The organism is Delftia sp. WSY_10 (assembly GCF_043104705.1).
In the GTDB taxonomy this organism is placed as follows: Bacteria; Pseudomonadota; Gammaproteobacteria; order Burkholderiales; family Burkholderiaceae_C; genus Comamonas; species Comamonas tsuruhatensis.
This window is the reverse complement of the sequence record NZ_JBICKY010000035.1, coordinates 166,390-276,927: the sequence shown is the minus strand read 5'-3', so window position 1 is coordinate 276,927 and position 110,538 is coordinate 166,390. Positions and strand designations below refer to the sequence as shown.

The 110,538-nt window shown below is 68.5% G+C and carries 101 protein-coding genes and 1 tRNA gene (2 of these 102 cut by a window edge); 61 read left to right on the top strand and 41 right to left on the bottom strand.

The features are described from left to right. Positions 1 to 710, bottom strand: partial view of a LysR family transcriptional regulator gene (locus ACF8ML_RS17020; RefSeq protein ID WP_392407482.1) — the 5' portion only. Its footprint begins 217 nt before the window's first position; only the first 710 of its 927 coding nucleotides appear in the window; it begins with the start codon at positions 708 to 710; its stop codon lies beyond the left edge, outside the window. 133 nt (positions 711 to 843) lie between these two features. Here ACF8ML_RS17020 and ACF8ML_RS17015 point away from each other — a divergent pair, with 133 nt between their 5' ends. Continuing rightward, positions 844 to 1,746, top strand: coding sequence for an alpha/beta fold hydrolase (locus tag ACF8ML_RS17015; RefSeq protein WP_392407481.1), 903 nt, complete (start codon positions 844 to 846; stop codon positions 1,744 to 1,746). Between the two features lie 31 nt (positions 1,747 to 1,777). On the opposite strand, the gene ACF8ML_RS17010 is transcribed toward ACF8ML_RS17015, so the two are convergent. After that, a complete protein-coding gene (locus tag ACF8ML_RS17010) occupies positions 1,778 to 2,119 on the bottom strand; it encodes a hypothetical protein (RefSeq protein WP_143044513.1) in 342 nt (113 codons plus the stop codon). A gap of 15 nt (positions 2,120 to 2,134) precedes the next feature. Between ACF8ML_RS17010 and ACF8ML_RS17005 the strand changes: the two genes are divergently transcribed. Further along, positions 2,135 to 3,643: a YdgA family protein gene (locus ACF8ML_RS17005; RefSeq protein ID WP_016446273.1), complete on the top strand. Its 1,509-nt coding sequence runs from the start codon at positions 2,135 to 2,137 to the stop codon at positions 3,641 to 3,643. Positions 3,644 to 3,683: 40 nt separating this feature from the next. Here ACF8ML_RS17005 and ACF8ML_RS17000 read toward each other — a convergent pair whose 3' ends face one another. Then, on the bottom strand, positions 3,684 to 4,472 hold the full coding sequence (locus tag ACF8ML_RS17000) for an IclR family transcriptional regulator (protein WP_392407480.1): 789 nt from the start codon (positions 4,470 to 4,472) through the stop codon (positions 3,684 to 3,686). A 127-nt stretch (positions 4,473 to 4,599) separates the two neighbouring features. Here ACF8ML_RS17000 and ACF8ML_RS16995 point away from each other — a divergent pair, with 127 nt between their 5' ends. From ACF8ML_RS16995 to ACF8ML_RS16955, 9 genes are all read left to right on the top strand, one after another. After that, positions 4,600 to 5,601, top strand: a complete 1,002-nt coding sequence (locus ACF8ML_RS16995) for a tripartite tricarboxylate transporter substrate binding protein (protein ID WP_016451549.1) — start codon at positions 4,600 to 4,602, stop codon at positions 5,599 to 5,601. Between the two features lie 140 nt (positions 5,602 to 5,741). Then, positions 5,742 to 6,614: an amidohydrolase family protein gene (locus ACF8ML_RS16990; protein ID WP_392407479.1), complete on the top strand. Its 873-nt coding sequence runs from the start codon at positions 5,742 to 5,744 to the stop codon at positions 6,612 to 6,614. Then, on the top strand, positions 6,611 to 7,609 hold the full coding sequence (locus tag ACF8ML_RS16985; RefSeq protein ID WP_392407478.1) for a Bug family tripartite tricarboxylate transporter substrate binding protein: 999 nt from the start codon (positions 6,611 to 6,613) through the stop codon (positions 7,607 to 7,609). Before ACF8ML_RS16990 ends, ACF8ML_RS16985 begins: the two co-directional genes overlap by 4 nt. A gap of 48 nt (positions 7,610 to 7,657) precedes the next feature. Continuing rightward, the gene (locus tag ACF8ML_RS16980; RefSeq protein WP_392407477.1) at positions 7,658 to 8,344 is read left to right on the top strand and encodes an RraA family protein; all 687 of its coding nucleotides are present in this window, start codon (positions 7,658 to 7,660) and stop codon (positions 8,342 to 8,344) included. Then, positions 8,341 to 9,273: an NAD(P)-dependent oxidoreductase gene (locus ACF8ML_RS16975; protein WP_392407475.1), complete on the top strand. Its 933-nt coding sequence runs from the start codon at positions 8,341 to 8,343 to the stop codon at positions 9,271 to 9,273. The genes ACF8ML_RS16980 and ACF8ML_RS16975 overlap by 4 nt, the downstream gene beginning before the upstream one ends. A 70-nt stretch (positions 9,274 to 9,343) precedes the next feature. Then, positions 9,344 to 10,348, top strand: coding sequence for a tripartite tricarboxylate transporter substrate binding protein (locus tag ACF8ML_RS16970; RefSeq protein ID WP_070080455.1), 1,005 nt, complete (start codon positions 9,344 to 9,346; stop codon positions 10,346 to 10,348). 39 nt (positions 10,349 to 10,387) lie between these two features. Beyond that, positions 10,388 to 11,344 (top strand): tripartite tricarboxylate transporter substrate binding protein, encoded by a 957-nt coding sequence (locus ACF8ML_RS16965; protein ID WP_392407474.1) that lies wholly within the window; start codon positions 10,388 to 10,390, stop codon positions 11,342 to 11,344. A gap of 4 nt (positions 11,345 to 11,348) precedes the next feature. Continuing rightward, the gene (locus tag ACF8ML_RS16960) at positions 11,349 to 12,248 is read left to right on the top strand and encodes an amidohydrolase (protein WP_043790525.1); all 900 of its coding nucleotides are present in this window, start codon (positions 11,349 to 11,351) and stop codon (positions 12,246 to 12,248) included. Between the two features lie 22 nt (positions 12,249 to 12,270). Beyond that, positions 12,271 to 13,194, top strand: coding sequence for an SMP-30/gluconolactonase/LRE family protein (locus ACF8ML_RS16955; RefSeq protein WP_392407473.1), 924 nt, complete (start codon positions 12,271 to 12,273; stop codon positions 13,192 to 13,194). 57 nt (positions 13,195 to 13,251) lie between these two features. Here the strand turns inward: ACF8ML_RS16955 and ACF8ML_RS16950 are convergent, their stop codons facing one another. After that, positions 13,252 to 13,791 carry a PadR family transcriptional regulator gene (locus ACF8ML_RS16950; protein ID WP_016446262.1) on the bottom strand — a complete coding sequence of 180 codons (540 nt, stop codon included), beginning with the start codon at positions 13,789 to 13,791 and terminating at the stop codon, positions 13,252 to 13,254. Positions 13,792 to 13,951: 160 nt separating this feature from the next. Here ACF8ML_RS16950 and ACF8ML_RS16945 point away from each other — a divergent pair, with 160 nt between their 5' ends. Beyond that, a complete protein-coding gene (locus ACF8ML_RS16945; protein WP_392407472.1) occupies positions 13,952 to 15,973 on the top strand; it encodes an FAD-dependent oxidoreductase in 2,022 nt (673 codons plus the stop codon). Between the two features lie 47 nt (positions 15,974 to 16,020). Further along, on the top strand, positions 16,021 to 16,461 hold the full coding sequence (locus ACF8ML_RS16940) for a nuclear transport factor 2 family protein (RefSeq protein ID WP_016446260.1): 441 nt from the start codon (positions 16,021 to 16,023) through the stop codon (positions 16,459 to 16,461). 66 nt (positions 16,462 to 16,527) lie between these two features. Here ACF8ML_RS16940 and ACF8ML_RS16935 read toward each other — a convergent pair whose 3' ends face one another. Together ACF8ML_RS16935 and ACF8ML_RS16930 are read right to left on the bottom strand one after the other, a co-directional pair. Continuing rightward, the gene (locus ACF8ML_RS16935; RefSeq protein WP_016446259.1) at positions 16,528 to 17,979 is read right to left on the bottom strand and encodes a catalase; all 1,452 of its coding nucleotides are present in this window, start codon (positions 17,977 to 17,979) and stop codon (positions 16,528 to 16,530) included. A gap of 264 nt (positions 17,980 to 18,243) precedes the next feature. Continuing rightward, entirely contained in the window at positions 18,244 to 18,786 is a 543-nt protein-coding gene (locus tag ACF8ML_RS16930) for a PAS and helix-turn-helix domain-containing protein (RefSeq protein ID WP_016446258.1), read from the bottom strand. A 73-nt stretch (positions 18,787 to 18,859) separates the two neighbouring features. On the opposite strand from ACF8ML_RS16930, the gene ACF8ML_RS16925 reads away from it, so the two are divergent. The 6 genes from ACF8ML_RS16925 to ACF8ML_RS16900 all read left to right on the top strand — a co-directional run bounded on the left by ACF8ML_RS16925 (position 18,860) and on the right by ACF8ML_RS16900 (position 27,545). Beyond that, positions 18,860 to 19,567 carry a CoA transferase subunit A gene (locus ACF8ML_RS16925; protein ID WP_016446257.1) on the top strand — a complete coding sequence of 236 codons (708 nt, stop codon included), beginning with the start codon at positions 18,860 to 18,862 and terminating at the stop codon, positions 19,565 to 19,567. A gap of 2 nt (positions 19,568 to 19,569) precedes the next feature. Continuing rightward, the gene (locus ACF8ML_RS16920; protein ID WP_012206068.1) at positions 19,570 to 20,208 is read left to right on the top strand and encodes a 3-oxoacid CoA-transferase subunit B; all 639 of its coding nucleotides are present in this window, start codon (positions 19,570 to 19,572) and stop codon (positions 20,206 to 20,208) included. A 103-nt stretch (positions 20,209 to 20,311) separates the two neighbouring features. Beyond that, positions 20,312 to 21,676 (top strand): HD-GYP domain-containing protein, encoded by a 1,365-nt coding sequence (locus ACF8ML_RS16915; RefSeq protein ID WP_061288148.1) that lies wholly within the window; start codon positions 20,312 to 20,314, stop codon positions 21,674 to 21,676. A 90-nt stretch (positions 21,677 to 21,766) separates the two neighbouring features. Then, positions 21,767 to 22,651, top strand: a complete 885-nt coding sequence (gene imuA / locus ACF8ML_RS16910) for a translesion DNA synthesis-associated protein ImuA (RefSeq protein WP_280047672.1) — start codon at positions 21,767 to 21,769, stop codon at positions 22,649 to 22,651. Between the two features lie 6 nt (positions 22,652 to 22,657). Further along, complete coding sequence (locus ACF8ML_RS16905) at positions 22,658 to 24,166, top strand: DNA polymerase Y family protein (protein ID WP_017403837.1); 1,509 nt, start codon at positions 22,658 to 22,660, stop codon at positions 24,164 to 24,166. Next, positions 24,159 to 27,545 carry an error-prone DNA polymerase gene (locus ACF8ML_RS16900; RefSeq protein WP_392407471.1) on the top strand — a complete coding sequence of 1,129 codons (3,387 nt, stop codon included), beginning with the start codon at positions 24,159 to 24,161 and terminating at the stop codon, positions 27,543 to 27,545. The genes ACF8ML_RS16905 and ACF8ML_RS16900 overlap by 8 nt, the downstream gene beginning before the upstream one ends. Before the next feature lie 35 nt (positions 27,546 to 27,580). Here ACF8ML_RS16900 and tsaA read toward each other — a convergent pair whose 3' ends face one another. The 8 genes from tsaA to ACF8ML_RS16860 form a co-directional block, all read right to left on the bottom strand. Further along, the gene (gene tsaA, locus ACF8ML_RS16895; RefSeq protein ID WP_392407470.1) at positions 27,581 to 28,075 is read right to left on the bottom strand and encodes a tRNA (N6-threonylcarbamoyladenosine(37)-N6)-methyltransferase TrmO; all 495 of its coding nucleotides are present in this window, start codon (positions 28,073 to 28,075) and stop codon (positions 27,581 to 27,583) included. Then, positions 28,072 to 28,437, bottom strand: coding sequence for a winged helix-turn-helix domain-containing protein (locus ACF8ML_RS16890; RefSeq protein WP_016446251.1), 366 nt, complete (start codon positions 28,435 to 28,437; stop codon positions 28,072 to 28,074). Before ACF8ML_RS16890 ends, tsaA begins: the two co-directional genes overlap by 4 nt. Before the next feature lie 339 nt (positions 28,438 to 28,776). Then, positions 28,777 to 31,059 carry an AsmA family protein gene (locus ACF8ML_RS16885; protein ID WP_392407469.1) on the bottom strand — a complete coding sequence of 761 codons (2,283 nt, stop codon included), beginning with the start codon at positions 31,057 to 31,059 and terminating at the stop codon, positions 28,777 to 28,779. Between the two features lie 147 nt (positions 31,060 to 31,206). Beyond that, complete coding sequence (locus ACF8ML_RS16880; protein ID WP_392407468.1) at positions 31,207 to 32,553, bottom strand: MFS transporter; 1,347 nt, start codon at positions 32,551 to 32,553, stop codon at positions 31,207 to 31,209. A 37-nt stretch (positions 32,554 to 32,590) separates the two neighbouring features. Next, complete coding sequence (locus tag ACF8ML_RS16875; RefSeq protein WP_392407467.1) at positions 32,591 to 33,910, bottom strand: MFS transporter; 1,320 nt, start codon at positions 33,908 to 33,910, stop codon at positions 32,591 to 32,593. A gap of 121 nt (positions 33,911 to 34,031) precedes the next feature. After that, on the bottom strand, positions 34,032 to 34,910 hold the full coding sequence (locus ACF8ML_RS16870) for an SMP-30/gluconolactonase/LRE family protein (protein WP_016446247.1): 879 nt from the start codon (positions 34,908 to 34,910) through the stop codon (positions 34,032 to 34,034). Between the two features lie 46 nt (positions 34,911 to 34,956). Then, complete coding sequence (locus tag ACF8ML_RS16865) at positions 34,957 to 35,889, bottom strand: 3-keto-5-aminohexanoate cleavage protein (protein WP_017403843.1); 933 nt, start codon at positions 35,887 to 35,889, stop codon at positions 34,957 to 34,959. 68 nt (positions 35,890 to 35,957) lie between these two features. Further along, positions 35,958 to 36,752 carry an SDR family oxidoreductase gene (locus tag ACF8ML_RS16860; protein WP_046988026.1) on the bottom strand — a complete coding sequence of 265 codons (795 nt, stop codon included), beginning with the start codon at positions 36,750 to 36,752 and terminating at the stop codon, positions 35,958 to 35,960. Between the two features lie 138 nt (positions 36,753 to 36,890). Here ACF8ML_RS16860 and ACF8ML_RS16855 point away from each other — a divergent pair, with 138 nt between their 5' ends. The 8 genes from ACF8ML_RS16855 (at position 36,891) to ACF8ML_RS16820 (ending at position 44,405) form a co-directional block, all read left to right on the top strand. Continuing rightward, positions 36,891 to 37,646, top strand: coding sequence for a GntR family transcriptional regulator (locus ACF8ML_RS16855; protein ID WP_016446244.1), 756 nt, complete (start codon positions 36,891 to 36,893; stop codon positions 37,644 to 37,646). 64 nt (positions 37,647 to 37,710) lie between these two features. Further along, positions 37,711 to 37,938: an AbrB/MazE/SpoVT family DNA-binding domain-containing protein gene (locus ACF8ML_RS16850; RefSeq protein ID WP_016446243.1), complete on the top strand. Its 228-nt coding sequence runs from the start codon at positions 37,711 to 37,713 to the stop codon at positions 37,936 to 37,938. Beyond that, the gene (locus ACF8ML_RS16845; RefSeq protein ID WP_016451596.1) at positions 37,935 to 38,351 is read left to right on the top strand and encodes a putative toxin-antitoxin system toxin component, PIN family; all 417 of its coding nucleotides are present in this window, start codon (positions 37,935 to 37,937) and stop codon (positions 38,349 to 38,351) included. The genes ACF8ML_RS16850 and ACF8ML_RS16845 overlap by 4 nt, the downstream gene beginning before the upstream one ends. Positions 38,352 to 38,363: 12 nt before the next feature. Beyond that, positions 38,364 to 39,281, top strand: a complete 918-nt coding sequence (locus ACF8ML_RS16840) for a pseudouridine synthase (RefSeq protein WP_392407464.1) — start codon at positions 38,364 to 38,366, stop codon at positions 39,279 to 39,281. Positions 39,282 to 39,387: 106 nt separating this feature from the next. Continuing rightward, a complete protein-coding gene (locus tag ACF8ML_RS16835) occupies positions 39,388 to 39,936 on the top strand; it encodes a TetR/AcrR family transcriptional regulator (RefSeq protein WP_016446240.1) in 549 nt (182 codons plus the stop codon). Between the two features lies 1 nt (position 39,937). Next, positions 39,938 to 41,713: an MFS transporter gene (locus ACF8ML_RS16830; RefSeq protein WP_392407462.1), complete on the top strand. Its 1,776-nt coding sequence runs from the start codon at positions 39,938 to 39,940 to the stop codon at positions 41,711 to 41,713. Between the two features lie 29 nt (positions 41,714 to 41,742). Continuing rightward, positions 41,743 to 42,954 carry an efflux RND transporter periplasmic adaptor subunit gene (locus tag ACF8ML_RS16825; RefSeq protein WP_392407461.1) on the top strand — a complete coding sequence of 404 codons (1,212 nt, stop codon included), beginning with the start codon at positions 41,743 to 41,745 and terminating at the stop codon, positions 42,952 to 42,954. Next, positions 42,951 to 44,405, top strand: a complete 1,455-nt coding sequence (locus ACF8ML_RS16820) for an efflux transporter outer membrane subunit (protein ID WP_392407460.1) — start codon at positions 42,951 to 42,953, stop codon at positions 44,403 to 44,405. Before ACF8ML_RS16825 ends, ACF8ML_RS16820 begins: the two co-directional genes overlap by 4 nt. Here ACF8ML_RS16820 and ACF8ML_RS16815 read toward each other — a convergent pair whose 3' ends face one another. The 3 genes from ACF8ML_RS16815 to dsrO all read right to left on the bottom strand — a co-directional run bounded on the left by ACF8ML_RS16815 (position 44,406) and on the right by dsrO (position 49,590). Then, positions 44,406 to 47,606: a tetrathionate reductase subunit A gene (locus tag ACF8ML_RS16815; protein WP_392407458.1), complete on the bottom strand. Its 3,201-nt coding sequence runs from the start codon at positions 47,604 to 47,606 to the stop codon at positions 44,406 to 44,408. It abuts the gene before it with no gap. A 78-nt stretch (positions 47,607 to 47,684) separates the two neighbouring features. After that, the gene (gene nrfD, locus ACF8ML_RS16810) at positions 47,685 to 48,728 is read right to left on the bottom strand and encodes an NrfD/PsrC family molybdoenzyme membrane anchor subunit (RefSeq protein WP_392407457.1); all 1,044 of its coding nucleotides are present in this window, start codon (positions 48,726 to 48,728) and stop codon (positions 47,685 to 47,687) included. Positions 48,729 to 48,744: 16 nt separating this feature from the next. After that, positions 48,745 to 49,590 carry a sulfate reduction electron transfer complex DsrMKJOP subunit DsrO gene (gene dsrO / locus ACF8ML_RS16805; RefSeq protein WP_016446234.1) on the bottom strand — a complete coding sequence of 282 codons (846 nt, stop codon included), beginning with the start codon at positions 49,588 to 49,590 and terminating at the stop codon, positions 48,745 to 48,747. Between the two features lie 334 nt (positions 49,591 to 49,924). Between dsrO and ACF8ML_RS16800 the strand changes: the two genes are divergently transcribed. Continuing rightward, the gene (locus tag ACF8ML_RS16800) at positions 49,925 to 50,389 is read left to right on the top strand and encodes a hypothetical protein (protein WP_012206046.1); all 465 of its coding nucleotides are present in this window, start codon (positions 49,925 to 49,927) and stop codon (positions 50,387 to 50,389) included. On the opposite strand, the gene ACF8ML_RS16795 is transcribed toward ACF8ML_RS16800, so the two are convergent. The 4 genes from ACF8ML_RS16795 to ACF8ML_RS16780 form a co-directional block, all read right to left on the bottom strand. Further along, the gene (locus ACF8ML_RS16795; RefSeq protein WP_212645353.1) at positions 50,374 to 50,775 is read right to left on the bottom strand and encodes a hypothetical protein; all 402 of its coding nucleotides are present in this window, start codon (positions 50,773 to 50,775) and stop codon (positions 50,374 to 50,376) included. The genes ACF8ML_RS16800 and ACF8ML_RS16795 overlap by 16 nt on opposite strands. Positions 50,776 to 50,786: 11 nt before the next feature. Continuing rightward, on the bottom strand, positions 50,787 to 51,593 hold the full coding sequence (gene dsbG, locus ACF8ML_RS16790; RefSeq protein ID WP_392407456.1) for a thiol:disulfide interchange protein DsbG: 807 nt from the start codon (positions 51,591 to 51,593) through the stop codon (positions 50,787 to 50,789). After that, on the bottom strand, positions 51,590 to 52,588 hold the full coding sequence (locus ACF8ML_RS16785) for a TlpA family protein disulfide reductase (protein ID WP_392407455.1): 999 nt from the start codon (positions 52,586 to 52,588) through the stop codon (positions 51,590 to 51,592). Before ACF8ML_RS16785 ends, dsbG begins: the two co-directional genes overlap by 4 nt. Before the next feature lie 84 nt (positions 52,589 to 52,672). Continuing rightward, positions 52,673 to 53,872, bottom strand: a complete 1,200-nt coding sequence (locus ACF8ML_RS16780) for an MFS transporter (protein ID WP_392407454.1) — start codon at positions 53,870 to 53,872, stop codon at positions 52,673 to 52,675. Positions 53,873 to 54,017: 145 nt separating this feature from the next. Between ACF8ML_RS16780 and ACF8ML_RS16775 the strand changes: the two genes are divergently transcribed. The 8 genes from ACF8ML_RS16775 to ACF8ML_RS16740 all read left to right on the top strand — a co-directional run bounded on the left by ACF8ML_RS16775 (position 54,018) and on the right by ACF8ML_RS16740 (position 60,963). After that, the gene (locus tag ACF8ML_RS16775; protein WP_016446229.1) at positions 54,018 to 54,605 is read left to right on the top strand and encodes a TetR/AcrR family transcriptional regulator; all 588 of its coding nucleotides are present in this window, start codon (positions 54,018 to 54,020) and stop codon (positions 54,603 to 54,605) included. A 151-nt stretch (positions 54,606 to 54,756) separates the two neighbouring features. After that, on the top strand, positions 54,757 to 55,419 hold the full coding sequence (locus ACF8ML_RS16770) for a response regulator transcription factor (RefSeq protein ID WP_012206042.1): 663 nt from the start codon (positions 54,757 to 54,759) through the stop codon (positions 55,417 to 55,419). Continuing rightward, positions 55,416 to 56,939 carry an ATP-binding protein gene (locus tag ACF8ML_RS16765; RefSeq protein WP_392407453.1) on the top strand — a complete coding sequence of 508 codons (1,524 nt, stop codon included), beginning with the start codon at positions 55,416 to 55,418 and terminating at the stop codon, positions 56,937 to 56,939. The genes ACF8ML_RS16770 and ACF8ML_RS16765 overlap by 4 nt, the downstream gene beginning before the upstream one ends. Positions 56,940 to 57,129: 190 nt before the next feature. After that, positions 57,130 to 57,867 (top strand): c-type cytochrome, encoded by a 738-nt coding sequence (locus ACF8ML_RS16760; protein ID WP_392407452.1) that lies wholly within the window; start codon positions 57,130 to 57,132, stop codon positions 57,865 to 57,867. Positions 57,868 to 57,884: 17 nt separating this feature from the next. Next, positions 57,885 to 58,895 (top strand): c-type cytochrome, encoded by a 1,011-nt coding sequence (locus ACF8ML_RS16755; protein ID WP_026061998.1) that lies wholly within the window; start codon positions 57,885 to 57,887, stop codon positions 58,893 to 58,895. A 303-nt stretch (positions 58,896 to 59,198) separates the two neighbouring features. After that, a complete protein-coding gene (locus ACF8ML_RS16750) occupies positions 59,199 to 59,819 on the top strand; it encodes a DUF2325 domain-containing protein (protein WP_016446225.1) in 621 nt (206 codons plus the stop codon). Continuing rightward, positions 59,816 to 60,319 carry a ferric iron uptake transcriptional regulator gene (gene fur / locus ACF8ML_RS16745; RefSeq protein ID WP_392407450.1) on the top strand — a complete coding sequence of 168 codons (504 nt, stop codon included), beginning with the start codon at positions 59,816 to 59,818 and terminating at the stop codon, positions 60,317 to 60,319. Before ACF8ML_RS16750 ends, fur begins: the two co-directional genes overlap by 4 nt. Next, the gene (locus ACF8ML_RS16740; protein WP_392407449.1) at positions 60,316 to 60,963 is read left to right on the top strand and encodes a nitroreductase; all 648 of its coding nucleotides are present in this window, start codon (positions 60,316 to 60,318) and stop codon (positions 60,961 to 60,963) included. The genes fur and ACF8ML_RS16740 overlap by 4 nt, the downstream gene beginning before the upstream one ends. A 67-nt stretch (positions 60,964 to 61,030) precedes the next feature. Here ACF8ML_RS16740 and ACF8ML_RS16735 read toward each other — a convergent pair whose 3' ends face one another. Both ACF8ML_RS16735 and ACF8ML_RS16730 read right to left on the bottom strand, forming a co-directional pair. Continuing rightward, on the bottom strand, positions 61,031 to 61,918 hold the full coding sequence (locus ACF8ML_RS16735) for a class I SAM-dependent methyltransferase (protein ID WP_016446222.1): 888 nt from the start codon (positions 61,916 to 61,918) through the stop codon (positions 61,031 to 61,033). Between the two features lie 128 nt (positions 61,919 to 62,046). Beyond that, positions 62,047 to 62,553, bottom strand: a complete 507-nt coding sequence (locus tag ACF8ML_RS16730; RefSeq protein ID WP_392407448.1) for a hypothetical protein — start codon at positions 62,551 to 62,553, stop codon at positions 62,047 to 62,049. A gap of 153 nt (positions 62,554 to 62,706) precedes the next feature. Between ACF8ML_RS16730 and ACF8ML_RS16725 the strand changes: the two genes are divergently transcribed. The 3 genes from ACF8ML_RS16725 to ACF8ML_RS16715 all read left to right on the top strand — a co-directional run bounded on the left by ACF8ML_RS16725 (position 62,707) and on the right by ACF8ML_RS16715 (position 65,080). Then, the gene (locus ACF8ML_RS16725; RefSeq protein WP_272206743.1) at positions 62,707 to 63,057 is read left to right on the top strand and encodes a hypothetical protein; all 351 of its coding nucleotides are present in this window, start codon (positions 62,707 to 62,709) and stop codon (positions 63,055 to 63,057) included. Positions 63,058 to 63,246: 189 nt separating this feature from the next. After that, positions 63,247 to 64,584 (top strand): hemolysin family protein, encoded by a 1,338-nt coding sequence (locus ACF8ML_RS16720; RefSeq protein ID WP_017403868.1) that lies wholly within the window; start codon positions 63,247 to 63,249, stop codon positions 64,582 to 64,584. After that, positions 64,571 to 65,080: a hypothetical protein gene (locus tag ACF8ML_RS16715; RefSeq protein WP_047327407.1), complete on the top strand. Its 510-nt coding sequence runs from the start codon at positions 64,571 to 64,573 to the stop codon at positions 65,078 to 65,080. The genes ACF8ML_RS16720 and ACF8ML_RS16715 overlap by 14 nt, the downstream gene beginning before the upstream one ends. 180 nt (positions 65,081 to 65,260) lie before the next feature. Here ACF8ML_RS16715 and azu read toward each other — a convergent pair whose 3' ends face one another. Beyond that, positions 65,261 to 65,719 carry an azurin gene (gene azu / locus ACF8ML_RS16710; protein ID WP_392407447.1) on the bottom strand — a complete coding sequence of 153 codons (459 nt, stop codon included), beginning with the start codon at positions 65,717 to 65,719 and terminating at the stop codon, positions 65,261 to 65,263. 326 nt (positions 65,720 to 66,045) lie between these two features. Here azu and ACF8ML_RS16705 point away from each other — a divergent pair, with 326 nt between their 5' ends. After that, a complete protein-coding gene (locus ACF8ML_RS16705; protein WP_392407446.1) occupies positions 66,046 to 66,336 on the top strand; it encodes a hypothetical protein in 291 nt (96 codons plus the stop codon). A 45-nt stretch (positions 66,337 to 66,381) separates the two neighbouring features. Here the strand turns inward: ACF8ML_RS16705 and ACF8ML_RS16700 are convergent, their stop codons facing one another. Continuing rightward, positions 66,382 to 67,104: an alanyl-tRNA editing protein gene (locus ACF8ML_RS16700; protein WP_392407571.1), complete on the bottom strand. Its 723-nt coding sequence runs from the start codon at positions 67,102 to 67,104 to the stop codon at positions 66,382 to 66,384. A 398-nt stretch (positions 67,105 to 67,502) separates the two neighbouring features. Here ACF8ML_RS16700 and ACF8ML_RS16695 point away from each other — a divergent pair, with 398 nt between their 5' ends. The 8 genes from ACF8ML_RS16695 to ACF8ML_RS16660 all read left to right on the top strand — a co-directional run bounded on the left by ACF8ML_RS16695 (position 67,503) and on the right by ACF8ML_RS16660 (position 83,231). Further along, the gene (locus ACF8ML_RS16695) at positions 67,503 to 70,445 is read left to right on the top strand and encodes a DUF4132 domain-containing protein (RefSeq protein WP_392407445.1); all 2,943 of its coding nucleotides are present in this window, start codon (positions 67,503 to 67,505) and stop codon (positions 70,443 to 70,445) included. Positions 70,446 to 70,521: 76 nt separating this feature from the next. Next, a complete protein-coding gene (locus tag ACF8ML_RS16690) occupies positions 70,522 to 73,503 on the top strand; it encodes a DUF4132 domain-containing protein (RefSeq protein WP_392407443.1) in 2,982 nt (993 codons plus the stop codon). 23 nt (positions 73,504 to 73,526) lie between these two features. After that, positions 73,527 to 76,454, top strand: a complete 2,928-nt coding sequence (locus ACF8ML_RS16685) for a DUF4132 domain-containing protein (protein WP_392407442.1) — start codon at positions 73,527 to 73,529, stop codon at positions 76,452 to 76,454. Continuing rightward, on the top strand, positions 76,454 to 77,578 hold the full coding sequence (locus ACF8ML_RS16680) for an AAA family ATPase (protein WP_047327403.1): 1,125 nt from the start codon (positions 76,454 to 76,456) through the stop codon (positions 77,576 to 77,578). Before ACF8ML_RS16685 ends, ACF8ML_RS16680 begins: the two co-directional genes overlap by 1 nt. Continuing rightward, the gene (locus ACF8ML_RS16675; RefSeq protein WP_392407440.1) at positions 77,568 to 80,021 is read left to right on the top strand and encodes a DUF5682 family protein; all 2,454 of its coding nucleotides are present in this window, start codon (positions 77,568 to 77,570) and stop codon (positions 80,019 to 80,021) included. The genes ACF8ML_RS16680 and ACF8ML_RS16675 overlap by 11 nt, the downstream gene beginning before the upstream one ends. Positions 80,022 to 80,038: 17 nt before the next feature. Further along, complete coding sequence (locus tag ACF8ML_RS16670; RefSeq protein WP_392407439.1) at positions 80,039 to 81,262, top strand: VWA domain-containing protein; 1,224 nt, start codon at positions 80,039 to 80,041, stop codon at positions 81,260 to 81,262. Then, positions 81,259 to 82,929: an SWIM zinc finger family protein gene (locus ACF8ML_RS16665; RefSeq protein WP_392407438.1), complete on the top strand. Its 1,671-nt coding sequence runs from the start codon at positions 81,259 to 81,261 to the stop codon at positions 82,927 to 82,929. The genes ACF8ML_RS16670 and ACF8ML_RS16665 overlap by 4 nt, the downstream gene beginning before the upstream one ends. Continuing rightward, a complete protein-coding gene (locus ACF8ML_RS16660) occupies positions 82,926 to 83,231 on the top strand; it encodes a hypothetical protein (protein ID WP_017403878.1) in 306 nt (101 codons plus the stop codon). Before ACF8ML_RS16665 ends, ACF8ML_RS16660 begins: the two co-directional genes overlap by 4 nt. On the opposite strand, the gene ACF8ML_RS16655 is transcribed toward ACF8ML_RS16660, so the two are convergent. Continuing rightward, on the bottom strand, positions 83,216 to 84,043 hold the full coding sequence (locus ACF8ML_RS16655) for an oxaloacetate decarboxylase (protein WP_047327400.1): 828 nt from the start codon (positions 84,041 to 84,043) through the stop codon (positions 83,216 to 83,218). The genes ACF8ML_RS16660 and ACF8ML_RS16655 overlap by 16 nt on opposite strands. Here ACF8ML_RS16655 and ACF8ML_RS16650 point away from each other — a divergent pair. Further along, positions 84,042 to 85,415 carry a helix-turn-helix domain-containing protein gene (locus ACF8ML_RS16650; RefSeq protein WP_227469556.1) on the top strand — a complete coding sequence of 458 codons (1,374 nt, stop codon included), beginning with the start codon at positions 84,042 to 84,044 and terminating at the stop codon, positions 85,413 to 85,415. The two genes, ACF8ML_RS16655 and ACF8ML_RS16650, sit on opposite strands and share 2 nt — an antisense overlap. Before the next feature lie 135 nt (positions 85,416 to 85,550). After that, on the top strand, positions 85,551 to 85,877 hold the full coding sequence (locus tag ACF8ML_RS16645) for a hypothetical protein (protein ID WP_016446204.1): 327 nt from the start codon (positions 85,551 to 85,553) through the stop codon (positions 85,875 to 85,877). An 83-nt stretch (positions 85,878 to 85,960) separates the two neighbouring features. On the opposite strand, the gene ACF8ML_RS16640 is transcribed toward ACF8ML_RS16645, so the two are convergent. Continuing rightward, positions 85,961 to 86,034 (bottom strand) — tRNA-Gly (locus ACF8ML_RS16640). A gap of 861 nt (positions 86,035 to 86,895) precedes the next feature. On the opposite strand from ACF8ML_RS16640, the gene ACF8ML_RS16635 reads away from it, so the two are divergent. From ACF8ML_RS16635 to ACF8ML_RS16615, 5 genes are all read left to right on the top strand, one after another. Continuing rightward, entirely contained in the window at positions 86,896 to 86,976 is an 81-nt protein-coding gene (locus ACF8ML_RS16635) for an IS3 family transposase (RefSeq protein WP_354004185.1), read from the top strand. Between the two features lie 152 nt (positions 86,977 to 87,128). After that, a complete protein-coding gene (locus ACF8ML_RS16630) occupies positions 87,129 to 87,632 on the top strand; it encodes a GNAT family N-acetyltransferase (protein ID WP_252652474.1) in 504 nt (167 codons plus the stop codon). Positions 87,633 to 88,074: 442 nt separating this feature from the next. Next, entirely contained in the window at positions 88,075 to 88,611 is a 537-nt protein-coding gene (locus ACF8ML_RS16625; RefSeq protein WP_043790130.1) for a cysteine hydrolase family protein, read from the top strand. A 171-nt stretch (positions 88,612 to 88,782) separates the two neighbouring features. Further along, positions 88,783 to 88,920, top strand: a complete 138-nt coding sequence (locus ACF8ML_RS16620) for a hypothetical protein (RefSeq protein WP_162489221.1) — start codon at positions 88,783 to 88,785, stop codon at positions 88,918 to 88,920. A gap of 706 nt (positions 88,921 to 89,626) precedes the next feature. Then, positions 89,627 to 90,415 (top strand): class I SAM-dependent methyltransferase, encoded by a 789-nt coding sequence (locus ACF8ML_RS16615; RefSeq protein ID WP_392407436.1) that lies wholly within the window; start codon positions 89,627 to 89,629, stop codon positions 90,413 to 90,415. A 36-nt stretch (positions 90,416 to 90,451) separates the two neighbouring features. On the opposite strand, the gene ACF8ML_RS16610 is transcribed toward ACF8ML_RS16615, so the two are convergent. From ACF8ML_RS16610 to ACF8ML_RS16600, 3 genes are all read right to left on the bottom strand, one after another. Then, on the bottom strand, positions 90,452 to 90,733 hold the full coding sequence (locus ACF8ML_RS16610; RefSeq protein ID WP_016447192.1) for a hypothetical protein: 282 nt from the start codon (positions 90,731 to 90,733) through the stop codon (positions 90,452 to 90,454). A 99-nt stretch (positions 90,734 to 90,832) separates the two neighbouring features. After that, positions 90,833 to 91,087: a hypothetical protein gene (locus ACF8ML_RS16605; RefSeq protein ID WP_047216988.1), complete on the bottom strand. Its 255-nt coding sequence runs from the start codon at positions 91,085 to 91,087 to the stop codon at positions 90,833 to 90,835. Next, complete coding sequence (locus ACF8ML_RS16600) at positions 91,084 to 91,266, bottom strand: hypothetical protein (protein WP_016447190.1); 183 nt, start codon at positions 91,264 to 91,266, stop codon at positions 91,084 to 91,086. Before ACF8ML_RS16600 ends, ACF8ML_RS16605 begins: the two co-directional genes overlap by 4 nt. A gap of 944 nt (positions 91,267 to 92,210) precedes the next feature. Here ACF8ML_RS16600 and ACF8ML_RS16595 point away from each other — a divergent pair. Together ACF8ML_RS16595 and cyoE are read left to right on the top strand one after the other, a co-directional pair. Next, positions 92,211 to 93,398, top strand: coding sequence for a heme A synthase (locus ACF8ML_RS16595; RefSeq protein WP_016447189.1), 1,188 nt, complete (start codon positions 92,211 to 92,213; stop codon positions 93,396 to 93,398). Beyond that, positions 93,395 to 94,300 (top strand): heme o synthase, encoded by a 906-nt coding sequence (cyoE, locus tag ACF8ML_RS16590; RefSeq protein ID WP_016447188.1) that lies wholly within the window; start codon positions 93,395 to 93,397, stop codon positions 94,298 to 94,300. Before ACF8ML_RS16595 ends, cyoE begins: the two co-directional genes overlap by 4 nt. A 72-nt stretch (positions 94,301 to 94,372) precedes the next feature. Here the strand turns inward: cyoE and ACF8ML_RS16585 are convergent, their stop codons facing one another. From ACF8ML_RS16585 to cyoA, 7 genes are all read right to left on the bottom strand, one after another. Continuing rightward, on the bottom strand, positions 94,373 to 94,909 hold the full coding sequence (locus tag ACF8ML_RS16585) for a response regulator transcription factor (RefSeq protein WP_012205888.1): 537 nt from the start codon (positions 94,907 to 94,909) through the stop codon (positions 94,373 to 94,375). Between the two features lie 29 nt (positions 94,910 to 94,938). Further along, positions 94,939 to 96,240 carry an ATP-binding protein gene (locus tag ACF8ML_RS16580; RefSeq protein WP_392407435.1) on the bottom strand — a complete coding sequence of 434 codons (1,302 nt, stop codon included), beginning with the start codon at positions 96,238 to 96,240 and terminating at the stop codon, positions 94,939 to 94,941. 113 nt (positions 96,241 to 96,353) lie between these two features. Beyond that, complete coding sequence (locus ACF8ML_RS16575; protein WP_392407433.1) at positions 96,354 to 97,067, bottom strand: SURF1 family protein; 714 nt, start codon at positions 97,065 to 97,067, stop codon at positions 96,354 to 96,356. A 71-nt stretch (positions 97,068 to 97,138) separates the two neighbouring features. Beyond that, positions 97,139 to 97,573, bottom strand: a complete 435-nt coding sequence (gene cyoD, locus ACF8ML_RS16570) for a cytochrome o ubiquinol oxidase subunit IV (protein ID WP_047216990.1) — start codon at positions 97,571 to 97,573, stop codon at positions 97,139 to 97,141. Beyond that, entirely contained in the window at positions 97,574 to 98,206 is a 633-nt protein-coding gene (cyoC, locus tag ACF8ML_RS16565; protein ID WP_016447184.1) for a cytochrome o ubiquinol oxidase subunit III, read from the bottom strand. Beyond that, the gene (cyoB, locus tag ACF8ML_RS16560) at positions 98,199 to 100,205 is read right to left on the bottom strand and encodes a cytochrome o ubiquinol oxidase subunit I (RefSeq protein WP_016447183.1); all 2,007 of its coding nucleotides are present in this window, start codon (positions 100,203 to 100,205) and stop codon (positions 98,199 to 98,201) included. Before cyoB ends, cyoC begins: the two co-directional genes overlap by 8 nt. 65 nt (positions 100,206 to 100,270) lie before the next feature. After that, on the bottom strand, positions 100,271 to 101,317 hold the full coding sequence (gene cyoA / locus ACF8ML_RS16555; protein WP_016447182.1) for a ubiquinol oxidase subunit II: 1,047 nt from the start codon (positions 101,315 to 101,317) through the stop codon (positions 100,271 to 100,273). Positions 101,318 to 101,614: 297 nt separating this feature from the next. On the opposite strand from cyoA, the gene ACF8ML_RS16550 reads away from it, so the two are divergent. After that, positions 101,615 to 102,952: an MFS transporter gene (locus tag ACF8ML_RS16550; RefSeq protein ID WP_392407432.1), complete on the top strand. Its 1,338-nt coding sequence runs from the start codon at positions 101,615 to 101,617 to the stop codon at positions 102,950 to 102,952. A gap of 140 nt (positions 102,953 to 103,092) precedes the next feature. Here the strand turns inward: ACF8ML_RS16550 and ACF8ML_RS16545 are convergent, their stop codons facing one another. Then, positions 103,093 to 103,326, bottom strand: a complete 234-nt coding sequence (locus ACF8ML_RS16545; protein WP_017403895.1) for a hypothetical protein — start codon at positions 103,324 to 103,326, stop codon at positions 103,093 to 103,095. Positions 103,327 to 103,518: 192 nt separating this feature from the next. Continuing rightward, positions 103,519 to 103,719, bottom strand: a complete 201-nt coding sequence (locus tag ACF8ML_RS16540; protein ID WP_128422700.1) for a hypothetical protein — start codon at positions 103,717 to 103,719, stop codon at positions 103,519 to 103,521. A 168-nt stretch (positions 103,720 to 103,887) separates the two neighbouring features. Between ACF8ML_RS16540 and alaS the strand changes: the two genes are divergently transcribed. From alaS to ACF8ML_RS16525, 3 genes are all read left to right on the top strand, one after another. Continuing rightward, the gene (gene alaS, locus ACF8ML_RS16535; protein ID WP_047327365.1) at positions 103,888 to 106,512 is read left to right on the top strand and encodes an alanine--tRNA ligase; all 2,625 of its coding nucleotides are present in this window, start codon (positions 103,888 to 103,890) and stop codon (positions 106,510 to 106,512) included. 91 nt (positions 106,513 to 106,603) lie between these two features. Then, positions 106,604 to 107,686 carry an ABC transporter substrate-binding protein gene (locus ACF8ML_RS16530; protein WP_016447178.1) on the top strand — a complete coding sequence of 361 codons (1,083 nt, stop codon included), beginning with the start codon at positions 106,604 to 106,606 and terminating at the stop codon, positions 107,684 to 107,686. Positions 107,687 to 107,695: 9 nt separating this feature from the next. After that, entirely contained in the window at positions 107,696 to 108,946 is a 1,251-nt protein-coding gene (locus ACF8ML_RS16525; RefSeq protein ID WP_392407431.1) for a GGDEF domain-containing protein, read from the top strand. Positions 108,947 to 108,959: 13 nt separating this feature from the next. On the opposite strand, the gene ACF8ML_RS16520 is transcribed toward ACF8ML_RS16525, so the two are convergent. Both ACF8ML_RS16520 and trmB read right to left on the bottom strand, forming a co-directional pair. Next, the gene (locus ACF8ML_RS16520) at positions 108,960 to 109,982 is read right to left on the bottom strand and encodes a GGDEF domain-containing protein (RefSeq protein ID WP_016447176.1); all 1,023 of its coding nucleotides are present in this window, start codon (positions 109,980 to 109,982) and stop codon (positions 108,960 to 108,962) included. A 34-nt stretch (positions 109,983 to 110,016) separates the two neighbouring features. Then, positions 110,017 to 110,538: the 3' portion of a tRNA (guanosine(46)-N7)-methyltransferase TrmB gene (trmB, locus tag ACF8ML_RS16515; protein WP_392407569.1), read on the bottom strand. 234 nt of this gene lie beyond the right edge of the window; 522 of the gene's 756 nt are visible here — the last part of the coding sequence; its start codon lies beyond the right edge, outside the window — the gene reads right to left on this strand; the stop codon is at positions 110,017 to 110,019.

The window sequence follows — 110,538 nt, the reverse complement described above, 5'->3', positions numbered from 1 at the left end:
TCCAGTGCCCAGGTCAGGGCTGCAGCGCCATCGTTGGTGCTCATCACGCCGTTGACCTTGATGTTGTGCTCGCTCAGGCCCTGGCGCGTGCGCCGGCTCAGGCGCCAGCTGCCATAGGTTTCGTCGCTCTCGCGGATCACGATGCAGCGGTGGGCCTGCAGGTCGGCGGGCTGGCGCGGCTCGCCGTGGGCTTCCAGGTAGGAGGGCGCGGCGCACAGCACGCGGCGGTTGGGCAGCAGCAGGCGGGCGGTGAGGGCGGAGTCGGGCAGGGCGCCAAAGCGCACCACGGCGTCAAAGCCCTGCTCGACCAGGTTGACGGGCCTGTCCGTCAGCTGCAGCTGCACCTGCACTTCGGGATAGGCGCGCGCAAAGGCCGACAGCGCGGGCGCCAGCCGCTGGCGGCCAAAGCCCAGCGTGCAGGCAATGGACAGCGGGCCGCGCGCCGTGGCGCGCGTGCCCGAGATGCTGCGCTCCAGCGTCTCCAGGTCGGCCAGGATGCGCGCGCCGTCCAGCAGGTAGGCTTCGCCCTCGGGCGTCAGGTGGATGCGCCGTGTCGTGCGCTGCAGCAGGCGCACGCCCAGGCGCCGCTCCAGCAGGGACAGGCGGCGGCTGACGGCGGGCGGCGTCACGCCCATCTGCTGGGCCGCAGCGGCCAGGCTGCCTTCGCGGATCAGCAGCGAGAAGAAACGCAGGTCGGAAAAGCCGTCCATGGTGGATGCGGTGGATGGTTGATTCGTAAATTGAACTGATGGATCAATGCAGTATTTTGCTATTTATGCACCCTGGTTTACTGATTAGCATGGCAGGCTGACAGTCATGAACAACGTAGAAGGAATCTCCGGGATGCACACAGATCCATGGATGCCGGGCCTGCGCCAGCAGCGCATCACGGTCGATGACGGGGTGGAGATCAACGCCTGGGTGGGCGGCCAGGGGCCGGCCCTGCTGCTGGTGCACGGCCACCCGCAGACCAGCGCCATCTGGCACCGCGTCGCGCCCCGGCTGGCGCAGCAGTTCACCGTGGTGCTGGCCGACCTTCGCGGCTATGGCGACTCCTCGCGCCCCGCCGGCGATCCCGAGCATGTGAACTACAGCAAGCGCACCATGGCCCGCGACCTGCTGCGGCTGATGGCGCGGCTGGGCCATGAGCATTTCAGCGTGCTGGCGCATGACCGGGGCGCGCGCGTGGCGCACCGGCTGGCCATGGACTATCCCGCGAGCGTGCAGCGTCTGGTGCTGCTGGACATTGCGCCCACGCTGGCCATGTACGAGCAGACCGGCGAGGCCTTTGCGCGCGCCTACTGGCACTGGTTCTTCCTGATCCAGCCCGCGCCGCTGCCCGAGCGCCTGATCGAGGCCGACCCCGCCGCCTATGTGCGCGAGATCATGGGCCGGCGCAGCGCCGGCCTGGCGCCCTTCGATCCCCGGGCGCTGGACGAGTACCAGCGCTGCCTGGCGCTGCCGGGCAGCGCGCACGGCATGTGCGAGGACTACCGCGCCTCGGCCGGCATCGACCTGGATCATGACCGCGAGGACCGCCGGCTGGGGCGCAGGCTGTCCATGCCGCTGCTGGTGCTCTGGGGCGAGGAGGGCGTGGTGCACCGCTGCTTCGATCCGCTGCGCGAGTGGCAGCTCGTGGCCGACGATGTGCGCGGTCGGCCACTGGCCTGCGGGCACTACATTGCCGAGGAGGCGCCCGACGCACTGCTGGACGCGGCTCTGCCATTTCTGTTGCAGGCCGGGTGAGTGCGGTCATTGCTGGCTTTCGGGACTGCATTCAGGCAAGCCGGCAAAAAAGGGCAAAGAGGGCAAAGGTGCATTCGCACCATATCTGCGGAGACATAGCGTTCTCCATGGATTCAATTGGTATGCCAATCGTGTCCGGAAAAGGTAAGCAATTGAAAAAACCGCATGCCTGCTGCCAGCATGCAATGCCCAGGTCCCAATCCTTGAAAGCCGCTGGAGACAAGGCCTGGCAAGGGCTGGGCAACGCCTTGCGCCCATAGGGGACCACCGCACAAGGTGCAGGCGGGCCAATGCGCAGCCCATTGCCGATGCATGGTGAAACGCCGAACTGATACAGTCGCGCGGCCCGCCCGAGGGGGAGGGTCTTATTCATCACGGGATATTCACAATGAGCAACAAGAAAACCGCAGTGGCTGCTGCCGTGGCATTGGCCGTCGTGGCCTATGGAGGAACCACCTGGTATACGGGCCAAAGGGCCGAGTCCGGCTACAAGGATGCCGTGGCCGAATTGCGCAAGGTGCTGGGCGAGAAGGCCGTCGTGACCGACGAATACCACAAGGGATTCCTGTCGTCCCAGGCCAAGCTGGTGCTGCAGTGGCCTGCGGCTGGCGAGGCCGATGCGCCCGCCGCTGCAGACGCCGGCGCAGAAGCCGCCCCCAAGCCCGTGCGCCTGGTGGTGGACACCACGGTGCGCCACGGCCCGCTGGCCGGTGGCCGCCTGGCGGCGGCGGTGTCGGAGACGCGCTTTGCGCTCGACGGCCTGGACGAAAAGAGCCGCCAGACCCTGGCCAAGGCTGTCGCTCCCACGCTGACCAGCGTGCACCACTTCACGGGCGGCCAGGATGTGCGCCTGCTGCTGCCTGCAGGCGAGATGGGCGACAACGAAGTCACCATGCGCTGGCAGGAAATGGTGCTGGACACGGCCCTGGGCGGTGGCAGCGTCAAGGGCACCTGGCGCTGGCCCGAGGTGGCCCTGCTGGGCCTGCCCAGCCGCGACAAGTCCATGGGCGTGGAAGAGGAAGAGGGCGAGGAGGAGGAATCCGACAACGACGAGGCCATCGCTGCCCAGCCGGCCGCAGCGCCGGTGGAGCGCACCAGCATCGTGCTCACGGGCCTGGAAAGCAGCTTCGAGAACAAGGTCATCGACGGCCTGTGGGGCCTGGGCCCCGGCAAGGCCAGCGTGCGCATCGCCCGCTTCGGCATGAGCAGCACGCCCGCCGAAGGCGGCGAGGCCAAGACGCTGCTGGACCTCAAGAACGTGGACGGCAGCTCGGTCATCGAGTCCGACAAGACCACGCTGGGCATGACCACCCAGGTCAAGGGCACGGGCCGTATCGGCCCCATCGATTTCGAGTCCGTGGGCTACGAGGAAAAGATCCAGCGCCTGGACATCGAGGCGCTGCGCGGCTTCCAGCGCGTCATGGTCGAGGGCTACCGCAAGGAGGGCCTGGCCAAGGCACTGGAATCGCTGGAAGAGCAGGGCATGGGCGTGCTGATGCAGAACGCCCCGCGCCTGGTGGCGGCCCTGCCGGCCTACTCCATGAAGCTGCAGGCCACCTACCAGGGCCAGACCGGCCATCTGGAGTACGGCGCCGAAGTGCAAAGCGCGCCCACGCAGGAGCAGGTCGCCCAGGCCGGCTGGATGCCGGCGCTGCTCAAGACCTCGGCACTGCAGGCCAATGCCAGCCTGCCCAAGGCCTGGCTGGAGCCGCTGATCAAGGCATCGGGCAAGCCCGATGTCTCGGCCGAGGATGTGGAAGGCATGCTGGGCATGGCCCAGGCCACAGGCTATGCCCGCCTGGAAGGCGACAAGCTGGTCAGCGCGCTCAAGATGCAGGCCGGCCAGGTCACGCTCAACGGCAAGCCCATCGCCCTGCCCATGGGCGCGCTGCAGTAAGCGGCCATCCACCTTCGGGGCGTCGCCCCGGAAGGGGTTCTCAGGGATGCCACTGGCTGGCGCGCACCACGGGGGCCTGTGTGCTGGCGCTGCCCGCCAGCGCATAGGACAGCTGGTTGGCCGCCGCCACCACCGTCTGCGCCATGGCTTCCAGCCGGGCCTCGGGCAGGCGCGATGCCGGCCCGGAAATGCACACCGACCCCATCAGCCGCCAGTGCATGCCGAACACCGGCGCCGACACCGTGGCCACGCCCTGTTCGCGCTCGCCGATGGACCAGTGGTAGCCGCGCTGGCGGATCTGCTCGTACACCGGCCCCGGCTCGCCTGAAAACGCCAGGATCACGCGCCCCGGCGAGCCCTGGTCCAGCGGCAACCCCTCGCCCATGCGCGCATGGTGGCGCAGGGCCTGCGGCCCTTCCACGCGCACGAGGCAGGTGCGCACATTGCCTTCGCGCACATAGAAGGCCGCGCTCTCGCCGCTGGCCTGCGTGAGCGCGCGCAGCGCGGGCTCCAGCACGTTCTGCACATCGAAGCCCGCCTGGTAGCGCGCACCCAGCCAGCCAGCGGCCGGGCCCAGGCGCCAGTCCCCATCGTCCCTTTGCACCATGAAGCCCGACTGCGCCAGCGTGCGCGCCAGCCGCAGCACCGTGGTCTTGTGCAGCACGCAGCGCCGGCTCAGTTCCGCCAGGGACAGGTGCGACTCCCCGAGGGCGAAGGCGCCAAGCAGCTGCAAGGCACGCGTGACGGCGATGACGCCGCCGTCCTTGGCCGCGCTGGCCTTGTCATCGGGTGGCTGCGCCGGGGAAGGGGTGCTGGGGGGCTTGTTCATAGTGCAAGGCATGCAATTGGTTGCGCTGTATGAAACGGCATTGTATGGGTTGAAACGTTTTCATAAAGTTCGTCCCACGCACCGCAGCCATGCGGGCGTTGGACACAACAAACGGAGACAAACCGCCATGCCGATTCCCTCGCTTTCGCGTTGCCTCAACGCACGCCTTCTTGCCGTCCTGGTCGGCGTTGCCGCCATCGTGCCCATGGGCGCTGCCCAGGCCCAGGACGCCTATCCCCGCAAGCCCATCCGCCTGGTCGTGCCGTTTCCGCCCGGTGGCGGCACGGACATGATCGCGCGCACCGTGGCCCAGCGGCTGGCGGACCACAACAAGTGGACCGTGGTGGTGGACAACCGGCCCGGCGCCGGCGGCAACCTGGGCGTGGACGCCGTGGCCAAGGCCGCGCCGGACGGCCATACCCTGGTCATGGGCCAGACCAGCAACCTGGCCATCAACCCCTCGCTGTACGCCAAGCTGCCCTATGACCCGCTGAAGGATCTGGTGCCCGTGGCGCTGGTGGCTTCCGCGCCCATCGTCATGGCCGCGCCGGCCAACTCGCCCTACAAGACCTTTGCCGACCTGGTCAAGGCCGCCAAGGCCAAGCCCGACGGCCTCACGCTGGGCTACCCGGGCAACGGCACGGTGGCGCACCTGGCCGGCGAACTGGCCGAGAACGCGGCCGGCATCAAGCTGCGCCATGTGCCCTACAAGGGCGCAGCCCAGGCCATGACCGACCTGGTGGGCGGGCAGATCGATTTCTACATGTCCGCCGTGCCCACGCTGCTGGGCCAGGTGCGCAACGGCAAGCTGCGCGCGGTGATGGTCACCTCGCTCAAGCGCTCCGCCCAGCTGCCGCAGACACCCACGCTGGCCGAGTCCGGCTACCAGGACTTCGAGGCCGTCACCTGGTTCGGGGTGCTGGCGCCGGCGGGCACGCCGCAGGCCATCGTGCAGCAGTTGAACAAGGCCATCAACGACGCGCTGCTCGTGCCCGAGGTGGCCGAGAAGCTGCGCTCCGAAGGCGGCGAGGTGCTGGGCGGCTCGTCCGAGAAGTTCGCCGCGCTGCTGCGCGCCGAGGTGCCGCGCTGGGCACGCATCGTCAAGGACTCGGGCGCCAGCCTGGACTGAGCCCGGGGCAGGGGCGCCAGCCCTTTCGCTTCCTTCTCGCTCCCACCTCCCTTCCTTTCCTCCATCGAGATCTCGCCATGGACTGCGACAGCCTTGCCGTGCCCGTCCGTTTCTCGTAGGGCAGCGCCCGGCCCCGTGCCGTGCTGCCCCCGGATGCCTGCGACTGCCATGTGCATGTCTATGACGGCCGCTACCCGGCAACCCCGGGCGCGCGGCTGCTGCCGCCCGACGCCTCGGCCGGCGACTACCGCGCGCTGCAGCGGCGCCTGGGCACCTCGCGCTGCGTGCTGGTCACGCCGTCCACCTACGGCAGCGACAACCGCTGCATGTTGGACGGGCTGGCCGCCCTCGGCCCGCAGGCGCGGGGCGTGGCCGTGATCGATGGCAGCGAAAGCGATGACCAACTGCAGCGCCTGCACGGCCTGGGCGTGCGCGGCGTGCGGCTGAACCTGTCGCTGGGCGTGACGGGCACGGCCGAGCTGCTGGTGCCGCTGGCCCGCCGCATCGCGCCGCTGGGCTGGCATCTGCAACTGCTGATGGCGCCGGACCTGCTGGCGTCGCTGGCCGGCGTGCTGCGGCAATTGCCGGTGCCGCTGGTGTTCGACCACTTCGGCCGCATCGCCCCCGAGCAGGCGGGGCGCCATGCGGGCCATGCGCTGCTGCTGGAGCTGCTGGAGGGTGGCAGGGCCTGGGTCAAGTTGTCCGGCGGCTACATCGTCAGCGCGCTGCAGTCGGTCGAAGACCCGGCGCTGGACGCCCTGGCCGCCAGCTATCTGCGCTGCGCGCCCGAGCGTGTGCTCTGGGGCAGCGACTGGCCGCATGTCAGCGCCTCGGCAGGCATGCAGCCCCTGCCTGATGACGCCCGCCAGATCGACCGCCTGGCCGACTGGACCTCCCATGCCGGCGGTGCCGCCACGCTGCGGCGCGTGCTGGTGGACAACCCGCGGGCGCTGTACGGCTTCGAGACCGCAGCGCCGCCATTGCATTGCACACAAGCAGGAGACAAACCATGAACACCTTCCATCCCACGCGCCGCACCCTGCTGGCCGCAGGGGGCGCCGCCCTGCTGGGGCCGCTGTGCAGCGCCGCCGTCCACGCGCAGCCCGCATGGCCGGCAGGCAAGCTCATCACCTGGGTCGTGCCCTATCCGCCCGGCGGCAGCACCGATGTGCTGGGCCGCCAGGTGGCACTGCACCTGGGCAAGGCCCTGGGCAGCACCGTGATCGTGGACAACCGCGCGGGCGCCACGGGCACCATCGGCGCGGCCTACGTGGCCAAGGCGGCGCCGGACGGCCACACGCTGCTGGGCACCTCCATCGGCCCGCAGGCGATCGCGCCCCACCTCATGGGCAAGCTGCCCTATGACCCGATTGCGGGCTTCGAGCCCGTCATCACCATAGGCACCATTCCCCATCTGCTGGTGGTGGGCGCGGCCCAGCCCTTCCAGTCGGTGGCCGATCTGCTGGCCGCCGCCAAGGCGCAGCCGGGCCAGCTGGCCTTTGCCTCGGGCGGCAGCGGAACCATCTTGCAGATGCAGGGCGAGCTGCTGCAAAGAAAGGGCGGCGTGCGCTTCATCCATGCGCCCTACAAGGGCGACACGCCCGCGCTGCAGGACACGCTGGCGGGCCAGGTGCAGTTCATGTTCGCCCCCGTGGCCGCGGCGCTGCCCCATGTGCAGGGCGGCAAGCTGCGTGCGCTGGCCGTGACCTCGGCGGCGCGCCTGAAGGCCCTGCCTGATGTGCCCACCATGGCCGAAGCCGGCATCGGCGACTTCGTGGTCGAACAGTGGCAGGCCGTCTTTGCGCCGGCCAGGACGCCGGCCGCCATCGTGCAGCGGCTGAACCAGGAGATCGGCCTGGCGCTCAGGGACCCGGCCGTCGTTGCACTGGCCGAGCGGCTGGGCGTGACCCTGGTCGGCGGCACGCCACGGCAATTGGGCGAGCTGCAGAAATCCGACTCCGCCAAGTGGTCCCAACTCATCCGCGAGGCCGGCATCAAGGCCGACTGACGCGCGCACATCTTTCTGTTTTCCTTCACCTCATCTCACTGGACCATCATGAGCCAACTCCCAGAAATCATCCGTGACATAGAGCGCGTGGACGCCCAAGTCGTGCAGCGCGCAGCCGGCTTTCAGGCCGCCATCCTGGCCGACGTGGCGGGCCGCCGCGGCACCATGCATTCGCGCGTGGCGCCCGTGCACCAGGGCATGAAAGTGGCCGGCCCGGCCTTCACCGTCGAGGTGCGTCCCGGCGACAACCTCATGATCCACGCCGCCATCGCGCTGGCCCGGCCCGGCGACGTGCTGGTCATCGACGGCAAGGGCGACCAGACCGCCGCGCTGATGGGCACGCTGATGCTCAGCGCCTGCAAGAAGCTGGGCCTGGCCGGCGTCATCGTGGACGGCGCCATCCGCGACCGCCTGGAGCTGCTGGAGCTGGACTTCCCCGTGTTCAGCGCAGGCTTCAATCCCGCAGGCCCGACCAAGTTCGTGCCAGGCCGCATCAACCACGCCATCTGCGCTGGTGGCACGACGGTTTACCCGGGCGACCTGGTGGTGGGCGATGCCGATGGCGTTGTCGTCATCGAGCGCGCCAAGGCACCCGCCATGCTGGAGCTGGCCGTGAAGAAGGTGGCCGACGAGGCCGCCCGCATCGAGGCCATTGCGCGCGGCGACACGGCATCGAAGTGGCTGCCCGCGGCCCTGCGCGCGGCCGGCGTGCTCAAGGAAGGGGAATCGCTGTGAGCACCATCATCGTCACCGGCGCCGATCTGGCGCCACAGGCTCTGGAGCTGCTGGCCCGGCACGACATCGTCTATGCGGGCAAGACGCCCACCGAAGAGGACCTGGTCGCGCTGTGCCGCGCCCATGATCCCGTGGCCATCATCGTGCGCTACGGCAAGGTGGGCGCGGCCGTGATGGACGCGGCGCCCTCGCTGCGCGTGATCTCCAAGCACGGCAGCGGCACGGACACCATCGACAAGGCGGCCGCCGCCGAACGCGGCATTGCCGTGGTGGCCGCCGCGGGCGCCAATGCGGCGGCCGTGGCCGAGCAGGCACTGGCCCTGCTGCTGGCCTGCGCCAAGTCGGTGGTGGCGCTGGACGCCCGCATGCACGCAGGCCACTGGGACAAGGCCACGCACAAGAGCCTGGAGCTGGGCGGGCGCACCGTGGGCCTGGTGGGGCTGGGCGCCATCGGCCTGCGCTTTGCGCGCATGGCCGATGCGCTGGGCATGCGCGTGATCGGCTTCGATCCCTTCGCAAAGAACCTGCCCGCCTACGTGCAGCCCGTGGACCTGGAAACCATCTGGCGCGAGTCCGACGCGATTTCGCTGCACTGCCCGCTGACCGAGGAAAACCGGGGCATGCTCGGCGCCTCCACGCTGGTAGCCTGCAGGCGCGGCGTGATCGTGGTCAACACCGCACGCGGCGGCCTGATCGACGAGGCCGCGCTGCTGGCCGCCGTGCGCTCGGGCCAGGTGGCGGCCGCAGGGCTGGACAGCTTTGCGGTGGAGCCCATGGTGGCCGGCCACCCGTTCCAGGGCGAAAGGAACTTCGTGCTCAGCCCCCATATCGGCGGCGTGACCGGCGATGCCTACGTGAACATGGGCGTGGGCGCGGCCCGCAATGTGCTGGAGGTGCTGGCCCGCGTGCCTGCGGCGGCCGGCGCCTGAGCCAGGGCAGGGGCGCCGTGCGCGCCCTTGGCCCATGCATGTGCATGCATGTGATTTGAGGAGACAAGCGATGTCGAGGAATTTCCAAGAGGTCCGCCGCCTGGCCTTGCGCGGCGGCCTGCTGGCCGCCGTGGGGCTGGCCGTGCTGGGCGCCCAGCCCGCGCTGGCGCAGAAGGACTATCCGGCCAAGCCCGTGCGGCTGGTCGTGGGCTTTGCGGCGGGCGGCCCCACCGACGTGGTGGCGCGCGCCTTTGCCGACCATGCGGGCAAGGCGCTGGGCCAGCCCTTCGTGGTGGACAACAAGCCCGGGGCCAACACCATACTGGCCGCGCAGGCCGTGGCTGGCGCGCCGGCCGATGGCTATACGCTGCTGTTCGGCGCCACCAACCACAGCATGATCCCGGCGCTGTACCAGGGCCGCGTGAAGTTCGACGTGGTGCGCTCGTTCCGGCCGCTGTGCACGGTGGCCAGCAGCCCCACGGTGCTGGTCGTGGGGCCGGGCATGCCGGCGCGCAACCTGCAGGATTACATGGACCAGGCACGCAGCCGGCCCGGCAGCGTCACGGCCGGCACGGCGGGCATGGGCAGTTCGGGCCATTTCGCCACCGAGATGTTTGCGCGGGCCAAGGGCCTGAAGCTCAACCACGTGCCCTACAAGGGCGCGGCGCCCGTGGTCACGGATCTCATGGGCGGCCAGCTCGACAGCTCCTTCGCCACGCTGGGCTCGGTGCTGCCCCAGGTGCGCAGCGGCAAGCTCACGGCGCTGGCCGTGGCTTCGCCCAGACGCGCGTCCCTGCTGCCCCAGGTGCCCACCTTTGCCGAAGCGGGTGGCGGCGACTACTCGGCCGATGTCTGGTACGGCGTGCTCGCGCCGGCTGGCATTCCCGACGGCGCGGCCCAGGCGCTGGAGCGCGTGGCCGTGGAGTTTGCCAAGAGTGCATCGGCCGCGGACAAGCTGCACGGCCTGGGCATGGATGCCGAGTCCAGCTGCGGCAGCGCCTTCGCGCAGCGCGTGGCCAGCGAAGCGGCCTCCTATGCGCAGATCGCCCGCGAACTGAACCTGAAGGCGGATTGATTCGGCCGCCGCCCCCTCTAAAAAATGTGGAGACAAGCCATGAAATTCCTTGCCAGAACCCTGATCGCGGCCTGCGCCCTGGCCGCCGCCGTGGCCCAGGCCGCCTTTCCCGAGCGTCCCATCACCCTGGTCGTGCCCTATGCGCCCGGCGGCGGCGCCGACGCGGCCGCGCGCCTGCTGGCCACGCGCATGGGCGCGCGGCTGGGCACCAGCATCATCGTGGACAACCGGCCCGGGGCCAGCGGCACGATTGGTGCCAGCCAGGTGGCCAAGGCGCGCGCCGATGGCTACACGGTGCTCTACGACGCCACGCCGTTTTCCATCAACCCGCATCTGTTTGCCAAGCTGCCCTATGCGCGCAGCGCGCTGCAGCCGCTGTCGCTGGTGCTGCTCATGCCCAATGTGGTCGTGGTGAAGGCCGATTCGCCCGTGCGCAGCGTGGCCGACCTGGCGGCCAGGGCCAAGGCGCAGCCGGGCAAGATCAACTTCGCCTCGGGCGGCAGCGGCACGGTGCAGCGCCTGGCGGCCGAGCTGTTTCGCCAGCGGCTGGAGCTGGACATGGTCCATGTGCCCTACAAGAGCGGCGGGCCGGCCATTGCCGATGTGATGGGCGGGCAGGTGGACTTCATGTTCGGCACCATGGCGGCCACCTATCCGCTGGTCACGGCCGGCAAGCTGCGCGCCCTGGCCGTGGCGGCGCCCCAGCGCTCGGCGCGCCTGCCCGATGTGCCCACCGTGTCCGAGACCGTGATTCCCGGCTACGAGGCCTATGAGTGGAACGGCATCTTCCTGCCCACGGGCACGCCCGAGCCCGTGGCCGCGCGCCTGCACCAGGTGCTGTCCGAGGTGCTGCAGGAAGCCGAGGTGCGCCAGCGCCTGAGCGACCTGGGCGCCCAGCCCATGGCATCGACGCCGGCCGAGTTCGCCGCCTTCCTCCAGAAGGAAGACGCCAAGTGGGGCGAGGTGGTGCGCAAGGGCGCCATCGTGCTGGACTGAGCGTATGGGCATGACCGACATCGCCATGGCCGTGCCGCACTCGGCCGGCACGAGCAGGCCTGCGCGCACGCTGCCGCCCCTGGCCTGCGACAGCCACATGCACATCTTCGATGCGCGCTTTGCGCCGTCGCCGCACTGGCCGCGCACGCCTCCGCAGGCCGACGTGGCCATGTACCGCCAACTGCAGCGGCGCCTGGGCACCTCGCGCGCCGTGGTGGTCACGCCCTCGACCTATGGCACGGACAACGCCTGCACGCTGGATGCGCTGGAGCGCCTGGGCGATGATGCGCGCGGCGTGGCCGTGGTCGCCCACGATGTGGCCGATGCCGAGCTGGACCGGCTGGCCACGCACCGCGTCTGCGGGCTGCGCGTGAACTTTGTCTCGCCGCAGTCCTGGGGCGAGACCACGGCCCACATGCTGGTCACGCTGGCGCACCGGGTCGCACGGCTGGGCTGGCATGTGCAGGTCTTCGTGCAGCCCGAACAGCTGGTGGCGCTGGAGCCCGTGCTGGGCGCGCTGCCCGTGCCCCTGGTCGTGGACCACCTGGGTCGCATCGACCCGGCCGCGGGCATGCAGGGCGTGGAGGGCGCGGCCCATGCCGCGCTGCGCCGGCTGCTCGATGGCGGCAACACCTGGGTCAAGCTCTCCGGCGCCTATATGCGTTCATCGGTGGGCGGCCCCTCCTATGCCGACACGCTGCCGCTGGGCCGCGATCTGGTGCGCGCCGCACCCGAGCGCTTGGTCTGGGGCAGCGACTGGCCGCACACCACCGAGGCGCCGGGCTCCGTCGACGATGCCGATCTGGTCGATCTGCTGCAGGCCTGGGCGGGCACGGACGAGGCCATGGACCGCATCCTGGTCGACAATCCAGCGCGCCTGTACGGTTTCAGCGCCATCCCCTGAAATCCCGAGAAAGACAAGCACCATGTTCCTGCTGCAAGCCCCCCAGGTCTGCGAACTCGAATCGTTCACCGCCATGCCCGACGCCCTGCGCCGCCCCGAGCGCAGCGAGTGGGCCGATGCCAACCGGGGCGGCGCCGTCACCGACTCCTTCCTCGAGGGGCCGGTGTTCGACGGCGCCGGCAACCTGTACGTGGCCGACATTCCCTGGGGCCGCGTCTTCCGCATCGATCCGCAAGGCGCCTGGACCCTGGTGGCCGATTACGACGGCGAGCCCAACGGCATGAAGTTCCTTGACGAGCGCACGCTGCTGATCACCGACTACAAGAACGGCCTGATGTGCCTGGAGGTGGCCACGGGGCGCGTCAGCCCCTATCTGCAGCGGCGCAACAGCGAGCGTTTCAAGGGCGTGAACGACCTGGTCTTCGATGCCGAAGGCAACCTCTACTTCACCGACCAGGGCCAGAGCGGCCTGCACGACCCCTGCGGCCGCCTGTACCGCCTGCGTCCGGACGGCCGGCTGGACCTGCTGCTGGCCAACGTGCCCAGCCCCAACGGCGTGGCGCTGTCGCCCGATGGCCGCGTGCTCTACCTGGCCGTGACGCGCGGCAACTGCGTCTGGCGCGTGCCCCTGCTGCCCGATGGCAGCGTGGCCAAGGTGGGGCAGTTCTTCACCTCCTACGGCCCCAGCGGTCCCGATGGGCTGGCCGTGGATGACCAGGGCCGGCTGCTGGTGGCCAACCCGGGCCTGGGCCTGGTGTGGGTGCTCAACCACCGCGCCGAGCCCGTGCAGGTGCTGCGTGGCGTGCCGGGAAGCTCGCTCACCAACCTGGCCTTTGGCGGCGCGGACCGCCGCACGCTGCATGTGACGGACTCCACGCACGGGCGCATTCTGCGTGCCCGGCTGGAGGCGCCGGGGCTGGCGCTGCACGGCTTGAACAAGGGCTGAGGCGGCCGTCGCGACCTTCTCAGCCGTCTCGGCAGTCTCAGTCGTCGCAACCGTTCCTCAGGGCCTGGCCGGCATGTCCAGGATCTCCCGGGCTTCCTGCAGCAGGCCTATCCACAGCTGCTCCTGCTGTATGCCGGCCTTGAGCACCAGGTGCTGCAGTCGCCGCTCGCGCGTGGGCGGCTTGTCCAGGAAATCGCGCTGCTCCAGGCGCTGGTAGACGTCCAGCTGCGCCTGGTGCAGTGCCAGCAGCCGCTGCACTTCGTCCTGCAGTCCGCAGGGCCCCACCACCGCCTCGGCACGCAGGCGGACCATCCATTCCTCGCGCAGCGGCTTGGGGTCTTCCTGCTCGGCCACCCAGCGCTTGAGCTCCTTGCGGCCCGTGGGCAGGATGCGGTACTGGCGCTTGCGGCCCCGGCCGGATTCGGCGGGCAGGGCCTCGATCCATTGCGCCTCTTCCAGCCGGGCGAGTTCGCGGTAGATCTGCTGGTGCGTGGCGTTCCAGAAATAGCCGATGGAGCGGTCGAAGCGCTCGGCAAGTTCCGAGCCCGAGCAGGGGTGCTCGACCAAGGCGGTGAGAAGGGCGTGTGGCAGGGACATCGGCAACAAAGGGACTGGCGCTGGGCGCCATCTTACGGGCCTGCATGGAGGCGCGGCCAAGCGCTGCAGTCATTTCTGCAATTTTTTGCGCAACCAGTTGCATAAATAAAGGAGGCTGACTACATTCATGCAATCAGTTGCATAAAAAAGCGAGACAGGCATGACCCACTACCCCCATCTGAATGCCGAACTGGACCTGGGCTTCACCACGCTCAGAAACCGCGTGCTCATGGGCTCCATGCACGTGGGCCTGGAAGAGGCGCCCAATGGCTTCGAGCGCATGGCCGCCTTCTACGCCGAGCGCGCGCGCGGCGAGGTGGGCTTGATCGTCACGGGCGGCATCGCCCCTAATGAGCGGGGCCGGCCCATGAAGGGCGGCGCCATGATGGTCAATGAGCACGAGGCGGACCAGCACCGCATCGTCACGCAGGCCGTCCATGCCGAGGGCGGCAAGATCGCCATGCAGATCCTGCACTTCGGCCGCTATGCCTACCAGCCCGGGCTGGTGGCGCCCAGCGCGCTGCAGGCGCCCATCAACCCCTTCGTGCCGCATGCGCTGACGGGCGACGAGGTGGAGCAGACCATCGAGGACTTCGTGCGCTGCGCAGCCCTGGCCCGCCATGCGGGCTACGACGGCGTGGAGATCATGGGCTCGGAGGGCTATCTGATCAACGAGTTCATTGCGGCGCGCACCAACCACCGCGATGACGAATGGGGCGGCAGCTACGCGGGCCGCATGCGCTTTGCGGTGGAGATCGTGCGGCGCACGCGCCAGCGCGTGGGGCGGGACTTCATCATCATCTACCGCCTGTCCATGCTGGACCTGGTGGAAGGCGGCTCCACGCTGGAGGAAGTGATCGCGCTGGCCCAGGCCATCGAGGCCGCGGGCGCCACGCTGCTGAACACGGGCATAGGCTGGCACGAGGCGCGCATCCCCACCATCGCCACCAAGGTGCCGCGCGCCGCCTATGCCTGGGTCACGCAGCGCGTGATGGGGCAGGTGGGCATCCCGCTGATCACCTCCAACCGCATCAACACGCCCGAGGTGGCCGAGCGCCTGCTGGCCGAGGGCTATGCCGACATGGTCTCCATGGCCCGGCCGCTGCTGGCCGATGGCGACTTCGTGCGCAAGGCGCGCCAGGGCCGGGCCGACGAGATCAACACCTGCATTGCCTGCAACCAGGCCTGCCTGGACCATACCTTTGGCGGCAAGATCACCTCCTGCCTGGTCAACCCGCGCGCCTGCCATGAGACCGAGCTGGTGATTGCGCCCGCGCCCGCCGCCAAGCGCATCGCCGTGGTGGGCGCCGGCCCGGCGGGCCTGAGCTTTGCCGTCACCGCCGCGCAGCGCGGCCATGCGGTGACGCTGTTCGATGCGGCCAGCGAGATCGGCGGGCAGTTCAACATTGCCAAGAAGGTGCCCGGCAAGGAGGAGTTCCACGAGACGCTGCGCTACTTTCGCCGCCAGCTGGAGCTGGGCGGCGTGGCGCTGCGACTGGGCCATCGCGTGGAGGCAGCCCAGCTCATCGAGGGCGGCTATGACGAGATCGTGCTGGCCACGGGCATACGGCCGCGCGTTCCCGCCATCGACGGCGTGGACCATCCCAAGGTGCTCGGCTACCTGGACGTGCTGCAGGGCGACAGGCCCGTGGGCGAGCGCGTGGCCATCATCGGCGCGGGCGGCATAGGTTTCGATGTGGCCGAGTACCTGACCCATGCCGGCGACAGCGGTGCCGTGGCGCCCCGCAAGTTCTATGCGGAGTGGGGCATAGACACGGACTACGCCCAGGCCGGCGGCCTGGCGCAGCCGCAGGCCCAGCCCTCGCCGCGCCGCGTGCACCTGCTGCAGCGCAAGTCCACCAAGGTGGGCGACCAGCTGGGCAAGACCACGGGCTGGATACACCGCACCTCGCTGAAGGCACGCAGCGTGGCCATGGGCTCGGGCGTGGCCTATGAGCGCATCGACGACGCCGGGCTGCACATCACCGTGGACGGCCAGCCGCAACTGCTGGAGGTGGACAACGTCGTGCTCTGCGCGGGCCAGGAGCCGCAGCGCGAGCTGCATGCGGCCCTCAGCGCGGCAGGCTGCAGCGTGCACCTGATCGGCGGCGCCGACGTGGCGGCCGAACTCGACGCCAAGCGCGCCATTCTGCAAGGCACCACGCTGGCGGCCAGCCTTTGAGGGCGCCGCCCGATTCCGTTTTCCACCTCAATCACCAGGAGACAAGCATGTCCCAGCCCCCGAAGAACGCCCATCCCGCAGTCGCCCGCTCCCTGGAGCTGTGGCATCGCATGGTTGCCGCCAGCGACCTGGGCGAGCTGCACACCATCGTCCATCCCGATGCGGTGTTCCGCTCGCCCATGGCGAACACGCCCTATGCCTCGGCAGCCGCGCTGATGCTGGCGCTGTCCACCGTGGTCCAGGTCTTCGAGAACTTCACCTACCACCGCCAGATGGCCAGCGATGACGGCCTGGACGTGGTGCTGGAGTTCAGCGCCAGCGTGGGCGGCAAGAACCTCAAGGGCATCGACTTCATCCGTTTCGACGAGCAGGGGCTGATCCGGGAATTCGAGGTCATGGTGCGCCCCATGAGCGGCCTGCAGGCCCTGGGCACGGAGATGGGAAAGCGGCTGGGCGACAAGCTTCCCGCCTTCAAGGCCGTGGCCTGAGGGCAGGGCGCGCCATGAAAAACGCCCCCGAAGTTTCGGGGGCGTTTTGCCGTGGGCGTCAGCCGGTCAGAGCGTGCCGGCCTTCTGGCGGGCGATGGCATCGGCCACGCCCTTGCCGTAGGCCGGGTCGGCCTGGGTGCAGTGCGCTATGTGCTTTTGCACGATGTGCTCGGACACACCGGCGATGTTGCGCGCCGTGTTCTCGAACAGGCGCTGCTGCGCATCGGGCGTGAGCAGGCGGAACAGGTCGCCGGGCTGGGTGAAGTAGTCGGCATCGTCCTCGCGGTAGTTCCAGCGGTCGGCCGCGCCGTTGAGGGCCAGCGGCGGCTCGGCGAAGGCCGGCTGCTCCTGCCACTCGCCCTTGGTGTTGGGCTCGTAGGCGATGGTGCCGCCGTAGTTGCCGTCCACGCGCATGGCGCCGTCCCGGTGGTAGGCGTGGTAGGGGCAGCGCGGCGCGTTCACGGGGATCTGGTGGTGGTTCACGCCCAGGCGGTAGCGCGCGGCATCGCCGTACGAGAACAGGCGCGACTGCAGCATGCGGTCGGGCGAGGGGCCGATGCCCGGCACCAGGTTGGCCGGCGTGAACGAGGCCTGCTCCACATCGGCGTGGTAGTTGCGCGGGTTGCGGTTGAGCTCCATCACGCCCACTTCGATCAGCGGGTAGTCCTTCTTGCTCCAGACCTTGGTCAGGTCGAAGGGGTGGAAGCGGTAGGTCTCGGCTTCATGCTCGGGCATGATCTGCACGCACAGCTTCCAGCGCGGGAACTCGCCGCGGTCGATGGCCTCGAGCAGGTCGCGCTGGCTGCTTTCACGGTCGGAGGCGACGACGGAGGCCGCCTCGGAATCGGTGAAGTTCTCGATGCCCTGCTGGCAGACCCAGTGGAACTTGACCCAGTGGCGCTCGTTGCTGGCGTTGATGAAGCTGTAGGTATGCGAGCCGAAGCCATGCATGTGGCGGTAGCCGCGCGGAATGCCCCGGTCGCTCATGACGATGGTGATCTGGTGCAGCGCCTCGGGCAGGCCGGTCCAGAAGTCCCAGTTGTTCTCGGGCGAGCGCAGGTTGGTGTAGGGGTCGCGCTTGACGGCCTTGTTCAGGTCCGGGAACTTGAGCGGGTCGCGGAAGAAGAACACCGGCGTGTTGTTGCCCACCAGGTCCCAGTTGCCTTCCTCGGTATAGAGCTTGACGGCGAAGCCGCGGATATCGCGCTCGGCGTCGGCCGCGCCGCGCTCGCCGGCCACGGTGGAAAAGCGCGCGAACACTTCGGTCTGCTTGCCGATGTCGGAGAACACCTTGGCGCGGGTGTAGCGCGTGATATCACCCGTCACGGTGAAGGTGCCGAAGGCGCCCGAGCCCTTGGCGTGCATGCGGCGCTCGGGAATCACTTCGCGGTTGAAGTGGGCCATTTTTTCCAGATGCCACAGGTCCTGCAGCAGCATCGGGCCACGCGGGCCGGCCGTGAGCGAGTCCTGGTTGTTGGCAACCGGGGCACCTGCGGCGGTGGTGAGCTTGTGGGTCATGGTCTCTCCTTGATCGAGGGGTGGTAGCGGCGCCGGCTTGCACGCAGGCAGCGCGGCGCTTGGAAAATCAATAGCTGCGTGCTATCGAATTGCTTTTATTGTTGTTTCGTTCTATGGATGCGGCAAGGCTTTGGCGATTGGCAAATCTCAACTGCGCCATAGCCAAAAAATTTCACCGCACCCCGCCTGCGTCGTGCCGGGCATGCTTTTTGCCAAGGCATTGTGTTGCGCGGGCGGATACGGCCCGTGTAGGCCGTCGCCCTGTCAGCCAGAGACCAGCTTGTGGACCAGATCGGCGGCCGTGGAGGCGCCGTACTTGCGCATCAGCCGTGCGCGGTAGATCTCCACCGTGCGGTGGCTGATGGCCAGGGCACGGCCGATTTCCTTGGAGGTCAGGCCTTCCAGCAGGCGGGCGGCCACCTCGCGCTCGCGCCCCGTGAGTTCGGCCTTGACGGGGCGCTGGGCGCTGAGGTCCTCGAAGCTCCAGATGCCCGAGGCATGCGGGTCGCTGCGGTCCAGCGTGCGGCCCGTGACATGGCACCAGAACGTTTCGCCGTTGGCGCGCTTCATGATGCGGTTGTCCGAATAAAAGCCCCTTGCATTGAGAATGGGCGCGATGCGCGCGCCCAGCCGCTCATACTCGTCGGCGCTGGGGTAGAGGATCTGGAAGGTCTGGCCGATCAGCACCTCGCGCGAGGCCTCGAACATCTCGCAGACCTGGCGATTGCAGTCGATCATGGTGCGGTTGCGCGAGATCACGAGACCGACGGGGGCGGCCTCGAACGCCAGCCTGTAATCTATATCCATGGGCAAATCTTTACGAAAAACTACTTATGCAAGTACGTAGTATCGTAGCGCATCCAATCTGAAGGAGACATGTGTGAAAAAGCTCTACCCCTCTGCGGAGCAGGCGCTCCAGGGCGTCGTGGCCGACGGGCAATTGCTGGCTGTGGGAGGCTTCGGCCTGTGCGGCATTCCCGAGGCCCTGATCGACGCGCTGCGTGACAGCGGCGTCAAGGGCCTGACGGTGATTTCCAACAACGCGGGCGTGGACGGCTTTGGCCTGGGCAAGCTGCTGGAGACGCGCCAGATCAAGAAGATGATCTCGTCGTATGTGGGCGAGAACAAGGAGTTCGAGCGCCAGTACCTGGCCGGCGAGCTGGAGCTGGAATTCACGCCCCAGGGCACGCTGGCCGAGAAGCTGCGCGCAGGCGGCGCCGGCATTCCCGCCTTCTTCACCAAGACCGGCGTGGGCACCATGGTGGCCGAGGGCAAGGAGCTGCGCGAGTTCGACGGCGAGACCTATGTGATGGAGCGCTCGCTCGTGCCCGATGTCTCCCTGGTCAAGGCCCACCGTGCCGACAAGAGCGGCAACCTGCAGTTCCGCCTGACGGCGCGCAACTTCAACCCTGCCGCCGCCACGGCCGGCAAGGTCTGCATCGTGGAAGTGGAGGAGGTGGTCGAGGTCGGCGAGATCGCACCGGACGACATCCATCTGCCCGGCATCTACGTGCACCGCATCGTGCACAACCCGAACCCCGAAAAGCGCATCGAAAAGCGCACCATCACAGAAAAACAAGGAGCCTGACCATGCCGTGGACCCAAGACCAGATGGCCGCCCGCGCGGCCCAAGAACTCGAAGACGGCTTCTACGTCAACCTGGGCATCGGCATTCCCACCCTGGTGGCCAACCACACGGGTGACAAGGAAGTGTGGCTGCAGTCCGAGAACGGCATGCTGGGCATCGGCCCCTTCCCGACCGAGGATGCCGTGGACGCCGACCTGATCAACGCCGGCAAGCAGACCGTGACGACGATTGCCGGCTCGTCCATCTTCGGCAGCGACCAGTCGTTCGCCATGATCCGTGGCGGCAAGATCAACCTGTCCATCCTGGGCGCCATGCAGGTGTCCGAGAAGGGCGACCTGGCCAACTGGATGATCCCTGGCAAGATGGTCAAGGGCATGGGCGGCGCCATGGACCTGGTGGCGGGCGTCAAGCGCGTCATCGTGCTCATGGAGCATGTGGCAAAGAAGAAGGACGGCACGACCGACCTCAAAATTCTTCCCGCCTGCACTCTGCCTTTGACCGGCGTGGGCGTGGTGGACCGTATCATCACCGACCTGGGAGTGATGGACGTGACGCCGCAGGGCCTGAAGCTCGTGGAACTGGCCCCCGAAGTGAGCTTCGAGGACATCCAGTCCAAGACCGGCGTGACGCTGATTCGCTGATGTTGCTGTGCAGTGCCTGCCTGGTGCAGGCCTGCGCGACGAGAGCCCGCCTTGCGCGGGCTCTTTTGCTTATATTTCAGATTTCGAGCCAATGGGAGCCTCTATGACGGATGTCGCGGCCGTGCGCAATCCACCGACAGCGCAGGGATGGAAGGACGAGGGCGTGCATTTCCTGCGCGCCGTCACCGACATGGCCGAGCATTGCAACGTGGTGACCGGCGAGCCCATCTTCAACGACAAGGGCGTCAAGCTCGTGGACAAGGGCGCGCGCATCGACAGCAACATGTACGAGCGCCTGGTCAAGCACAAGCTGCGCGACCCCATCGACAAGCATCTGGGCGTGGACAACCGCGTGGACGTGCTGGCCATCGAGGCCCAGGCCATGGTGCAGTGCGAGACCGTGGACCTGATGCGCCGCCTGGTGCAGTCGCTGGGCGGCACGGACCGGCTGCTGGCGCCGCTGCGCCTGATGGTGCTGCCGCCGCAGATCGCCTTCAAGCTCACGGTCATGCGCGAGCAGCGCCCCGAGCTGTTCGCCCACAGCCTGCAGATGATGCTGGTGGCCGTCTACCTGGCGCTGCAAAGCGAATGGAGCGAGCGTGAATGCGGCCCGCTGGCCACGGCGGCCCTGCTGCACGATGTGGGCATGCTCTACATGGACCCGGCCTGGACCGACCCCAACTACCGGCTCACGGGCGCCGAGCGCAAGCACCTGGTGGCGCACTCGGTCACGGGCATGCTCATCATGCGGGGCGCGGGCGCGTATTCGCAGGACGTGGAAATGGCCGTGCTCGAGCACCACGAGCGCATGGACGGCACGGGCTATCCGCGCGGCGTGCATGGCGAAGCCATCTCCAAAATGGGCCGTATCCTGTTGCTGGCCGAGGTGGTCTCGGCCTTCTTCGACAAATTCCAGGACCTGCCCGGCCAGCGCCTGTCGCTGATGCTGCGCATGAACCACCGCCGCTATCCGGCCGATCTGGTCGGCATCCTGCTGCCGCTGCTGTACGACGAGATCTCGCCGGGCACGCCGCTGCCGCCGCTGCAGGCCGAGGTCACGCACAGCGTGGCAGCGCTGTCGGCCGCCTTCCAGATGTGGGACACGTTCAGCCAGGCCTTTCCCGAGCGCTGGCAGGCCATGCCCGACCACCAGGCGGCCGTCTACATCGACTCCAGCATCGGCAGCCTGCAAAAGCAGCTGGCCGAGGCCGGCCTGCACCCGAACCAGCAGACTGACCTGCTGGCCTACCTCAAGGACGATGTGCAGGGCATGAGCGAGCTGGCCCTGCTCAGCCGCGAGGCGCTGTGGCAGCTGCAGGCCATCGTCAACGCCTGCCTGCGCCGCTGGCCCGCCATCAACGCCCGCACCCACGCCGTGGACACGGCGGTCGCGCAATGGTGCGAAGCCTGCATGCAGATCGACGCCACACCCCCAGCGGGTGGCGCAGCGAGAGCGCCAGCGCACTGAGACAGCCGGGCTTGCCCGGCTTTTTTACATCCGTGGATCTCTCGGAAATCAAGAGTGCTGTATATTCATACAGTATTTGAGATTTTCCCCATGACCACGCCCCACGCCTCCCAACCTGCGCAGCCCGCCCCCATGGCGGGCGCGGCGCGTGTGCTGCCTCAGTTGCAGGGCGTGTGGCGTGGCGATGGCTGGCAGCAGGCGCTGCAGCAGCGCGTCCAGCCTTCGGGCCATGCGCTGCTGGATGCGCAATTGCCGGGCGGGGGCTGGCCGCTGGGCGCCATGGTCGAGCTGCTGCAGCCCGCCCATGGCCATGCCGAATGGCCGCTGCTGCTGCCGGGCCTGGCGGCCCTGATGCAGCGCAGCGCGGGCCAGGTGGTGCTGGTGGCGCCGCCTTGCAGGCCTTTTGCTCCGGGACTGGAAGCGGCGGGCGTGGCGGCGCACCGGCTGTGCTGCGTGGAGGCCGATACCCACCCCGGCACCCACCCCGGCGCCCACCCGGCAGGCGATGGGGCAGGGCTGGCCTGGGTCTGTGAGCAGGCACTGCGCTGCCGCGACGTGCTGGCCGTGCTGGCCTGGCTGCCGGCCGGTCTGCCCATGGCCACGCTGCGCCGGCTGCAATGGGCGGCCGCTGCGCAGGGGCGCATTCTGTGGCTGTGGCGCGAGGCCTCGGCCGCCCTGCAGACGGTGGCCTCGCCTGCGCCGCTGCGGCTGCGCGTGGAGACAGAGTTGGGGGAGCCGGGCGAAGGCGGCACGCCAGCCTGCCTGCGCGTGCAGTTGCTCAAGCGCCGGGGGCCTGCGCTGGAGCATCCCTTGAAACTGCCGCTGCACCACTGGGCCTGGCAGGACGTGCTGCAGGCCCAGGCCCTGCGGCGCACCCGGCAGGCGGGCGAGGCGCAGCGCTGGCTTCATGGACACGGGCAACTGCTGCCCGCCGAGGCGCCCGCCCTGCAGGCGGCAGCGCACACCCTGGGATGAGATGCCATGGCACAGCCGAATCAAGCACTGCACTGGATTGCCTGGCCGCTGCATGCCGCGCAGGGCGATGGCCAGGGCAACGGCGACAGTGATGGCAAAGGCAGTGCCTGCGCGCAGCAGGCCTGGTGGGCCCTGCGCTGGACGCCGCGCGTGGCCGTCTGGCAGGGCGCAGGGCAGGCCGTGGCGCTGATGGAGGTGGGCAGCGTGGAGCGCCTGTGGGGCGGCCGCCAGTCCATGCTGCTGGGCCTGCTGCGCGCTCTGCGTGAACAGCAGCCTGACACAGGGCAGGCAGGCAGCCCGCAGATGCCGGTCTGGGCCCGGGCCGCCACGGCCTGGCAGGCGCTGGCCCGGCTGCGCTGGCGCATGCAGGGCACGGATTCGCGCCAGCCCTGGCCGCCTGCCGATGACCTGCCGATCTGGACCCTGCCCGCGCTCGAACCCCATGCGCCGGCCCTGGAGCGCATGGGCTGCCGCCGCTGGGGCGAGCTGCGCGCCCTGCCGCGCGCGGGCCTGGCGCGGCGCATCGGGCTGCCGGCCCTGCTGGCGCTGGACCAGGCCTATGGCAGCAGCCCCCATGCGCTGGACTGGCTGGAGCTGCCCGAACACTTTGCATTGCGCGCCGATCTGGGCTATCCGGCCAGCGACGCCCAGGCCCTGCTGCAGGCCGCCCGGCCCCTGCTGCGTGCGCTGCAGGCCTGGCTGCAGGCCCGCCACCAGGGCGTGCTGGGCCTGCAACTGCGCTGGCACCACGATCTGCGGCGCGTGGACGGCACGCAGCTGCCGGCCTGGGAAGCGCTGGACATCCGCACGGCCCGGCCCGCCCAGGCGCTGGAGCACATGGAGCGCCTGCTGCGCGAACGCCTGGCCCGTACGCCCTGGCGCGCGCCTGCGGACATGCTGGAGCTGGTGGCGCTGGACACCGCGCCTTTCGCGGCCGATGCCGGCAGTTGCCTGCCACCGGCCGCGCCCGGTCCGGCGCCGCTGGGCGAGGCGGCAGGCGCGGCAGATGGGGCAGGCGCGGCCAGCGGCATGGCCTGGCATGAATGGGTGGAGCGCGTCTCGGCCCGCCGTGGCGCGCAGGGCGTGCGGGTGGCGCAGCTGCAATCGGACCACCGGCCCGAGGCCATGCAGCGCTGGACCCCGGCCTGCGAGGCCCTGCAGACCCCGCAGGCACCGCGGCGGCCCGCGCACGCGCGCAAGGCGGCCAACCCCTGGCAGGGCCTGCTGCCGCCCTGGCTGCTTGATCCGCCCCAGCCCCTGCTCCTGCAGGGCAGCCGCCCTTGCTGGCAGGGGCCGCTGCAATTGCTGGCCGGCCCCTATCGGCTGGAGGCCGGCTGGTGGGGAGAGCCGCAGGCCGATGCGGCGCTGGCCGTGCGTGACTATTTCGTGGCCAGCAACGCGGCTGTCGGCCATGTCTGGATCTACCGCGAGCGCGCGCCTGCATCGGAACGGCTGCCAGGCATGCCGGCCCTGCTGTCGCCCGCCGCCTGGTTTGCGCAAGGCATCTATGGCTGAACAGGACATCCTGCTGGAGCCGCCGCCCCCGCAGCTGCAGCGGCTGCAGCCCCCGCCCCAGGCCACCGGGCCGGTGTCCGGCATGGCATCGGGCCCGGGCCTGCCCGGCTATGCGGAGCTGCACTGCCTGTCGAACTTCAGCTTTCTGCGCGGCGCCTCTTCGCCGGCCCAACTGGTGCAGCGCGCCAAGGCCCTGGGCTACCAGGCGCTGGCCCTGACCGACGAATGCTCGGTGGCCGGCGCCGTGCGGGCCTTCGAGGCTGCACGCGACTGCGAGATGGCCCTGATCCATGGCAGCGAATTTGCCTGGGGCCCGCTGCGCGTGGTGGCGCTGGCGCGCGATCTGAACGGCTGGGGCAACCTCTGCGAATTCATCAGCGCGGCGCGCGCCCGTGCCGACAAGGGCCGGTACCTGGTCGATGCCGACAGCCCCTGGCATCTGCTGCTTGAAGGCTGCGAATGCATCGTCCTGCCACAGCGTGCGCTGCTTCCAGCCGGCGATGTGCCCGCCATCGCCCAGGCCGTGCAGGCCGCCGTGGCGCAGCTGGGGCCGGGCTGCTGGCTGGGCGTGGAGCTGCTGCTGGCGCCCGACGACAGCCTGTGGCTGCAAAGCCTGCAGGACGTGGCAGGGTTGCTGGGCCTGTCCTGCGTGGCCTGCGGCGACGTGCACATGCATGCGCGCTCGCGCAAGCCGCTGCAGGACCTGGTGACGGCGCTGCGCCTGGGTTGCACGGTGGCCGAATGCGGCTTCGAGCTGCATCCCAATGCCGAGCGGCATCTGCGCTCACGCTTGCGGCTGGGCGGCATCTATCCGCGCGCCATGCTGGATGCAACCTTGCAGATTGCCGCGCGCTGCGATTTCAAGCTCAGTGAGATCAGCTACCACTATCCGCAGGAAAGCGTGCTGCCCGGCATGGACGCGCGCCAGACCCTGGCCTGGCATACCTGGCAGGGAGCGGCGGGGCGCTATCCGCAAGGCATTCCCGAATCGGTCGCCAAGCAGTTGAAGGATGAGCTGGAGCTGATCGCCGAATGCCGCTACGAGATGTACTTTCTCACCGTGCACGACATCGTGCGCTATGCGCGCAGCGAAGGCATCCTGTGCCAGGGGCGCGGTTCGGCCGCGAACTCGGCCGTCTGCTATTGCCTGGGCATCACGGCCGTGGATCCGAACAAGACCACGCTGCTGATGGCGCGCTTCATCAGCCGCGAGCGCAGCGAGCCCCCAGATATCGACGTGGACTTCGAGCACGCGCGGCGCGAGACCGTCATCCAGTACATCTACGAAAAATACGGCCGCGGCCGTGCGGCGCTGACGGCCGTGGTCAGCTGCTGGCGCACGCGCGGTGCGCTGCGCGATGCGGGCAAGGCCCTGGGCGTGAATGCGGCGCTGATCGACGCCATGGCCCGGCAGCACCATTGGTTCAGCGATGCCGAGGACGAAGCGGCCGAGCCGGAGCCCGAGCCCGATGACCCCGCCCTGGGCTGGGTGCGCTCCAAGCTGCTGCGCCTGGCCCGGCTGCGCGAGCGGCTGGGCGACGACTGCCCGCAACTGTCGCCCCAGCGTGCGCGGCTGTGGCTGGAGCTGGCCTTGCAGCTGCGCGACAGCCCGCGCCACCTGAGCCAGCACGTGGGCGGCTTTGTGCTGACCGACGGGCCGCTGACGCGGCTGGTGCCCGTGGAGCCGGCCGCCATGCAGGGCCGCTCGGTCATCCAGTGGGACAAGGACGATCTGGACACCATGAAGCTGCTCAAGGTCGATGTGCTGGCCCTGGGCATGCTCACCGTGCTGCGCGGCAGCCTGCACGCGCGCGCCGCGCTGCGCGGCCCGCGCTGGGAGCTGGCCGACATTCCCAAGGACGACCCGGCCACCTACGACATGATCTGCCGCGCCGACACCGTGGGTACCTTCCAGATCGAGAGCCGGGCGCAGATGAGCATGCTGCCCCGGCTGCAGCCGCGCGAGTTCTACGACCTGGTGGTCGAGGTCGCCATCGTGCGGCCCGGCCCCATACAGGGCGGCATGGTCCATCCCTATCTTCAGGCGCGCGAGCGTCGGCGGCAGGGCGGCGAGCTGGTTCTGGAAAAGCCTGCGCTCGAGAAGGCGCTCAAGCGCACGCTGGGCGTGCCCATTTTTCAGGAGCAGGTGATGCAGATCGCCATGATCGCGGCGAACTTCTCGGCGGGCGATGCCGACGAGCTGCGCCGCTCCATGGCGGCCTGGCGGCGCAAGGGCGGCGTGCACCGCTTCGAGCGTCCGTTGATAGACGGCATGCTGGCCAACGGCTACAGCGCCGAATTTGCCCAGGCCATCTTCCGCCAGATGCTGGGCTTCGGCGAATACGGCTTCCCAGAAAGCCATGCCTACAGCTTCGCCATGCTGGCCTATGCCAGCGCCTGGCTCAAGCGCCATGAGCCGGCCTGTTTTCTCATGGCCTTGCTCAATGCCCAGCCCATGGGCTTCTACACCCCCTCGCAACTGATCCAGGATGCGCGCCGCCACGGCGTGCGCGTGCTGCCCGTCGATGTGCGCCACAGCGACTGGGACTGCACGCTGGAGGCACCGCACGAGCGCATTGCCGGCGTCGAGCTGCCGCAGCCGGCCGTGCGCCTGGGTCTGTGCATGGTGGCGCAGCTGCCAAAGACTTCGGGCGAGCGCGTGGCCCAGGTCCGAGCGCAGGCGCCGTTCAGGAGCACCGAGGACCTGGCCCTGCGCGCCCGGCTGCAGCGCGCCGAGCTGCAGGCCCTGGCGGCGGCCGATGCGCTGCAGGGCCTGTCAGGCCACCGCCGCCAGCAGATGTGGGATGCGGCGGCCCTGCAGGTGCAGCCCCCGCTGTTCGCGGGCGTGCCCGTGCACGAGGCGTCCGTGCAACTGGCCGCCGCGCCCGAGGGCGAGGAAATCCTGTTCGACTACGCGGCCACGGGCCTGAGCCTGCGCCGCCATCCGCTGGCCCTGCTGCGTGACCGCCTGCGCCGCCACGGACTGCGCACGGCGCTGGAGCTGCGCGACACGCTGGCGGGCATGCGCGTGCGGGCCTGCGGCATCGTCACCGTGCGCCAGCGCCCGCCCACGGCCAAGGGCACGGTCTTCATCACGCTGGAGGACGAGACGGGCACGGTCAACCTGGTGGTCTGGCCCGATACCGTCACGCGCTGGGGCGAGCCCTTGCTGGGCGCGCGGCTGCTGGCGGTGGAGGGCATCTGGCAAAGCAGCTCGGACTGGGGCGGCGGCAAGGACTGCGGCGAGTCAGTGCCTGCAGAGCAGGCCAGCCAGGAGGTGCCCGCCGTGCGCCATCTCATCGTGCACCGCGCCCGCGACATGAGCCGCTGGCTGGGCCGCCTGGGCGGCGCCGGCGTGGCGAGCCGCAATTTCCACTGAGGGCTGTTGCCGTTGCTGCGGCTGCCGAAGCAGGCTCAGGCCATGCGGGCGTCGGCACGGATGTCGGGCATCTGGTCGATACGCCTGCCGAACCAGCCTATGCGCTCGGTCTGGCGCACGTCCAGCCTGGGCACGTAGGGCTTGATGTCGAGCACGGGCGTGCCGTCCAGCATGTCGTTGCCCAGGAAATGCAGCAGCAGTCCTTCGCGCCGCACCAGACGCACGATGGACAGGCCCAGCCGGTTGGGCCGCGCCGGGGCGCGTGTGGCGAACACGCCGTGGCTGCGGTCGTCCATGAAGGGCACGACTTCCAGCTTTTCCACGGCCTGGTGCAGGTGGGTGATGAGGATCAGGTAGTCAAAGCCTTCGATGTCGCGCAGCCCGGCCTCGAACTCGGGCAGCAGCTCCACGCGGCCTGCCTCGTCGGCCGCGCCTGCCGTCTGTATGGGCATGCCCACCGGATCGGTGAAGCGGCTGCGCACATGGCCGATGGGGCGGCAGCCTATGGCTTGCGCGGCGGCATCGCTCATGCGCTGGCGGTGCCCTGGGGATTGAGCAGGCGCGTCAGCGCTGCGATATCGGCCGCAGCCGCCATGCGCGACGTGGTTTCTATGGAGCGGTAATGCCTGACGATGGCCTCGCCCGTGGCCGTGAGCGAGGCGCCGCCGCCATGGGCGCCGCCTGCGCTGGTGTTGACGGCCGGCGTCTGCAGCGCGCGGTTCATCTCGTCCACGAGCACCCAGGCGCGCCGGTACGACATGCCCAGCGAACGGGCTGCGGCCGAGATGGAGCCCGCCTCGGCGATGGATTCGAGCAACTGCACCTTGCCGGGTCCGATGGCAATGGTGCTGTCGTTGTATACGCGCAGGCGGAACTGGACTTTGGAGGACATGGGAGAAGGGCTGGGCACGGCAAAAGCGGGTTAACGGCGAAGGTTAAGCGAAATCAACGGTCTGCGCCGCGATGGGGCTAAGGGGAAATACGCAATGCATGGCCTGCTACAGCGGGGCGGGTCATATGCGCTGTGCGCCGCCGCCGTTCGCAACGGCTGTGGCCCTCATGGTACTGATGGCTCGCACGGTCGGCGTTGCCACTCTTGCCAGACTGCACGCTGGCCCAAGCCCCGGCTCACATAGGCGCGCGGTGATCATGGTCTTGCTGGCCAGCGCCTGGGGACGGCCGTTCGTGGCGTTCCCAGGGCGCGCTGCAGCTGAAGGCCGGGCAGGCCTTCCTACTTCTTGCCGGCGTCTGCCAGCAGGCGCTGGCATTGCGCATCTTCCTCGGCAGCCGGCACCGTCAGCGGCACCAGGGCCAGGGCGGCGGGTGCCACCACGGCGGCGGCCACGGCCGCGCCCGCACGCAGCAGCAGCGGGCCGGGCTCCACGCCCACCTTGGGGTTGGCGAAGCTGCCGCGCACATACAGGGGCGTGCGCAGCGAGAAGAACTTCCACTTCAGCGATTCGGGCTTGATGTGCAGATCCATGGTCTCCTGCGCCAGGCTGATCTGGCCTGTGGCCTCCACGATCGCCTCCGGCGTCGCCAACTTGACGTTGCGCGTGCGTGCCAGGCCGTTCTGCACGGACAGGTCGGCCACGGCGCAGTTGAGCTGGACTTCCTTGTCGGCACCGAACAGCTTGGTCACCACCACGCTGCCCAGGTTGAGCGCGGCCAGGTCCAGCAGTTGCTTGCTGAAGCGCCCGTCGCGCACATACAGGCGCATGTCGCCGGAGCTGGTGCCCAGCCATTCGGCCATGGACTGGCCTCGGCCCTCCAGGGCGATGGCGCCATCCATGCTGCCCAGGCTTTTCTTCATCAATTCGATCTCGGGGAACAGGGCCGACAGCTGCAGCCCCTGGACCTTGCCCTGGAGGTTGGCCTTGGGCGGCTTGGCGCTGCTGTCCACCATGGCCTGCAGGTCCAGCTTGCCCTTGGCCATGCCGAAGCGCAGCGGTGCCAGGCGCAGCACACCGTTGTCCATGACGGCATGTACGCTGAAGTTCTCGATGGGCAGGGCCTGGGGACGCTCGATGCGGTCACTCTGGAAGTGCACATCCATATCCATGGCATTCCACTTGCTGGTGTCGAAGCGCTGCGTGGGCAGGGTCTTGCCGCTGGCCGCTTGCCGGCTTTTCTGGTCCTGCCTGGTGGACGGTGCTCCTACCACCGGCCCCAGGTCGGCCAGGCGCAGCTTGCGCGATGCCAGCTTGCCGCTGAGCTTGGGCCGGGGCTTGCCGGATGCGTAATGCAGCGAGCCGCGCAGATCGCTCTGGCCCACGCGGCCCTCGAAGTTTTCGTAGTCCCACTCGGCGCGGCCGGGCTGCAGGCTGCCGACCAGATGGCCGTTGGTGTCGAAGGGCGGTGTACGCGGCAGCAGCAGGCCGGTCAGTGGGAACAGGTCGGCCATGCTGGAGCCGCGCAGGTGCACCTGCAGGTCCATGCCCTTGAGTGCCCTGGGATTGTCGAGAATGCCCTCGGCCCGTGCGCGCAGGCTGCCCGCATGGGCCCACAGCTTGACCGGAAAGCGTGCCTGCTCGCTTTGCAGGTCCAGCACGGGCCCGATGAGGCCCTGGGCCTCGACCGTGGCCTTGGCGATGCGGCCGGTCAGGCCGACGCGCATGCCATACGGAAAGTCTGGACTGGGCGGCCGTACAAGGCTGTCCAGGCGTGCGCGCACCGCCATCTGGCGCACGCCATCGCTCCAGCCCACCAGGCCGCCGCGCAGGCTCAATTGCGTCACTTGGAAGCGCCAGCGCGGACCGGTGGACTCGGGGCGCTTGAAAGTCCAGTTGTTGCTGCCGTCCTTGCGCCGTGCAAAGACCAGGTCAGGCCCTTCGAGCTGCAGATGGTCCAGCAGCACGTGCCGGCCCAGCAGCGGCCACAGCCGCAGGCTGGCCGTGGCGCGGGCTGCCGTGGCCATGGTGGCGGCGTCGCGCGGGGGAGGGGCCATCTTCTCGTCGGCCAGGACGATGCTGTCGCTGTCGATACTGGGCGCGGAAGGGCTGGCCTGCGAGTCCTTGTCCTTGCCTTCGTCCTTGTCCGTGCCCTTGTCCTTCGCCTTTCCCCTGGGCTGTTCCTTGGCTTTCTCCTCGGGCAGGCGGCCCTTGTTCAACTGGTCGGGCGGCGCAGGCAGGGCGGGCAGCTCGCCACTGCCCTTGGCCGGCTCCTGCTCAACCTGCCAGCCTTCGGGCTGGCCCAGCGTCAGCTGCTCCGCCTGGACGGTGACGCCAGGAATCCAGTGACGCCAGCCCTGGTCCAGCGGCTGGGGCCAGTTCCATTGCACCCGCAGGTCGCCTTCAATCGCGAAATGCCGGCCGGTGCTTTCACTGACCCGCTCATTGATCCAGGGCTTGGCGCGGTTCCAGTCATAGGTGGCAATCAGGACCACGACCAGCGCCAGCAGCAGCACCAGGGCCGAGACCATCCACACGAGGATGCGCAGCCAGCGGCGGCGCGGCGGGCGGGGTGTGGGCTTGGATGCCGGCGTGGGAGAGCTGTCGGTCGCTGTGTCGGTCATGGCGCAGGGGGCCGCTAAATGGAGTTCGGTCCATCCTAGCGCCGCAAAACCGCTTGCCAAGGTCCGGGACGCGCTGGCGGGCAGCCGGCAGGCCCGCATACAGGAGATTGGCCTACAGCGCGGCCTGCCGTGGCAAAAGCGCTGTCATCACCGTGTCTCCTGGCCCTGCCGCAGCCGGGTCGATGCCAGGGCGGCCACCACCAGCAGGCCCGCCATGATGAACAGGCCGTTGCGGGTGCTGCCCGTGGCCTGTTCGATCATCCCCATCACGGTGGGGCCGATGAAGCCGCCCACCAGTCCGCAGGTATTGACCAGGGCAATGCCGCCCGCCAGCCCCGCACCCGCCAGCCGCGAAGCCGGGAACAGGAAGACGACGGACTGCACCACGAAGAACATCAGCGCCGTGAGGCTGAAGCCCAGCAGCCCCAGCGCGGGCGAGGCCTTGCCCGCCAGCGCCGCCAGCAGCAGGCCTGCAGCCATGGTGCCCAGGCCCGCCAGCAGCATGCGCCGGCAGCGCTGCGGGTGGGTGGCAAAGCGCGGCAGCCAGGCCGCACCGATGGCCGCTGCGATCCAGGGCACGGAGTTGAGCGTGCCGATCTGCAGCGGCGAGAGCTGGCCGTAGGTGCCGATGATGCCGGGCAGGAAGAAGATCACCGCATAGATGCTGATCTGGTGGCAGAAGTAGACAAGGATGGCCAGCCAGATCTGGCGGTCACGCAGGCAGTCCCGGAGCGAGTGGCCCACCTGGCCGGCGCTGGCCTGCTGGTCCTGCTCGGCCTGCAGGCGTTGCAGTACCTCGCGCGATTCGGCGGCCGTCAGCCAGGGCGCGCTGGCCGGGCCGTCGGGCAGCTTCTTCCAGACCACCCAGGCCAGGGCCACGGCGGGCAGGCCCTCGATCACGAACATCCACTGCCAGCCGTGCCAGCCCAGGAAACCGTCCATCTGCAGCAGCGCGCCGCCCACGGGGCCGCTGAGGATGTTGGCAATGCACACGCCCAGCAGGAAGTAGCCGATGGCGCGGGCCCGTTCCTCGCGGCCGAACCAGTAGGTCAGGTACAGCATCACGCCGGGGAACAGCCCCGCCTCGGCCGCGCCCAGCAGCACGCGCATCACGTAGAACGAGGTCTCTCCGGTGATGAAGGCCATGCCGGCCGACAGCAGGCCCCAGGTCACCATGATGCGGGTGATCCAGAACCGCGCGCCCACCCTGTGCATGATCAGGTTGCTGGGCACTTCCAGCAGGGCGTAGCTCAGGAAGAACAGCCCCGCGCCCAGGCCGTAGGCGGCCGCCGAGATGCCCAGGTCCACCTCGATGTGCGACTTGGCCAGCGCGATATTGGTGCGGTCTATGAAGCTGAGCACATAGGACAGCACCAGCAGCGGCATCAGCCTGCGGAAGATGCGGGCGTTGAGCAGCGACTGCCTGTCGCCGGCGGCCGGCTGCGGCCGTGCGGGCGGCGCGTGAACAGGGGCGGGTGATGGGTGATGGACCATGGCAAATCCTTGGAAAGATGGGTGGAGGAAAGCGGAGTCAGGCGGTGGCGGTGGAGGCGGCGTTGCCGCGCGTGCCCAGCTGCAGGGCCACGCCGCCCAGCGCGCAGCCGGCCATGACCAGGAAGCACAGGGCATAGCCGCCGGGGCTGGTCCAGCCGCCGCCCAGGGCGATCAGGCTGCCCATCAGCACGGGCGCGATGCCACCGCCCACGAACATGGCGGTGGTGATGATTCCGTTGGCCGTGGAGGTGGCCGCAGGCTGGGCGCAGTCCGAGGCCACCGCGTAGTAGATGGGCCAGACCGCATTGGCGACCAGGCCGAACAGCAGCTGCATCAGCACGACCAGGGCCATGGTGTCGGCGAAGTAGAAGGCGCCCACGCTGGCGGCCATCCACAGGCCGCAGATCACCAGGGTGACGCGGCGCCCGATCACGTCCGACAGAGCCGGCCAGACCAGCTGGCCCAGGATGCCGGTGAGCGTGAACACCACGCTCATGCCTGCCGATTCGGCCAGCGACAGGCCCATGATGTTGTAGAGGTAGGCGGGCAGCACCACGTTGATGCCCATGTAGACCACCTGCGTGAGCAGGGTGTTTCCAGCCGTCAGGGCGATGCTGCGGTTGGCCAGCGTGCTGCGCAGGGTGCGCCAGGCCTGGCCTTTTTCCACCTGCGCCGCCACGCTGGCCTGCGGCGGGGTCATGCCCCGGGCGGCGATGTCGGCATACAGCAGTTCCATCTTCTGCGGCGTGGAGTAGCGCGCCCAGAACCACATCAGCGGGATGGCGACGACCAGCGCGACAAAGAACACATAGCGCCAGTTCTCCTCGCCGAAGGCGTACAGCACAAAGCCGGCGACCAGGCCGCTGAGCATGGCGCCCACCGGATAGCCCGTGTGGTGGGCGCCCAGCGCGAAGCCGCGCCGCTCCACCGGCCACCACTCGGCGGTGTTGCTCACGCCCACGGGCTCGCCCCAGCCGGCGCCCAGGTTGACGCCGACGCGCAGCGCCACGAAGCCCGCCAGGCTGCCGCTCAGCGCCTTGAAGCCCGAGGCGAACGACAGCGCCGTATAGCCCAGCACCAGGGGCACCTGAAAGCGTGCGCGCTTCCAGCCCGCGCCGTAGCGGTCGCTCCAGATCGCGCCGGTAATGTCCAGCACGGCCAGGGCCAGCATCACGATGGTGGCCACCGTGCCCCATTCGTCGGCCGACAGGCCGAAGTGCCGGGAGATAGTCGGCCCCAGCCGCAGCACGATCTCGCGGTCGTAGGCATTCAGAACCCAGATCAGCCAGCAGACCAGCAGGGATACCCATGAATAGCGGTGGATCTGGCGCAGCGAAGCGCGCGGGGCCTGGGCCATGGCGGTCTCCCGGGCACCAGCGGTGGGTGCCGTTTCATTGTTGTGTGGATGAAGGCGCCGCTTCGCGGGGCGGGCGGCGTCGCGGTGCGAAGGCTCCGGGCCTGCATGCCCGGCTCCGTGCTCAGGCGCCGAAGCGCTGCTCGGGCAGGCCACGCACGCCCAGCCCCTTGACGGCAAACAGCGCGCCACGGGACTGGCCGTCGCCCGGGAAACGCGGCAACGGCGGCTTGCCCATGGAGGTGACGTACAGCGTGTCGAGCCCGGGCCCGCCGAACATCACGCTGGTCACCTTGCGCACCGGCATCTCTATCACCCGGTCCACCCGGCCGTCCGGCGTGTAGCGCACCAGCTGGCCCGCGTACACCAGGGCCTGCCACAGGCAGCCTTCGGCATCGACCGTGGCCCCGTCGGCCGCGCCGCCACCGCTGGTGTCGACCGGGGCAAAGGTCCGGCGGCCGCTGGCATGGCCCGTGGCCGTGTCGTAGTCGTAGGCCCGGATCTCGCCGCTCCACGTGTCCGAGAAATAGAGCGTCGTGCCGTCCGGGCTCCAGCACGGGCCGTTCGAGCAGATGATGCCCTCGTCCAGCACATGCAGGCTCAGGTCCGTGTCCAGCCGGTACAGCCGCGCCGAAGGCTGCTCCTCCAGGGTGTCCATGGAGCCGAAGACGAAGCGGCCCTGCCGGTCCACCTTGCCGTCGTTGAGCCGGTTGCCGGGAAGGTGGGACTCGGGGGCGACGACCAGCTCCAGCTCGCCGCTTTCCAGGTCCAGCGTGTGCACGCCGCCGTGCAGCGCCACCAGGGCCGAGCGGCCGTCGCGGCGCAGTGCCATGGAGCCAATCTTCTGGCCGACTTCCCAGGCGCGCAGTTCCCGCCCGTCGGCCGTGCAGCGGAAGATGCGGCCGTCGAAGCTGTCTATCCAGTACAGGCGCTGCTGCCCGACGTCCCACAGCGGGCCTTCGCCCAGCGTGGTCTTGAGGTCGGCGACGATATCGATCTGCATGGGAGTCTCCTGTTTTGTGGCATGGGGGCTGGCCCGGGAAGGCGGTTCAGAAGGCCACGTTGGCCGCACCCTTGAGGCCCAGCATGCTGCGCGCCTCGTCAGGCGTGGCGACGTCGACATTCAGGGCCTCGAGCACGGTGCGGATGCGGCGCACCTGCTCGGCGCTGGAGGTGGCCAGCTGGCCCGGGCCTATCCACAGAGAGTCTTCCAGCCCCACGCGCACATGCGAGCCCATGGCCGCGCCCATGGTGGCCAGCGGCAGCTGGTTGCGCCCGGCGCCCAGGATGGACCACTGGTAGTTGCTGCCCAGCAGGCGGTCGGCCGTGCGCCGCATGTGCATCAGGTCCTCCGGGTGGCCGCCGATGCCGCCCAGGATGCCGAACACCGACTGCACGAACACGGGCCCCTGCACCAGCCCCCGGTCCACGAAATGCGCCAGGTTGTGCAGGTGGCTGATGTCGTAGCACTCGAACTCGAAGCGCGTGCCCTGGGCCTGGCCCAGCCGCAGGATGCCTTCGATATCGGCAAAGGTGTTCTTGAAGACCAGGTTGCGGCTGTTTTCCAGGTGCTCGCGCTCCCAGGCGTGTTCCAGGTTCGGGAAGCGCTCCAGCATGGGGAACAGGCCGAAGTTCATCGAGCCCATGTTCAGCGAGGCCAGCTCGGGCTGGAACTCGGTCACGGGCCGCATGCGCTCTGGCACCGTCATGTGCGGGCTGCCGCCCGTGGTGATGTTGACAATGGCATCGCACTCGGCACGGATCGCCTTGAGAAAGGGGCGGAACAGCTCAGGGTCCTGCGAAGGGCGTCCGTCGCGGGGATCACGGGCATGCAGGTGCACGATGGCGGCGCCGGCCTCGGCGGCATCGATGGCGGCGCGGGCAATCTGCTCGGCCGTCACGGGCAGGTGGGGCGACATGCTGGGCGTGTGGATGGCGCCCGTGGGCGCGCAGGTGATGATGGCTTTGGTGCGGGTGGCCATGGAAGGTCCTTGCAAACGGTGAAAAAGGCGAGAGGAGTAGAGGTGGGGGGAGGACGAGGAGAGGGCGCTCAGCTCAGCGCCTGGGTCAGGCCATCGACGGCCAGTTCCTGGCCCGTGACATGGCCGGCCAGCGGGCTGGCGGCAAACACGGCCATGTTGGCAATGTCGCGCGCCGTGGCCATGCGGCCCAGCGCGGCCTGGTGCGTGTAGCTGCGCGTGACGTCCTCCAGCGGCAGGCCGCGCGCCTGCGCCTTGGCGGCAATCACGTCGCGGATGCGCGGGCCGTCCACGGCGCCCGGCAGGATGGCGTTCACCCGGATGCCGTCTGCGCCCAGCTCCAGTGCCAGCGACTTGGTCAGGCCGATCACCGCCCACTTGGACGCCGAATAGGCCGTGCGGCCCGGCATGCCCAGGTGGCCTGCCGCCGAAGACAGGTTGACGATGGCCGCCTGCCGGCCCTCGCGTGCCGATTGCCGAAGCCGGGGCACGGCCAGCCGCGTGCACAGGAAGGCGCCGGTGATGTTCACATCCAGCGTGCGCTGCCAGTCGGCCAGCTCCAGCGTCTCCACCGCGCCCGTGGGGCCGGCCACCCCGGCGTTGTTGACGAGGATGTCCAGGCCGCCCAACTCGTTGTCCACGGCCTTGAACAGGGCCTGCACCTGCAAGGCATCCGACACATCGGCAAGACGGCCGCTGGCGCCGGGCAGGGCGGCAGCCAGCGCATCCAGGCTGGCCTGGGCCACGTCACAGACCATGACGCGCGCGCCGGCCTCGGCAAAGGCGCGGCTGATTTCCAGGCCGATTCCGGCGGCGCCCGCCGTCACCAGGACGCGCTGGCCGGCCAGAAGATCGTTTTTCCACATGCGGGGACTCCTTGGGAACTCAAACAAAGGTGAAAGGGATTCGGGTTGGGTTTGGATTTTGTATCTGTGATCACAGATCAAATATGGTGAATACCCTATGAGGCATGACAGCGGCGGCGCCGCGCTACCATCGCCGCCATGGCCATCAACGAACTAGTCACCCCACTCAAACGGCAGACCCTCAGCAGCGATGTCTATGCACAGCTCAGGGAATTGCTGATCACGGGCCAGATGATTCCGGGCGAGCAGATCTCGCTGCGCACCACGGCCAGCGCGCTGGGCGTCAGCGTCATGCCCGTGCGCGAGGCCGTGCACCGGCTCGTGGCCGAGCAGGCGCTGGAACTCACGCCCAACCGCGCGCTGCGCGTGCCCTTGATGACGGAAAGCGCCTTCCGCGAGATCACCCGCATCCGCGTCAACCTCGAAGGCCTGGCCACGGAGCAGGCGGCCCGGCAACTGCCGGCCGCCGGGCTGGAACGCATCGCCGCCCTGCAGGACCGCTTTGCGGCCGAGATGGCCAGCGCCTCGCCGGACGGCGCGCGGCTCATCGCCTTCAACAAGGATTTCCACTTCGCCGTCTACAGCGCGGCCGGCATGCCCATGCTGCTGCAGATGATCGAGGCGCTGTGGCTGCGCATAGGCCCCATCCTCAACCACGACATGCGCTCGGGCTCGCGCCGCGTGAGCGAACAGGTGGCGGTCGGCCACCACGCGCGCCTGGTCGAGGCCCTGCGGCGCGGCGATGCGCCCGCCGCCAAGGAGGCGCTGCGCGGCGACATCGAAAGCGCGGCCGACTACATTGTTTCGGCGGGCGTGCTGGTGACGGCGGACAGCGGGTTGAACGGCGTGAGTGGACTGAGCGGGCCAGCCTCGCCAGGTGAAGAAACCCGGTGAGACGCAGAGGAATGAAGTAAGGAAGTAAGATTTCCGTGTTTTCTCTGATTTGCAGGAGCCGGCCATGCTTGCCAAATTGACGTCGAAGAACCAGATCACCCTGCCCAAGGCCGTGGTGTCCGAGGTGGAGGCCACCGAGTATTTCGAGGTGGCCGTGGAAAACGGCCGCATCGTGCTCACGCCCGTGCACCTGCAGCGCGTCCAGCGCGCACAGGCCGTCCGCGACAAGCTGCAGCAGATGGGCATCACCGAAGAGGATGTGCAGGAGGCGACCTCCTGGGCGCGCAAATGATGCGTGTCGTCCTGGACACCAACGTCGTGCTCTCGGCATTGCTGTTCACGTCGGGCCGCCTTGCGTGGATACGCCGGGCCTGGCAGCAACAGCAGTTGCAGCCCCTGGTCTGCAGGGAAACGGCCAGCGAACTGCTGCGTGTGCTCGCCTATCCGAAGTTCAAGCTGTCAACGGCCGAGCAACAGGCCTTGCTGGAGGATTTCCTGCCCTGGGCCGATGTCGTCACACTGCCGCAGCCCTGGCCTGCATTGCCGCTGTGCCGGGACGACAAGGACCAGGTGTTCCTGGTGCTGGCGCATGTGGGCCGGGCCCGGGCGCTCATCACGGGTGATGGCGATCTTCTGGCACTGCGCGACGAGTTTCCCGGCCTGATCGTGACGCCCGATGAATGGGCTGCGCGGCAGGCGCTCTGAGGGCTGAAACACATGCACAACGCCCACGACCCCAAGGTTCTTCCCATACGCGACGGCGTCAGCCCCAGCTGCGTGGTGCTGCCCAGCCAGGGCGGCGGGTTGCTGATCGATTTTCTGGCCGAGCGCCTGCCGGCCGTGGCGCGCGAGGACTGGCTGCGGCGCATGGCGCAGGAAGAGGTGGTGGACGAGCACGGCCGTGCCGCCCATGCAGGCACGGCGTTTGCGCCGGGCCTGCGCTACTACTACTACCGCGAGCTGCAGTCCGAGCCGCCCATCCCCTTCGAGGCCGAGGTCCTCCACCGCGACGCGCATCTGCTGGTGGCCGACAAGCCGCATTTCCTGCCCGTGGTGCCGGCCGGCAGGTACCTGCAGCAGACGCTGCTGGTGCGGCTCAAGCGCGAGTTCGACCTGCCCGAGCTGTCGCCCATCCACCGCATCGACCGCGATACGGCGGGGCTGGTGGTGTTTTCGGTGCAGCGCGCCACGCGCGGCATCTACCAGGCGCTGTTCCGCGACCGCGCCATACACAAGACCTACGAGGCCGTGGCCCCCTGGCGCGAGAACGTGGTTTTCCCGCGCACGCATGAAAGCCGCATGGAGGAAAGCGGCCATTTCTTTCGCATGCACGAGGTGGCCGGCACGCCCAACACCCGCACCCACATGCAGGTGCTGGAGCAGCGCGGCCCCTGGGCGCGCTACCGGCTGGAGCCCGAAAGCGGCAAGCGCCACCAGCTGCGCGTGCACATGGCCGCCCTGGGCCTGCCGCTGTGGGGCGACGGCTTCTATCCCGAAGTGCATGACATGCCCGAGGGCGACTACTCGCGCCCGCTGCAGCTGCTGGCGCGCAGCCTGGCCTTCACCGATCCTCTGGACGGCCAGTCGCGGCGCTTTGACAGCCGCCGCCAGCTGCTGCCGCTGACCGACCTGTAGAGGCCTTGCCGCTGCCGGAAACCGCTGGCTTTTTTGCCCATGGCCACGCCATGGGATAGGCCGGCTGCGGACATTTAACGGACAACTTTGTCCGATAATTGTCCGCATGACTTCCAAAAGACCCAGTGCCGATATCCGCCGCGCCCAGCTGCTGGACGCGGCCGATGCCGTGTTTTCCGAGCATGGCGTGACCGCGCCGCTGGACCTGGTGGTCGAGCGCGCCGAGGTCGGCCGCGCCACGCTGTACCGGCAGTTTCCTGACCGGCGTGCGCTGATGCTGGCGCTGCTGGAGCGTTCGCTGGACAGCATGCGCAGCGCGGCCGAAGCCATGGCCGAGGACGACGATGCCTTCTACAAGCTGCTGTCGCGCCTGGCCGAGCGCATTGCGGTCTCGGCCCCCATCACCGATTACTGGCGCACCGTGGAGCGCGGCGACGAGGTCATCGCCCAGGCCCGCGTTGCCATGTGGCAGATCTTTCGGCCGGCCATGGACCGGGCCGTGGCCTGTGGCCATTGCCGCCAGCCGCTGACGCAGGCCGAGCTGTCCCTGGTCTTCGGCATGCTGGGCGCCTCGCTGCGCGGCGAGACGCCGCAGCAGCGGCGCACGCTGGCGCGCAAGGCGCTGCAGATCGTCTGGCAAGGCCTGAAGGCCTGACATGGCCACCACACCCACTCCACCGGGGCCCGTGCTGCCCCCGTCGCCCCCCGTCGTCTACCTCAAGCCCCCGCCGGACTGGGAAGAGCATGAAAAGCCCAGCCTGCCGGGCTCGCCGTCCATGCCGCTGCACCAGCCGGCCGTGCGCGCCGCCTATGGCCTGATCGCCGTGCTGGTGGCGCTGACGGGTGGCCTGGGCAATGCACTGTTCACGGCCAACCTGCCCACCATCCAGGGGCAGATGGGGCTGACGTCTTCCGAGGCCGCCTGGCTGACCGGCGCCTACGTCATGCTCAACATGACGGCCAACCTGCTGGTCTACAAGTTCCGCCAGCAGTTCGGCATGCGGCTGTTCGCCGAGATCGGCCTGGGCCTGTATGCGCTGCTGACGCTGCTGCACCTGGTGCTGGGCAGCTACACCAGCCTGCTCATGCTGCGCGCGGCCAGCGGCCTGGCGGGCGCCACCTGCAGCACGCTGGGCACGCTCTACATGCTGCAGGCCGCGCCGCGCAAGCATGTGCTCAAGATGCTGGTGATCGGCGTGGGGCTGGGGCAGATCGCCACGCCGCTGGCCTGGATCCTGTCGCCGGGCCTGCTGTTCAACAGCGAGTGGCACAACCTCTACCTGTTCGAGGCCGGCCTGGCCCTGATCTCGTTCGCGGGCGTGGTGGTGCTCAAGCTGCCGCCGGGCGTGCATATCCGCAGCTTCGAGCGGCTGGACTTCCTGACCTTCTTCCTCATGGTGCCCGGCGTGGGCCTGCTGATCTCCGTGCTGGTGCAGGGCTACAACCACTGGTGGCTGGACACGCCCTGGCTGGCCTGGATGCTGATCGGCTCCATCGTCCTGCTGAGCGTGGCGCTGTACATCGAGCACCACCGCCGCAATCCCATGCTGCAGACGCGCTGGTTCGTGCTGGCGCCCACGGTGCGCTTCGTGATCGGTGCGCTGCTGCTGCGCTTTCTGACCACCGAGCAGACCTATGGCGTGATCGGCATGCAGCGCATGCTGGGCATGACGGTGGACCAGATGCAGCCGCTGTTCATCGTCATCCTGCTGGGCACCATCGCGGGCATTGCCGTGTCGGCGCTGACCTTCGGGCTGGAGAACATGGGCAAGCAGATCGTGGGCTCCATCGTGCTGTTCGCGCTGGCGGCCTGGCTGGACCACAGCCGCACCAGCCTGGCCCGGCCCGAGGACTTCTTCGGCAGCCAGTTCCTCATGGCCGTGGGCGCGGGCCTGTTCATGGGGCCGCTGATGCTGATCGGCGTGGTGCAGGGCCTGAAGTTCGGCGCGCACTACATGCTGACGGCCATCGTCACCATCTCCATGACGCAGGCCATGGGCGCGCTCATGGGCTCGGCCGTGCTGAGCACCTACCAGATGCACCGCGAGCAGGTGTATTCGGCCGCCATCGTGGCCGACGTCGATCCCACCGACCCCATCGTGGCCGACCGCCTGCGCCTGCAGCAGCAAAGCCTGGCCCGCGTCATTGCCGACCCGGCCCTGCGCGCGGCCCAGGGCACGGCCCAGCTGGCGCAGGCCGCACGCCGCGAGGCCAATGTGCGCGCCTACAACGACGTGTTCGCCCTCACGGCCGGCGTGGCCGTGCTCTACCTGCTGTGGATGCTGGCCCTGGCCGGCCGCGCACGCCAGCGCGCCTTCGTGGAGCGCATGCGCGCCGCCGCTGCCGATGCCTCGGCCATGCGCGGCACCGATGCCGCCGCGCCGCAGGACGCGCCGGGCCAGCCGCCCACCCAACCCGTCGCCCGCGCCTGAAACCGTTCGCCCAGAGAAAAGACAACAACATGAGTGACTCCGAAAATTCCAATGGCGGCACGGCCGCCTCTGCCTCGCCTGCGCCGGCTCCCGCTGCGGCGCCTTCGCCTTCGCCCTCGCCATCGCCCAAGCTCATCAAGCCCTCGCTGCGCAGCGTGCTGGTGATGCTGGTGGTCGCCCTGGCCGGCGTGCTGCTGGTGCTGCGTGCCTGGAACCTGTTCCCCTTCGCGGGCACCGTGGTCAGCACCGACAACGCCTATGTGCGCGGCGCCGTCACCGTGCTCGCGCCCCAGGTCAGCGGCTATGTGACCGAGGTGCTGGTGCAGGACTACGAGAACGTCAAGGCCGGCCAGCCCCTGGTGCGCATTGACGCCCGCACCTACGAAGCCGCCCAGGCCCAGGCCCAGGCCCAGCTGGCCAATGCCCGCGCACAGCTGGCCAATGCCGACCAGACCCAGGCGCAGAACCGCGCCACGCTGGGGGCCAGCCGCGCCGGCCTGGCGGCGGCGCAGGCCGAATCCGACCGCGCCGCAGCCGAGCTGCAGCGCGTGCAGGCGCTGTCCGAGCGCGGCTCCGTCTCGCTCAACGAGCGCGACAAGGTGCGTGCCACCGCGCGCCTGGCGGCCACCAACGTGGCCAAGGCCCAGGCCGACATCGAGATCAACGCCCAGAAGATCAAGGCGACGACGGTGAACCGCGCCTCGCTCGAAGCCCAGGTCCAGATGGCCGAGGCGCAGTTGCGCCAGGCCCAGATCAACCTGGACAACACCGTGGTGCACGCGCCAGGCGATGGCCAGGTCAGCGAGGTCGGCGTGCGCCGGGGCCAGTACGTCACGGCCGGCTCCCAGCTCATGTACGTGGTGCCGCACACGCTGTGGGTGGTGGCCAACTTCAAGGAGACCCAGACCGCCCAGGTGCGCATAGGCCAGGCTGTGCGCTTCAGCGTCGATGCGCTGGGCGGCGCCCACCTCACGGGCCGCGTGCTGGAGATCGCGCCGGCCACAGGCTCGGAATTCAGCGTGCTCAAGGCCGACAACGCCACGGGCAACTTCACCAAGGTCGTGCAGCGCCTGCCGGTCAAGATTGCAATCGATCCCGACCAGGAGCTGGCCGCGCGGCTGCGCGCGGGCATGTCGGTGGTGGTGCGGCTGGATACGGCGCAGCCTGAGCCCCAACCCGCACGGCAAGCCGCACAGCAACCCGCACGGCAGCCCGCACCCCAACCGGAGGCCCGCCCATGACCGCCCGCGCACTGGCCATGGCCATCGCCTGCGCCGCCGCGCTGGCCGGCTGCAGCATGCCGCCGCTGAGCACCGCGCCTGAAGCGGCCCGGCCCGCCATGCCCGCCCAGTGGAGCGGGGCAGGGCAGGAGCCTGCCGCCGCCGTCCAGGCATCGTGGTGGCAGGCCTTTGGCGATCCGCTGCTCACGCGCTGGGTGGAACTGGCCCAGTCCCGCAACAACGATGTGCTGCTGGCCCTGTCGCGCGTGGATGAGGCGCGGGCCAACCTGGATGTGGCAGGCGCTGCGGGCCTGCCCCAGCTCTCGGCCACGGCCGGCGCCTCCACGGGCCGCAGCCTGGGCGCGCGGGGCCTGGCGCACACGCGCTCGGTTCAGCCCGGCCTGCAGGCCAGCTGGGAGCCTGATCTGTGGGGCCGCATCGCCCACCTGGAAAAGGCCGCTGCCCTGCGCCTGCAGGCCAGCGAGGCCGACCGCGACGCCGTGGCCCTGGCCGTGGCCGCCACCACGGCCCAGGCCTATGTGGGCCTGCGCTCGCTGCAATCGCAGCTGCAAGTGGCCCAGGCCACGGCCCGCTCGCGCGAACAGGCCCTGCGCCTGGCCGACGAGCAGGCGCGCGTCGGCTACACCTCGCAGCTACAGCTCACCCAGGCCCAGGCCGAGCTGCAGGGCGTGCAGCAGGCCGTGGAGCAGCTGGAGCTGTCGCTGGCGCGCCAGCGCACGGCGCTCCTGCTGCTGGCCGGCGGCGAGGGTGACGAGCAGGCCGCCGCGCTCATGGCAACAACCGACGGCCAGTCCGCTGCGCTGGGCGCACCGCCGCCTGCGCCGGCCGCCGGCCTGCCTTCGGCCTTGCTGCAGCGCCGCCCCGACATTGCACGGGCGCAGCTGCAGCTGGCGGCCGCCGACGAAAGCCTGGCCGTGCAGCGCACCGCCTTCCTGCCCCAGGTCTCGCTGACGGCCAGCGCCGGCAGCCTGCTGGTCAATGCCCTGCAATACCACCCGGCCACGGTCTGGGCCCTGGGCGGCAGCGTGCTGGCGCCGCTGTTCACGGGCGGGCGGCTGCAGGGCCAGTTCGACGCCGTGACCGCCCAGCGCGACCAGGCCGCCTATGCCTATCGGGGCGTGGTGATCAAGGCCCTGGCCGATGTGGAAAACGCCCTGGTCGGCACCCGGCGCCTGCAGTCGCAGTGGCAGCACGCCAGCGAGCGCGAGGCGGTGCTGCAGCGCTCCCTGGGCTTTGCCAAGGACCGCTACGAGGCCGGCTACGCCAGCTACCTGGAAGAGCTGGACGCCCAGCGCAATCTCTACCAGGCCCAGCAGGAAGTCATACGCCTGCGCCAGAGCCAGCTGGAAAACGCCATTGCGCTGTACCAGGCGCTGGGCGGCGGCTGGCAGGCCGACGCTGCACCAGTCGCTGCACCTGTCGCTGCACCTGTCGCCAGCCCCGCCCGCTGATCAGACCTTCTCGATGCGCGCAGGCAGGCCCTGGCGCACCGCGGCGCCCGACACCCAGTCCACCCACACGTTTTTGCAGCCGGGCCGCGTGGGATCGGCAAAGCCCAGGTCGTTGAGGTTCACGCCATTGGCATGCTCTGCGTTCACCGGCATGGGCTGGCCGTCGATGCTGTGGCGGCCTGCGCCCAGCTCGCGGTGGCCGTAGCCGTGCTCGATGGCCACGGTGCCCGGCATCACGCCGTCGCGCACCATGGCCACGGCCGTCACCGCGCCGCCCGGCGTGCGGATGCGCACCGTGTCGCCGTTGGCGATGCCCAGCCGCTCGGCGTCATCGCGGTGCAGGGACACCGGGTTGTGCGGATGCACCTGGCGCAGCCGCGAGACGGCAATCGACATGGAACTCATCAGGTTGGACTTGTAAGAGGTCAGCAGCAGCGGCCATTGCTGCTCGCCGAAATGCGTGCGCATGGCGCTGCCGTCGGCCAGCCGCGCCGGATACCAGGTGGGGCAGCCGCTGTAGCGCTCGCCCGTCATGGCGTGGCGCATGCGGGCCAGCTCCTCGCTCCAGACCTGCAGGGCAGGCGCGTGGGCCTTGCGGGTGTGGCCGTCCTTCCAGGCGTCCTCGATGCGGTCGAAGCGCCCGCCGCGCGTCAGCAGCATGGCCACCTGGCGCCATTCATCGTCCTTCAGGCGCTGGCGCAGCGCGGGCACCAGCCTGTCCACGCCGGTGATGGCGATGTCGTCATCGCTGGCCGCCGGCACGGGCTTGCCGCCTGCCCAGGCCACGTTGGCCAGGGCATGGATGAAGAAGTCCTCGGCCGAGCGCAGCGCATGGGGCTGGCCCTGGGCGTCCTTGATGGCGGCCTCGCCAAAGCCGGGCAGGCCCAGCCGTTCTGCCACGGCGAAGAGAAAGCTCTCCACGTTCACGGGCTGGCCGCCGGCCGTGCGCGCCACGGCAGGCTGCACCACGGGCCAGCGCACGGTGGAGCTTTTGGCCACCACGTCGGCCCAGGGCGCCGAGATGCCCCAGCTCTCGTAGGTCACGGTATCGGGCACGATGAAATCGGCCAGCGCGCTGGTCTCGTTGATGAAGGGGTCGATGGAGACGATCAGCGGCAGCTTCTTCGGGTCCTTGAGATCGTCCACCAGCGCATTGCGAAAGCCCGCAATGCCGTAGACGGGGTTGCTCATGTGGTTGATCCAGGCCTTGGCGCGGTAGGGGTAGCCGGCCAGCGCGCTGGCCAGCATCTCGCTGGACAGGCCGCCCACGGCCGGGTACCACGGGGCCTGGGCGGCGGGGTAGTCCTTCGCGCCCTCGGGCTGGCCCTCGCGCTTGCGCTGGAATTCCGCGCTTTTCTCGTAGGGCTGGCGGTGGCGTGACAGCGCCAGGCCGCGCGGCTTGACCTTGCCGTCGAAGTTGGCGAAGTCGTAGCGCGGGCCCGGGCCGAAGGGGCCGAACGGGCCGGCATCCAGCACCAGGCCGCCCTGCACGTTGAGGTTGCCCACCAGGGTGTTGAGCATGCTGATGGCGTAGGCGGTGTAGAAGCCCGCGCCGCTCATGGTGCCGCCATGCGCATCGGCCACGGCGCGCTTGCCATGGCTGGTGAACTCGCGCGCCAGCGCCTCGATCTCGCCGCGCGCCACGCCGCACAGCGCCGCGTATTCGTCCAGTGTCTTGAGGCTGGCCTGCTCATGCAGCTTGGCCAGCGAGGAGCAGACCGACAGCTCGGGGGCCTGGTCCGCGCCTTCGGCCTTCAGGCCGGGCACGGCCACGCGGGTGCGCACCATCAGCTGTGCAGGCTCGGCCTGGGTGTGCGGCGCCAGGCTGCCATCGGCACGCTGCACCACGAACACATCCTGGGCCGGCTTGCCGTCTTCGGCTGGCGCGGGCAGGGCCCAGCCCAGGTCGGCGCCGCGCAGAAAGCTGCCATGGCGCGGGTGGCCGGGCTCGTTGACCAGCAGGTGCGTGGCATTGCTCCAGGACGCCTCGCCCGCCGCCTGCATGGCGGCCGGGCCGGGCTGGGCGAGAAAGCCCGTGTCATGGCGCGCCTCGTCCAGGATGACGCGGATCAGCGCCATGGCCAGGGCCAGGTCGCTGGCCGGCTTGACGGCCAGCCAGCGGTTGCCGCTGCCCGCAGCCAGGCTGGACGAGGTGGGCAGCACGGGCGAGACCACCACGTAGCGGAACCGGTTGTCCTCGCGCGAGCGGGCCTCGGCCAGTTCGCGGCCCTGGCGCTGGAAGGGGTTGCCGGACTGTGCGGGCGCCGCGCCGATGAACAGGCCGAAGCTGGCATGGCTCCAGTCCGGCTTGCCGTGCGGCATGCCGGGCAGGTCGCCCAGGGCCGCTGCCGCACCCACGCGAAAACTCTGGCCGCAGTAGGCGCCGTGGTTGCTGACGTTCACGGTGCCGAAGGACGGCCCCGCAAAGCGGCGCAGCAGCTGGGCGCGGCCTTCGTTGGAGGCGTCGGTTACCAGCAACTGGTTGGAGCGCGGGCCGAACTCGGGGTTGTCGACGTCCAGCGGCGTCTTTGTGTCCCAGATGGCACGCAGGCCATCGACCTGGCCTTCGCCGAACAGATTGCCGCCCTCGCAGACTTCCTGCACCAGCTGCTCGAAGGAAATGCTCTGCCAGCGGCCGCTGCCGCGCGGGCCCACGCGCTTGAGCGGGGTGAGCACGCGGTGCGGTGCACTCTGGTGCTCCAGCATGGACGAGCCGCGCGCGCAGGACGTGGCCCGGCCCTCCAGGCCCAGCTCCTTGCCCAGTTTGGCGTAGACCTCGCGCACGGGTTCTTCCATGGCGGCCGGGCGCGTGGTGGCCAGCGGGTGGTAGGGGTTGCCTGCCACGCGCAGGATGCGGTTGCTGGCGGTATCGACACGCACGCGCACGCCGCACTGCGTCCAGCAGCCCAGGCAGCTGGACGGGCTGACCACCTGGCCGGGCTGGGTGGCGAGCGCGCCCGTGGCCGGGTCGATGCGGAACTCCGGCGTCAGCGAATTGCCGCGCGTGGCGCTGGCTGTGGGCGTGCCCGAGCTGCCTGTCACCAGGCCTTTGGCGCCACGTGCCAGCGTCTCGCCATAGCCGGCCGCAAAGGCGGCCAGCCCACCGGCGGTGAGTCCGCCGCGCAGCAGCAGGCGGCGGCGTGTGGCCTCGGCATCCAGGGAATCTTCGGGGGCTTGGGGGAGTTTCTTCTTGTCGGTCATGAAAGGCTTTCTGTGGCGCGGCTGGCCGGTGGCGGGCCGCGCTCCGTGAATGGGTGAGGGGTCGTCAGGGCGGCGGTGTCAGAGGGCGCGGGCCGCGGCCGAGCGCGCGGGAAACAGCTCCAGCGCCCAGGTGGCCAGCGTCACCAGTGCAATGCACAGGCCGGCCACGCCCAGCATGCCCAGCAGGCCGTCGCCGCCCAGCGGCATGTGGTAGATGTACAGGCCCGCGCCGTACTTGGGCACGCCTTGCACGCCCATGAACAGCGCCCAGCGGAAGGCCCAGGCCGCGGCGGCCAGGCCCAGCCCCAGGGCCAGCGTGTAGCGCGGGCAGGCCATGCGCTGCCCACCCCGGACCAGGGCCCACAGCAGGGCGGCACCGGCCACGGCCGAGCCCAGCATGCTCAGGCGCCAGACCGGAAACTGCTGCCACAGCTGCAGCGCCGCCTGGAAGGAGCGGCCCTGGCCCAGCCAGCCGGCAACGGCCCAGACCGCCACCATGACCAGCAGGCACAGCGCCAGCGCCAGGCCCAGCATGCGCAGGGCCTGCAGGGCGCCGGCATCGGGGCGGTGGCGGGCGGGCAGAAAGCGCGCCGTCACCAACATGCAGCCCACCGTGGCCAGCCAGCCCGTGAGCGCCAGGTTCAGCGGCACCCACAGCGTGTTCCAAAGCGGGCGCGAGCGCACGGCCATCAGCTCGGCGCCGGTATAGGCGGTGATGGTCAGCGCCGACACGGCCAGCAGCGGCGCCAGCCAGCGCAGCCACCGCGGCCGGCCCAGCCACCAGGCCAGCACGAAGGCCAGCGCCAGTCCCACGAAGGCCGGCAGCAGCAGGGCGCCCACCGACATCCACGACCACGGCGTGAAGTGCGCATAGAAATGCCAGAAGCGCGCAGGCTGGTGCAGGTCGGCCAGCAGCGACACGGGCGCGGCGATGGCGCTGACGGCCAGCACCAGCACGGCGGCCGGCAGCAGGCGCGCCATGGCGCTGGCGCGCGGCGCCCAGGCGCAGGCGGCGGCCAGCAGGGCGGCGCCCGTGGCAATGCCGGCCAGGAAGAAGTACTGCACGGCCCAGGGCAGCCAGGCCGATTCGTAGGCGGGGGTCAGGAGTTCGACGATGTGCATGGGGTGCTCCTTGCGTTCAGTGGGAAGTGACCAGCCGCACGCTGGCCTGCCCGTCCACGCCGTCGACGAAGGCGTCGGGCAATCCCAGGTAGTACACATGCGGGTCCGTGCCCATGGCGGGCTTGAGCACCTTGAGGTCCTTGGCGTGCTCGCGCATGCGCTGGCGGATCTCGCTGCCCTCGTCGTTGAGGTCGCCGATCACGCGGGCGCCGCCCACGCAGCTTTCCACGCAGGCCGGCAGCAGGCCGGCTTCCAGGCGGTGCTCGCAGAAGGTGCACTTGTCGGCGGTCTGCGTCTCGTGGTTGATGAAGCGCGCGTCATAGGGGCAGGCCTGCACGCAGTAGCCGCAGCCCACGCAGCGCTCGTTGTCCACCAGCACGATGCCGTCGCTGCGCTGGAAGGTGGCCTGCACCGGGCAGACCGGCACGCAGGGCGGGTTGTCGCAGTGGTTGCACAGGCGCGGCAGGTTGAGCATGGCCGGCGGCAGGTCCTCGTTGCCCGCGTGCTGCACCTCGTACTGCAGCACCGTGGTGCGGAACTGGCCCAGCGGCGGCAGGTTCTCCATGGAGCAGCTCACCGTGCAGGCCTGGCAGCCTATGCAGCGGCGCAGGTCCACCAGCATGCCGTAGCGCCTGCCGGCCTCGCCGGGACGGCGCGGCGGCTGGAAACCCGGGGTGCCGGGCGCGGCCGCCGCCACGGGCAGGGCCACGGCCGCCATGGCAGCGGCCAGCAGGTCCTGCAGGAAGCCGCGCTTGCCGGCGGCGGGCTGCGCATGGGAGAGGGTAGGGGCGGGGATGTCCTGGGTGGAGGGCTTGCAGCTGCAGTCGTTGCAGCCGCTGCCGGCGCGGGATGTTTTTGGCATGGCCTGTCTTTCATCGTCCTGCGGCCACGGGAGGGTGGTCGCTCAAACTCAATAAAGCATTAAAAATATGCTTTTTATATTGAATTTAATATATGAAATTCAGGGCCTTGGCGGCTTGATATGAGTCAAGCAATGGGCTTGCAAAGCGCCACCAACTGCCTGCCATGGACAGGCGCCCAAGGCACTCCATAGCGTGTGGCGCAGGGATTAAGACGGGGTTAACAGGGTGACTGCATTCCTCGGGAATGCGGGGCGCGTATCGGAAATCACCCTCTTGTTTCCGTGCGCGGCCCCGGTCTACGCTGCTTGTGTCGCCACTGCCAAGGAGTTCTCCATGAACCATGCCCTGAACAGCCTTGCTTCGGAACTGGACCTTGCCGCCGAAGCCGGCGAGCACCTGAGGCTGCAATTCACACAGGCCTGCGTGGACCGCATCGCGCACCTGCTGGAAGACCCGGACGTCATCCGCTGCGCACAAGGCCTTCGCCGCTACCTGGACGGCCAGATCGACCGGCAGGAGCTGGACCGCCTGGCCCGCGAGGCCGCCAGCCTGGCCAACCACCACCAGGGATCACGCTCCCTCGACGGCTGCGGCCATGCCGCCGTGTCCGCCACCTATGCCACGGCCCATGGGCTGGCGGGCCGGGCGCTGCAGGCGGCCGACTATGCGGCCTATGCCATGGTCTATGGCGAGGGCGGCCACGGCGCCGTCACGGACCGCGAGTCCTTCGAGCCTGAATACCAATGGCAGGCGCGCTGCCTGGCCTCGCTGGCGCAGGCCGCTCAGCAGCGCACGTAGCACCAGGCCGACTGCTGCAGCAGGGCCAGTGACTCGATGCCGCCCTGCGGCAGCACGCGCATGCCGGCAGGCGCCTCGCGGCCCAGCTTCCTGAGCGTGTTCGGGCAGACCAGCGCATGGGCCAGGGCCTCTGCATCCAGATGCTGCGGCGTGCCCGGCGCGGCATCCAGCAGTGCCTCGACGGCCGGGCCGTTGATGACGATGCGGACTTCGGCACCGGGACGGTCCTGGCGCAGGTTGGCCAGATTGCTGCGTGCACGGGCCAGGGCGCCGGGCGTGGGCGCATGCAGCACGATGCGCAGCGGCGGCGCATCCGGCCGGGTAGGGAACAGGTCGCTCCAGTCGCTGGAGGCGGTGGAATCGGCGGGACAACGGCTTGTGCTCATGGTCGTCCTCATCATTTCCTGCCACGCGGCCCCATGACCTCTTCCAGCAGGCCCGGTGGCAGGCCGGTGCGTACCTGCACCAGCCCCTTGTCATCCTTCCAGACCAGGGCCGGCGTGGCACGCAGGCCCCAGGTGGACATCAGCGAGGCATGGCTGGCCAGCACCTGCCGCGTGGCCTGCGGCACCGGGGCCAGCGGCGTGGCGCCCGCGCCTTCTGCGCTGGCGCGGCCGGCCTTGGCATAGGCACGTGCGTGCTCGGCCAGGGCCTGCTCTGGCTGGCGCGCGGTCAGCATGGCGGCGGCCTTGCCCTCGCTGCTGGGCTTGAGGATGCCCACCAGAATGTGGCGCAACTGCACCTGGCCGCTCTCCACCCAGGGCCGGGCATCGTTCCACAGCTGGTTGCAATAGGGGCAGTTGGGGTCGGTGAACACATAGACCGTGCGCGGCGCGTCGGCGCGGCCATCCGGTATGGACTGGGCGCGCTGCACATCGCTCCACAGTTGCTCGCCCATGGGCTTTTGCACGGCGGCCTGCAGGGCCTGGGCGTTCACGTCGCGGCCCTGGGCGTCGATCACCGTGCCCAGCACCCAGTGCTTGCCGTCAGGCATGCGGTAGATGGGCACGGGCTGGCGGTCGCGGTAGGCGGCCCAGGCCTTGAGTCCGCCCACGGCCGGCAGCGGTCCCACCAGGGTCAGTCCCTGCTGGGCCAGGAAATCCTCCGATGGCAGCTCGGACGCCGCAGCCGGCAGGGCCAAGGCTACCGATAGGGCCAGGGCTCCTGCCAGTGCAGGCAGGGGGAACAGGGGGGAAGCGCTCATGAACATTCCTTCAGATGCTGGGCCAGGCTGGCGCGCGACAGCTCGCCCATGCGCATGCCGCACAGCCGGCCGTCGGCGCCATAGAAATAGGTGGAAGGCAGGCCCCGCTGGCGCCAGTGCCGGCCGGCCTGCTGCTGCGGGTCGAACAGCACCTGGGCCAGCGGCAGCGGGGCCGTCGCCTGCTCGCGCCGCAAATAGCCCATCACGGCCTCTGCCGTCTCGCCCTGGTTGATCCAGATGAAACGCACATCGGGCCGCTGCTGCTGGGCCTGGGCCAGCACCGGCATCTCGCGCCGGCAGGGCGGGCACCAGGTGGCCCAGAGGTTGATCACCATGGGCTTGCCATCGGCCTGCTGCAACTGCTGCAGCGAGACCGGCTGCGCCTGCCCGTTGACCAGGGTGAAGGCCGGCAGGGCCGGTGCATCTGCGGACGGCAGCGCCTGCAGCAGGCTGCCCAGCACCAGCAGGGCCGCCCCCGCGCCCAGCGCCAGCCCTGTGGCGCGGCGCAGCACCGGGGAGCGGCGGCTGCGCCACAGCATGTACAGCAGCGCGGCCAGCAGGCCGGCCCACAGGTTCCATCCCCCGTCGCGGATATCGATGATGCGGCCTGCGAAGGCCGGCATCCCGCTCCAATCCCAGGGGGCAGGCGCGACCTCGGTCCACCACTGCGCGACATAGGCCAGGCGCGCCGCCAGCAGGCCGGCCAGGGTGCTTTGCCACAGCAGCGCATCCACGGCCTGGCCCGTGCGCCTTTCATTCCTGCGCGCCAGCCACTGCGCCAGCAGCCAGGCCAGCATGGCCACCACCACGCCCATCGGCAGGACCAGCGGCCCCAGCGCCAGGCTGGCGGGCAGGTGCAGCCAGGCGCCCAGCGCCGATAGCGCTGACGGCCCGCCAGGCTCTGCCGCTCCGGCAAGAACAGGCGAAGGCGCCATCAGCAGGCCGGCAAGCAAGGGCAGGAAGGACGAAAGAAGAGGGGATGACCGGAGGTGCATGGAAGGGAGTTTCAGCCATGCGGGCTGACAGGCCGTGGATGCTGGCAGCGGGGAATTAACGGGGGGTTAACGGCCTCATGGCCATCAGGCTGCGACCGGTCCATTTCGCCCAGCCAATCCCATGGCCGCAGACATCAGCAAGGCCGCAGCGGCCAAGCCGCCAGACAGCCAGAGCGTGGCGTGCAGCCCCCAGCCATCGACCAGTTGGCCGCCTGCCCATGAGCCCAGCGCAATACCGATGTTGAAGACGCCAACGTACAGCGCCGTGGCAATTTCCACGGCGCGTGGCGCAGCCTGCATCATCCAGGTCATCAGGCCCACCGATACGCCGCCGTAGGCCAGGCCCCAGACCAGCAGCACGGCGCCACCACCGGTTGGCGAGTCGCCCACGGACAGGAACAGCACAGGCGCCAGCAGCAGGCCCATGGCGATCGCCGCCAGACTCGGCACCGTGCGGCGCGCCGCGATGATGCCCGCCAGGAAGTTGCCCGCAATGCCCGCGATGCCGTAAGCCAGCAGCAGCGCGCTCATCCATTGCGCATCGAACCCCGACACCGTCAGCAGCAGCGGGCGCACGAAGGTGAAGGACATGAAATGCCCGGCCACCAGCAGCAGCGTCAGTGCCAGCCCGGCCTGCAGCCTGCGGTTGGCCAGCTGATGACTGAATTGGCGCAGGCTGGCCGAGCCTGTGGCAGGCAGGGCGGGGAGAACGGCCATGTGCAGCGCCAGCACCAGTGCGCTGAAGCCTGCCATGCCACCGAATGCCCAGCGCCATCCCGCGAAATCGCCGATCAGCGCGCCCAGCGGCACGCCCAGTACCGAGGCCGCCGCCACGCCGCCAAAGATGATGGAGGTTGCCAGGCCCATCGACGCCTGGGGTACCAGCCGTGCCGCCAGCCCGCCCGCGATTGCCCAGATGCCGCCCATGCAAAAGCCCACCAGGACGCGCGCGGCCAGCAGCCAGATCAGCGACGGCGCCAGCGCCGAGGCCAGGTTGGCCAGCACGAGCAGGGCCAGCAGTCCGCACAGGATGCGGCGCCGGTCCATGCCGCCCGCCGCCATCACCACCAGCGGCGCGAACAGCGCGGCCAGCAGCGCCGGCAGCGAGATCATCAGGCCGGCCCTGCCCATGGAGGTGCCCAGGCTGCCAGCAATGGATGTGAGCAGGCCGACCGGCAGCATTTCCGTGGTCACCACGGAAAAGGTGGCCAGGCCCACGGCGGACACGGCCAGCCACGGGCGGCGCGCGGCGGGTTCGGGCCGCGTGGAGGAAGACGAATTCATGGTCCAGATCCCTTCAAACAGGTGGGGGGGTGTTGCACCGCCGTCGCGGGACAGAGAAAATACATACGCTGCGTATGAATAGAATCCTATATACATACGCATCGTATGTAAATAATCATGCACGCCGTATGTAAGGAGATTGGCCATGGTCCGCCGCACCCGCGCCGAGATGGAAGAAACCCGCGCCACGCTGCTGGCGACGGCCCGCAAGGCCTTTGGAGAGCAGGGCTACGCCGATGCCTCCATGGACGATCTCACCGCGCAGGTGGGCCTGACGCGGGGCGCGCTGTACCACCATTTCGGCGACAAGCAGGGCCTGCTGGCGGCCGTGGTCGAGCAGATCGATGCCGAGGTGGATGAACGCCTGAAGGCCATCACCGCCCATGCCCGGGATCCCTGGCAGGGCTTTCGCAGCCGCTGCCGGGCCTACCTGGAAATGGCGCTGGAGCCTGAAATCCAGCGCATCGTGCTGCGCGATGCGCGCGCGGCTTTGGGCGGAGCGCTGCCGCAATCGCAGCGCCACTGCATTGCGTCCATGCAGGCACTGATTGCGGACCTCATGGCGCAGGGCATCGTGGCCCGGGCCGATCCGCAGGCGCTGGCATCGCTGATCTACGGCAGCCTGGCCGAAGCGGCTTTCTGGATTGCCGAGGGCGAGGACGCCGACCTGCGGCTGGAGCGCGGCGCGGCGGCGCTGGACCTGCTGCTGGGCGGGCTGCTGGCCCGGCCCTGAGCGGGCCGCCTGGCCGCATTCTTGTGCGCGTGCCTGCGAGATTCGGCATGCTGGCGCACACCTCGCTACAAATCTGCGATGCTCAGTCGCTTTTCGTTCCCGACTTGGATACAGACGGCGGGGCCTGGCGCCAGGCCCTGCGGACAACAACATGCATGTTCTCTTGGTGGAAGACAACGCGCTGGTGGCCAGCGGCGTGCGGGCTGGCCTGCAGCTGCAGGGCTTTGGCGTGGATACCGTGGCCTCGGCCGGGCAGGCGGATGCGGCCATCCGTTCCTCGCATTTCGATGCCTGCGTGCTGGACCTGGGCCTGCCCGACGAGGATGGCCTCTCGCTGCTGGCGCGCTGGCGCGGCCAGGGCCTGCAGGTGCCCGTGCTGGTGCTGACGGCGCGCGATGCCGTGTCACAGCGCATCGAAGGCCTGCAGACCGGCGCCGACGATTACCTGGTCAAGCCCTTTGACCTGCACGAACTGGCGGCGCGCCTGCATGCGCTGCTGCGCCGCGCGGCCGGCCGCAGCGTGGACTGGATCGAGCTGGGCGAGGTGCGCATCAACCCCGCTGCAGGCCACATCCAGCGCCAGGGCCGCACCGTGGAGCTGTCGCGCCGCGAGTGGTCGCTGCTGCGCGCGCTGCTGCAGTCGCCGGGCCGCATCCTGAGTACCGAGCAACTGCGCGACAGCCTCTACGGCTACAGCCAGGACGTGGAGAGCAATGCCGTCAACGTGCATGTGCACCACCTGCGCCGCAAGCTGGGCCATGAACTGGTGGAGACGGTGCGCGGCGAGGGCTACCGCCTGGGCCTGCACCCATGATGCGCAGCCTGCGCGTGCGCCTGCTGGCATGTCTGTGCCTGGCGCTGTGCACGCTGTGGGGCGGGGTGGCGGCCTGGATGTTCTCGGACATGCGCAACGAGCTGCGCACCGTGCTGGATGACCGGCTGATCGCCTCGGCGCGCATGGTGGCAGGCATCGTCCACCAGTTCCGGCCTGCCCGGGAGCTGCCGCAGGACTGGAGCCCCATGCTCAACGTGATCGCGCGCGACGGCGTGGCCTGCGAGGTCAGCCTGGTGCGCGGCGAGGTCCAGCCCGTGCGGCCCGAATCGGCCCTGCCGCAGGTGCTGGCCAAGACCGAGGGCAGCCCCGTGTTCCCGCAGAGCATGCCGCTGGGCTTCTCGACCATCATCAAGGGGGGCAAGCCCTGGCGCACCTATGTGCTGGAGGACCACGGCGTGCGCATCGCCACGGCCGACCGCATCGATGTGCGCGAGGGCCTGATCCACGGCTTTGCCTACACCATCGTCCTGCCCTTCGTGCTGGCCCTGCTGGCCAGCATGGGGCTGATGTGGTGGGCCGTGACCCAGGGCCTCAGGCCGCTGGAGGCCCTGCGGCGCGAGCTGGCGCACCGCCCGCCCGGCGACGATTCGCCCGTGGCCCAGGGCCTGCAGACGCGCGAGCTGGCGCCGCTGGTGGGCACGCTCAACCAGCTGCTGCACCGCGTGCGCGCGGCCATCGACCGCGAGCGCCGCTGGAGCGACGACGCGGCCCATGAGCTGCGCACGCCGCTGACCGCCATCAAGACCCATGTGCAGGTGGCGCAGATGGCGCTGGCGGCGCCCGGCATGCCTGCTGGCCTTCTGGCCGCGCCGCCCGGCTCCATGGCCCGCGATTCGCTGGCCCAGGCGGGCGAGGGCGTGGAGCACCTGCAGCACACGCTGGAGCAGTTGCTGCTGCTGGCGCGGCTGGAGCAGCATGAACCGGGTGCCGCCAATGCGCTGGCCTGCGGCGATGCGCCTGCCGATGCGCTGCAGGCGCTGGACAAGGCCTGGCAACTGGCGGTGAATGCCGTGAGCGCCCAGACCCCAGCGCCCGCGCTTCGTACATGGCTGGACAACGGCCAGCCCGTGCAGGACTGGCCGCTGGCCATCTCCGAGCCCCTGCTGGTCTCGGCCCTGCGCAATCTGCTGGAAAACGCCCTGCGCCATGCGCCGCAGCATCCCGTGGAACTGGCCGTGCGCCCCATTGGCGCCATGCCGGGCACGACGCAGCAGCCGGGCACAGGCTATGTGGAGTTCACCGTGGCCGACCACGGCCCCGGACTGAGCGCCCAGGAATGCGAAGAGGCCACGCGCCGCTTCTGGCGCAAGCGTCCCCAGGAGCATGGCAGCGGCCTGGGCCTGCCCATCGTGCAGCGCATCGCCGAATGCGCAGGCGGCTGCCTGCTGCTGCAGCCGCGCAGCCTGTGGCGGCCCGAAGAAGGCGATGCGAGCGGGCTGGTCGCACGCCTTTATCTGCCGTTGGCGGTGGGCGCCGGCGCACTGGTGCCGACGCACTGACGAGAGCGCACCGACGCCGGCGCATTAACGCCGACTTAATCTGCGCTGCGTATCGTGCCGACCTGGCTGGCCAGCCGCGCAGGCATTGCGCCGTGCGGGGGCAGCCGCAGGTATCCAGAACTGACCCTGTCCGCCGCTGCCGCGCACCTGCCGGCGCCCACGCATGGCAGGGCAACAGCCTCTTCCCACGATGAACCGCATGAACAAACAGACCCTGTCCCGGTCGTGCATCGCCATTGCTGTCGGCATCTGCATGCCGATGGGCGGCGCCTGGGCACAAGACACCTCCGCTGCGCAGGCGGCAGTGCAAGGCAACACTGCCGCTGGCCAGAAGATCGCCCAGGCGGGCACGCCCCAGGGCGCGGCGGCCTGTGCCACCTGCCACGGCGCCAAGGGCGAGGGCATGGCGGGCTTTCCGGCCCTGGCCGGCCAGCACGCCGGCTATCTGGCGCGCCAGCTGCAGCACCTGGCCGACGGCAGCCGGCAGGCGCCCGTGATGGCGCCCATGGCCAAGGCCCTTTCGGCCCAGGACCGTGCCGACGTCTCGGCCTACTACGCCAGCCTGCCGCTGCCCATCCAGCCCGTGCGCGGCCCGCTGCCCAAGGGCAAGGACGATGACGGCGCCTGGCTGGTCGAGCGTGGCCGCTGGGCCGACGGCATTCCTGCCTGCGCCCAGTGCCATGGCCCTGGCGGCGTGGGCGTGGGAGCGGACTTCCCCGCCATCGGCCACCTGACGGCCGACTACATGCAAAGCCAGGTCGCCGCCTGGAACAAGGGCCAGCGCGAGGCCGGCCCCCTGGGCCTGATGGGCAAGATCGCCCGCAAGCTCACGCCCGAAGACATCCAGGCGGTGGCGTCCTACTACGCCCGCCTGCATGGCGCGGGCACAGCCACCGCAGCCACGGCCTCCGCGCCGGCCAAACCCTGATGGACCGGGAGCCGATCATGTCCGACACACCACGCAATCCCGCCCCCGGCAGTTCCAACACCGCCGAATACATCGTCGTTGCCTGCCTGTTCGCCGGTCTGGCGGGCACACTCGCCTATGGCATGTACGTCAGCCGTCCTGCCCGGCCCGACGTGCCGGTCAACGTGGCCGCCGCACCCGCCGCACCCGCTGCTGTCCCCGCAAAGCCCGATGCCCAGCCCGTTCAGGGGGCTGCCGACGGCGCAGCCTTCACGCCGCCCGGTGCCCGCGACATTCCGGACACCCCCATGGGCGAGTGGATCCGCCGTGGCGAGGCCATCTTCCTGCGCACGCCGGCCAACGCCGTGGGCTTTTCGGGCAACACCCTCAACTGCGTGAACTGCCACCTGGACGCAGGCCGGCTCAAGGGCGCCGCACCCATGTGGGGTGCCTACCCGCTGTACCCGGCCTACCGCAAGAAGACCAACCACGTGGACACCTTCGCCGAGCGCGTGCGCGGCTGCTTCATGTACAGCATGAACGGCAAGGCCCCCGACGACGGCCACGACATCCTCGTGGCGCTGGAGGCCTATGCCTACTGGATGGCGCAGAAGGCGCCCACGGGCGAGAAGCTGCCCGGCGCGGGCTTCACCAAGGTGGGCAAGGCCGCGCAGGAGCCCAGCTTCGAGCGCGGCGCCAAGGTCTACGAGGCCAAGTGCGCGCTGTGCCACGGCCCTCAGGGCCAGGGCCAGGAAGTAGGCGGTGTGACCGTGTTCCCGCCGCTGTGGGGCAAGCAGTCCTACAACTGGGGCGCGGGCACGCACGAAGTGGACAAGGCCGCCAGCTTCATCAAGGGCAACATGCCCTACGGCAACCCCACGCTGGATGACCAGGAGGCCTGGGACGTGGCCACCTACATCAACAGCATGGAGCGCCCCCAGGACCCGCGCTTCACCGGCAACGTGGCCGACACGCGCAAGCAGTTCCACGACAACCCGTACTCGCTGTACGGCACCGAGGTCAACGGCCGGCTGCTCAAGGGTCTTTGAGCGGATCGGACAGGCAACGGCAGGCCGGGCGCAGGCCTGCGTTGCTGCAAGGGACAGGGCGCTGACAGCCGCCCTGCAAGCGCATCTGCGCCGGTGCGGCCTTTGCACCAGACGGCGTACGGTCATCGGTTTGACGGCCGGCATTTCATGATTTAATAAGAATCATTCTCACTGATTTGCCGGCGCATCCGGCTTGCACCGCAGCACACCGCCTTGCCGGCAAGCCAGGCCCGTGCCGCACAGGGCCATGCGCACAGGCCTTCGCGCGACCGCCGCGCGATGCTCAGGTTTGCCGAGGAAACCATGACCCAGACCTTGGACGACATTCAGCAGCTGGCGCACGAGCACCAGGTGCTGCTGCGTGGCTACGGCCACGCCCAGTTGCGCAGCAGCGAGCTGCTGTGCCTTCAAGCCCAGGAAATAGAGAGGCTGCAAAGGCTGGTGATCCGCCAGCGCGCGGCCTTGATGGCCAAGGAAACCCAGCTGCTGTGGGCGCGCGAGGAGCGCGAGGCGCTGGAGAAGGCCATTCCCGGCCTCTCGCGCCGCGTCACGCTGGCGCGGCGCGTGGAGTCGCTGCTGGTGCGCGTGCAGGACCTGTTGCGCGAGCGCGCACGCTGGCAGCGCCAATCGGCCGCGCCCCTGGCGCAGCCCGCCGTGCCTGCAGCGGGCGCGCATGCGCGGGAGCCCGAACAGGACGCCGAGGCCTTCGAGGCCAGCCTGCGCGAGGCCGACCTGGTGATCTGCCAGACCGGCTGCCTGAGCCACGGCGAGTACTGGCGCGTGCAGGACCATTGCCAGCGCACGGGCAAGACCTGCGTGCTGGTGGAGCAGCCCGATGCGCTGCGCATCGTCCGCATACACCGGGGCGCCGACGGCGGCGACAACCCCGCCATGACGCTGAGCCACGGAGACACGACCGCATGACACGCAGCAAGATGCCCCTGAGCCCGGGTGGCGAACCCGAACTGCGCAGCGTGGGCCTGAAGGCCACGCTGCCGCGCATGCAGGTGCTGGAAATCTTCAGGCAGAGCGCATCGCGCCACCTGCATGCCGAGGACGTGTTCCGCCTGCTGGCCGAGCGGCGTGCCGAAGTGGGCCTGGCCACCATCTACCGCGTGCTGTCCCAGCTGGAGGCGGCGGGCCTGCTGCTGCGCCAGACCTTTGAAAGCGGCAAGGCGGTGTTCGAGCTCAATGAGGGGCCGCACCATGACCACCTGATCTGCCTGCAGTGCGGACGCGTGGATGAATTCAGCAACGACCACATCGAGGCACTGCAGCACCAGGTGGCCCAGGCCCACGGCTACCGCCTGGCCGACCACCGCCTGGCCCTGTACGGCCATTGCGGCGCGTGCTCGCAGCTGCCACCCGAATCACCGGCACAGCCAGTGCAGGCAAGACAGCCTGCGCTGCAGAACAACGAATGAGCACCAACGACAGATCCCTGACCCCCGAGCAGCGCGCCGCCCTGGACCTGCTGATGTCGCGCCAGTCGCGCTGGCCGCTGCAGAACCCGGCGCCGGGCGCAGACGTGATCGACACCGTCATCGATGCTGCACTGCGCGCCCCCGACCACGGGCAGCTGCGGCCCTGGCGCTTCGTGCTGGTGCAGGGCGATGCGCGCCATGCGCTGGGCGAGGTGTTCGTGCAGGCCGCCAGGGCGCGCGACCCGCAGGCCGACGCCGAGCGATTCCGCGCCAAGGCCTTGTCCGCCCCGCTGATCATTGCGCTGGGCGTTCACCTGCAGCCCGAGCACAAGGTGCCAGAGAGCGAGCAACTGCTGGCTGGTGGCGCTGCCGCCATGAACATGCTCAACGCCCTGCACATCCTGGGCTTTGGCGGCTTCTGGGCCAGCGGCGCCAACAGCCACGATGCGCGCGTGCGCGAGGCCCTGGGATTCGAGCCCCATGACCGGCTCGTCGGCCTGCTGTATGTGGGCACGCCCGTCTCGGCCGGCCGCGAAGCCCTGCGGCCGCCGCGCAACCGCTTTGTGCGCGAATGGCAGCCCGGGCAAGACCTGGTGCAAGGCCTGGCCCTGGTCCTGTCCGCCAGCGCGGCCGACGCAGGCTGATCCTGGTTCCTTGAAGCAAAGATGCCCGGCTTGACCCGGCATCTTTCGTTGCGGCTGCGCAATCGGCCTAAGCCGCCGTCTCGACCGACTTCAGCTGGTAGATGGCATAGAAGTGCACGCCAAAGGTCCAGCGGAATGCCGGCCCCACCAGCGAGTAGGGCGGGCCGTAGCCTTCCATCACCTGGTGCGCGGCCACCAGCTGCAGGCGGGGATGGGCTTGCGCCAGATCGGCCTCGCGGCGCAGGCCCCAATGAAACTGGGCCTGGGTGAGCCGGACCGAGGGGTGCTGGCTTGCGCGCCCGGCCGCCAGCCAGCACATGGCGTCGAACACCAGCTCCGAGCCCGGCGGGCTGCGTTGCGCAAACGTGGTCCACAGCGCCTGCATCTGCTCTGGCTGCAGGTACATGGAAACGCCCTCGGCCATCATGAACACCGCAGGCCCGGACCTGTCGGCCGGCAGTCCCAGCCGCTGCCACCAGTCGGCATCGGCCAGGTCGAATTCGCGGATCTCCTGGCGCTCCGATTGCCGGGGCAGCAGCTGCCTGCGCAGCGCGGTCACGGGTCCCAGGTCCGCATCCGTCATGTGCATCTGCCCGTTGTCCAGCCATTGGAAATAGTCGCTGAGGCCGCAGCCCAGGTTCACCACATGGCCCTGCGGCTGGCGCTGCAAGAAGTCCTGCGCCAGCGCGCGAAAGCAGTGCGTGCGCGCCAGCACGCCGTAGATGCTCTGCCGGTCCTGCAGCCACCGGCTGCCGTCGTCGCCCAGCTGGGTCAGGGTGTCCAAGGCGTGGGCGTCACTGACGGCCATACCGGGAAACAGCCGCTCGCCCAGGGCGCGTGCGGCCAGTGGAATGCGCAAGGTCTCGCTGACATCGGACAGTTTTTCCTGGCGTGGCGAGGAGGGCTGCGCGTCGGGCAAGGCCGTTGCGGCCGTCGGGGCAAGAGATTCGGGCATGGCGGGCTCCTGTGCGTTGCCGGCCGGGGCGGGCGGCATCCACCTTCCATGAATTGCTTCAAGGGCTGATACCCATATTAGGGCCTGTTCGCACGAATGCAGGCAACCCGAAGGGACGCTGCCTGCCATCAATCCTTGTTCACCTTGTGGTCCTCGCCCTTGGCCTGTTCCATGGCCTCGGGCTCCAGCTCCTCGGCGGAGCGGTTGAGGTAGATGAAGGCACCCCAGCCCAGCAGCAGGACACCCACGGCGCTGACCAGGGCGGCGGGATAGAGCAGGTGGGCCGGCTCTTCCTGCGTCTTGAAGGCAGCGACCAGGGCTTCGACGGCCAGGGCCACGACCAGCACCACCAGAAAGCGCGAGAGAAACCGGCGCACGCGCGTGGGGCCGCTGATATGGGCCTCGCGTATGACCTCCTCTTCGGTGATGGTCTGGGCGATCTGCAGCGCGACCACGCCCGAGGCCAGAATGCCCAGCGCCTCGACGATGCGCAGGCCCGAATCGCCATCCACGCCATGCGCCATGGCGTTCCAGCCCTTGAGGCCTGCAATCCACAGCAGGGCGATGGCCGCCAGCGAAAACAGCAGGGCGATGAGCGCGTGCACGACGGTGAAAAGGGTATGGAGTGCTTTCATGGCAAAGGGCGGAGAGTGGGCCGTGGCGCATGTTTCCACGGCGCCGGCGCGCCGCTTGTAGGAAACGGCGAACAGCCGTGGACAGTGGCAGGCAGCGGTGGGCAGGCGCGGTGCCTGCCCGCGGGTGCGGCGCATGGATAAAATCCCCGGACCATGTCCAGATGGTTCATCGTGGCTTTTTCCCTGCACTTCGTCGTCAGCGTGGCCTTGTCCACGCTGGGGCTTGTGCCATGGCGGGCCCTGCCGGGGGCCGCTTGCGAGCCGGCCGGCGCCGCCTGCGCCAGCGTGCAGCGCACGGCAGCGCCGCTGGTGGACACGGCCTCCCTGCTCGATGACTTCGACCATGCGCTGATGGACGATCAGCAGGACCTCCCCGATGTCATGCATGCCGTCGATGGCGTGGATGCCCCCCGGCTGCAGGCCGATCGCCATGTCGCCAGCAGCCTTCGCGAAGGACCGTGGCGCAGCCTGGCCCCGCCCGAACGGCCTCCCCGGGCGGCCTGATCCCCTTTGCGACCTGCCGGGGCCGTTGGCTCCTCCGGGTCGGCGCATGCGGCATCCACGCCGTTCGCCGGGTCCTGTCCGGCATGCCCCGTCTGCGGGGCTGGCCTATCGCTTCCAATCTCTCCGGACCCAGCGCAGCATGGGCCCTTTTTGCCGCAGCGGCGGCTCCCGGTTCCCAGAACAAGCATCATGGAAATTGCCATTCTTTTTGCGCTGATCCTGCTCAATGGCGTCTTCGCCATGTCCGAGATCGCGCTGGTGACGGCGCGCAAGGCTCGCCTGCAAAAACTCATAGACGAGGGGGACGCCGGCGCCGCCGCAGCCGCCCAACTGGGGGCCGACCCCACGCGTTTCCTGTCCACCATCCAGATCGGCATCACCTCCATCGGCGTGCTCAACGGCATCGTCGGCGAGGCCGCGCTGGCCGCTCCCCTGGCCGAGTGGCTGCAGCGCATGGGCGTGCCCGCGCCCTATGGCGGCTACACGGCCACGGCGCTGGTGGTGGTGCTGATCACCTATTTCTCCATCGTCGTCGGCGAGCTGGTGCCCAAGCGCATCGGCCAGACCTACCCAGAGACCTTTGCGCGCCTGATCGCACGCCCAGTCAACTGGCTGGCCCATCTGACCAAGCCCTTCGTGGTGCTGCTGTCCGTATCCACCCATGCGCTGCTGCGCCTGCTGGGCGTCAAGGAAAACAGCGGCAGCGCCGTCACGGAGGAAGAGATCCACGCCATGCTGGCCGAAGGCACGACGGCCGGCGTCATCGAATCGCACGAGCACACCATGGTGCGCAACGTGTTCCGCCTTGACGACCGCCAGATCGGCTCGCTGATGGTGCCGCGCAGCGATGTGGTCTGCCTGGATGCCGATGCGCCATTCGAGGACAACCTGCGCGTGATCGAGCAGTCCGACCATGCGCGCTTTCCCGTGGTGCGCGGCGGCATGGACTCCATCATCGGCGTGCTCAACGCGCGCCAGTGGCTGTCGCGCGCGCTGCAGGGCAAGGATCAGGGCCTGACCGACCAGCCCATGCAGACCGCGCTCTATGTGCCCGAGACCATCACCGGCATGGAGTTGCTGGAGAGCTTTCGGCTGTCCGACGTGCACATGGCCTTTGTGATCGACGAGTACGGCGAGGTCCAGGGCATCGTCACCCTGCAGGACCTAGTGGAAGCCATCACGGGCGAATTCCAGCCCCGCGATCCGCGCAACTCCTGGGCGCTGCAGCGCGAGGACGGCAGCTGGCTGCTGGACGGCCACATCCCCGTGCCCGAGCTCAAGGACCGGCTGGAGCTGGCCACCGTGCCCGAGGAGGAGCGCGGCCGCTACCACACGCTGGCCGGCATGGTCATGCTGCTCACGGGCCGGCTGCCGCGTGTCACCGACACCGTGCAATGGGAAGGCTGGCGCTTCGAGGTGGTGGACATGGACGGCAAGGCCATCGACAAGGTGCTGGCCATGCGCGTGGACGTGTCGCTGCAGGTGCCCGGCGACGAAGACGCAGGAGCAGCCCATGCACCGCGTTGAACGACGGGCCCCGCGCTGCGCCTGGAAACTGCTGGCATGCGCGGCGGCCGTGGTCTTCATGGCCGCCTGCCTGGACGGCGTGCAGGGCTACCCGCAGCAGCAGGCGCCCATCATCAGCCCCTACGACATGACGCAGGAGCAGCGGCTTGCCGAAATGAACGCCATGGGCGCGGCCGGCCATGCCGACCACCGCTGGACCTACGAACTTCGCCCCGGCTGCGTGCTGCGCGTGGACCTGGACGGCCCGCAAGGCCCGCGCCCTTCCCTTGATATCGCCCTGCTGGGCAGCGTGGTGGCCGTCACGGCCCAGCGTGAACGCGGCAGTTTCCGCGTGGAGTTGCAGCCCGGCGACGGCCTGCAGTCGGCACGGTCCCTGGTGCTGGAAAGCACCAAATGGGCCGACGCCAGCTGGACCCAGCTGCTGCTGCGCCTGATGCAAAAGGGTTGCATGGAAATGCAGGGCCGCCCGCACGGCAGGACCGCCAGCCGGCACTGAGAGACAGCGCACAACGGCACGGATCGGCATGCATCGGCAGGGACCGGCAGGGACCGGCAGGCTAGGCAAGCGTGGCTTGCCCGGTCCCGCAAATGTGAGGGGCGGAAACGACAAGCGGCACCGAAGTGCCGCCGGGTAGGGCGCGGGGCGCAAGGTCCCGGGCCAAGGCAGATCGCCGGCTTACTTGGCCAGCGTCAGCGTGCCCTTCATCAGCGCGGCGTGGCCGGGGAAGGAGCAAAAGTAGCTGTAGGCCTCGCCCGCCTTCAGGGCGGCGGTGGAGAAGGTCACGGAGTCGGTCTCGCCGCCGCCGATCACCTTGGTGTGGGCGATCACGCGGGCGTCCTTTTCCTTCACGAAGTCCTTGGCGGCGCCGGCGGCGATGCCGTCATTGGCCACGGGCTGCAGGTCGGCCGTCTTGCTCAGTACCCAGTTGTGGCCCATGGCCGTCTTGGGCAGCTTGCCCACGTGCTTGAGCTTGACCGTGAACTGCTTGCAGCTGGCGGGCACGCTGATGGTGGGCTTGTTGAACTGCATGGCGTCATTGCCTTCGATCTCGACGGCGCAGTCGGCGGCCAGCACAGGTGCGGCGACGGCAGTCATTGCGAGGGCCAAGAGGACGGGTTTCCATTGCATTGCCATTGTTTTCTCCTTGAAAAGCGGGTGAGGTGGCTGGCATCCGGTGGCCATGGACCGGCAGGCGGTCTGTCGCCATGGATGCTTTGTATGGCTGCCTCCAGCATAGACAGGATGGGGGAGGACGGGTTGATTTGAATCAAGTCAAAACAGTTCGAAGACCTGCGCTCCAAGCATGCGGTATGGCGTCACGCCGGCACGGTATGCGCGGTGGCTGTCGCCCGGAATCACTTGCCGTCCGTCGTCTTTTGGCGACGGGCAACCCCACAGCTCGCATGCCTCTACTCACCTCAGTCACATTTGGGTACGATTGCGGCACATAGAGGGGGTTTATGAGAATGATGGTTTTCATAGGCGCTGTCATTGGCGCCATCTTTTTGCTGACGGCGTTCTTCGTCGACAGCTCCCAGCAACAGACGGCGCTGGCGGGCATGGCCTGTGCCAGCGTCCTCATTCCGTACGTGCTGTTCAGGTTGCACTCGATCGCTGTTGAGCAGGACAAGCTCGATCAGATCCTGCAGCTGATGCGAAAGTCCGGCAGCCAGCCCGAAGGGGTGGCTCCGGGCGGCGAGGGGTCCCGTGAGCCGGGTGGCCCCTCGGCGCCCAGGTCCTGGATGTCCTGAGGCGCGGGGCGGCAGCCAAGGCAGGCCAGGCAGGTCCGGCAGGCCTCAGGCGAACTGCACGACCACGCGCCGGTTGGTGCGGCTTTTCTTCTCGATCTTGGTGACGGCCACCGTGCCGATCTCGGCCGTGCTGCGCACATGCGTGCCGCCGCAGGGCTGGCGGTCCAGGCCGGGGATGTCGATGATGCGGATCGTCGCCGTGCCGCCCGGGGGCGCCGCGCCTGCGGTGCGTACCAGGTCGGGCTGGGCGGCCAATTGCTCGGGCGTGATGCGGTCCACGTTCACGGCATGGCTGTCGGCGATCAGGGCGTTCAGGCGCTCCGTCAGATCGGCCTTGTCCAGCGTGGATTCAGGCAGGTCGAAATCCAGGCGTGCCGAGTCCGGCGAGATGCTGCAGCCCGTCACGGGCACGGGCACCAGCACGCCCAGCAGGTGCAGGCAGGTGTGCAGGCGCATCAGACGGTGGCGCCTGTCCCAGTCGATGGCTACCTGCACGCGCTCGCCGACCTGGGGCGGCGCATCGGTCTGCAGCACATGCAGGATGCGCTGGCGGTCATCGGCATAGATGGTGTCGATGACCGCCAGGCTGCGTCCGTCGGCCAGGATCAGCGTGCCGGTGTCTCCGGCCTGGCCGCCGCTGCGGGCATAGCAGACCGTGGCATCCAGCTCGATGCCTTCGGGGCTGACCGCGATCACGGTGGCTTCGCAGCTGTCCAGGTAGGCGTCGTCGTCAAAGAGCTTGTGCGTCTGGGACAGGGGCATGGGCATGGGCATGGGGTGTCTCCGGGGTCATGTCGCGGTCCATGGTATCGGCGGCATGGCGGGGCCGGGCAGTACGCCTGGGCGAAAAGTCCCCAGTACAGTCCATGGCCCGCAGCGGTGGCAGTCGGCTGCTTGACAGCCTGTCAAGTGCCCGGGTCCGCGACCTGACAAGATCGGCGCCCGCGCCGCGCGCGTGCCGCTGAACAATGGCGCATTCCTTGCCGACGGCGCTACAGATTTTTCCGAAGCTGACGACATACGCAGGGCATGAATCTGTGAGTTTTCCGAGGAACTGTCCGAATGGATCAAGAACCTTTGCGTCCATCCCGTGCAGGCTCCACCCCCGTCTCCATCCCGGCAGGCCCCGGTTTGCGGCTGCCCACATTGTTCATCTCCTCATCTTTATGAGCACTACCGATCTTCACGCAGCTTCCCTGAGCGATCTCTATGACCGGCTGGACGAAGGCCTCAGCGAAGAGGCCTTTGCCGCCGAACTTGATGCCCGGCTTCATGACGGGCGGGCCGATGAGGTGCAGGTTTTCCTGCGTGATTGCGAGGAGCGCTGCCTTTACATGCTGGGGCGCCTGAACAGCAGCGAATCGCCCTGGACACATGACGGTGAGCGCTGGCTGGCCCTGGCACGGCTCACGGTGCCGCGCGGCCATGCGCCGGCAGGGCTCAGCGAGAAGCTGACCAATGCCAAGGTGGCCGCCGAAGTGCGCGTGATGGCCGAGCAATGGCTGGCCCATGCCCGCAGCGCGGATCTGCCGGTCTTCAAAGGCATAGGCATGGTGCTGGGCAACCTGGTGCCCTGGCTCTGCTATCCAGGCATGCCCTACGAGGAAGTGACGGCCACGCTGGACTGGACGCTGGCGCTGCGCAAGGAAGGTGAGTACAAGCCCGACACCGAGTACCACGCGCCCTGGAAGCGGCTGATCGCCCAGCTGAACGATGCCGACCTGCAGCGCTACGCCGCCGTGGGCGGCAAGCTGTTCGCCGATGTGATAGTGCACTACCGCGAAGAGCGCCAACCCAAGCAGCCCAAGGGGCAGGGCTGGAAGTCCTGGATGGGCTTCTTTGCCGCGCATCCCGAGCTGTATGACCAGACCTACATAGGCGATCCGGACCTGATAGAGCAGCGCTGGGCCAGCGCAGATGCCCCACGGCGTGAGGAACTGGCGGGCACCCTGATGGGCCAATTGGGCCATGCCCAGGGCGGGGAGCGTACCCGTGCGCTGCAGCTGCTGGACCGCCTGGTGGCCGAGGATCCCGCGCCCTTTGCCAGGCAGCTGCGTGAGAACGGCGGCTATCGGATCAGCCTGGCGCTGGCCATGCATGTCATGAAGCAGGACGATGCCGCCTTGCTGCCCCTGCTGCTGCCGGCCATTGCCCAGCACTGCGACCGCGAGGACGAGCTGCGCCGCTACCGCAGCGCGATCCGCGAACTGGTGACCCGCCGACCGACCGATCTGGCCGAGGTGCCTGTCAAGGACCTGGTCAATGTGCTGCCCGCGTTCGACACCGCCAGCCTGAAGGCCACGCTGCCCACCTTGACCCCGCTCATCGCAGGCAGCAGCGCCAAGGGCCTGCGCGCCGCCATGGCCGGCCTGGCCGCCCATATTCCGCTGGCCAGCTTGGTGGATGCCGGCTGGCTGAACAAGCCGCCCAAGAACCTGCTGCTGACCTGCCGCGACGTGCTGCTGGCCCACCCCGACCCCGCTGTCGGTCCCTTGCTGGCGCAGTTGCTGGCCGGCGGCAAGCTGGATGCGGCCTCGGCCAGCAGCGTGCAGCAGCGGCTGCAGCAGTTGGGCCTGACAGGGCAGGGCGCCTCGGCATCGGAAGAAAGCCAGGCAGATGCCGCATCGCCAGCGTGTGCCGCTGGCGGCATGGATCTGGAAGCCCAGATCGCCTCCATCAAGCGCCTGAGCGCGGCCATCAAGCCCTTCGATACGCCCGAGCTGCTGGCGCTGTGCGCGCCGCTGTCCGAACACGCGGCCCGCGTGCTGCTGCATGTGTCCGCCATTGCCGAAGGCGGCCTGCCGCCGCTGGCCGGCGAGCTGCTGGCGCGCATTCCGGCCGACAACCGTGCGCGCCTGGCGCTGGCCCTGGTGCAGCAATGGATTGCTTGCGAGGGCGAACCCAAGCAGCGCTGGGCGCTCAGGCTGCTGCCCGGCCATGCCGATGACCGCGTGGTCGATGCGCTGGTGGCCGCCGTCCAGGCCTGGAACCGCCCGCGCCTGCAGCGCGCGGCCGCCGCTGTCGAGCATCTGGGCGAGGTGGACAGCCTCTACGCTCTGCTGCGCGTGCAGGAGATCTCCGAATCGCGCTCGCTCAAGGACCAGGTGCAGCGCACGGCGCGCAGCGCCCTGCGCGCTGCCGCTGCCCGCCGCAAGATGAGCGTGCCCGAGCTCTTCGACGAGCTGACCCCCGACTTCGGCCTGGGCCAGGGCCTGACGGTCACGGTCGGGCCGCACAGCTACCGCGTGGAGCTGCAGGGCGATCTGAGCCTGCGCGTCATCAACGACAGGAACAAGGCCAGCAAGACCATTCCTGCGGTCAAGGACGAGGCGCTCAAGCCCGAATGGGAGGCCGCCACTGCGCAGCTCAAGACCCTGTCCACCAGCCTCAAGACCGTGGTCAAGCAACAGGCGCCGCGCATGCTGGCGGCCCTGGTCAGCGGCAAGCGCTGGCCGCTGGATCGCTGGCAGCGGCTGTTCGTGGCCCACCCGCTGCTGCGCATCGTTGGGCGCAGCCTGATCTGGCGCGCAGAGGATGCGCCGGGCCTGGCGCGCACCAGCTTCCGCCTGGCCGAGGATTTCTCGCTGGTCGATGTGGAGGATGAAACCGTGGCCCTGCCGGCAGGCTGCAGCATCAGCCTCTGGCACCCGGCCACGGCCCAGCCCGGCGAGCGCGAGGCCTGGCAGGCCTACATGGCCGACTATGAGCTGGAGCCCCTGGTCGACCAGCTGGGCGCCTGCGCCGAGCAGCCCGCGCCAAGCCAGTTCAGGAACGGCATGCTGCTGCCGCCCGCGCCGATCACGCTGGCGCAGGAGCAGCTCGGCGCCATGCTCAAGAAGTTCGGCTACCGGCCCGGCCCCGTGGGCGATGGCCCCAGCATCAACGAGCATGTGTGGCGCCTGCCCGCGCTGGAGCTGAGCCTGGAGCTGTCGCACGGCTATTTCCCGCCCTACCTGGACCTGGGCCTGCCCGTGGCCGTGGAAGGCCTGCGCGTGCACGACCTGAGCAAGGGTTACGGGGCCAGCGCCGACCCGGCGCGGCTGCCCAAGCCGCTGCTGGCCACGCTGCAAGGCCAGTGGCTGGCCCTGGCGGCCAAGGCGGCTGCCTGAGCCCTTGTCTTTGTGAACCTTTGCTCCCTTGAAACGTTGGCCGGCCGATCGCCCATCACCGAAGACTCCACAGACCATGAGCAACAACGAGACAGCAGCGCTTCCCCTGCAGGCTTTGTACGAACTGCACACGGCCGCGCCGGCTGGGCGCGAGGGCATGCCGGCCTTTGCCGCCGAACTGGCAAAGCGCCTGGCCCAGGGGCGTGATGCCGAGGTTGCGGACTTCCTGCGCGACAGCAGCAGCCTGTGCCAGGAGCGGCTGCACCAGTTGCCCGGCGAGCATGCGCCCTGGCAGCGCGACCACGCGCTGTGGCTGGCGCTGGCACGCATCAGCCTTCCGCTGGGACAGTTCTATGGAGGCAACCCGGGCGTGCCCCGGCGCAGTGCCGAGCTGACCGCAGAGCTGACGGCACTGGCCCGCGCCTGGCTGGATGACTGGGGCAGCCGCACCCACCAGCCCTGGAGACTGCGCGATGGCTACGACCTCGTGCTCAGGCAGGTGTTTGGCGTGCTGGGCCATGAAGGCATGTCCAGTGCCGATATCACCGGCCTGCTGCGCTGGGCGCGGGAACTGAGCGCACAGGCCGGCATTGCGCCCGGCGCGCAGTACTACTGCCAGTGGCAGCATCTGCTGCACCAGCTGCCCGAGCCCGAACTGCTGGCCATGGCCATCGAGGACGGCGGCGGCCAGCTCAGCCGCGACATCGTCCAACGCCAGCTGCTGCTGCAGCGCACGCGGCCTGCAGCGCAGCGCTGGGCGCTGTGGCGGGATTTTTTTGCGCAATTCCCCGCCGTGCTTGACCAGCTGCGCCTGCCCGAGCCCGTGCTGATCGCATCGCGCTGGGAGACGGCCGATGCCGCGCGCCGCGACCTGCTGGCCCAGGACCTGTTCAAGGCCTTGTGCTTTGCCTCGGACGATGACTGGCCGCATGACCGAGCCCTGGTGGAGCGCATGCTGCAGACCGACGCTGCGCCCCTGGCCGCCTGGTTCAAGCAACTGGGCCACCTGGCGATCAATCCCGCCGTGGCGCAGCGGCTGTGGGAAGCCCGGTGGCCGGCCCTGCTGCCGCTGCTATTGCCGGCCTGCGCAGACGGCTGCAAGCACGAATCCGACCGCGCCGGCTACGCCCCGGTGGCCGAGACCCTGCTGGCCGATCGCCCTGGCGACCTGGCCCGGCTGGCCGCCGGCCCGCTCACGCACCTGCTGCCCGCGCTGCGCGTGGACACGCTGCAGCGGCTGCTGCCGCAACTGGGCAAGGCCGCCTCCGGCAGTGCCTCCAAGGGTTTGCGTGCGGCGCTGGCACAGGCGCTGTCTGCCTTGCCCGTGGATGCGCCCCAGGCCGCCGGCTGGCTGGCCAAGCCCAACAAGAACCTGGTGCTGGCCTACCGCGATGTGCTGTTGGCCCATCCTGATCCGGCGTCTGGCAGCCTGCTGTCGGCACTGCTGTCGGGTGGATTGCTGGACGTGGCCGAGCAAGGCCCGGTGCAGGCGCGACTGAAGGATCTGGGTGCCGCAGCCCCGGTTGCGGACGCAGCCGGGTCACCTGGCGGCGAGGCCATGCCAGCGGGCAGCGATGCCGGCTCCCTGGCAGAGCTTGAAGCCCAGGCCGCCAGCCTGCAGCGCCTGTCGCCCGCCATTGCCGCGCTGGACCAGCCGGCGCTGCTGGACCTGCTCGCGCCCCTGTCGGCCCAGGCCGCGCGTGCGCTGCTGCACCTGGCGGCCTCCAGCCCGCAGGAGCTGCCTGCGCTGGCCCACCAGCTGCTGGCCCAGGCCGGCGCGGAGAACCGTGCGCGGCTGGCGCTGGCCCTGGTCCAGCACTGGGTGGCTGCCGATGGCGCGCCCGAATCGCGCTGGGTGCTCAAGCTGCTGCCCGGCGCGGCGGACGACCGCATCGTCGATGTGCTGTCCTCGGCCGCCCTGGCCTGGCACAAGACGCGCAAGGAGCGCGCCGTGGTCGCGCTGCAGCAGCTGGGCCGGCTCGACACGGTCTATGCCCTGTCCTGCGTGCAGGCCCTGGCCACCGGCAAGACCCTCAAGCCCAGCGTGCTGGCCGCCGCGCAGGCCGTGCTGGCCGAGGCCGCCGCGCGGCGCGGCATGGCGCTGGCCGACCTCGGCGACGAGCTGACCCCGGACTTCGACCTGGGCCGGGGCGTGCAATTGCAGGTGGGCGCGCAGACCTATGACGTGCTGCTGCAGGGCGACCTGTCGCTGCGCCTGCGCACGCCGGCCGGCAAGCTGGTGCGCAGCCTGCCGGCCCTGGACGACGAGGGCCTGCGCACGGAGTGGGAGGCGGCCGCCGCGCGGCTCAAGACGCTGTCCAAGGGCATCAAGGCCGTGCTGCAGCAGCAGGCGCCGCGCCTGCAGTCCTGCCTGATGCTGGGCCGGCACTGGCCGCTGGCCACCTGGCGCCGCCTCTTCCTGGAACACCCGCTGCTGCGCGTGGTGGCACAGGGCCTGGTCTGGCGGGTGGAGCCCGCGGCCGGCCAGCCGTTCAGCCTGCGCATTGCCGAGGACCTGTCCCTGGTCGATGCCCAGAGCGACGCGGTGCAACTGCCGGCCGAGGGCCGCATCGCCCTGTGGCACCCCGCGCAGGCCACCGAGCAGGAGCGTGCGCAGTGGCGCGAATGCCTGGCCGACTACGGCCTCAAGGCCCTGGTCGAGCAGGTCGATGCGCCCGCCGACCTGCCGCTGGCCAGCCAGTGGCAGCCGGAACTGCTGCAGCCCCTGGCACCGATACGGCTCACGCAGCAGGCGCTGGACGCCCTGGCAGGGCCATGGCGCTTTCATGCCGGCCCCGTGTGCGATGGCCCCGGCATCTACCTGCACCTGCGGGACTTTGCCGTGCAGCACTGGCGCGTGGAACTGCTGCACAGCGCGGCCATGCCGTACTACGAGCCCGGCCATGAGATCGACATCGAAGGCTTTGCCCTGCGCGACATGGCCGCCGACCGCCTGCTGCCCCCGGCCGAATGGCCGCTGCCGCTGCAGGCATCGCTGTGCGCCATGCTCCAGGCCCTGGCCTCGCGCGCTGCGGGCGCGGCTGCAGCCCAGGTTTGACTCCCTCCAGAACCCCTGAATCCATGAACTCTTCGACCCTAGAACACACCGACCAGGCCACGCTGGAGGAACTGAGCGCCTCGCTGCCACCCGCCGAACTGGTCCAGGTGCTGGCCAGCCGCATGCGCGCGGGCCGGCATGACGAAGTGGGCGCCTTCACGCGCAAGGCCTTCGACGACTATTCCAACCCCATCCGCGCCCTGGGCAACTTCGATCTGCCCTGGACCCATGACCATGACCTGTGGCTGGCCTTCGCGCGGCAGACCATCCCCTTCGGGTGCAGGATCGACGGCAGCCTGGACGGCGACATTCCACGCCATAGCCCCGAGCTTGCGGCCGAGTTCGAGCAGATGGCGCGCGCCAGCCTGGCCCGTCCACCTGCGCCGGACGGCGACAACGACTACCGTGAAATCCGCATCCTGGACATGTTCGGCTGGCTCTGGTACCCGGGCATCAGCCGTGAACGGGTGATGCAGCTGCTGGACTGGGCCGCAGAGCTGAACGTCCAGTCCGGTGGCGGGTATGACAGAGCCGACTGGAAGTTGCTGCTGGGCAGCCTGGACGACCAGGACCTGATGGAGCTGGCCGAGCGCGGTGGCGCGCTCTATGCCGACATCCGCGATGTCTACCTGACGCGGCACAGCGACGTTCCGCACCCGCAGCGCTGCGCGCCCTGGTACGACTTCTACCGCCGCCATCCCGACTGGTTCGACGACAAGCCCATCAACGAAGACGCGGGCCTGATCGCGCTGCGCTGGGACCTGGGCGCCGACGCCCAGCGGCGCCTGGAACTGGTCAACCTGCTGCTGGGCAGGGCGGACCATGAGCCGGCCGACTACTTCATCCCCATTTTCGACCGCCTGGTGCGGGAGGATTCCGCGCCCTTCGTCGCCTGGATCGAAGGATGGCAGCCCAAGTACCACTTCGATGCGGTGGTCGCCCAGCAGATCTGGAAGGCACGCTACCCGGAGCTTTTGCCCCATCTGCTGCGCTGCATATTGCAGAAATCGCGGATCGAGCCCTTCATCGGACTGCTCAACCAGATGCTGGCCGAGCAGCCCGACTATCTGCGCGAGATTCCCACCGTGCGCCTGGCCCCGCTGCTGGCGCAGCTGGACCCGTCCATGCTGCATGCCCGGCTGCCCCTGCTGGGCGAACTGCTGGCGGCCAGCAGCTCGCGGGCGCTGCGCGAAGCGGTGGCGCGCTTCATGCAAGGGCTGGATGCGCAGGCCGTAGGCGCTGTCTTCGAGTCCAACGCCTGGCTGCAGCGGCGCGAGAAGGCGATGCAGCTGGCCTGCCGCGACATCCTGCTGGACCACCCCGATCCCGGGGTCGCGCCGCTGCTGCAGGCGCTGCTGCGCACGAGCCTGGACCTGGGCTCCGAAAGCATGGTCGAGGGCCGGCTGCTGGCCCTGGGTGTGCCAGTGCCGGGTGCTTTGACCGTGGCGCAGGGGGAGGGGGGCCGGGTGCCGCTTGACGCACTGGAGGCCCGCGTGGCGCGCTTCAAGCGCTTTTCCAGCAGCATCAAGGCCTATGACCAGCCAGAGACCCTGGCCCTGTTCGCGCCGCTGTCCGAGCATGCGGCCCGCATCGTGCTGCATCTGGTGGCCACGGCCGAGGAAGAGCTGCCGCCGCTGGTGGAGCAGTTGCTGGCCCATGTGCCGGCCGAAAGCCGCGCCCAGCTGTCCCTGCACCTGGTCAATGCCTGGGTGGCCCTGGAGGGCGAGCCCAAGGCGCGCTGGGCGCTGCGACTGGCCAACGGCCATGTCGACGACCGCCTGGTGCAGACCCTGGTGGCCGCCGTGAAGGCCTGGGGCTGGAGCAAGAAGCTGCGCGCCATCATCGCCGTGGAGCAGCTCGGTGCGCTGGACACGCTGTACGCGCTGTCCCAGGTCCAGACCCTGTCCACCTCGCGCAAGCTCAAGGACCTGGTGATTGCGGCAGCGCATGACGCGCTGGAGGCAGCCGCCCAGCGGCGCGGCCTGAGCCTGATCGAGCTGTATGACGAGCTGACGCCCGATTTCGGCCTGGGCGGCGAAGGCCTGGTGCTGGAGGTGGGCCCGCAGCGCTACCGCCTGCAGCTGCAGGGCGACCTGAGCCTGCGCGTGGTGAGCGACAAGGGCAAGGCCTCCAAGACCCTGCCTGCGCTCAAGGACGAATCGCTGCGCCTTCAGTGGAATGCGGCACAGGCCGAATTCAAGACCGTTGCCGCTGGCGTCAAGGCCATCGCCAGGCAGCAGGCGCCGCGCATGGGTACCGCCTTCATGACGGGACAGCGCTGGTCCGTCCCGCGCTGGCGCCGCCTGTTCCTGCAGCATCCCCTGCTGCGCATCATGGGCCGCACCCTGATCTGGCGGCTGGAGCAGGGCGCCAGCTTTCGCATTGCCGAGGACTTTTCCCTGCTCGATGCCGCAGACGATGCCGTGGAGCTGCCCGACGATGCGCAGGTGCTGCTCTGGCATCCGGTCGATGCCGCAGCGGGCGAGGTTGAGGCCTGGCGCACCTGCCTGGCCGACTACGAGCTGCAGCCGCTGATCGACCAGCTGGGCGCAGGCGCACAACTGCCCGACGCCAGCCAGTGGAAGAACCATGCACTGCACCCCGCCGGCCCGCTGCAGATACGCCAGGGCGCGCTGTCCGGCCTGCTGGCCAAGTGGAACTACCGCCCCGGCCCCGTGGGGGACGGCCCCGGCATCTACGAGCACAGGCTGGACCTGGCAGGCCCGCAGCTGTACATCGAGCTTCACCACGGGCGCTACATGCCGTTCATGGAACTGGACCACGGCGTGGACATCGCCCACGCCGTGGTCTATGACAGCAGCCACCGCGGCGAGGATGGCCGCTGGCTCCGGCTGCAGCCGCAGCAGTGGCCGCGCGCGCTGCAGGCCACGCTGATGGCGCAGTTCGCGGCCATCGCCGCCAAATCGGCCAGCACCAAAGAGAGCGACTGATGGCCACCAAACGCATTGCAGCGCCCACCCCGGAAGCTGCCGCCCAGCGGCTGCCGGCAGAGATGGCCCACGCCCATGAACTTGCGGCCCTGCAGGCCGCCGACCAGGGCCCGCGCCCCGACGGCTGGCGCCTGAGCCCGCGCTCCGTTCGGCGCTTCATCCTGGGCGGCCCGGCCCCGGATGGCGGCGGCCCCGAAATCGCCCGCAAGATCCACGGCAACGATGCCCTGGTCGAGCGCGCCATCGTCACCCTGGCCGGCCAGCGCGGCCTGATGCTGGTGGGCGAGCCGGGCACGGCCAAGTCCCTGCTGTCCGAGCTGCTGGCCGCCGCCATCAGCGGCGACAGCAAGCTCACCGTGCAGGGCGGTGCCGGCGTGGTGGAGGAGCAGATCCGCTATGGCTGGAACTACGCCCTGCTGCTGCGTGACGGCCCCGGCCCCGAGGCCCTGGTGCCCGGCCCGCTGCACCGCGCCATGGGCGAAGGGCGGCTGCTGCGCTTCGAGGAGATCACGCGCTGCTCCACCGAAGTGCAGGACTGCATGGTGCCCGTGCTCTCCGACCGGCTGCTGCAGATTCCCGAACTCAAGCACGAGCAGCCCTGGCTGCTGGCACGGCCGGGCTTCAATGTGATTGCCACGGCCAACCTGCGCGATCGCGGCGTCAACGAGATGTCGGCCGCGCTCAAGCGCCGCTTCAACTTCGAGACCATGCGCCCGCTCGAAGGCGTGGCCGCGCAGGCCGCGCTGATAGGGCAGGAGGTGGGCCGCGCACTGGCGCAGCAGCGCATCGGCACCACCGTCGCGCCCGATGTGCTGGCCCTGCTGGCCACGGCCTTCCAGGAGCTGCGCAGCGGCAGCGTGGAGGGCACGGCCGTGGAGCGGCCGGGCACCGTGCTGTCCACGGCCGAGGCCATCGACGTGGCCTTCAACGCCGCCTGCCAGTGCTGGTACTTCGGGCAGGAGCGCGTGGGTCCGGCCCACCTGGCGCGCCACCTGCTGGGCACGGTGATCAAGGACGACGACGAGGACCGCCGCCGCTTCGCCGAATACCTGCGCGTGGTGGCACGCCAGCGTGCAGGGCAGCCGGCTTGGCAGGACTTTGTCGCAGGCGGCCGTGAGCACTGACGCTGCCGCGTGGCTGGCGCCGCTGCCGCAGCTGCGCCTGGTGCCCGTGCGCCACCACAGCCCGCGCTGCGCCCATCACCTGCGCGCGCTGATGCGCGAGTTCAAGCCCACCCACGTGCTGATCGAAGGCCCGGGCGAACTCGATGCCCTGCTGCCTGCGCTGCAGCACGCCCAGGCGCGTCCGCCGCTGGCGGCCTACCTGCATGCGACCGTGGCAGGCGGCGATGGCGCACATGAAACGAATGGCTCGAATGGCGCGAATGGCGCTTTGGAGGACGACTGGCGCTGCCGCTGCTATGTGCCCTTTGCGGCCTTCTCTCCTGAATGGGTGGCCCTGCGCGAGGCGGTGCGGCTGCGCAGCCATGTGCGCTTCATCGACCTGCCCTATGCGGCGCGGCTTGCTCAGGCCGCGCAGCTGGACTACTTCGCCTGCGCGCCCGAACCCCTGCTGGCCGACGAACCCTCGCGGCGCGCGCCCGACGTGCTGGCCGGCCTCATCCAGGCCGGCGGCTGCCGAGACTTCGACGAATGGTGGGACCGGCATTACGAATCGGGCAATGAGGACGCCTCGCCCCAGGCGTACTTTGCCGGCGTGCTGGCCTTCAGCCAGCTGCTGCGCGAGCGGGACGAGGCAGCGGGCGGCGCGGGCCCTGATGCCGAAGACAGGGCTCGCGAGGCCCACATGGCCGCCCAGGTCCGCAAGGCCCTGGCCGAAGGCGGGCGCTGCCTGGTGGTCTGCGGCGGCTTTCATGTGGCGGGCATCGTGGCTGGGATCACCGCTGGCCTGTCGGCGCCCGAGCGTCCGGCTGCGGCCGGTCAGCCCATCGATGTGGGCGTGCATCTCATCCCCTACACGCTGCAGCGGCTGGAGCGTGCCAGCGGCTACGCGGCCGGCATGCCCATGCCCGGCTACTACCAGGGCGTTTGGCAGGCGCTGGAGCAGGGCGCCTCGCAACCCGATGCCCAGGCCTGGCCCGAGATGGCGGCACGCACCGTGAACGGCCTGCGTGCCCGGGGCCTGCCCGCCAGCCTGCCCGACGCGGCAGAGGCCGTGCGCCTGGCCCATGGCCTGGCTGCACTGCGCGCCTGCCACGGCGGCCGGGCCGAGCTGCTGGAAGCGCTGGACAGCGCCGTGTTCAAGGAGCATGCCCAGGCCCTGCGTCCGCAGCCTATGGAGCCGCAGGCCGGGCAGCAGACTGGTCAATGGCTGCTGGACGCCGACGACTACGGCCAGCTGCCACCCAACGCGCCGGCCGCCCCGCTGCTGGTCGATGTACAGGCCTTCTGCCTGCGCCACCGCCTGCCCGTGCGGCCTGCCGCACCCGTGCGCAAGGAGCTGGACATCTACCGCAGCGCCCGCCACCGCCGCCTTTCGCAGGGACTGCACCGGCTGCGCTACCTGGGCGTGCCCTATGCGCAATGCCTGGCGGGACCGGACTTTGTGGCGGGCACCGGCCTGGCGCGCGTGCGCGAGGTCTGGACGCTGGGCTGGCAGGTCGAGACCACGGTGGCACTCACCGAGGCCATGCGCCACGGCTCCAGCCTGCAAGAGGCCGCTGTCCACCGCGTGCTGGAGCGGCTGTCGCAGACCGCCGACACCGAGCCGGCGCAGCGCGTGCTGGAAGTGCTGGTCATGGGCCTGGACGGCATTGCCCAGCAGGTGCTGGACACCGTGCAGGCCTGGATGGAGCGCAGCCACGACGCCCTGGCCCTGGCCCGCGCCACCGGCTGCCTGGCCCTGGCCTACGAGGCCCGCCATGCGCTGGGCGGCGTGGGCCTGGCGCGCCTGCTGCCGCTGCTGCGGCGCTGCTTTGCCCAGGCCTGCCTGCGCCTGCCCTGGCTGGGCGAGGGCGATGCCGTCCAGCAGGTGCAGGCCCTGGATGCCCTGGCCGATCTGCACGGCATGGTCTGCCGCGCCGTACCCTGGGCCGACGCCGGCCTGTTCCACGATGCCTGTGCCGCCTTGCATGAGGCAGGAGCCGGCAGCACGCCTGCGCGCGTGCGCGGCGCCACCGCCGGCATCCTGAGCATGGCCGGCCGCTGGCAGATTGCGCAGACCGATGCCGCCCTGCGCGCCATGCTGGGCCTGGCGCAGGTCGATGCTGCCGCCATGGGCGAGTACCTGCAGGGCTTTGTGCGCGTGGCCAAGGGCTGGCTGCTCAGTCATCCGCCGCTGCTGCGCCTGCTCAGCGACGGCATTGGGCACTGGCCGCAAGACGCCTTCCTGGCCGGCCTGCCCGCCTTGCGGCTGGCCTTTGCCCAGCTGACCCGCGCCGAACTGCGGCAGCTGGCCGGGCGGCTGGCCGGTTTGTCGGGCGCGGCAACGCCACCTGGCGCAACCACGCTGGGCCCGGTGCACCTGCCATCGGACCAGGCCCTGGCGCACAGCCGCGCCCTGGCGGCCCAGGTGGGCCGGCTGCTGCAACCCTGGGGACTGTCATGAGCCGGGAAGATCCGCCAATGCACGAACTGCCAATGCACGAGCCGCCAATGCAGGAACAGGCGATCGATGCCGCCACCCTGCGGCGCTGGCGCCTCATCCTCGGGCCCGAGGCGGCCCAGCCCCTGGCTGCGGCGCAGCCGCTCGATGACGCCGATGCGCGCCGCGACGCGGCACTGGACTATCTCTACCAGCGCGAGCACCGCCTGCGCGAGCAGCCCGACGGTGCAGGCACCGACGCCTGGCAGGGCACGGGCGGGCTATCCGCCCGCCAGGGCGGCAGCGGCGTGCCCGAGCCCCAGGCCGTGCACTGGCTGGGCGAGGTGCGCGACCTGTTTCCGCACAGCGCCGTGGAAACGCTGCAGCGTCATGCGCTGTCGCGCTACGGGCTGCACGGCCTGCTCGGCGACCCCCAGGTACTGGCCCAGGCCACGCCCAGCATTGAATTGGTGGCCGCGCTGATGGCCGTGCGCGCCAGCCTGCCCGTGCAGGTGCTGGACGAGGCCCGGCGGCTGGTGGCACGCGTGGTGGCGGATCTGCAGGCACGGCTGTCCTCGCGCGTGCGTTCGGCCTTCGGGCGGCGGCGCAGGCGCCGCAGTGGCCGGGGCCAGGGGCAGATGAGCGATCTGGACTGGCCGCGCACCCTGCGCCACAACCTGCGCCACTACCAGCGCGAGGAGCAGGTGCTGGTGCTGGAGCGCCTGTTCTTCAGGGAGAACGAGGCGCAGCGCCTGACCTGGGACCTGTGGCTGCTGGTGGACCAGAGCGGCTCCATGTACGAATCCGTCATCCACAGCGCCGTGATGGGCAGCATCTTCGCGCGCGTGCGCGCCTTGCGCACCCATGTGCTGCTGTTCGCCGACGAGGTGGCCGATGTCACCGGCCAGTTGCATGCGCCCGAAGAACTGCTGCTGGGCGCGCAACTGGGCGGAGGCACGAATATCGGTGCCGCCCTGGCGCATGCGGCCGGGCAGCTGGGCGCGCCGCGCCGCAGCGTGGTCGTGCTGATCACCGATCTCTACGAAGGCCATGACGAGGCCCGCGTCATCGCCGAGATCGAGCGGCTGATCGCCAGCGGTGCGCGCGTGCTGGTGCTGGCCGCCCTGGATCGCCGCGCCCATCCCGACTACGACCGGGACCTGGCTGCGCAACTGGTGGAACGCGGTGCGCAGATCGGCGCCATGACGCCCGACCATCTGGTGGACTGGCTGGCCCGTGTCATGCAGGCAGGGCGATCCTCATGATGCAGGAATGGCTGCGCACCCTGGACGATGACGCCATTGCCGACTGGGCCAACAAGGGCCTGCTCAAGCGCGGCGCAAAGGCCCTGGCGACATTGGATGCGGCGGCCTGGGAGCTGGATGCCAGCCATGCCCGGGCCGATATCGAAGGCCATGTCCAGACCCTGGCGGGCGCGGGCTTTGCCACGCTGCAATGCAGCTGCCCCGCGTATGGACCCTGCCACCATCTGTGCGCCCTGCTGCTGGGCCTGCGCGCGCGCCTGGCCAGCGGAGTGGCGGCCGATGAGGCAGCACAGGCCCCTATCGCGCCATGGCTGGAGGGCGATGCCGAGGCCGTGGCGCGGGCCTTCGGCAGCGCTGCCCAGCGCAAGGCCCTGCGCTGGATGGCACAGGGTTTCGAGGCCGTGCTGGAAGAGACGCCGGCCGCGCTGGTCGGTGAACTCTCCAATCCCGACGAAGTGACCGTGCGCCTGCCGCGTGCTGGCGGCCTGGCGGCGGCCAGTTGCAGCTGCAAGACCGCCACCTGCGCGCACCGCGCCCTGGTGGCATTGCAGGCCCGGCGCGCAGCGGGCGCACCCATGCCCGAGCTGCCTGCGCATGCGCTGGAAGCCGGCGCACTGCAGCGTCTGGCGCAGGTGAGGCTCTGGCTGACCGGCTGGGTGCTGCAGGGCCGTGCCGGCATGAGCCCGGCCTTCCTCGACCAGGGCGAGGCACTGTCCACCGAACTGCGCCAGGCCGACCTGCCGCGCCCCGCCAGCGTGCTCAACCTGCTGGTGCGCGCCTTGCGCGACGAGCGCGCGGGCCGTGCCGGCGCGGCCGAGCGCGTGGCTCCCCTGCTGGCCGCGCTGTGGATGCTGCTGCGCGGCCTGGCCCAGCAACCCCTGCCTCGGCCTCTGCAGGAGCTGGCTGGCGTGCATAGGCGCAGCTACCGGCGCGTGCAAGGCCTGTGTCTGCATGCCGTGGCGGCCGAGCTGTGGCTGGCGCGCGGAGGGCAGCGCGGTTTTTCGGTGCACTTGCAGGATGCGGCCAGCGGCCGGTTCCTGACCTGGTCGGCATCGCGCGCTGAGGGCTTTGATCCGCAATGGGAGCCTGCCCAGGCGCTGGAATCGGAAACCCTGGGCGGCCTCACGGCAAGGCAGCTGCTGCAAGGTCCTCATGTGCTGGTGGACGGCTGGGTCAGCGACGACGGCCGCCTTTCGGCGCGGGATGCCACCCGGCTGGTGGCGGCCCAGGCGGCCGGCCCCTTGCCGGGGGCCGACGACCCCCAGGTCCTGCTGCGCCGCCATCTGCAGGAGCTGCATGCCGACCCCTGGCGCCAGCAGCCGCCCCTTTGGGCGCGATGGAAGGTGAGCGGCAGCGGCCTGCCGCAGACTGACCTGCTGCTGCAGCGCTGGACGATGGAGCTGCAACCGCAGCTGCCAACCTCCGGCCCCGTCATATGCCTGGCCGGTGATCTGCACGGCATGCAGGGCAGGGCGGGCGAGGCCCTGCGCCGGGAGCTGGCGTGCGGCCGGGTGCTGCAGGAGGTCTTTGGCCGCGTGGAATTCGTGGCCGGGCGATTGCAGATGGCCGTGGCATCGGTGCGCTGGCGGGACAGTACGGACTGGCACCATCCCAGCACGGCCTGGAAGCCGCCGCCAGCGCAGGGCAGCAGGGAGAAACAGCCATGAGCACGGCACCGAACGAAAACGCCGAGGCGCCGCTGCGCCATTGGCTGGCACAGGGCCAGGTCTGGCTGGCCGATATGCAGGCCGCAGGCCTGGTGGGTGCCGGCGCACCGCTGCTGGCCGCAGGCCGGGCCTGGGCCGATCAGGCCGCACTGCTGGGCTGGTCCGCCCTGGCACGGCAGATGGACGGCGTGCTGGACCCACAGCTCGCGCCGGTGGAGCGCGCGGCCGCCCTGCTCGATATCGCGGTCTGGGTCATGACCGCGCAGCGGCTGCAGGCCGGTGCGGATCAGTCCTTGCCCTGAAAAAAGCCATTGAGCTCGGCGCCCGGCGTGGCCTGGGCGAACGCGTCGAAGCGCCCCGTCTCGGCAATGGAGCGCGCCGCATGCAGAAAGCCGCCCCAGGCTGCGCGCGCCAGTGCGCCGCCCACGCTGATGCGGCGCACGCCCATGGCCTCGGCATCCTGCAGGCTCCATTCGCTGGCCCCTCCGATCAGCAGATTCACCGGCTTGGGTGCCACGGCCGCCACCACGGAACGGATCTGCTCGGCGCTGCGGATGCCGGGTGCGTACAGGCAGTCCGCGCCGGCCTCGGCATAGGCCTTGAGCCGGGCAATGGTGTCGTCGAGATCGGGCCGGCCCACGAAGAAATTCTCCGCACGCCCGACCAGCAAGGTGCTGCCGCCTGCCTCGTCGATGGCAGCGCGGGCGGCGCGCAGCCGGGCCACGGCGTCCTCGATGCTGCGCAAGGGGTTGGCCGCATCGCCTGTCGAATCCTCGATGGACAGCCCTGCCACGCCGGTGTCCAAGGCCATGCGAACGCTCTCTGCCACCTCCTGCGGACCCAGGCCGAAGCCGCTTTCAAAGTCCGCGTTCACGGGCAGGTCGGTGGCCGCGACCAGGGTGCGCAGATGCGCCAGAGTCATGTCGCGCGAGATGGCGCCATCGGGCCGGCCCAGCGACCATGCATGGCCCGAGCTGGTGCTGGCCAGCGCCTTGAAGCCCAGGCCCTGCAGCATGCGGGCGCTGCCGGCGTCCCATGGATTGGGCAGTACAAAGCAGCCCTGGCGGTGCAGGGCCCGGAAGCTGGCACGTTTTTGTTCGGTGGTAGGGGTCATGGAACACTCCGTTTTGACTCTTGAGAAACTCAAGCATCGATTCTCCAAGGCCTGTGAACGCTATCCACCGCCACAGGCTGAATGGCTGCTGGACCTGCCGAGGCACCAACTTCTGCGCATCTTCCTGCATCACTGCCTGGGTTGCATCTTGACGGGCTACCGTTCGTCAGTTCGATTCGCCCCAGCACACATTGCGTTACGATGCCGCGGCTCTCAAATGAAAGCCGTCCTGGGCGAGTGTGTCGCAACGCCTTGGCTGCTATCGGAGGGACGGCTTCACCACGGCATTCTTTTGCCCAGATCATTCGACATGCAGACTCCGACCTCAGCCCTGCCGAGCACCACCTTCACCACCGAGCAGTGCCTGGAGGCGGACAGGTTCGACGCTTGGCGCAGCGGCATCTCTGTACTGTTCGATGTGACCCCGCTGGAACGCGGTACGGTGCGCGGTGGCTTCCACGCCTCGGTAGATGCAGTCCACTTGGGACAATTGCTTTTGGGAGACCTGCGCTTCGGTGCACAGCGCTTCTCGCGCGGACATGCACGCGCGGCCCATGACGGGCTGGACCACTATCTGGTGCAGTGGTACCGGGGAGGCGGCTTCACAGGGCGCTGTGACGATGGTCACGAGCTGACGGTGCAAGCAGGTGATGTGGTCTTCTTCGACATGGCTCGCTGCCAGCATACCGTTGCGGACGACTCCCATGTGCTCTCGTTGATCGTGCCCCGCAGCCTTGGCGACCAGGCAATGGGTGCATCGAGTTCAGGCTTGCACGGAACCGTGTTGACCGGCAGCAGCATCTTCGCCGGGCTATTGGCAGATCATCTTTGCGCTCTGCAGCGACGCCTGCCTTCCATCGGCCTGGAGCAGGCTGACGACATAGTGCATGCCACTACCCAGATGCTGGCAGCCTGCCTGCGCCCCAGTCTACGGACGGTGGCCGAGGCTCGGACTGAATTGCAGGCAGCAATGCTGGACCGTATCAAGCGCCATATCGCACGAAACCTGGCCGCTCCCCTCTCGCCCGAGCTGCTTTGCCGGTGCTTCGGCATCTCACGTCACCGGCTCTACCACCTTTTCGAACCTTTGGGGGGTGTGATGCGCTATGTGCAGCAGCGACGGTTGCAAGAGGCCTTCCATGCCCTGTCAAACCCTGCCTACCGACGCCTGCGTGTCGCCGAGGTGGCCGCACGCCTGGGCTTTGCCAGTGAGGCCCACTTCAGCCGCGCATTCCGGGCCAAATTCGGCCACACACCCAGCGACATACGCGCCATGGCGAATTCCACACGCGCGGCATGCATCAAACCTCCTTCCGGGACCACTCCCGCCACCGTGGAGTATGCGGACTGGCTGCTTGGGCTCATGGCCTGAGTGCCGGATGGATGGTCTTGCCCCAGGCTGACGCTCAGTCGAAAACGTCAGGGGCTTCTGCATGCAGGATGCTCTAATAGGGCGGCCGCAAGCCACGGCCTGGCTTGTTTCCGAAGACCCACTCCCTTTTCGCATATGCATCTTCTGCAGCGTTGTAGCTTTGTCTTTGCCTGTCTTGCCCTGCCGGCATTCGTTCACGCCGCAGACTTCGACAAGAAAAACTGCACCTACAAAGGCATCCGCCTCTACGGCAAGGTCCAGCTCGTGCAGTCCTTCCCCGACATCAAGGTCCAGGCAACCAGTTCTTTCCCGGACCTCAAGGTCAAGGTGGTGAACTCCTCCGCAGACCGTTGCGGAGAGTGGCAGATCGTCACCTCTTTCCCTGACTTCAAGGTCCAGATGGTCAACTCCTTCCCGGACCTGAAAGTCGAGATGGGCAGTTCATCGCCTGGCGTGCGATAGCGCCCCGGCGCCGCTGCGGCGGCGCCTGCTCCTCAGTCCAGAGATTGGCCCGCGCGCGCAAATGAAGAGTGCGCGAGGAAAGCTGGAGCGGGCGATGGGAATCGAACCCACGTCATGAGCTTGGGAAGCTCAGGTCCTGCCATTGAACGACGCCCGCCTTGGTTGAGCCATTGTCGAATCATGCATTTCTTCGCTAGATGCTTGTTTTCTTGAGACTTTCACGGCGCGTTTGCCGCAAAACCTCAACTTGGCACCCAGCGAAATCTATCTGCACCTGCAACCTTGGCGTAGGTTCGGGAGTAGGTTTTTTGCCTCCTACGTCGCTGGCAATAGAACCTGCGCCATGACTCTGGGTGAGATTCTAGTGCTATTCGATTCGCGGTCTGCAAAGCAGCTTCAGCCAGGCTCGCACCTGCTCGTGAAGGGGTGCGATGAATTGCGATAGGTCACCTCCCAATCGCACAAAACACGGGCCTACTGCTACAAACAGCTCTGCTGGCCTGATGAAGTAGGTGAGGCTCGGGCACTGCTGTGCCCAAGCTTACGACGTACTCGACAAGCGACGAGACCCTCCCACGGCGGCCAAGCAGCTGCGTGCACAGCTGGGGCAGGCGTGGGACTGGGGGCTCGATGCAGGAAAGATCGGTAAGGAGGCGCCGAACTGTTGGCATAGCCTTCTCAAACGCCAGCTGTGTTCCAAGGGAAAAACCGCCGGGGGGGGAAGCATGTGAGGTTTCGGCGCCGGGTGCTGTCCCAGGCGGAACCGCGCAAGCTCCTGTCGTGTCCCCGGACGGATATGTCGCAGAGCGCGCTGGATAGCCAGCCCACTGACGTGCATGGTGGCGCTATAGGTTCCGCCCGGCTGTTTGTCATAGACGTTAGTGGCGATGGGTTAGGGTTTCGTGGTCACGATGCCGGTCCTTTCTGCTGCCGCAAGGGCTTGTGGCCGGTCATTTCGAGGTTTCCTTTCTGAGAGGGGCAGTCGCCGCAGGGCAGGGCATCGTCGCGGTGGTGGTCTTTGGGCAACTACCAATGCATCAAGCTCATGCTAGAAGGCCTGAGTCCGGTGCAGTACCGAAATCAGGCCTTGAGCCGCTAACTTCCAACCGTCCAACTTCATGGGGTCAGCTCAAAGCGGGCTTCGTCGTTTCAATGGTGCACTTGACAAGGCTGTAGGGTGCAAGCGCGCTGCCGGGCTTCCGACGGATTCCTGGGCTGGCTACACTTTTCTTTCCACAGAGAAGGGAAGTCATGGGCACAGATATCTACGTTTCGACGCTGACCGCCGATCTGGAGCAGCAGTTCATCGACGCGGTCGGACAGAGCCGCAAACTGCACGCTCCATGGGTTTCGCCGCCCAGCACGGCACAGGAGTTCCAGGGCTACCTGGCTCGCGTGCAGGAGCCGTCGGGTGCGGCATTTGTGATCTGGGAGTGGCGCAGCGATGGTTTTGCCGGGGTCGTGCAGATCACGAACATCCTGATGGACCCGTTCCGCTCTGCCCATATCGACTTCTTTGCATTCTCGGGCTTCGAAGGGAAGGGCCTGATGAAGGAGGGCCTCGCGCATGTCGTGAAGCAGGTCTTCAGGACTTCGAAGCTGCATCGGCTGGAAGCCAACATTCAGCCTGAGAACAAGGCAGCCATAGCACTGGTGAAGTCCTGTGGTTTCAAGTTGGAGGGGTTGTCGCCCGCATTCATGAAGGTCGGTGGTCGCTGGCGAGATCACGAACGCTGGGCGCTGTTGACCGCGTAGTCGCTGCCGGATCCGTCAGCGCCTGGGGGTTCTCCATGAACTGGTCTCGCAAAGGACGCGGCACCTTGTCATCCTGGGAAGTGACGAGACGTCGAAGAAGGTAAAGCACACCGAGGTGCAGACAAGGCCTAACGGTGGGCTTGTTCTTGCCTGACGTCTCCCCCGAAAACAGCTGGACAGCGTCCGGAACTACAGGGGCGAGATCTGCGGCGCGACAAACGCAAAAAAGCCGCATAGGTGCTGAGATGACAGGCGAAGGCGCTCGTTACAATGGAACTCCATGGTTCACTGCACTCTCACCACTACCATCTCCACGACCGCTTCCTGCGGACCGTGTGAAGTGCCGTGAGTCCCAGTTGAACCACTTCCCAGGCCCGCCAGCGATGGACCGGGCCCTTTTTTTTGCCCTTGCGTCGCCGGCACCACGCAAGGAGTTGTACTCATGTTTGCTCTGTTAGTCCTCGATGTTCAGGTCGGCCTGGTCCGAGGCCCTGAACCCATGTGGCGCTGCACCGAGGTGCTGGACACAATCAACACCTTGATGGCACAGGCCCGCCGCGCGGGAGCGCCAATTTTTCTGGCTCGTCACATCGGTCCCGTGGGAACGCCCATTGGCCCAGGCAGCCCACTGACCCAACTCGCACCCGAACTGCAACTGGACGGCAGTGAGGTTGTGTTCGAAAAACACCGCCCAAGCGCCTTTGCAGGCACCGATCTGTTGCAGCAGCTTCAAGCACGCAACGTGACCGGCCTGGTCATCACCGGCATGAAGACTCAGTACTGCGTGGACACCAATTGCCGGGTCGCTCGCGATCTGGGCCTTGACGCCGTCCTTATTGCGGATGGACATACTTGTGCCGACACCCCCCAGCTTGCAGCGCAGAAGATTGTGGAACACCACAACGCGACGCTGGCAGGGGCGTTTTGCGCGGTCATGCCCGCAAACGCCTGGGATTTCTCGGCACCGGTTCACACCTGATCTGCTGGAGTCCGCCCATATTGAGGCACACGCGAGCGATTGCAGCGCCATTTGTCTTTCAGACCACCGGGCCATGGGCCAATGCCGACGGGCTGGTCCTGCCTTGCGCTGATTCCCTGACCTGTGCTTGTCCGACAAGGGCGTGCCTGGGCGGCACCCATGCTTGAGGCCATGAACACACCTCCTCCCAACACCCCTGGCCAAGTGCCCACATCGTCGTCCCGCAACCGGTTCGCCACCAGGCGGACCATGTACATCGCCGCAGCCGTCGTGGCCGTGGCGCTGATGATCGTGTTTGCGCCCTGGTAGGCGCGATCCACTGTCATGGTCCCGCCCATGCCCGAAAGGGCATGAGAAAGCCCGCCATTTGGCGGGCTGTCGTTTTGGGGAATCGCTTGCCTCAGTGCGCAGGGTGCGCCGTCGGTGCTTGCGCCGTGGGGAGTCGGGCCAGCTTCTGCGAGCAATCGCTGCACACGTGCCACGCATGGAATTGGCGGGCGCCTGTGGCGGGCTTTTCCTGTTCGCACTGCATGCAGAAGACGGCGGGGGCCAGGTCCAGGAGCCGGATCGGCTCTCTGCCTTTCTTGGGACTACGCATAGCTCTCCTTCAAAGTGTTGCTCCTCGGTATCCATTGGGCGCCGGGTTGGAAAAGGCGGCCGTCAGCGGGCGCGCCAAGGCGCAGCAGAAGCCGGCGCCATCGAGGGTGCGGGTTCAACTTACAGCCACGCCGTCTCACGGTTGTGACTTTTGCATGACCGTGTGGGGAAGGCGCCGCAGCTGTTTGACAGCGTGCTTCGGGCAGCCCTAGAATTTTTGCTTCCATTCCTGCGACCATTGCGAACCTGACATGAACCTGTGACGCCTTCGGACCTTCGACCAATCCCCCGAAGCCCTTTGCCGGCCGACGGCGGACGCCTGCGTCACCTCCTGCCTGTTCGTTGATTGCTCTGCGTTTCCTGAACGCAACCCGGCGTCGCCGTGCGGCCTCCTTTCGGAATTTTTGAAAGAGTGCCCATGACGGAATCCATCGATATCCTTGCCCACAACACGGCCGCCTGGAACCAGCAGGCTGCCAAGTCCTGCGACTGGTCGCGCCCGGTCGACAGCGCCGAAATAGCACGGGCCCGCGCCGGAAGCTGGCAGGCGCGGCTCACGCCAGGCCCCTTGCCTGCCGGCTGGCTGGATGATGTACGCGGCCTGCGCATCCTCTGCCTTGCCAGCGGCGGCGGCCAGCAGGCGCCCATTCTTGCTGCGGCGGGCGCCCAGGTCACCGTCTTCGACGCCTCAGCCGGCCAGCTTGCGCAGGACCGGCACGTGGCCGAGCGCGAAGGCCTTGCGCTGACCTGCGTGCAGGGCGATATGCGCGATCTGGGGGTCTTTGCAGACGCCAGCTTTGATGTGATCTTTCACCCCATCTCCAACCTCTACGTGCCCGATGTGCGGCCCGTGTGGCGTGAATGCGCGCGGGTGCTGACGACGGGCGGGCGTCTTCTGTCCAGCTTCTGGAATCCGGTGGTCTTCGTGGAGGACCGTGATCCTGCATTGCGCGAGCAAGGACTCGCGCGGCCCGCCTGGCGCCTGCCGTATTCTGATGTGGCGGATTTGCCGCCCGAGGCGATTGCGGCCAAGCGCGAGCGCAACGAGGCCCTGGTGTTCGGCCATACGCTGGCCGATCAGATCGGGGGGCAGTTGGATGCGGGGCTTGTGCTGACGGGCTTCCACGAGGACTGGCAGCCCCACGCCCGTTTTGTGATCGAGAAGTTCGTGCCGACCTTCATTGCGACACGTTCGATGAAGGTCTGAACGCGCTACCTACGGCCTGGACCGGCCTTGCCGCGCTCAGGTGCGCAAGGCCGGTATCCAGGTCTGTTGCTGGGCGGGTTCTGCCACGGGCTGCGCCGGTTGCGGTCGGGGAGCAGGGCCTTTGGCCTGGGGCGATGGCTGGGCCTGCCGCACCTGCTCGGCGCCGGACTTGGCCAGCAGCAGCATCACGGCCATGCAGATCAACGTCAGCAAGAGCACCACGCAGATGGGGCCCAGATCCACGGAGGCGATGTCCAGCCCCTTTAGCGACTGCCAGCGTTCTGAGCGTATTTCCAGCGGTTCTTCGGGATCGGCCATGACACCTCCACTGCGTTGAGTGTGCCTCCATGCTAGGCGCAAGTGAGCATGCAAACAATATGGGAACTTCGCCAGGATGCGAGGGTATACCGCAGGCAGCTACTTGACCCACATCAATTGCGCCGCCACGGCCAGGGCGATGGCCAGCAGCACCAGCAGCACCAGCCTTGCCACGATGGTGACCGCCTTGCGGCGCGCTGCTTTGCGGGTGTTGCGCGGACGAGGTGGGGTAGGCGGCGGCTGCGTGGCATCCAGGGCTGCAATTCTTTCCAGCCAGTCCTGGGTTGTTGGCAGGGCAGTGGCGGGCGGTGACGAGGACGGGGACGGGGACGAACCGGGCTTGCCGCGGTTCATGGCTCCAGCTCCTGCCGCATCTCTTCCAGCACCTCCAAGGCGCCCTGGATCATGGCTTGCCTGTGCTCCAGCGCAGCCTTCTGGGTCTGCAGCCGTTCCAGCTGCTCGGCTACCTGCGCCTCGTCGGCCCGCAGCTTCTTCAGCCGCTCCTGTATGGCCTCCATTTCCGGGGCGCTCATCTGCCAATCCTCCAGCATGCGAAGGGCGTGGCACGTGGCCCGGTCCCTTCTCACAATTCACACGAATGCCGGCAATTATCTGTGCGTCTTAGCGACTGGCTATGAATGAATTGATATAGATTGTCATCGGCTGGCGCAGAAGGGGGCCGAAAGCTTGCCGCTGCATGCGCACGGTGCTGCGCAGATCAGAGCAGCGCAGTTCAATGCGCGAGGAATTTGAGAAAGATCCGCCCCTGCCGCGTTCTGACCTCGGTCCCTTCGATAAAGCCCATCAGTCTGGCCGAGCCGTCCATGGAGTACAGCGCCGGCCCATCGATGCGGTAGATGAGCCTGGTCCCGCACCGGACGAATTCATCGCCTTCGACACGCCCGATTTCGTGTCCGCGCCCATCAAGCACAGTCCACGAGCGTCCTGCAATCATGGCCTCACCCGGCGGTTGCCGGTCCCCAAGTAAAAGCGTCAATCTAAGGAACGCTGGGCGTCTGAGTCTGAGCGAATCTGAGCAGTTGTGCAAAGCCGGGCCACCGATGCCTCGGGTGGCACCCTGCGCAAATTCGTGTGCGCCCGGCCCAAGCCGCATCACGCCGGCCAAAAGAAGCTGGCTGCGGTCTAGGGGCACTGCGCGCTTGGGCTCTTGAGTGGTGCGCAGGCAAGTAGAATTGTTTCATATCAAAGACATGCTGCTCTGAAAGTTGCAGCGACCGGGCCCGCTTGGCGGGCCTTGTGCATGGGGTGCCGTCCCGCAGCCTGTATCTGGGTGCATGTCCTGATTCTCTGTGGGCCCGGCCTGCGATCCAATCTCGCGCATGGGGCTGAGCCTTCTCGTCAAATTGCTCTCATTTATGAAGTTCTGCTGTCGCCAACCGGATGCGCCTGTGGCATTGCCTTGCGGCTTGCCTGGGGTCAGTTCCGTCCGGTGGACGCTGCGCTGCGGAGGGCGGAGGTGAACGAGCAGGCGCTGTACGATCTGGCCCCCGTTCTGGAGCTGATGCTGCTGGGCCTGTTGCTGGCGCTGGGACCCTTGGCCTGGGTGTGGCTGCGCAACCGCAACGGTGGCTCGCTCAAGCGGCTGCAGGCACTGTCGGTGCTGACGCTGTTCCTGACTTTCGACCTGGTGCTGTTCGGCGCCTTTACGCGCTTGACCGATTCCGGCCTGGGCTGCCCTGACTGGCCGGGCTGCTATGGCAGCGCCAGCCCCATGGGCGCCCGCGCGCAGATTGCCGAGGCGCAGGCCGCCATGCCCACCGGGCCGGTGACGCATGGCAAGGCATGGATAGAGATGGTCCACCGCTATCTGGCCACCACCGTGGGCGTGCTCATCATCGCCATGACCATCATGGCCTGGCGGCGTGCGCGCCGCCAGGGCAGGGCGGGCGCCCAAGGCGTGGAAGGCGCACGGCGGGGGGCCATGAGCCCCTGGTGGCCCACGCTGGCGCTGTTCTGGGTCTGCCTGCAGGGTGCCTTTGGCGCCTGGACCGTGACCATGAAGCTGTTTCCGGCCATCGTGACCCTGCACCTGCTGGGCGGCACGGGCCTGCTGGCCTTGCTGTGCGTGCCCGCCGTTGGGCTGAGCCGGGCGGCTCGCCAGCAGCAGGCAACGGTGATTTCCCCGGGCCTGCGTGCTCTGCTGTGGCTGGGCCTGGGCTTGCTGGTGCTGCAGGTGGCACTGGGTGGCTGGGTCAGCACCAACTATGCGGTGCTGGCCTGCAGCAGTTTTCCGACCTGCCAGGGCAGTTGGTGGCCGGCCATGGATTTTTCGCAGGCGCTGCAGATCTGGCGTCCGCTGGGCCTGCTGCAGGACGGCAGCAACATCAGCTTTGCGGGCCTCACGGCCATCCACTATCTGCACCGCCTGGCGGCCTATGTGGTGGTGGCTGCGCTGGCCGGGCTGTGGTGGCGTTTGGGTGAAGTGCCCGCACTGGCGTTGCAGCGCCGCGTGCTGGGTGCGTTTTTGGTGCTGCAGGTGCTGACAGGCCTGTCGAACGTGGTGCTCGATTGGCCGCTGGTGGCCGCGGTGCTGCATACGGGTGGCGCAGCCGCGCTGGTGACCGTGATTGTTTGGTGCCTGGCGGCCAGTCGCCCGGGCACGCTGCGGGCCGGGTTGCCGGTTGCCCGTGGAGAGATTGCATGAGTAAACAAGCTTCCCTGAGTGTCGAGTCCTCACGCTGGACGCAGTTCTATGCCCTGACCAAGCCGCGCGTGGTGCAGCTGATCGTGTTCTGCGCGCTGATCGGCATGGTGCTGGCCGTGCCGGGCTGGCCCAACGCCGACCAGTGGCTGCACATGGCGCTGGCCTGCCTGGGCATCTGGCTGGTGGCGGGCGCCGCAGCGGCCTTCAACTGCCTGGTGGAGCGCCATATCGATGCGCGCATGAAGCGCACCTCCTGGCGGCCCACGGCGCGCGGGGAGCTGACCAGCCAGCAGGCTCTGGCCTTCTCGGCCATCCTGTGCACTCTGGGTGCGCTGGTGCTGCTGCTGTGCACCAATCCGCTGACCATGTGGCTGACGCTGGCCACCTTCGTGGGCTATGCCGTGATCTACACGGTGATCCTCAAGCCCGCCACGCCGCAGAACATCGTGATCGGCGGCGCCTCCGGCGCCATGCCGCCCGTGCTGGGCTGGGCCGCGATGACGGGCCAGGTCGGACCCGAGGCGCTGATCCTGTTTCTCATCATCTTCCTGTGGACGCCTCCGCATTTCTGGGCGCTGGCGCTGTACCGCGTGGAGGACTACCGCCAGTCGGGCCTGCCGATGCTGCCCGTCACGCATGGCAGCGAGTACACGCGGCTGCAGATCCTGCTGTACACGGTGATCCTGTTCGCGGCCTGCATGCTGCCCTTCATGTACGGCATGAGCTCCTGGCTGTACCTGGTGGTGGCCGTGGTGTTGAGCGTGGGCTTTTGCGGCTATGCCTTCGCGCTGTGGCGCAATTACTCGGACGAGCTGTCGCGCAGGACTTTCCGCTTCTCGCTGGTGCATCTGAGCGTGCTGTTCCTGGCACTGTTGATAGACCACTACCTCTGGCTGGGCTGATGGCCTGAGGGCCATGGCCGCGCAATGACAAACCGGGCCCTTGAGGCCCGGTTTGTCTTGGTGCCTGCCGTCTTACTTGATCTGCCGCTTTTCCAGCTTGCGCGCCAGCGTGCGCCGGTGCATGCCCAGGCGGCGTGCGGCCTCGGAAATGTTGAAGTCGCTCTCGGCCAGGGTTTCGTGGATGTGCTCCCACTCCAGTGTCTTGATGGAAGTGGGGTTGCGCGACAGCTCCACGTCGGTGCGGCCTTCGAGGCGGCCGAAGGCGGCCTCGATGTCGTCGGTGTTGGACGGCTTGGCCAGGTAGTGGCAGGCGCCGAGCTTGACGGCCTCCACGGCCGTGGCAATGCTGGCATAGCCGGTGAGCACGACGATCAGCGCCTCGGGGTTGTGCTGGTGCAGCATCTGCACGCAGCTCAGGCCCGAGGCATTGCCGGCCAGCTTGAGGTCCATGACGGCGTATTGCGGCGAATGCGTCTGCAGCAGCTCGCGCACTTCCTCGGCGCTGGCGGCCTGCAGCACGCGGTAGCCGCGCCGCTCGAACGATCGCGTCAGCGTGCGTGCAAACGTTGCATCGTCTTCAACCAGCAGCAGGAGGCGGGAGCTGTCCATGGGCGATTCGGGTTCCTGTGGGCGCCGCTTCAGGCGCCGGGTTCAATGGCAATCGATGACAGGGGCAGGCGGATCTCCACCTCGCTGCCCCTGGGCGGGGTGTTCCTCACCTGAACGCGTCCGTCCAGCGAGCGCGCCACGTTGAGCACCAGGAACAGGCCCAGTCCGCGGCCCGGGCGCTCCGTCTTGGTGGAGATATGGCGCTGGCCCAGCTGCTCCAGCACGGCAGGTGCAAAGCCGGGACCCTTGTCGCGCACGGTGATGCACAGCATGCCGGTGCGCACGGACAGGTGCAGCGCCACATGGCCGGGGGATGCCTCGGCGGCATTGTCGAGCACATTGCAAACCATTTGCTGCAACGCGGTATCCGAAAGAATGGGGAAGTCCTCTTCGGCCTGGACATAGTCGAAACGCTCCACCGCATGGCGTGACTGCCATTGGGCGACCACTCCATCCATGAAGGCATGCAAGGTCGTGGCCTGGGGCGCGTCGGCGCGGGTTTCGCCGGCGGACATGAGCACGCTGGAGACGATGGATTTGCAGCGCAGCAGCTGCTGCTGCATCTCCTGCAGGTCGGCGAGCAGATCGGGATCTTGCGTGATGACGGGCATGCGCTGCCAGTCGCCCAGGATGACGGACATGGTCGACAGCGGCGTGCCCAGCTCGTGCGCCGCGCCCGTGGCCAGCAGGCCCATGCGCACGATGTGCTCTTCCTCGCTGGCGCGCTGGCGCATGTTGGCCAGCCGCGCGTCGCGCCGTCGCAGGTTGGAGACGATGCGGCGCAGGAAGACCACCAGCAGCACTGTGGTCAGCCCGAAGCTGATCAGGATGCCGCTCACGTACAGGCCGGGCAGCCCGTCCGGTCCCGCCGCGCCAATGGGCAGGGGCCAGTGCACGATGGCCAGCACCAGGGTGCACAGCGAGGTGCTGGCAACGATGATCCAGGCGTGCACGGGCCTGAGCAGCACGGCGCCCAGAATGCCCTGCAGCAGGAACAGGTAGATGAAGGGATTGCTGGCGCCGCCGCTCAGATACAGCTGTATGGCCAGGGCGAGCACGTCGGCCAGCAGGGCCAGGAATAGGTTGCGCGCCGAGATCTGGCGGCGGTGGCTGCGGTACCAGTAGATGTAGCCGAGGTTGGTGAATACGCTGGCCATCAGCACCAGGGCCATGGCCGGCAGCGGCAGGTTGATGCCGAAGCCGTAGTGCACCAGGGAGATGGTGATCACCTGCCCGACCACGGCAAACCAGCGCAGCTGTATCAGCAGCTGCATGTTCTGGCGTTCGGTGGTGCGCTCGACGCGGAACAGGGACTCTGAAGGCGAATTCACGCGGGCGATTGTGCGCTACCGCAGGCAGCCGTGGCGCGGCAGGGTCTTGTAGAGGACTGAAGAAAAAGGGCCACCGATGTCATCGATGGCCCCATTGCCTGCGCAAGGCGGTTCTATGGCTTGCCGGCCGGCTGCTGGTCATTGCGCCTGACCAGCCAGGCGGCACCGACCACCATCAGCGCCAATCCGTACCAGGTCAGTGCGTAGACCATGTGGCTGTTGGGAAAGCGGATCACGGTCATGCCCGGGCGCGGCCAGGTGCCGTCCGCCACGGGCTGGCCGGGCAGGCCGGCGTCGATGAAATAGGGCGCTGCCTTGCCAAGGCCCTGGGCCTGCGCAATGGCCGCCACATCGCGCGAGAACCAGCGCTGCTGAGCAGGATCGTTCTCGCGCAGAAAACCGCCGCGCGGCTCGCTGATGCGCAGCAGGCCGGACACCGTTACCTGGTCCTGGGATGCCTGCCCGGGCTGCGCCTGCCAGCGTGCGCGCTGCTCCGTGGGGATGAAGCCCCGGTTGACCAGCACCTGGCTGCCATCGTCCAGCTGCAGCGGCGTCAGCACCCAGAAGCCTGCTCCCAGCTCGGTCACGGCCTGGGTCAGCACGGTCTTGCCTGTCAGCCATTGGCCGCTGGCCTGCACGGCGCGGTATTCATGGTCGGCGGCCGTGATCTGCGGCCATTCGGCGGGCGGGGGCAGGGCAGCGGGTGCGGCGTGCACGCGCTGCTCCACGCGCTCTATGAGATCCAGCTTCCAGGCGCGGCGCTGCACCTGCCAGCTGCCCAGGAAGATGAAGCCCAAAAACAAGGCGATGCCCGCCGAGATGAGCATCGCCTGAGCGAGTGGGCCGCGCCGGCGCGATGCGCCTGCGCGGCTGGAGGGCCCGGAGTTTCCGGATGCGGTCAAGGCGTGACCACGGCCGGTGCCGTCTGCGCCGCAGGATCGGTCGGCATGGTGTGCTGGGGCATCATGTTGGTGTTCATGTGGAACATGACCCACAGCGTGCCTGCGATGCCGATGGCCACGAAGACCACGGTGAAGATGGTGGACAGCAGGGTCCAGCCGCCTTCGATCTTGCCGTTCATGTGCAGGAAGAAGACCATGTGGACCAGGATCTGCACCACGGCGAAGCCGCCGAGCACCATCACGGCCGTCGAGCGGTCAGAGATGATGTTGCCCATCACCAGCCAGAACGGGATGGCCGTCAGGATGATCGAGAGCACGAAGCCCCACATGTAGCCCGAGAACGTGCTGTGCGGGCCGGCATCGTGGTGGTGGTCGTCATGGCCGTGATGGTCGTGGTGACCGTGGCCGGCGTGGATGTCGTGTGCAGCCATTTACAGCACCCCCATCAGATAAACAAAAGTGAAGACGCCGATCCAGACCACGTCCAAGAAGTGCCAGAACATCGACAGGCACATCAGGCGGCGGTTGTTCTCGTGCGTCAGGCCGTGCTTGTTGATCTGGATCATCAGCGTGACCAGCCAGATCAGGCCGAAGGTCACGTGCAGGCCGTGGGTGCCCACCAGCGTGAAGAACGAGGACAGGAAGGCGCTGCGCTGAGGGCCAGCGCCCTCGTGCAGCAGGTGGGAGAACTCATAGAGTTCCAGGCCCAGGAAGCACAGGCCGAAGAGGCCGGTGATGGCCAGCCACATCTGCGTGCCGCCCAGCTTGCCCTGCTGCTTTTGCAGCATGGCGAAGCCGAAGGTGATGGACGACAGAAGCAGGAAGGCCGTGTTCATCGCCACCAGGGGCAGGTCGAACAGCTGGGCGCCCGTGGGGCCTGCAGCGTAGTTGCGGCCCAGCACGCCATAGGTGGCGAACAGCGCTGCAAAGATCAGGCAGTCGCTCATCAGGTAGAGCCAGAAGCCCAGAGCGGTGCCGTTTTCGGGATGGGGCTCCTCGGCGAGGTGGTACTCACGCGGGGCCAGGGCGGCAGCGCCGCCTGCGGTGTAACGGATATCAGACATGACGTGCCAGCTGTTGTGTGCGCAGTTCTTCCGTGGCCGCGACTTCCGCGGCGGGGATGTAGTAGTCGCGCTTGTAGTTGAACGTGTGGATGATCGACGCCAGCACGGTGGCGGCGAAGGACACGATGGCCAGGGGCCACATGTGCCAGATCATCGCGAAGCCGAAGACCGTGGACAGCGCAGCGATCACGACACCGGCGCCGGTGTTGGCGGGCATGTGCACGGGCTTGAAGCCGGTCAGCGGACGCTGGTAGCCGTGCTTCTTCATATCCCACCAGGCATCGATCTCATGCACCACGGGCGTGAAGGCGAAGTTGTACTGGGGCGGGGGCGAGGATGTGGCCCACTCCAGCGTGCGGCCTTCCCATGGATCGCCGGTTTCGTCACGCAGCTGGTCGCGCTTGAAGTAGCTGACCACGAGCTGCATCAGGAAGCTGCCGATGCCCAGGGCCACCAGGCCTGCGCCGCAGGCGGCGATGATGAACCAGATCTGCAGCGAGGGGTCCTCGAAGTGGTTGGCGCGGCGCGTCACACCCATCAGGCCCAGCACGTACAGCGGCGTGAAGGCCACCCAGAAGCCGACCAGCCAGAACCAGAACGAGCACTTGCCCCAGAACTCATCGAGCTTGTAGCCGAAGGCCTTGGGGAACCAGAAGTTGATGCCGGCGAACACGCCGAACACCACGCCGCCGATGATCACGTTGTGGAAGTGGGCGATCAGGAACAGGCTGTTGTGCAGCACGAAGTCGGCCGGGGGAACGGCCAGCAGCACGCCGGTCATGCCGCCGATGGCGAAGGTGCACATGAAGCCCACGGTCCACAGCATCGGCACGGTGAAGCGGATGCGGCCGCGGTACATGGTGAACAGCCAGTTGAAGATCTTGGCGCCCGTCGGGATCGAAATGATCATCGTCGTGATGCCGAAGAACGTGTTCACGCTGGCGCCCGAGCCCATGGTGAAGAAGTGGTGCAGCCACACCAGGTAGGACAGGATGGTGATACACACCGTCGCGTACACCATGGAGGTGTAGCCGAACAGGCGCTTGCGGCTGAAGGTCGAGACGATCTCGGAGAAGATGCCGAAGCACGGCAGGATCAGGATGTAGACCTCGGGGTGGCCCCAGATCCAGATCAGGTTCACGTACAGCATGGGGTTGCCGCCCAGGTCGTTCGTGAAGAAGTTCGTGCCGACGTAGCGGTCCAGCGACATCAGCACCAGGGCTGCGGTCAGGATGGGGAACGAGGCCACGATCAGCGCGTTGGTGCACAGGGCAGTCCAGGTGAAGACGGGCATCTTCATCAGGTTCATGCCGGGTGCGCGCATCTTGATGATGGTAACGATCAGGTTGATGCCCGACAGCGTGGTGCCGACACCGGCCACCTGCAATCCCCAGATGTAGTAGTCAAGCCCCACCCCCGGGTTCTGCGCCCCCAGGTTGGACAGGGCCAGCCAGCCGGAGGTGGAGAACTCGCCCAGGAACAGCGAGATCATCACCAGCACGGCGCCGCCCGTGGTCATCCAGAAGCTGAAGTTGTTCAGGAACGGGAAGGACACGTCGCGGGCGCCGATCTGCAGCGGCACCAGGTAGTTCATCAGGCCGGTCACGAAGGGCATGGCCACGAAGAAGATCATGATCACGCCGTGGGCCGTGAAGATCTGGTCGTAGTGGTGCGGAGGCAGGTAGCCCAGGTTGTCGCCGAAGGCCATGGCCTGCTGCAGGCGCATCATCAGCGCATCTGCGAAGCCGCGCAGCAGCATGACCAGACCGAGGATCATGTACATGATGCCGATCTTCTTGTGGTCGATGCTGCACAGCCAGTCGCGCCACAGCGGGCCCCACAGGCGGAACTTGGTGAGAAGGCCCAGCACGCCGAGGCCGCCGAGCACCACGGCGATGAAGGTCACCAGCACGATGGGCTCATGCGCCATCGGGATGGAGTCCCAGGTGATGCGTCCCAGCAGCCAGTGGGCCTGTGCCGGGGAGGTATGTTCAGACATATCGAGTCTCTTAGGTCGTTTTGGAACGGGCGGCGGGCTGGCCGTCGTCCGCTTCCGCTATCTGCTTATTGCTGTGCGCTGGCGGCCGAGCCGTCGCGCTGGTCCAGGAAGGCCACGACGCGGTCGGCGTTTTGCACCGTGCACACATCCTGGGGCAGGTTCATGCCCACGGCCTTGAGATAGGCTTCACCGCCTGCGGCATCGATGGCCATCATGTGGTGCATGCACATCTTGCCTTCCTCGACGCAGCGGTTGAGCACCTTGTCGTACAGGCCTTCGTCCACGGTGGCGAAGCGCTCGACCGGGTTGCGCTCGCTGGGCTTGACCAGATTCAGGTAGGTGTCGCGGTTCAGGGCCTTGCCTTCGGACTTGGCCTTGGCAACCCACTGCTCGAATTCCTCGTCGCTGAGGCCGTGGAACTTGAACGTCATGCCCGAGAAGCCGGCGCCGCTGTAGTGCGATGCCAGGCCGTGGAACACACCGGTCTTGTTGATCACTGCGTTCAGCTCGGTCTGCATGCCAGGCATGGCATAGATCATGCCGGCCAGGTCAGGCACGTAGAAGGCGTTCATCGTCGAGGTGGCGGTCAGCTTGAAGTGGATGGGACGATCCACGGGAGCGGCCAGCTCGTTGACGGTGGCGATGCCCTTTTCAGGGATGAAGAACAGCCACTTCCAGTCCATGGCCACGACCTGCACTTCCAGCGGCTTGACATCGGTGCTCAAGGGCTTGGAGGCCGAGACGCGGTCCAGCGGGCGGTAGGGGTCGAGCTTGTGGGTGCTGATCCAGGTGATGGCGCCCAGCGCGATGATGATCATCAGCGGCACGGACCAGATCACCAGCTCCAGCGTGGTGGAGTGGTGCCATTCGGGGTCGTAGTGGGCCTCGGTGTTCGACTGGCGGTATTTCCAGGCGAACAGCAGCGTGAGGATGATCACCGGGATGATGATGATCAGCATCAGCAAGGTGGCCGTGACCACCAGGTTGCCTTGCTGCGCGGCGATATCGCCGGCCGGGTTGAGCACGACGGCTTTGCTGCAGCCAGTGAGACTGGCTGTCAAAGCGGCCGCGGTGAGCCACGCAGGCCCACGGAGTTCCTTGATTTTTAGCATGCTAGGGGCGCAACAAGAGCGCGTTTACATAGAAACGCGGATTACAAGATCCGGGCAAATGTATTACGAAGTATAAATTTGTCCATTGGACATTTTGTCCAACGTCAAGGAGAAGCCGGGAACTTTCTGCTACCTGGCGGGGCAGGCAGCGGGGTCCCGGCGGCCCGGAGGCCGCATTTTTCGGCCGCGCGCAGCAGGAAAAACACCAAGTCCGGTCGAGGTGAAACCGCCTTGCGCCAGATCAAGCGAGGGCGTAGAACGGAGCTGTCAGTGAGACGAGACAAGGAGCATCCATCTATGAGCGGCCTCGACACAACTGCAAGCTTCCCCAACGGAAGCTACGAAAGCAAGGAATCTCTGTCCCGCGCCGACACCCACGAAGATGTCACGCCCAACGAGATCGCCGTCGGCGTGATTCTGGGGCGATCCTCGGAGTACTTCGACTTCTTCGTGTTCGGCATCGCCTGCGTGCTGGTCTTCCCGGCACTGCTGTTCCCCTATCTTTCCAAGCTTGACGGCACGTTGATGTCGTTCGGCATCTTCGCGTTGGCCTTCGTGGCGCGGCCGTTGGGCACGGCGCTGTCCATGGCCGTGCAGCGGCGCTGGGGCCGGGCGACCAAGCTGACGCTGGCACTCTTCCTGCTGGGCGTGTGTACGGTGGGCATGGCCTTCCTGCCCAGCTACCAGCAGGCGGGCGTGAACGCCATCATCGTGCTGGCGCTGCTGCGCATCGGCCAGGGCATTGCACTGGGCGGCTCCTGGGACGGCCTGCCGTCGCTGCTGGCCATGTCGGCGCCCCAGAACCGGCGGGGCTGGTATTCGATGATCGGGCAGCTGGGTGCGCCGCTGGGCTTTGTGCTGGCGGCAGGCCTGTTTGCCTTCACCTATGCCCATGTGGATGCCGACGAGTTCCTCAGCTGGGGCTGGCGCTATCCCTTCTGCGTGGCCTTTGCCATCAACGTGGTGGCACTGTTTGCCCGGTTGCGCCTGGTGGTGGGCCAGTCCTACACCGAGCTGCTGGCGCAGCGCGAGCTGGAGCCCATGGGCGTGGTGCCGCTGATGCGCGACGAGGGCCGCAACGTGGTCATCGGCGCCTTTGCAGCCCTTGCCAGCTTTGCGCTCTTCCACCTGGTGACCATCTTCCCGCTGTCCTGGATCTCGCTGTATTCGGACCAGTCGGTGAACCATGTGCTGGGCGTGCAGATCGTTGGCGCCTTCTGTGCGGCCGGCGCCATCATGGTTTCGGGCTGGCTGGCCGACCGAGTGGGGCGGCGCAACACGCTGGGCACCATGGCCTGCCTGATCGGCATCTTCAGCTTTGTGGCTCCCTGGCTGCTGGGCAGCGGCACCACGGGCAACAACGTGTTCATCATCGTCGGCTTCATCCTGCTGGGCCTGTCCTACGGGCAGGCGGCAGGCACGGTGACGGCCAACTTCCCCTCGCGCTATCGCTATACGGGCGCGGCCCTGTCCTCGGACATGGCCTGGCTGGTCGGCGCGGCCTTTGCCCCGCTGGTGGCGCTGGGCGTGTCCTCGCGCTTCGGACTGGTGGCGCTGGGCATCTATCTGCTGTCGGGCGCGCTGTGCACGCTGGCGGCGCTGGGCATCAACCGGGCCATCGAGACGCGCGACTGAACGGGCCCTCGCAAGCCAAAGGCCGGCTCTGCCGGCCTTTTTTGTCGCCGGGCCGCCCCAAGGCAAAAAGCTGGCCCCCTGGGGGGCAGCGGACCTTGAGAAGCAGGGGAGCGTGGGGCATTTTCCGTTGCGGCTCCGCCTCAGGGGTTTTCACCGTAGCGCTGCTTGAAGTCGAATTCGAGCCTGTCGCAGTCCTGCACCGATTCAAACTGCTGCGTCTTGCGCTCGGCCTCTGGCCGCGCGGTTTCCTTGCGGCAGATCTTGATGGTTTCGCGCTCCACCCAGCGCGCCTCGCCTTCGGGCGTGGACAGCAACTGGCCAGCCAGCATGAGCACAGCGAAGAAGGCCACGGGCAGGCCGATGAGCCAGGGCACGATGCGGCTTTTTGGCGGCTTGGGCGATTTCGGCGGTGTTGGCTGTTTGGCCGGATCGGATCCGTTGGCGCTGGCAGCGGGGGCCGGTTCGCTGGAATGAGGCTCGGGTGTCTGTGGTTGCGCCATGGTGTGCTTGCTGTGGTTCCGGCTGGCGATTATCCAGGGCGCCCATCGCGCGCAGTCTGAGCGGAATCAGGGAACGGCGAGATCGCCTGTGCTAGCCATCTCCCCCATCTCCTGCACCAGCCATTTCTCCAGCGCAAGAATGTCGGCCCTGCGGCCCGGATGGGGCGCCACCCACAGCTGCAGGCGCCGAGGTCCGGCCAGTCGCGCGCCGCTGTTGCGCGCGCATGTCAGCGATCCGGCCAGTGACGGGCTGGAGATCGTGCTCAAGGGCGGGCAGATGGGAGGAGAGGCCTTCTTTGGCCACGTGCGTGATGGAGGCTAGGCAGGGCTCGCTGCCGCGACGATGGGGCAAACCTATAATGCGCGTTGGTCCCGACGGGACACCCTCCCGCCAGGGACAGCGCCCCGCGTGCGCGCTCCGAACTCCTAGACACCATGAGCACACCCACTTTCACCGTTGCCGACATTCGCAAGAGCTTTCTGGACTTTTTCGCATCCAAGGGCCACACCATCGTGGAGTCGAGCCCCCTGGTGCCCGGCAACGACCCGACGCTGATGTTCACCAACTCGGGCATGGTCCAGTTCAAGGACGTGTTCCTGGGTACCGACAAGCGCCCCTACACGCGTGCCACCTCGGTGCAGACCTGCCTGCGCGCAGGCGGCAAGCACAACGACCTGGAAAACGTGGGCTACACCGCCCGCCACCACACCTTCTTCGAGATGCTGGGCAACTGGTCCTTTGGCGACTACTTCAAGCGCGAGTCGCTCAAGTGGGCCTGGGAACTGCTGACCGAGGTCTACAAGCTGCCCAAGGAGCGCCTGCTGGCCACGGTCTACGCCGAGGACGACGAGGCCTACGACATCTGGACCAAGGAAATCGGCCTGCCGCCCGAGCGCGTGATCCGCATCGGCGACAACAAGGGCGGCCGCTACAAGAGCGACAACTTCTGGATGATGGCCGACACCGGCCCCTGCGGCCCCTGCTCGGAAATCTTCTACGACCACGGCGCGCACGTGGCCGGCGGCCCTCCGGGCAGCCCTGACGAAGACGGCGACCGCTTCATCGAGATCTGGAACAACGTGTTCATGCAGTTCGACATGGACGAACAGGGCAACGTCAAGCCGCTGCCCGCCCCCTGCGTGGATACCGGCATGGGCCTGGAGCGCCTGGCCGCCATCCTGCAGCATGTGCACAGCAACTACGAGATCGACCTGTTCCAGGCACTGATCAAGGCGGCTGCGCGCGAGACGCACATTGCCGACCTCGAGACCCCGTCGCTCAAGGTCATTGCCGACCACATCCGCGCCACCTCCTTCCTGGTGGCCGACGGCGTGATCCCGTCCAACGAAGGCCGCGGCTACGTGCAGCGCCGCATCGTGCGCCGCGCCATCCGCCACGGCTACAAGCTGGGCCAGAAGACGCCGTTCTTCCACAAGCTGGTCAAGGACCTCGTGGCCGTGATGGGCGACGCCTATCCCAAGATCCGCGAGCAGGAAGCGCGCATCACCGAAGTGCTCAAGGTCGAGGAAGAACGCTTCTTCGAGACCCTGGCCAACGGCATGGAAATCCTGGATGCGGCGCTGGCCGGTGGCGCCAAGGTGCTGCCCGGCGACGTGGCCTTCAAGCTGCACGACACCTACGGCTTCCCGCTGGACCTGACCAACGACGTCTGCCGCGAGCGTGGCCTGGGCGTGGACGAGGCAGGCTTTCAGGCCGCCATGGAAGAACAGAAGAACAAGGCCCGCGCGGCTGGCAAGTTCAAGATGGACCGCGCCCTCGAGTACACGGGCCAGGCCAATGCCTTCACCGGCTACCAGAAGCTGGCCGAGGCCGCCAAGGTGGTGGCACTGTATGCCGAAGGCTGCGCCGTGCAGGAACTCAAGGCCGGCCAGAGCGGCGTGGTCGTGCTCGACACCACACCCTTCTACGCCGAGTCCGGCGGCCAGGTGGGCGACCAGGGCGTGATCAGCACCGCAGGCGCGCGCTTCGCGGTCGAGGACACGCTCAAGATCAAGGCCGATGTGTTCGGCCACCATGGCGTGCTGGAGTCCGGCAGCCTGAAGGTGGGCGATGCCGTGCAGGCCGAGGTGGACACGCAGCTGCGTGCCGCCACCATGCGCAACCACTCGGTCACGCACATCATGCACAAGGCCCTGCGCGAAGTGCTGGGCGACCACGTGCAGCAAAAGGGCTCGCTGGTCAACGCCGAGCGCACGCGCTTCGACTTTGCCCACAACCAGGCCGTGACCGCTGCCGAGATCCGCGAGATCGAGCGCCGCGTGAACGCCGAGATCCTGGCCAACACGCCCACCGACGCGCGGGTGATGGACATCGAATCGGCCAAGGCCACGGGCGCCATGATGCTGTTCGGCGAGAAGTACGGCGACTCCGTGCGCGTGCTGGACATCGGCACCAGCCGCGAGCTGTGCGGCGGCACCCACGTGCAGCGCACAGGCGACATCGGCCTGTTCAAGGTGGTGGGCGAAGGCGGCGTGGCCGCTGGCGTGCGCCGCATCGAGGCGGTGACCGGCGAGAACGCGCTGGCCTACCTGCAATCGCTGGAATCCACGGTGGACCAGGCGGCCGCTGCGCTGAAGGCGCCGACGGCCGAGCTGAACACCCGCATCGGCGGCGCGCTGGAGCAGATCCGTGCGCTGGAGAAGGAAGTGGCTGCGCTCAAGGGCAAGCTCGCTTCCAGCCAGGGCGACGAACTGGCCGGTCAGGCCGTCGACGTCAAGGGCATCAAGGTGCTGGCCGCCAGGCTGGAAGGCGCCGATGCCAAGACCCTGCGCGAGACCATGGACAAGCTCAAGGACAAGCTGGGCGCCGCCGCCATCGTGCTGGCGGCGGTCGATGGCGACAAGGTGCAGCTGGCTGCCGGCGTGACCAAGGCCGAGACCTCGCGCATCAAGGCTGGCGAGCTGGTGAACTTCGTGGCCAGCCAGGTCGGCGGCAAGGGCGGCGGCAAGCCCGACATGGCCATGGCCGGTGGCACGGATGCAGCGGGCCTGCCGGCCGCGCTGGCCGCCGTGCAGGCCTGGGTGGCAGAGCGCGCCTGATCCAGCTGCGCGGCAGATGATTGCTGCTGCTCCCGCTTCGGGACGCCCCGGTGGATTCCTCCACCGGGGCGTCTTGCCGTGGGCGCTGCGCATGGCGTGCGTGATGGGCGTGGTGGCGCAATCGGCCGCTGCCGCCGCGCAAAGCGTGGTCTTCATCAACCCCGGCCGGTCCGACGAGCGCTACTGGACCACGGTCAGCGAGGCCATGCAGGACGCGGCCAGCAGCCTGGGCATGCAGCTGCAGGTGCGCTATGCGCAGCGCGACCACCTGCGCCCCATCGAGATCGCGCGGCAGATCGCGGCCCTGCCCAAGGCGCAGCGGCCCCGCTACGTGATGTTCACCAACGACTACAGCGTGGCGCCCGAAATCCTGCGCACGCTGGAGGCGGCAGGCATAGACAGCTTCATGGCCTTCAGTGGCGTGCCCGAGACATTGCGTGGCCAGACCGGCGTGGCGCGAGAGCGCTATCGCCACTGGCTGGGCAGCCTGGAGCCGGGCGCCGAAGAGGCCGGCTACCTCACGGCCAAGGCCTTGTTCGCCGCCGCGCGGGCGTCGGGCCACGCGCGTGCGGCCGATGGCCGGCTGCACATGGTGGCCATTGCCGGCGACCGCTCCACGCCCTCGTCGGTGGAGCGCAATGCCGGCATGCGCCGCGCAGCGGCCGAGGCCGGCGACGTGGTGCTGCAGCAGGAAGTCTTTGGCGAATGGCGCCGCGAACGCGCCGAGCAGCAGGCGGCCGTGCTGTTCCAGCGCTATCCCGAAGTGCGCCTGGTGTGGGCCGGCAACGACGAGATGGCCTTTGGCGCCATGCAGGCCTGGCGTGCGCGCGGGGGAGCGCCCGGGCACGATGCCTTCTTCAGTGCCATCAATTCATCGGCCGCCGCCATGACGGCGCTGCGCACGGGCGAGCTGAGCGCATTGGCGGGCGGCCATTTCCTCACGGGCGCCTGGGCCCTGGTCATGCTGTACGACCATGCGCACGGCAGCGATTTCGCCACCGAAGGGCTGGAGCAGGTGCGGCCCATGTTCGCCTTGCTGGACAAGTCCCAGATCGACCGCTACGAGCACAGGATCAGCGCGCCCCTGGCTCCGCTGGACTTTCGCAGCTACAGCAAGCACCTCAATCCCCGGCTGCGGCGCTACGGATTCGAGTTGAAGCACCTGCTGCGCTGAGCGCCTTCCATGCCCCGCTTCCGTTCGATCGCCTCCTTGCTGATTGTGCGCATCATGCTGCTGGCCGTGGCCTGCATGCTGGTGTTCGGCGGTGCCCACGCCTGGTGGGAGTACCGCAAGGGGCAGCAGGAGTTTCGCCGTTCCATGGAGACGGTGGTGACCAACAGCATGATCTCGCTGTCGGCAGCGCTGTGGGATATAGAGCCTGCCCTGGTGCACGAGCAGGTGCAGTGGCTGGGCCGGCTGCCCCTGGTCGGCCATGTGCAGCTGCGCGTCACCTCCACGGGCGAGATGTACGAGGCCGGCGAGCCCAGGGATGGCCAGGCCCCCGCCGTGTCCATGGCCATTGCGGCGCCCAGGCACAGCCAGTCCAGCCTGCCGCTGGGTGAGTTGCAGGTCTGGGAAAACCGGGGCCACTACCTGGAGGTGCTGCGCGACTCCACGCTGCGCGTGCTGCTGGGCTATGCGCTGTTCACGGCCCTGGTCTGCCTGATGGTGGCCTGGGTGATGCGCCGCGAACTTCGCCAGCCGCTGCAGCAGATTGCAGGCTTTGCGGCCAGCCTCAAGCCCAACGAGCTGTCGCGGCCACTGGTGCTGGAGCGGACCCGGCGCGGCCAGCACGACGAGATCGATCTGGTGGTGCAGGGCTTTGCCCAGCTGCAGCATGACCTGCGCGGCCACATCGAGCATCTGGACCTGCTGGTGGCCCAGCGCACCGGGCAACTGCAGGAGCTGGTGGAAGAGGTCAAGCGCATGTCGCTGACCGACGCGCTGACCGGCTGCCTCAACCGGCGCGCCATGGACGAGCGCCTGGCGACCGAGGTCGTCCAGAGCCGGGACCGGGGCGCGGCGCTGAGCGTGATGTTCGTGGACGTGGACCACTTCAAGCGGGTGAACGACAGGCACGGCCATGCCGCTGGCGACGCCGCGCTGCGCGAGGTGGCGCTGCGCTGCCAGCGTGCGCTGGAGCTGGATTCGTCGGCGCACTGGATGGCGCGCTACGGCGGGGAGGAGTTCCTGATCGTGATCCCTGGTGTCGCTGCGGCCCGGGCCGGGGCACTGGCCGGTCAACTGCGCGAGACCGTGCGCACCATGCCCGTGCATGTCCACGGGCTGGATCTGATGCTGACGGCCAGCTTTGGCGTGGCCCAATTGCGTGGCGGCGAGGGCGTGCAGCAACTGCTGCAGCGTGCCGATGCCATGCTCTACGAGGCTAAGCACGCCGGGCGCGACTGCGTGCGCGTGGCCGACACGGCCTGACCTCAGGTCGGGCTCAGAACAGTTCGATGTCGTTGCTGTTCACCTGGGGTGCCAGCAATCCCTGGGTGATCAGGTCGCCGTAGTACCAGGTCTGGTTGCGGCCATGTTCCTTGGCGTGGTAGAGCGCCTGGTCGGCATGCCCCAGAACCTCCACGGGCGCGCCCGTGCCCATGGCGGCAAATCCCGCGCTCACGGTGATGCGGCCGACCTGGGGAAACTCGTAGCTCTCCACATCGTGGCGCAGGCGCTCCAGCGCCTTGCGCGCATTGGCCAGGCTGACCGAGCGCAGCAGCACCACGAACTCCTCTCCGCCGAAGCGGAATACGCGGTCCTTGGCATCGAAGCAGCTGCGCAGGATGTTGGCCACCAGGATCAGCACCTCGTCGCCATACAGATGGCCGAAGCGGTCGTTGATGCGCTTGAAATGGTCGATGTCGATGGCGGCCAGCCACTGGCCCGGAACATCTTGCGTGGCCACGCCAGGCATGGCTGCCGGCGGCTCCTGCAGAGACAGGCGCAGGAACTGCTCGTCGAAGGTCTTGCGGTTGAGCAGACCGGTCAGCGCGTCGCGCTCGCTGTAGTCCAGCAGGCTCTGGTAGTTGTGATAGACGCCGAAGATGCCCTGGATCACATCCAGCCGGCTGGGCGAGAAGGCCGTGGACTGGGCAATCTCCAGGCAGTGGTAGGCCGTCTCCTGGCGCCACAGCGGCAGCCACAGCACATGGCGGCCATCGGGCTGCACGGCCGAGGCGACCAGGGCGCGCTGCTGCAGGGCCTGCTGCAGCGAGGGCATGGAGGACAGCTCCACGCTCTGCGGGTCGTACAGGGCCTCGGCATCGGTGGACATGACCTCATCGCCCTGGCTCCAGGTGCGCGCACGCACGCAGTGCCTGCCGTCAGGCATGGCGAACAGCTCCAGCGCCCGCACCTGCACCACGCCGTTGAGCTTGAACAAGGTGGACAGCACCGAGATTTCCAATCGCAGATGGTCCCGGTGGGCCGTCATCTCGACCAGATTCTGTAGCAATGGCTGCATGCGAGGCCTTGTCTTGGAGGAGGGCGCGACCGGCTCAGCGGCGCTCAAACACCAGATCCCATACGCCGTGGCCCAGGCGGATGCCGCGGTTCTCGAACTTGGTCAGCGGCCGGTAGTCGGGCTTGGCGGCATAGCCTTGTGCCGTGTTGGCCAGCAGGGGCTCGGCGCCCAGCACTTCCAGCATCTGCACTGCGTAGGGTTCCCAGTCGGTGGCGCAGTGGATGTAGCCACCGGGGCGCAGCCGGCGCGCCAGCTTGGCCACCAGCGGCTCCTGGATCAGGCGGCGCTTGTTGTGCTTCTTCTTGTGCCAGGGATCGGGAAAGAAGATGTGCACGCCGTCGAGGCTGGCCTCGGGCAGCATGTTGTCTATGACTTCGACGGCGTCGTGCTGCAGGATGCGGATGTTGGTGATGTCCTGCTCGCCAATGCGCTTGAGCAGGGCGCCCACGCCAGGCTCGTGCACCTCGCAGCATAGGAAGTTGTCGTCGGGGCGCACGCGCGCAATGTGTGCCGTGGCCTCGCCCATGCCGAAGCCGATCTCCAGGATCAGCCGGCC

What these genes read in the sequence shown, in the direction of transcription:
- ACF8ML_RS17015 (WP_392407481.1), top strand. Translation starts at nt 844, where the DNA reads ATGCACACAGATCCATGGATGCCGGGCCTGCGCCAGCAGCGCATCACG.
- ACF8ML_RS17010 (WP_143044513.1), bottom strand. Translation starts at nt 2,119, where the DNA reads ATGAATAAGACCCTCCCCCTCGGGCGGGCCGCGCGACTGTATCAGTTC.
- ACF8ML_RS17005 (WP_016446273.1), top strand. Translation starts at nt 2,135, where the DNA reads ATGAGCAACAAGAAAACCGCAGTGGCTGCTGCCGTGGCATTGGCCGTC.
- ACF8ML_RS17000 (WP_392407480.1), bottom strand. Translation starts at nt 4,472, where the DNA reads ATGAACAAGCCCCCCAGCACCCCTTCCCCGGCGCAGCCACCCGATGAC.
- ACF8ML_RS16995 (WP_016451549.1), top strand. Translation starts at nt 4,600, where the DNA reads ATGCCGATTCCCTCGCTTTCGCGTTGCCTCAACGCACGCCTTCTTGCC.
- ACF8ML_RS16985 (WP_392407478.1), top strand. Translation starts at nt 6,611, where the DNA reads ATGAACACCTTCCATCCCACGCGCCGCACCCTGCTGGCCGCAGGGGGC.
- ACF8ML_RS16980 (WP_392407477.1), top strand. Translation starts at nt 7,658, where the DNA reads ATGAGCCAACTCCCAGAAATCATCCGTGACATAGAGCGCGTGGACGCC.
- ACF8ML_RS16970 (WP_070080455.1), top strand. Translation starts at nt 9,344, where the DNA reads ATGTCGAGGAATTTCCAAGAGGTCCGCCGCCTGGCCTTGCGCGGCGGC.
- ACF8ML_RS16965 (WP_392407474.1), top strand. Translation starts at nt 10,388, where the DNA reads ATGAAATTCCTTGCCAGAACCCTGATCGCGGCCTGCGCCCTGGCCGCC.
- ACF8ML_RS16960 (WP_043790525.1), top strand. Translation starts at nt 11,349, where the DNA reads ATGGGCATGACCGACATCGCCATGGCCGTGCCGCACTCGGCCGGCACG.
- ACF8ML_RS16955 (WP_392407473.1), top strand. Translation starts at nt 12,271, where the DNA reads ATGTTCCTGCTGCAAGCCCCCCAGGTCTGCGAACTCGAATCGTTCACC.
- ACF8ML_RS16950 (WP_016446262.1), bottom strand. Translation starts at nt 13,791, where the DNA reads ATGTCCCTGCCACACGCCCTTCTCACCGCCTTGGTCGAGCACCCCTGC.
- ACF8ML_RS16945 (WP_392407472.1), top strand. Translation starts at nt 13,952, where the DNA reads ATGACCCACTACCCCCATCTGAATGCCGAACTGGACCTGGGCTTCACC.
- ACF8ML_RS16940 (WP_016446260.1), top strand. Translation starts at nt 16,021, where the DNA reads ATGTCCCAGCCCCCGAAGAACGCCCATCCCGCAGTCGCCCGCTCCCTG.
- ACF8ML_RS16935 (WP_016446259.1), bottom strand. Translation starts at nt 17,979, where the DNA reads ATGACCCACAAGCTCACCACCGCCGCAGGTGCCCCGGTTGCCAACAAC.
- ACF8ML_RS16930 (WP_016446258.1), bottom strand. Translation starts at nt 18,786, where the DNA reads ATGGATATAGATTACAGGCTGGCGTTCGAGGCCGCCCCCGTCGGTCTC.
- ACF8ML_RS16920 (WP_012206068.1), top strand. Translation starts at nt 19,570, where the DNA reads ATGCCGTGGACCCAAGACCAGATGGCCGCCCGCGCGGCCCAAGAACTC.
- ACF8ML_RS16915 (WP_061288148.1), top strand. Translation starts at nt 20,312, where the DNA reads ATGACGGATGTCGCGGCCGTGCGCAATCCACCGACAGCGCAGGGATGG.
- imuA (WP_280047672.1), top strand. Translation starts at nt 21,767, where the DNA reads ATGACCACGCCCCACGCCTCCCAACCTGCGCAGCCCGCCCCCATGGCG.
- ACF8ML_RS16905 (WP_017403837.1), top strand. Translation starts at nt 22,658, where the DNA reads ATGGCACAGCCGAATCAAGCACTGCACTGGATTGCCTGGCCGCTGCAT.
- ACF8ML_RS16900 (WP_392407471.1), top strand. Translation starts at nt 24,159, where the DNA reads ATGGCTGAACAGGACATCCTGCTGGAGCCGCCGCCCCCGCAGCTGCAG.
- tsaA (WP_392407470.1), bottom strand. Translation starts at nt 28,075, where the DNA reads ATGAGCGATGCCGCCGCGCAAGCCATAGGCTGCCGCCCCATCGGCCAT.
- ACF8ML_RS16890 (WP_016446251.1), bottom strand. Translation starts at nt 28,437, where the DNA reads ATGTCCTCCAAAGTCCAGTTCCGCCTGCGCGTATACAACGACAGCACC.
- ACF8ML_RS16885 (WP_392407469.1), bottom strand. Translation starts at nt 31,059, where the DNA reads ATGACCGACACAGCGACCGACAGCTCTCCCACGCCGGCATCCAAGCCC.
- ACF8ML_RS16880 (WP_392407468.1), bottom strand. Translation starts at nt 32,553, where the DNA reads ATGGTCCATCACCCATCACCCGCCCCTGTTCACGCGCCGCCCGCACGG.
- ACF8ML_RS16875 (WP_392407467.1), bottom strand. Translation starts at nt 33,910, where the DNA reads ATGGCCCAGGCCCCGCGCGCTTCGCTGCGCCAGATCCACCGCTATTCA.
- ACF8ML_RS16870 (WP_016446247.1), bottom strand. Translation starts at nt 34,910, where the DNA reads ATGCAGATCGATATCGTCGCCGACCTCAAGACCACGCTGGGCGAAGGC.
- ACF8ML_RS16865 (WP_017403843.1), bottom strand. Translation starts at nt 35,889, where the DNA reads ATGGCCACCCGCACCAAAGCCATCATCACCTGCGCGCCCACGGGCGCC.
- ACF8ML_RS16860 (WP_046988026.1), bottom strand. Translation starts at nt 36,752, where the DNA reads ATGTGGAAAAACGATCTTCTGGCCGGCCAGCGCGTCCTGGTGACGGCG.
- ACF8ML_RS16855 (WP_016446244.1), top strand. Translation starts at nt 36,891, where the DNA reads ATGGCCATCAACGAACTAGTCACCCCACTCAAACGGCAGACCCTCAGC.
- ACF8ML_RS16850 (WP_016446243.1), top strand. Translation starts at nt 37,711, where the DNA reads ATGCTTGCCAAATTGACGTCGAAGAACCAGATCACCCTGCCCAAGGCC.
- ACF8ML_RS16845 (WP_016451596.1), top strand. Translation starts at nt 37,935, where the DNA reads ATGATGCGTGTCGTCCTGGACACCAACGTCGTGCTCTCGGCATTGCTG.
- ACF8ML_RS16840 (WP_392407464.1), top strand. Translation starts at nt 38,364, where the DNA reads ATGCACAACGCCCACGACCCCAAGGTTCTTCCCATACGCGACGGCGTC.
- ACF8ML_RS16835 (WP_016446240.1), top strand. Translation starts at nt 39,388, where the DNA reads ATGACTTCCAAAAGACCCAGTGCCGATATCCGCCGCGCCCAGCTGCTG.
- ACF8ML_RS16830 (WP_392407462.1), top strand. Translation starts at nt 39,938, where the DNA reads ATGGCCACCACACCCACTCCACCGGGGCCCGTGCTGCCCCCGTCGCCC.
- ACF8ML_RS16825 (WP_392407461.1), top strand. Translation starts at nt 41,743, where the DNA reads ATGAGTGACTCCGAAAATTCCAATGGCGGCACGGCCGCCTCTGCCTCG.
- ACF8ML_RS16820 (WP_392407460.1), top strand. Translation starts at nt 42,951, where the DNA reads ATGACCGCCCGCGCACTGGCCATGGCCATCGCCTGCGCCGCCGCGCTG.
- ACF8ML_RS16815 (WP_392407458.1), bottom strand. Translation starts at nt 47,606, where the DNA reads ATGACCGACAAGAAGAAACTCCCCCAAGCCCCCGAAGATTCCCTGGAT.
- nrfD (WP_392407457.1), bottom strand. Translation starts at nt 48,728, where the DNA reads ATGCACATCGTCGAACTCCTGACCCCCGCCTACGAATCGGCCTGGCTG.
- dsrO (WP_016446234.1), bottom strand. Translation starts at nt 49,590, where the DNA reads ATGCCAAAAACATCCCGCGCCGGCAGCGGCTGCAACGACTGCAGCTGC.
- ACF8ML_RS16800 (WP_012206046.1), top strand. Translation starts at nt 49,925, where the DNA reads ATGAACCATGCCCTGAACAGCCTTGCTTCGGAACTGGACCTTGCCGCC.
- ACF8ML_RS16795 (WP_212645353.1), bottom strand. Translation starts at nt 50,775, where the DNA reads ATGAGCACAAGCCGTTGTCCCGCCGATTCCACCGCCTCCAGCGACTGG.
- dsbG (WP_392407456.1), bottom strand. Translation starts at nt 51,593, where the DNA reads ATGAGCGCTTCCCCCCTGTTCCCCCTGCCTGCACTGGCAGGAGCCCTG.
- ACF8ML_RS16785 (WP_392407455.1), bottom strand. Translation starts at nt 52,588, where the DNA reads ATGCACCTCCGGTCATCCCCTCTTCTTTCGTCCTTCCTGCCCTTGCTT.
- ACF8ML_RS16780 (WP_392407454.1), bottom strand. Translation starts at nt 53,872, where the DNA reads ATGAATTCGTCTTCCTCCACGCGGCCCGAACCCGCCGCGCGCCGCCCG.
- ACF8ML_RS16775 (WP_016446229.1), top strand. Translation starts at nt 54,018, where the DNA reads ATGGTCCGCCGCACCCGCGCCGAGATGGAAGAAACCCGCGCCACGCTG.
- ACF8ML_RS16770 (WP_012206042.1), top strand. Translation starts at nt 54,757, where the DNA reads ATGCATGTTCTCTTGGTGGAAGACAACGCGCTGGTGGCCAGCGGCGTG.
- ACF8ML_RS16765 (WP_392407453.1), top strand. Translation starts at nt 55,416, where the DNA reads ATGATGCGCAGCCTGCGCGTGCGCCTGCTGGCATGTCTGTGCCTGGCG.
- ACF8ML_RS16760 (WP_392407452.1), top strand. Translation starts at nt 57,130, where the DNA reads ATGAACCGCATGAACAAACAGACCCTGTCCCGGTCGTGCATCGCCATT.
- ACF8ML_RS16755 (WP_026061998.1), top strand. Translation starts at nt 57,885, where the DNA reads ATGTCCGACACACCACGCAATCCCGCCCCCGGCAGTTCCAACACCGCC.
- ACF8ML_RS16750 (WP_016446225.1), top strand. Translation starts at nt 59,199, where the DNA reads ATGACCCAGACCTTGGACGACATTCAGCAGCTGGCGCACGAGCACCAG.
- fur (WP_392407450.1), top strand. Translation starts at nt 59,816, where the DNA reads ATGACACGCAGCAAGATGCCCCTGAGCCCGGGTGGCGAACCCGAACTG.
- ACF8ML_RS16740 (WP_392407449.1), top strand. Translation starts at nt 60,316, where the DNA reads ATGAGCACCAACGACAGATCCCTGACCCCCGAGCAGCGCGCCGCCCTG.
- ACF8ML_RS16735 (WP_016446222.1), bottom strand. Translation starts at nt 61,918, where the DNA reads ATGCCCGAATCTCTTGCCCCGACGGCCGCAACGGCCTTGCCCGACGCG.
- ACF8ML_RS16730 (WP_392407448.1), bottom strand. Translation starts at nt 62,553, where the DNA reads ATGAAAGCACTCCATACCCTTTTCACCGTCGTGCACGCGCTCATCGCC.
- ACF8ML_RS16725 (WP_272206743.1), top strand. Translation starts at nt 62,707, where the DNA reads ATGTCCAGATGGTTCATCGTGGCTTTTTCCCTGCACTTCGTCGTCAGC.
- ACF8ML_RS16720 (WP_017403868.1), top strand. Translation starts at nt 63,247, where the DNA reads ATGGAAATTGCCATTCTTTTTGCGCTGATCCTGCTCAATGGCGTCTTC.
- ACF8ML_RS16715 (WP_047327407.1), top strand. Translation starts at nt 64,571, where the DNA reads ATGCACCGCGTTGAACGACGGGCCCCGCGCTGCGCCTGGAAACTGCTG.
- azu (WP_392407447.1), bottom strand. Translation starts at nt 65,719, where the DNA reads ATGGCAATGCAATGGAAACCCGTCCTCTTGGCCCTCGCAATGACTGCC.
- ACF8ML_RS16705 (WP_392407446.1), top strand. Translation starts at nt 66,046, where the DNA reads ATGAGAATGATGGTTTTCATAGGCGCTGTCATTGGCGCCATCTTTTTG.
- ACF8ML_RS16700 (WP_392407571.1), bottom strand. Translation starts at nt 67,104, where the DNA reads ATGCCCATGCCCCTGTCCCAGACGCACAAGCTCTTTGACGACGACGCC.
- ACF8ML_RS16695 (WP_392407445.1), top strand. Translation starts at nt 67,503, where the DNA reads ATGAGCACTACCGATCTTCACGCAGCTTCCCTGAGCGATCTCTATGAC.
- ACF8ML_RS16690 (WP_392407443.1), top strand. Translation starts at nt 70,522, where the DNA reads ATGAGCAACAACGAGACAGCAGCGCTTCCCCTGCAGGCTTTGTACGAA.
- ACF8ML_RS16685 (WP_392407442.1), top strand. Translation starts at nt 73,527, where the DNA reads ATGAACTCTTCGACCCTAGAACACACCGACCAGGCCACGCTGGAGGAA.
- ACF8ML_RS16680 (WP_047327403.1), top strand. Translation starts at nt 76,454, where the DNA reads ATGGCCACCAAACGCATTGCAGCGCCCACCCCGGAAGCTGCCGCCCAG.
- ACF8ML_RS16670 (WP_392407439.1), top strand. Translation starts at nt 80,039, where the DNA reads ATGCACGAACTGCCAATGCACGAGCCGCCAATGCAGGAACAGGCGATC.
- ACF8ML_RS16665 (WP_392407438.1), top strand. Translation starts at nt 81,259, where the DNA reads ATGATGCAGGAATGGCTGCGCACCCTGGACGATGACGCCATTGCCGAC.
- ACF8ML_RS16660 (WP_017403878.1), top strand. Translation starts at nt 82,926, where the DNA reads ATGAGCACGGCACCGAACGAAAACGCCGAGGCGCCGCTGCGCCATTGG.
- ACF8ML_RS16650 (WP_227469556.1), top strand. Translation starts at nt 84,042, where the DNA reads ATGGAACACTCCGTTTTGACTCTTGAGAAACTCAAGCATCGATTCTCC.
- ACF8ML_RS16655 (WP_047327400.1), bottom strand. Translation starts at nt 84,043, where the DNA reads ATGACCCCTACCACCGAACAAAAACGTGCCAGCTTCCGGGCCCTGCAC.
- ACF8ML_RS16645 (WP_016446204.1), top strand. Translation starts at nt 85,551, where the DNA reads ATGCATCTTCTGCAGCGTTGTAGCTTTGTCTTTGCCTGTCTTGCCCTG.
- ACF8ML_RS16630 (WP_252652474.1), top strand. Translation starts at nt 87,129, where the DNA reads ATGGGCACAGATATCTACGTTTCGACGCTGACCGCCGATCTGGAGCAG.
- ACF8ML_RS16625 (WP_043790130.1), top strand. Translation starts at nt 88,075, where the DNA reads ATGTTTGCTCTGTTAGTCCTCGATGTTCAGGTCGGCCTGGTCCGAGGC.
- ACF8ML_RS16620 (WP_162489221.1), top strand. Translation starts at nt 88,783, where the DNA reads ATGAACACACCTCCTCCCAACACCCCTGGCCAAGTGCCCACATCGTCG.
- ACF8ML_RS16615 (WP_392407436.1), top strand. Translation starts at nt 89,627, where the DNA reads ATGACGGAATCCATCGATATCCTTGCCCACAACACGGCCGCCTGGAAC.
- ACF8ML_RS16610 (WP_016447192.1), bottom strand. Translation starts at nt 90,733, where the DNA reads ATGGCCGATCCCGAAGAACCGCTGGAAATACGCTCAGAACGCTGGCAG.
- ACF8ML_RS16605 (WP_047216988.1), bottom strand. Translation starts at nt 91,087, where the DNA reads ATGAACCGCGGCAAGCCCGGTTCGTCCCCGTCCCCGTCCTCGTCACCG.
- ACF8ML_RS16600 (WP_016447190.1), bottom strand. Translation starts at nt 91,266, where the DNA reads ATGAGCGCCCCGGAAATGGAGGCCATACAGGAGCGGCTGAAGAAGCTG.
- cyoE (WP_016447188.1), top strand. Translation starts at nt 93,395, where the DNA reads ATGAGTAAACAAGCTTCCCTGAGTGTCGAGTCCTCACGCTGGACGCAG.
- ACF8ML_RS16585 (WP_012205888.1), bottom strand. Translation starts at nt 94,909, where the DNA reads ATGGACAGCTCCCGCCTCCTGCTGCTGGTTGAAGACGATGCAACGTTT.
- ACF8ML_RS16575 (WP_392407433.1), bottom strand. Translation starts at nt 97,067, where the DNA reads ATGCTCATCTCGGCGGGCATCGCCTTGTTTTTGGGCTTCATCTTCCTG.
- cyoD (WP_047216990.1), bottom strand. Translation starts at nt 97,573, where the DNA reads ATGGCTGCACACGACATCCACGCCGGCCACGGTCACCACGACCATCAC.
- cyoC (WP_016447184.1), bottom strand. Translation starts at nt 98,206, where the DNA reads ATGTCTGATATCCGTTACACCGCAGGCGGCGCTGCCGCCCTGGCCCCG.
- cyoB (WP_016447183.1), bottom strand. Translation starts at nt 100,205, where the DNA reads ATGTCTGAACATACCTCCCCGGCACAGGCCCACTGGCTGCTGGGACGC.
- cyoA (WP_016447182.1), bottom strand. Translation starts at nt 101,317, where the DNA reads ATGCTAAAAATCAAGGAACTCCGTGGGCCTGCGTGGCTCACCGCGGCC.
- ACF8ML_RS16550 (WP_392407432.1), top strand. Translation starts at nt 101,615, where the DNA reads ATGAGCGGCCTCGACACAACTGCAAGCTTCCCCAACGGAAGCTACGAA.
- alaS (WP_047327365.1), top strand. Translation starts at nt 103,888, where the DNA reads ATGAGCACACCCACTTTCACCGTTGCCGACATTCGCAAGAGCTTTCTG.
- ACF8ML_RS16530 (WP_016447178.1), top strand. Translation starts at nt 106,604, where the DNA reads ATGGCGTGCGTGATGGGCGTGGTGGCGCAATCGGCCGCTGCCGCCGCG.
- ACF8ML_RS16525 (WP_392407431.1), top strand. Translation starts at nt 107,696, where the DNA reads ATGCCCCGCTTCCGTTCGATCGCCTCCTTGCTGATTGTGCGCATCATG.
- ACF8ML_RS16520 (WP_016447176.1), bottom strand. Translation starts at nt 109,982, where the DNA reads ATGCAGCCATTGCTACAGAATCTGGTCGAGATGACGGCCCACCGGGAC.